This is a genomic window from Streptomyces sp. NPDC007896, from assembly GCF_042959425.1.
In the GTDB taxonomy this organism is placed as follows: domain Bacteria; phylum Actinomycetota; class Actinomycetes; order Streptomycetales; family Streptomycetaceae; genus Streptomyces.
Genome location: NZ_JBIBKX010000009.1, coordinates 335,085 through 445,773 on the forward strand (window position 1 = coordinate 335,085; position 110,689 = coordinate 445,773).

At 71.2% G+C, this 110,689-nt stretch carries 106 protein-coding genes and 9 pseudogenes (1 of these 115 running past the window's edge); 44 read left to right on the forward strand and 71 right to left on the reverse strand.

Going from position 1 to position 110,689, the window contains the following annotated elements; translation table 11 throughout:
- Positions 1 to 425, reverse strand: a pseudogene (locus tag ACFZDJ_RS29085) (hypothetical protein); the annotation flags it as partial.
- 215 nt (positions 426 to 640) lie between these two features.
- Here ACFZDJ_RS29085 and ACFZDJ_RS29090 point away from each other — a divergent pair.
- The 3 genes and pseudogenes from ACFZDJ_RS29090 to tnpB all read left to right on the forward strand — a co-directional run bounded on the left by ACFZDJ_RS29090 (position 641) and on the right by tnpB (position 3,077).
- A complete protein-coding gene (locus ACFZDJ_RS29090; protein WP_391063155.1) occupies positions 641 to 1,006 on the forward strand; it encodes a hypothetical protein in 366 nt (121 codons plus the stop codon).
- A pseudogene (locus ACFZDJ_RS29095) lies at positions 1,003 to 1,587 on the forward strand (IS607 family transposase). The gene ACFZDJ_RS29090 and the pseudogene ACFZDJ_RS29095 overlap by 4 nt, the downstream one beginning before the upstream one ends.
- Positions 1,584 to 3,077, forward strand: a complete 1,494-nt coding sequence (gene tnpB / locus ACFZDJ_RS29100) for an IS607 family element RNA-guided endonuclease TnpB (protein ID WP_391063158.1) — start codon at positions 1,584 to 1,586, stop codon at positions 3,075 to 3,077. Before ACFZDJ_RS29095 ends, tnpB begins: the two are co-directional and overlap by 4 nt.
- A gap of 89 nt (positions 3,078 to 3,166) precedes the next feature.
- Here the strand turns inward: tnpB and ACFZDJ_RS29105 are convergent, their stop codons facing one another.
- From ACFZDJ_RS29105 to ACFZDJ_RS29130, 6 genes are all read right to left on the reverse strand, one after another.
- The gene (locus tag ACFZDJ_RS29105; protein ID WP_168515845.1) at positions 3,167 to 3,613 is read right to left on the reverse strand and encodes an NUDIX domain-containing protein; all 447 of its coding nucleotides are present in this window, start codon (positions 3,611 to 3,613) and stop codon (positions 3,167 to 3,169) included.
- A gap of 32 nt (positions 3,614 to 3,645) precedes the next feature.
- A complete protein-coding gene (locus ACFZDJ_RS29110; RefSeq protein ID WP_382344366.1) occupies positions 3,646 to 4,260 on the reverse strand; it encodes a dTDP-4-dehydrorhamnose 3,5-epimerase family protein in 615 nt (204 codons plus the stop codon).
- Positions 4,261 to 4,353: 93 nt separating this feature from the next.
- A complete protein-coding gene (locus tag ACFZDJ_RS29115) occupies positions 4,354 to 5,817 on the reverse strand; it encodes a DHA2 family efflux MFS transporter permease subunit (protein WP_169080951.1) in 1,464 nt (487 codons plus the stop codon).
- A 243-nt stretch (positions 5,818 to 6,060) separates the two neighbouring features.
- Positions 6,061 to 6,531 carry a nuclear transport factor 2 family protein gene (locus ACFZDJ_RS29120; protein ID WP_075032262.1) on the reverse strand — a complete coding sequence of 157 codons (471 nt, stop codon included), beginning with the start codon at positions 6,529 to 6,531 and terminating at the stop codon, positions 6,061 to 6,063.
- A 107-nt stretch (positions 6,532 to 6,638) separates the two neighbouring features.
- Positions 6,639 to 7,208 (reverse strand): cupin domain-containing protein, encoded by a 570-nt coding sequence (locus ACFZDJ_RS29125; protein ID WP_391063162.1) that lies wholly within the window; start codon positions 7,206 to 7,208, stop codon positions 6,639 to 6,641.
- 35 nt (positions 7,209 to 7,243) lie between these two features.
- Positions 7,244 to 8,722, reverse strand: coding sequence for a DHA2 family efflux MFS transporter permease subunit (locus ACFZDJ_RS29130; protein ID WP_391063165.1), 1,479 nt, complete (start codon positions 8,720 to 8,722; stop codon positions 7,244 to 7,246).
- Positions 8,723 to 8,875: 153 nt separating this feature from the next.
- On the opposite strand from ACFZDJ_RS29130, the gene ACFZDJ_RS29135 reads away from it, so the two are divergent.
- On the forward strand, positions 8,876 to 10,066 hold the full coding sequence (locus ACFZDJ_RS29135) for an RNA-guided endonuclease TnpB family protein (RefSeq protein WP_391063167.1): 1,191 nt from the start codon (positions 8,876 to 8,878) through the stop codon (positions 10,064 to 10,066).
- 120 nt (positions 10,067 to 10,186) lie between these two features.
- Here ACFZDJ_RS29135 and ACFZDJ_RS29140 read toward each other — a convergent pair whose 3' ends face one another.
- The 15 genes from ACFZDJ_RS29140 to fabD form a co-directional block, all read right to left on the reverse strand.
- Positions 10,187 to 11,095, reverse strand: coding sequence for a TauD/TfdA family dioxygenase (locus ACFZDJ_RS29140; protein WP_391063170.1), 909 nt, complete (start codon positions 11,093 to 11,095; stop codon positions 10,187 to 10,189).
- Positions 11,096 to 11,423: 328 nt separating this feature from the next.
- A complete protein-coding gene (locus ACFZDJ_RS29145; RefSeq protein ID WP_391063172.1) occupies positions 11,424 to 13,055 on the reverse strand; it encodes an AMP-binding protein in 1,632 nt (543 codons plus the stop codon).
- Positions 13,045 to 13,698, reverse strand: coding sequence for a thermostable hemolysin (locus ACFZDJ_RS29150; protein ID WP_075032267.1), 654 nt, complete (start codon positions 13,696 to 13,698; stop codon positions 13,045 to 13,047). The genes ACFZDJ_RS29145 and ACFZDJ_RS29150 overlap by 11 nt, the downstream gene beginning before the upstream one ends.
- A gap of 46 nt (positions 13,699 to 13,744) precedes the next feature.
- Complete coding sequence (locus ACFZDJ_RS29155) at positions 13,745 to 14,926, reverse strand: FAD-dependent oxidoreductase (protein WP_390939295.1); 1,182 nt, start codon at positions 14,924 to 14,926, stop codon at positions 13,745 to 13,747.
- A 50-nt stretch (positions 14,927 to 14,976) separates the two neighbouring features.
- Positions 14,977 to 15,969 carry an aldo/keto reductase gene (locus ACFZDJ_RS29160; RefSeq protein ID WP_391063387.1) on the reverse strand — a complete coding sequence of 331 codons (993 nt, stop codon included), beginning with the start codon at positions 15,967 to 15,969 and terminating at the stop codon, positions 14,977 to 14,979.
- Positions 15,970 to 16,109: 140 nt separating this feature from the next.
- Positions 16,110 to 16,976, reverse strand: coding sequence for an ester cyclase (locus ACFZDJ_RS29165; RefSeq protein WP_391063175.1), 867 nt, complete (start codon positions 16,974 to 16,976; stop codon positions 16,110 to 16,112).
- 74 nt (positions 16,977 to 17,050) lie between these two features.
- The gene (locus ACFZDJ_RS29170; protein WP_391063178.1) at positions 17,051 to 18,184 is read right to left on the reverse strand and encodes a 3-oxoacyl-[acyl-carrier-protein] synthase III C-terminal domain-containing protein; all 1,134 of its coding nucleotides are present in this window, start codon (positions 18,182 to 18,184) and stop codon (positions 17,051 to 17,053) included.
- A gap of 2 nt (positions 18,185 to 18,186) precedes the next feature.
- Complete coding sequence (locus ACFZDJ_RS29175; protein ID WP_391063181.1) at positions 18,187 to 20,556, reverse strand: beta-ketoacyl synthase N-terminal-like domain-containing protein; 2,370 nt, start codon at positions 20,554 to 20,556, stop codon at positions 18,187 to 18,189.
- Between the two features lie 44 nt (positions 20,557 to 20,600).
- Positions 20,601 to 21,887, reverse strand: coding sequence for a beta-ketoacyl synthase N-terminal-like domain-containing protein (locus ACFZDJ_RS29180; protein ID WP_391063184.1), 1,287 nt, complete (start codon positions 21,885 to 21,887; stop codon positions 20,601 to 20,603).
- Positions 21,884 to 22,399, reverse strand: a complete 516-nt coding sequence (locus tag ACFZDJ_RS29185) for a 3-hydroxyacyl-ACP dehydratase FabZ family protein (RefSeq protein WP_391063186.1) — start codon at positions 22,397 to 22,399, stop codon at positions 21,884 to 21,886. The genes ACFZDJ_RS29180 and ACFZDJ_RS29185 overlap by 4 nt, the downstream gene beginning before the upstream one ends.
- A complete protein-coding gene (locus ACFZDJ_RS29190) occupies positions 22,396 to 23,673 on the reverse strand; it encodes a beta-ketoacyl synthase N-terminal-like domain-containing protein (protein WP_391063188.1) in 1,278 nt (425 codons plus the stop codon). Before ACFZDJ_RS29190 ends, ACFZDJ_RS29185 begins: the two co-directional genes overlap by 4 nt.
- Complete coding sequence (locus ACFZDJ_RS29195; protein WP_391063191.1) at positions 23,670 to 24,122, reverse strand: 3-hydroxylacyl-ACP dehydratase; 453 nt, start codon at positions 24,120 to 24,122, stop codon at positions 23,670 to 23,672. The genes ACFZDJ_RS29190 and ACFZDJ_RS29195 overlap by 4 nt, the downstream gene beginning before the upstream one ends.
- 33 nt (positions 24,123 to 24,155) lie before the next feature.
- Entirely contained in the window at positions 24,156 to 24,923 is a 768-nt protein-coding gene (locus ACFZDJ_RS29200; protein ID WP_075032275.1) for an SDR family NAD(P)-dependent oxidoreductase, read from the reverse strand.
- Between the two features lie 128 nt (positions 24,924 to 25,051).
- Positions 25,052 to 25,474 (reverse strand): acyl carrier protein, encoded by a 423-nt coding sequence (locus ACFZDJ_RS29205; protein ID WP_225900738.1) that lies wholly within the window; start codon positions 25,472 to 25,474, stop codon positions 25,052 to 25,054.
- A 260-nt stretch (positions 25,475 to 25,734) separates the two neighbouring features.
- Positions 25,735 to 26,703: an ACP S-malonyltransferase gene (gene fabD, locus ACFZDJ_RS29210; protein ID WP_391063194.1), complete on the reverse strand. Its 969-nt coding sequence runs from the start codon at positions 26,701 to 26,703 to the stop codon at positions 25,735 to 25,737.
- A 271-nt stretch (positions 26,704 to 26,974) separates the two neighbouring features.
- Between fabD and ACFZDJ_RS29215 the strand changes: the two genes are divergently transcribed.
- Positions 26,975 to 27,571, forward strand: coding sequence for a TetR/AcrR family transcriptional regulator (locus ACFZDJ_RS29215; RefSeq protein ID WP_180362323.1), 597 nt, complete (start codon positions 26,975 to 26,977; stop codon positions 27,569 to 27,571).
- A gap of 162 nt (positions 27,572 to 27,733) precedes the next feature.
- Here ACFZDJ_RS29215 and ACFZDJ_RS29220 read toward each other — a convergent pair whose 3' ends face one another.
- Complete coding sequence (locus tag ACFZDJ_RS29220; protein ID WP_391063197.1) at positions 27,734 to 28,945, reverse strand: FAD-dependent monooxygenase; 1,212 nt, start codon at positions 28,943 to 28,945, stop codon at positions 27,734 to 27,736.
- A gap of 251 nt (positions 28,946 to 29,196) precedes the next feature.
- Here ACFZDJ_RS29220 and ACFZDJ_RS29225 point away from each other — a divergent pair, with 251 nt between their 5' ends.
- Positions 29,197 to 29,670, forward strand: coding sequence for a DUF1772 domain-containing protein (locus tag ACFZDJ_RS29225; RefSeq protein ID WP_391063200.1), 474 nt, complete (start codon positions 29,197 to 29,199; stop codon positions 29,668 to 29,670).
- 97 nt (positions 29,671 to 29,767) lie between these two features.
- On the opposite strand, the gene ACFZDJ_RS29230 is transcribed toward ACFZDJ_RS29225, so the two are convergent.
- From ACFZDJ_RS29230 to ACFZDJ_RS29280, 11 genes are all read right to left on the reverse strand, one after another.
- Positions 29,768 to 29,896: a hypothetical protein gene (locus ACFZDJ_RS29230; RefSeq protein WP_390939316.1), complete on the reverse strand. Its 129-nt coding sequence runs from the start codon at positions 29,894 to 29,896 to the stop codon at positions 29,768 to 29,770.
- A 295-nt stretch (positions 29,897 to 30,191) separates the two neighbouring features.
- The gene (locus tag ACFZDJ_RS29235; RefSeq protein WP_390939318.1) at positions 30,192 to 31,427 is read right to left on the reverse strand and encodes a helix-turn-helix domain-containing protein; all 1,236 of its coding nucleotides are present in this window, start codon (positions 31,425 to 31,427) and stop codon (positions 30,192 to 30,194) included.
- A 718-nt stretch (positions 31,428 to 32,145) separates the two neighbouring features.
- The gene (locus tag ACFZDJ_RS29240) at positions 32,146 to 32,919 is read right to left on the reverse strand and encodes a LuxR C-terminal-related transcriptional regulator (protein ID WP_391063203.1); all 774 of its coding nucleotides are present in this window, start codon (positions 32,917 to 32,919) and stop codon (positions 32,146 to 32,148) included.
- 320 nt (positions 32,920 to 33,239) lie between these two features.
- Positions 33,240 to 34,532: an AMP-binding protein gene (locus ACFZDJ_RS29245; RefSeq protein WP_391063206.1), complete on the reverse strand. Its 1,293-nt coding sequence runs from the start codon at positions 34,530 to 34,532 to the stop codon at positions 33,240 to 33,242.
- Positions 34,533 to 34,793: 261 nt separating this feature from the next.
- Entirely contained in the window at positions 34,794 to 35,540 is a 747-nt protein-coding gene (locus ACFZDJ_RS29250) for a methyltransferase domain-containing protein (protein WP_391063208.1), read from the reverse strand.
- A 166-nt stretch (positions 35,541 to 35,706) separates the two neighbouring features.
- A complete protein-coding gene (locus ACFZDJ_RS29255; RefSeq protein WP_391063211.1) occupies positions 35,707 to 36,606 on the reverse strand; it encodes a 4'-phosphopantetheinyl transferase superfamily protein in 900 nt (299 codons plus the stop codon).
- Positions 36,603 to 38,675 (reverse strand): beta-ketoacyl synthase N-terminal-like domain-containing protein, encoded by a 2,073-nt coding sequence (locus ACFZDJ_RS29260; protein WP_391063214.1) that lies wholly within the window; start codon positions 38,673 to 38,675, stop codon positions 36,603 to 36,605. The genes ACFZDJ_RS29255 and ACFZDJ_RS29260 overlap by 4 nt, the downstream gene beginning before the upstream one ends.
- A gap of 30 nt (positions 38,676 to 38,705) precedes the next feature.
- Complete coding sequence (locus tag ACFZDJ_RS29265) at positions 38,706 to 39,536, reverse strand: phosphopantetheine-binding protein (protein WP_391063217.1); 831 nt, start codon at positions 39,534 to 39,536, stop codon at positions 38,706 to 38,708.
- 242 nt (positions 39,537 to 39,778) lie between these two features.
- Positions 39,779 to 40,603 (reverse strand): AfsR/SARP family transcriptional regulator, encoded by an 825-nt coding sequence (locus ACFZDJ_RS29270; RefSeq protein ID WP_097281957.1) that lies wholly within the window; start codon positions 40,601 to 40,603, stop codon positions 39,779 to 39,781.
- 310 nt (positions 40,604 to 40,913) lie between these two features.
- Positions 40,914 to 42,584, reverse strand: a complete 1,671-nt coding sequence (locus ACFZDJ_RS29275) for a carboxyl transferase domain-containing protein (RefSeq protein WP_391063390.1) — start codon at positions 42,582 to 42,584, stop codon at positions 40,914 to 40,916.
- Positions 42,585 to 42,707: 123 nt separating this feature from the next.
- Complete coding sequence (locus ACFZDJ_RS29280; RefSeq protein WP_101403443.1) at positions 42,708 to 42,902, reverse strand: acyl-CoA carboxylase subunit epsilon; 195 nt, start codon at positions 42,900 to 42,902, stop codon at positions 42,708 to 42,710.
- 564 nt (positions 42,903 to 43,466) lie between these two features.
- On the opposite strand from ACFZDJ_RS29280, the gene ACFZDJ_RS29285 reads away from it, so the two are divergent.
- The 5 genes and pseudogenes from ACFZDJ_RS29285 (at position 43,467) to ACFZDJ_RS29305 (ending at position 45,968) form a co-directional block, all read left to right on the forward strand.
- Positions 43,467 to 44,288 (forward strand): AfsR/SARP family transcriptional regulator, encoded by an 822-nt coding sequence (locus ACFZDJ_RS29285; RefSeq protein ID WP_054231258.1) that lies wholly within the window; start codon positions 43,467 to 43,469, stop codon positions 44,286 to 44,288.
- Positions 44,289 to 44,676: 388 nt separating this feature from the next.
- Positions 44,677 to 44,814 (forward strand): hypothetical protein, encoded by a 138-nt coding sequence (locus ACFZDJ_RS29290; protein ID WP_390939335.1) that lies wholly within the window; start codon positions 44,677 to 44,679, stop codon positions 44,812 to 44,814.
- Between the two features lie 60 nt (positions 44,815 to 44,874).
- The gene (locus ACFZDJ_RS29295; protein WP_390939337.1) at positions 44,875 to 45,249 is read left to right on the forward strand and encodes a helix-turn-helix domain-containing protein; all 375 of its coding nucleotides are present in this window, start codon (positions 44,875 to 44,877) and stop codon (positions 45,247 to 45,249) included.
- Positions 45,249 to 45,356, forward strand: coding sequence for a winged helix-turn-helix domain-containing protein (locus ACFZDJ_RS29300; RefSeq protein WP_390939339.1), 108 nt, complete (start codon positions 45,249 to 45,251; stop codon positions 45,354 to 45,356). Before ACFZDJ_RS29295 ends, ACFZDJ_RS29300 begins: the two co-directional genes overlap by 1 nt.
- Before the next feature lie 53 nt (positions 45,357 to 45,409).
- Positions 45,410 to 45,968, forward strand: a pseudogene (locus tag ACFZDJ_RS29305) (transposase).
- Positions 45,969 to 46,171: 203 nt separating this feature from the next.
- Here the strand turns inward: ACFZDJ_RS29305 and ACFZDJ_RS29310 are convergent.
- Both ACFZDJ_RS29310 and ACFZDJ_RS29315 read right to left on the reverse strand, forming a co-directional pair.
- Positions 46,172 to 46,348 (reverse strand): annotated as a pseudogene (locus ACFZDJ_RS29310) (cation diffusion facilitator family transporter); the annotation flags it as partial.
- A gap of 255 nt (positions 46,349 to 46,603) precedes the next feature.
- On the reverse strand, positions 46,604 to 47,215 hold the full coding sequence (locus tag ACFZDJ_RS29315) for a helix-turn-helix domain-containing protein (protein ID WP_390939467.1): 612 nt from the start codon (positions 47,213 to 47,215) through the stop codon (positions 46,604 to 46,606).
- A 36-nt stretch (positions 47,216 to 47,251) separates the two neighbouring features.
- On the opposite strand from ACFZDJ_RS29315, the gene ACFZDJ_RS29320 reads away from it, so the two are divergent.
- The 5 genes and pseudogenes from ACFZDJ_RS29320 to ACFZDJ_RS29340 all read left to right on the forward strand — a co-directional run.
- The gene (locus ACFZDJ_RS29320) at positions 47,252 to 48,238 is read left to right on the forward strand and encodes an FAD-dependent oxidoreductase (RefSeq protein ID WP_391063220.1); all 987 of its coding nucleotides are present in this window, start codon (positions 47,252 to 47,254) and stop codon (positions 48,236 to 48,238) included.
- A 128-nt stretch (positions 48,239 to 48,366) separates the two neighbouring features.
- Positions 48,367 to 49,869 carry a DHA2 family efflux MFS transporter permease subunit gene (locus tag ACFZDJ_RS29325; protein WP_390939343.1) on the forward strand — a complete coding sequence of 501 codons (1,503 nt, stop codon included), beginning with the start codon at positions 48,367 to 48,369 and terminating at the stop codon, positions 49,867 to 49,869.
- Between the two features lie 155 nt (positions 49,870 to 50,024).
- On the forward strand, positions 50,025 to 50,828 hold the full coding sequence (locus ACFZDJ_RS29330) for a DUF1684 domain-containing protein (protein WP_391063223.1): 804 nt from the start codon (positions 50,025 to 50,027) through the stop codon (positions 50,826 to 50,828).
- Positions 50,829 to 51,062: 234 nt separating this feature from the next.
- Positions 51,063 to 51,665: a hypothetical protein gene (locus ACFZDJ_RS29335; RefSeq protein WP_391063226.1), complete on the forward strand. Its 603-nt coding sequence runs from the start codon at positions 51,063 to 51,065 to the stop codon at positions 51,663 to 51,665.
- A gap of 166 nt (positions 51,666 to 51,831) precedes the next feature.
- A pseudogene (locus ACFZDJ_RS29340) lies at positions 51,832 to 52,032 on the forward strand (DUF6461 domain-containing protein); the annotation flags it as partial.
- 35 nt (positions 52,033 to 52,067) lie between these two features.
- On the opposite strand, the gene ACFZDJ_RS29345 reads toward ACFZDJ_RS29340, so the two are convergent.
- The 9 genes and pseudogenes from ACFZDJ_RS29345 to ACFZDJ_RS29385 all read right to left on the reverse strand — a co-directional run.
- On the reverse strand, positions 52,068 to 54,266 hold the full coding sequence (locus ACFZDJ_RS29345; protein ID WP_391063228.1) for a condensation domain-containing protein: 2,199 nt from the start codon (positions 54,264 to 54,266) through the stop codon (positions 52,068 to 52,070).
- Between the two features lie 615 nt (positions 54,267 to 54,881).
- Positions 54,882 to 55,898: a 4'-phosphopantetheinyl transferase superfamily protein gene (locus ACFZDJ_RS29350; RefSeq protein WP_391063231.1), complete on the reverse strand. Its 1,017-nt coding sequence runs from the start codon at positions 55,896 to 55,898 to the stop codon at positions 54,882 to 54,884.
- A gap of 236 nt (positions 55,899 to 56,134) precedes the next feature.
- Positions 56,135 to 57,664: a hypothetical protein gene (locus tag ACFZDJ_RS29355; RefSeq protein ID WP_391063234.1), complete on the reverse strand. Its 1,530-nt coding sequence runs from the start codon at positions 57,662 to 57,664 to the stop codon at positions 56,135 to 56,137.
- Between the two features lie 201 nt (positions 57,665 to 57,865).
- Positions 57,866 to 58,864: an SRPBCC family protein gene (locus ACFZDJ_RS29360; RefSeq protein WP_391063238.1), complete on the reverse strand. Its 999-nt coding sequence runs from the start codon at positions 58,862 to 58,864 to the stop codon at positions 57,866 to 57,868.
- A 570-nt stretch (positions 58,865 to 59,434) separates the two neighbouring features.
- A complete protein-coding gene (locus ACFZDJ_RS29365; protein ID WP_384921725.1) occupies positions 59,435 to 60,295 on the reverse strand; it encodes a BTAD domain-containing putative transcriptional regulator in 861 nt (286 codons plus the stop codon).
- A 698-nt stretch (positions 60,296 to 60,993) separates the two neighbouring features.
- Positions 60,994 to 61,632 (reverse strand): ScbR family autoregulator-binding transcription factor, encoded by a 639-nt coding sequence (locus ACFZDJ_RS29370; protein WP_390939355.1) that lies wholly within the window; start codon positions 61,630 to 61,632, stop codon positions 60,994 to 60,996.
- 832 nt (positions 61,633 to 62,464) lie between these two features.
- A complete protein-coding gene (locus ACFZDJ_RS29375; protein ID WP_391063242.1) occupies positions 62,465 to 63,154 on the reverse strand; it encodes a ScbR family autoregulator-binding transcription factor in 690 nt (229 codons plus the stop codon).
- Positions 63,155 to 63,612: 458 nt separating this feature from the next.
- Positions 63,613 to 63,996: a transposase gene (locus tag ACFZDJ_RS29380; RefSeq protein ID WP_391063245.1), complete on the reverse strand. Its 384-nt coding sequence runs from the start codon at positions 63,994 to 63,996 to the stop codon at positions 63,613 to 63,615.
- Positions 63,997 to 64,107: 111 nt separating this feature from the next.
- Positions 64,108 to 64,831: pseudogene (locus ACFZDJ_RS29385) on the reverse strand (dienelactone hydrolase family protein); the annotation flags it as partial.
- A 1,022-nt stretch (positions 64,832 to 65,853) separates the two neighbouring features.
- Between ACFZDJ_RS29385 and ACFZDJ_RS29390 the strand changes: the two are divergent.
- The 7 genes and pseudogenes from ACFZDJ_RS29390 (at position 65,854) to ACFZDJ_RS29420 (ending at position 73,019) form a co-directional block, all read left to right on the forward strand.
- Positions 65,854 to 66,360 carry a 2Fe-2S iron-sulfur cluster-binding protein gene (locus ACFZDJ_RS29390; protein WP_391063247.1) on the forward strand — a complete coding sequence of 169 codons (507 nt, stop codon included), beginning with the start codon at positions 65,854 to 65,856 and terminating at the stop codon, positions 66,358 to 66,360.
- Positions 66,357 to 67,346, forward strand: coding sequence for an FAD binding domain-containing protein (locus ACFZDJ_RS29395; protein ID WP_391063249.1), 990 nt, complete (start codon positions 66,357 to 66,359; stop codon positions 67,344 to 67,346). Before ACFZDJ_RS29390 ends, ACFZDJ_RS29395 begins: the two co-directional genes overlap by 4 nt.
- Positions 67,343 to 69,475 (forward strand): molybdopterin cofactor-binding domain-containing protein, encoded by a 2,133-nt coding sequence (locus ACFZDJ_RS29400; protein WP_391063251.1) that lies wholly within the window; start codon positions 67,343 to 67,345, stop codon positions 69,473 to 69,475. Before ACFZDJ_RS29395 ends, ACFZDJ_RS29400 begins: the two co-directional genes overlap by 4 nt.
- Positions 69,476 to 69,504: 29 nt before the next feature.
- Positions 69,505 to 70,441 (forward strand): annotated as a pseudogene (locus ACFZDJ_RS29405) (XdhC family protein).
- A gap of 96 nt (positions 70,442 to 70,537) precedes the next feature.
- On the forward strand, positions 70,538 to 71,203 hold the full coding sequence (locus tag ACFZDJ_RS29410; RefSeq protein WP_391063255.1) for an NAD(P)H-binding protein: 666 nt from the start codon (positions 70,538 to 70,540) through the stop codon (positions 71,201 to 71,203).
- A gap of 128 nt (positions 71,204 to 71,331) precedes the next feature.
- Positions 71,332 to 71,799, forward strand: coding sequence for a nuclear transport factor 2 family protein (locus ACFZDJ_RS29415; protein WP_391063256.1), 468 nt, complete (start codon positions 71,332 to 71,334; stop codon positions 71,797 to 71,799).
- A gap of 23 nt (positions 71,800 to 71,822) precedes the next feature.
- Complete coding sequence (locus tag ACFZDJ_RS29420; RefSeq protein WP_390939373.1) at positions 71,823 to 73,019, forward strand: low temperature requirement protein A; 1,197 nt, start codon at positions 71,823 to 71,825, stop codon at positions 73,017 to 73,019.
- On the opposite strand, the gene ACFZDJ_RS29425 is transcribed toward ACFZDJ_RS29420, so the two are convergent.
- Complete coding sequence (locus ACFZDJ_RS29425; protein ID WP_391063259.1) at positions 72,982 to 73,434, reverse strand: LuxR C-terminal-related transcriptional regulator; 453 nt, start codon at positions 73,432 to 73,434, stop codon at positions 72,982 to 72,984. The two genes, ACFZDJ_RS29420 and ACFZDJ_RS29425, sit on opposite strands and share 38 nt — an antisense overlap.
- 268 nt (positions 73,435 to 73,702) lie before the next feature.
- Between ACFZDJ_RS29425 and ACFZDJ_RS29430 the strand changes: the two genes are divergently transcribed.
- Together ACFZDJ_RS29430 and ACFZDJ_RS29435 are read left to right on the forward strand one after the other, a co-directional pair.
- On the forward strand, positions 73,703 to 74,266 hold the full coding sequence (locus ACFZDJ_RS29430) for a TetR family transcriptional regulator (RefSeq protein WP_390939377.1): 564 nt from the start codon (positions 73,703 to 73,705) through the stop codon (positions 74,264 to 74,266).
- Between the two features lie 647 nt (positions 74,267 to 74,913).
- Positions 74,914 to 77,580, forward strand: a complete 2,667-nt coding sequence (locus ACFZDJ_RS29435; protein ID WP_391063262.1) for a LuxR C-terminal-related transcriptional regulator — start codon at positions 74,914 to 74,916, stop codon at positions 77,578 to 77,580.
- Positions 77,581 to 77,759: 179 nt separating this feature from the next.
- On the opposite strand, the gene ACFZDJ_RS29440 is transcribed toward ACFZDJ_RS29435, so the two are convergent.
- The gene (locus ACFZDJ_RS29440) at positions 77,760 to 77,933 is read right to left on the reverse strand and encodes a hypothetical protein (protein ID WP_391063264.1); all 174 of its coding nucleotides are present in this window, start codon (positions 77,931 to 77,933) and stop codon (positions 77,760 to 77,762) included.
- 74 nt (positions 77,934 to 78,007) lie between these two features.
- On the opposite strand from ACFZDJ_RS29440, the gene ACFZDJ_RS29445 reads away from it, so the two are divergent.
- Together ACFZDJ_RS29445 and ACFZDJ_RS29450 are read left to right on the forward strand one after the other, a co-directional pair.
- A complete protein-coding gene (locus tag ACFZDJ_RS29445; protein ID WP_391063267.1) occupies positions 78,008 to 78,547 on the forward strand; it encodes a DUF308 domain-containing protein in 540 nt (179 codons plus the stop codon).
- A 363-nt stretch (positions 78,548 to 78,910) separates the two neighbouring features.
- Positions 78,911 to 79,129 carry a WhiB family transcriptional regulator gene (locus ACFZDJ_RS29450; protein WP_275539778.1) on the forward strand — a complete coding sequence of 73 codons (219 nt, stop codon included), beginning with the start codon at positions 78,911 to 78,913 and terminating at the stop codon, positions 79,127 to 79,129.
- A gap of 89 nt (positions 79,130 to 79,218) precedes the next feature.
- Here the strand turns inward: ACFZDJ_RS29450 and ACFZDJ_RS29455 are convergent, their stop codons facing one another.
- Positions 79,219 to 79,518: a hypothetical protein gene (locus ACFZDJ_RS29455; RefSeq protein WP_391063270.1), complete on the reverse strand. Its 300-nt coding sequence runs from the start codon at positions 79,516 to 79,518 to the stop codon at positions 79,219 to 79,221.
- A 119-nt stretch (positions 79,519 to 79,637) separates the two neighbouring features.
- On the opposite strand from ACFZDJ_RS29455, the gene ACFZDJ_RS29460 reads away from it, so the two are divergent.
- A complete protein-coding gene (locus ACFZDJ_RS29460; RefSeq protein ID WP_390939387.1) occupies positions 79,638 to 80,273 on the forward strand; it encodes a class I SAM-dependent methyltransferase in 636 nt (211 codons plus the stop codon).
- A 698-nt stretch (positions 80,274 to 80,971) separates the two neighbouring features.
- On the opposite strand, the gene ACFZDJ_RS29465 is transcribed toward ACFZDJ_RS29460, so the two are convergent.
- Positions 80,972 to 81,202, reverse strand: coding sequence for a hypothetical protein (locus ACFZDJ_RS29465; protein ID WP_391063273.1), 231 nt, complete (start codon positions 81,200 to 81,202; stop codon positions 80,972 to 80,974).
- Here ACFZDJ_RS29465 and ACFZDJ_RS29470 point away from each other — a divergent pair.
- On the forward strand, positions 81,176 to 81,856 hold the full coding sequence (locus tag ACFZDJ_RS29470) for a hypothetical protein (RefSeq protein WP_391063276.1): 681 nt from the start codon (positions 81,176 to 81,178) through the stop codon (positions 81,854 to 81,856). The genes ACFZDJ_RS29465 and ACFZDJ_RS29470 overlap by 27 nt on opposite strands.
- A 1,232-nt stretch (positions 81,857 to 83,088) precedes the next feature.
- A complete protein-coding gene (locus tag ACFZDJ_RS29475; protein ID WP_391063279.1) occupies positions 83,089 to 83,715 on the forward strand; it encodes a hypothetical protein in 627 nt (208 codons plus the stop codon).
- Between the two features lie 158 nt (positions 83,716 to 83,873).
- Here ACFZDJ_RS29475 and ACFZDJ_RS29480 read toward each other — a convergent pair whose 3' ends face one another.
- Positions 83,874 to 84,491, reverse strand: coding sequence for a DUF6417 family protein (locus ACFZDJ_RS29480; RefSeq protein ID WP_391063282.1), 618 nt, complete (start codon positions 84,489 to 84,491; stop codon positions 83,874 to 83,876).
- Between the two features lie 171 nt (positions 84,492 to 84,662).
- On the opposite strand from ACFZDJ_RS29480, the pseudogene ACFZDJ_RS29485 reads away from it, so the two are divergent.
- Positions 84,663 to 85,004, forward strand: a pseudogene (locus ACFZDJ_RS29485) (transposase); the annotation flags it as partial.
- Between the two features lie 31 nt (positions 85,005 to 85,035).
- On the opposite strand, the gene ACFZDJ_RS29490 reads toward ACFZDJ_RS29485, so the two are convergent.
- On the reverse strand, positions 85,036 to 85,350 hold the full coding sequence (locus ACFZDJ_RS29490) for a hypothetical protein (protein WP_391063408.1): 315 nt from the start codon (positions 85,348 to 85,350) through the stop codon (positions 85,036 to 85,038).
- 252 nt (positions 85,351 to 85,602) lie between these two features.
- On the opposite strand from ACFZDJ_RS29490, the gene ACFZDJ_RS29495 reads away from it, so the two are divergent.
- The 4 genes from ACFZDJ_RS29495 (at position 85,603) to ACFZDJ_RS29510 (ending at position 89,445) form a co-directional block, all read left to right on the forward strand.
- Positions 85,603 to 86,391, forward strand: coding sequence for an SAM-dependent methyltransferase (locus ACFZDJ_RS29495; RefSeq protein ID WP_391063285.1), 789 nt, complete (start codon positions 85,603 to 85,605; stop codon positions 86,389 to 86,391).
- A gap of 1,487 nt (positions 86,392 to 87,878) precedes the next feature.
- Positions 87,879 to 88,343, forward strand: a complete 465-nt coding sequence (locus ACFZDJ_RS29500) for a transposase family protein (protein ID WP_391063393.1) — start codon at positions 87,879 to 87,881, stop codon at positions 88,341 to 88,343.
- The gene (locus ACFZDJ_RS29505; protein ID WP_391063288.1) at positions 88,340 to 88,702 is read left to right on the forward strand and encodes a transposase; all 363 of its coding nucleotides are present in this window, start codon (positions 88,340 to 88,342) and stop codon (positions 88,700 to 88,702) included. Before ACFZDJ_RS29500 ends, ACFZDJ_RS29505 begins: the two co-directional genes overlap by 4 nt.
- Before the next feature lie 380 nt (positions 88,703 to 89,082).
- Complete coding sequence (locus tag ACFZDJ_RS29510) at positions 89,083 to 89,445, forward strand: transposase (protein WP_391063396.1); 363 nt, start codon at positions 89,083 to 89,085, stop codon at positions 89,443 to 89,445.
- 141 nt (positions 89,446 to 89,586) lie between these two features.
- Here ACFZDJ_RS29510 and ACFZDJ_RS29515 read toward each other — a convergent pair whose 3' ends face one another.
- On the reverse strand, positions 89,587 to 90,372 hold the full coding sequence (locus ACFZDJ_RS29515; RefSeq protein WP_391063291.1) for a hypothetical protein: 786 nt from the start codon (positions 90,370 to 90,372) through the stop codon (positions 89,587 to 89,589).
- Positions 90,373 to 90,799: 427 nt separating this feature from the next.
- Here ACFZDJ_RS29515 and rodA point away from each other — a divergent pair.
- A pseudogene (gene rodA / locus ACFZDJ_RS29520) lies at positions 90,800 to 91,997 on the forward strand (rod shape-determining protein RodA).
- Here rodA and ACFZDJ_RS29525 read toward each other — a convergent pair.
- The gene (locus tag ACFZDJ_RS29525; RefSeq protein WP_391063294.1) at positions 91,994 to 92,899 is read right to left on the reverse strand and encodes a heavy metal transporter; all 906 of its coding nucleotides are present in this window, start codon (positions 92,897 to 92,899) and stop codon (positions 91,994 to 91,996) included. The pseudogene rodA and the gene ACFZDJ_RS29525 sit on opposite strands and share 4 nt — an antisense overlap.
- A 122-nt stretch (positions 92,900 to 93,021) precedes the next feature.
- Between ACFZDJ_RS29525 and ACFZDJ_RS29530 the strand changes: the two genes are divergently transcribed.
- Entirely contained in the window at positions 93,022 to 94,449 is a 1,428-nt protein-coding gene (locus tag ACFZDJ_RS29530; protein WP_391063297.1) for an FtsW/RodA/SpoVE family cell cycle protein, read from the forward strand.
- Between the two features lie 136 nt (positions 94,450 to 94,585).
- Here the strand turns inward: ACFZDJ_RS29530 and ACFZDJ_RS29535 are convergent, their stop codons facing one another.
- The 5 genes from ACFZDJ_RS29535 to ACFZDJ_RS29555 all read right to left on the reverse strand — a co-directional run bounded on the left by ACFZDJ_RS29535 (position 94,586) and on the right by ACFZDJ_RS29555 (position 97,230).
- Complete coding sequence (locus ACFZDJ_RS29535; protein WP_391063300.1) at positions 94,586 to 94,966, reverse strand: serine aminopeptidase domain-containing protein; 381 nt, start codon at positions 94,964 to 94,966, stop codon at positions 94,586 to 94,588.
- Positions 94,967 to 94,986: 20 nt separating this feature from the next.
- Positions 94,987 to 95,247, reverse strand: a complete 261-nt coding sequence (locus tag ACFZDJ_RS29540) for a hypothetical protein (RefSeq protein WP_390937796.1) — start codon at positions 95,245 to 95,247, stop codon at positions 94,987 to 94,989.
- A complete protein-coding gene (locus ACFZDJ_RS29545) occupies positions 95,244 to 95,492 on the reverse strand; it encodes a transposase family protein (RefSeq protein ID WP_390937794.1) in 249 nt (82 codons plus the stop codon). The genes ACFZDJ_RS29540 and ACFZDJ_RS29545 overlap by 4 nt, the downstream gene beginning before the upstream one ends.
- Before the next feature lie 266 nt (positions 95,493 to 95,758).
- Positions 95,759 to 96,697, reverse strand: a complete 939-nt coding sequence (locus ACFZDJ_RS29550; protein ID WP_391063303.1) for a hypothetical protein — start codon at positions 96,695 to 96,697, stop codon at positions 95,759 to 95,761.
- A complete protein-coding gene (locus tag ACFZDJ_RS29555) occupies positions 96,697 to 97,230 on the reverse strand; it encodes a hypothetical protein (RefSeq protein WP_391063305.1) in 534 nt (177 codons plus the stop codon). Before ACFZDJ_RS29555 ends, ACFZDJ_RS29550 begins: the two co-directional genes overlap by 1 nt.
- A 308-nt stretch (positions 97,231 to 97,538) precedes the next feature.
- Between ACFZDJ_RS29555 and ACFZDJ_RS29560 the strand changes: the two genes are divergently transcribed.
- Positions 97,539 to 97,847: a hypothetical protein gene (locus ACFZDJ_RS29560; RefSeq protein ID WP_391063307.1), complete on the forward strand. Its 309-nt coding sequence runs from the start codon at positions 97,539 to 97,541 to the stop codon at positions 97,845 to 97,847.
- A 158-nt stretch (positions 97,848 to 98,005) separates the two neighbouring features.
- On the opposite strand, the gene ACFZDJ_RS29565 is transcribed toward ACFZDJ_RS29560, so the two are convergent.
- On the reverse strand, positions 98,006 to 98,140 hold the full coding sequence (locus ACFZDJ_RS29565; RefSeq protein ID WP_391063310.1) for a hypothetical protein: 135 nt from the start codon (positions 98,138 to 98,140) through the stop codon (positions 98,006 to 98,008).
- A gap of 129 nt (positions 98,141 to 98,269) precedes the next feature.
- Between ACFZDJ_RS29565 and ACFZDJ_RS29570 the strand changes: the two genes are divergently transcribed.
- Positions 98,270 to 98,668 carry a hypothetical protein gene (locus ACFZDJ_RS29570; RefSeq protein ID WP_391063313.1) on the forward strand — a complete coding sequence of 133 codons (399 nt, stop codon included), beginning with the start codon at positions 98,270 to 98,272 and terminating at the stop codon, positions 98,666 to 98,668.
- A 460-nt stretch (positions 98,669 to 99,128) separates the two neighbouring features.
- On the opposite strand, the gene ACFZDJ_RS29575 is transcribed toward ACFZDJ_RS29570, so the two are convergent.
- A complete protein-coding gene (locus ACFZDJ_RS29575) occupies positions 99,129 to 99,641 on the reverse strand; it encodes a hypothetical protein (RefSeq protein WP_390937784.1) in 513 nt (170 codons plus the stop codon).
- 64 nt (positions 99,642 to 99,705) lie between these two features.
- On the reverse strand, positions 99,706 to 100,299 hold the full coding sequence (locus ACFZDJ_RS29580; protein ID WP_382192493.1) for a CGNR zinc finger domain-containing protein: 594 nt from the start codon (positions 100,297 to 100,299) through the stop codon (positions 99,706 to 99,708).
- Positions 100,300 to 100,385: 86 nt separating this feature from the next.
- Between ACFZDJ_RS29580 and ACFZDJ_RS29585 the strand changes: the two genes are divergently transcribed.
- Positions 100,386 to 101,177, forward strand: a complete 792-nt coding sequence (locus ACFZDJ_RS29585; RefSeq protein ID WP_390937780.1) for an MBL fold metallo-hydrolase — start codon at positions 100,386 to 100,388, stop codon at positions 101,175 to 101,177.
- A 197-nt stretch (positions 101,178 to 101,374) separates the two neighbouring features.
- Here ACFZDJ_RS29585 and ACFZDJ_RS29590 read toward each other — a convergent pair whose 3' ends face one another.
- On the reverse strand, positions 101,375 to 101,914 hold the full coding sequence (locus ACFZDJ_RS29590) for a hypothetical protein (protein ID WP_391063315.1): 540 nt from the start codon (positions 101,912 to 101,914) through the stop codon (positions 101,375 to 101,377).
- A gap of 25 nt (positions 101,915 to 101,939) precedes the next feature.
- Entirely contained in the window at positions 101,940 to 102,323 is a 384-nt protein-coding gene (locus ACFZDJ_RS29595; protein WP_391063318.1) for a hypothetical protein, read from the reverse strand.
- A 173-nt stretch (positions 102,324 to 102,496) separates the two neighbouring features.
- On the opposite strand from ACFZDJ_RS29595, the gene ACFZDJ_RS29600 reads away from it, so the two are divergent.
- Positions 102,497 to 102,829 (forward strand): thioredoxin, encoded by a 333-nt coding sequence (locus ACFZDJ_RS29600; RefSeq protein WP_391063321.1) that lies wholly within the window; start codon positions 102,497 to 102,499, stop codon positions 102,827 to 102,829.
- Positions 102,830 to 103,349: 520 nt separating this feature from the next.
- Here the strand turns inward: ACFZDJ_RS29600 and ACFZDJ_RS29605 are convergent.
- From ACFZDJ_RS29605 to ACFZDJ_RS29620, 4 genes are all read right to left on the reverse strand, one after another.
- Entirely contained in the window at positions 103,350 to 104,048 is a 699-nt protein-coding gene (locus tag ACFZDJ_RS29605) for a tectonin domain-containing protein (protein WP_391063324.1), read from the reverse strand.
- Between the two features lie 701 nt (positions 104,049 to 104,749).
- Positions 104,750 to 104,962: a cold-shock protein gene (locus ACFZDJ_RS29610; protein WP_095857332.1), complete on the reverse strand. Its 213-nt coding sequence runs from the start codon at positions 104,960 to 104,962 to the stop codon at positions 104,750 to 104,752.
- Between the two features lie 160 nt (positions 104,963 to 105,122).
- A complete protein-coding gene (locus ACFZDJ_RS29615; protein ID WP_391063327.1) occupies positions 105,123 to 105,296 on the reverse strand; it encodes a hypothetical protein in 174 nt (57 codons plus the stop codon).
- A 125-nt stretch (positions 105,297 to 105,421) separates the two neighbouring features.
- Positions 105,422 to 106,000, reverse strand: a complete 579-nt coding sequence (locus ACFZDJ_RS29620) for an RICIN domain-containing protein (RefSeq protein ID WP_391063330.1) — start codon at positions 105,998 to 106,000, stop codon at positions 105,422 to 105,424.
- A gap of 377 nt (positions 106,001 to 106,377) precedes the next feature.
- Between ACFZDJ_RS29620 and ACFZDJ_RS29625 the strand changes: the two genes are divergently transcribed.
- On the forward strand, positions 106,378 to 106,536 hold the full coding sequence (locus tag ACFZDJ_RS29625; protein ID WP_391063333.1) for a hypothetical protein: 159 nt from the start codon (positions 106,378 to 106,380) through the stop codon (positions 106,534 to 106,536).
- 156 nt (positions 106,537 to 106,692) lie between these two features.
- On the opposite strand, the gene ACFZDJ_RS29630 is transcribed toward ACFZDJ_RS29625, so the two are convergent.
- Positions 106,693 to 106,896: a hypothetical protein gene (locus tag ACFZDJ_RS29630; protein WP_390937763.1), complete on the reverse strand. Its 204-nt coding sequence runs from the start codon at positions 106,894 to 106,896 to the stop codon at positions 106,693 to 106,695.
- Positions 106,897 to 107,226 (reverse strand): hypothetical protein, encoded by a 330-nt coding sequence (locus ACFZDJ_RS29635; RefSeq protein WP_390937761.1) that lies wholly within the window; start codon positions 107,224 to 107,226, stop codon positions 106,897 to 106,899.
- 286 nt (positions 107,227 to 107,512) lie between these two features.
- On the opposite strand from ACFZDJ_RS29635, the gene ACFZDJ_RS29640 reads away from it, so the two are divergent.
- The gene (locus ACFZDJ_RS29640) at positions 107,513 to 108,094 is read left to right on the forward strand and encodes a DUF6431 domain-containing protein (RefSeq protein ID WP_391063336.1); all 582 of its coding nucleotides are present in this window, start codon (positions 107,513 to 107,515) and stop codon (positions 108,092 to 108,094) included.
- Positions 108,095 to 108,292: 198 nt separating this feature from the next.
- Here ACFZDJ_RS29640 and ACFZDJ_RS29645 read toward each other — a convergent pair whose 3' ends face one another.
- A complete protein-coding gene (locus tag ACFZDJ_RS29645; RefSeq protein ID WP_390937757.1) occupies positions 108,293 to 109,084 on the reverse strand; it encodes a nuclear transport factor 2 family protein in 792 nt (263 codons plus the stop codon).
- 84 nt (positions 109,085 to 109,168) lie between these two features.
- Here ACFZDJ_RS29645 and ACFZDJ_RS29650 point away from each other — a divergent pair, with 84 nt between their 5' ends.
- The gene (locus ACFZDJ_RS29650; RefSeq protein WP_391063339.1) at positions 109,169 to 109,597 is read left to right on the forward strand and encodes a winged helix-turn-helix transcriptional regulator; all 429 of its coding nucleotides are present in this window, start codon (positions 109,169 to 109,171) and stop codon (positions 109,595 to 109,597) included.
- Between the two features lie 551 nt (positions 109,598 to 110,148).
- On the opposite strand, the gene ACFZDJ_RS29655 is transcribed toward ACFZDJ_RS29650, so the two are convergent.
- Positions 110,149 to 110,689: the 3' portion of a hypothetical protein gene (locus ACFZDJ_RS29655; protein ID WP_391063342.1), read on the reverse strand. The gene runs 32 nt beyond the window's last position; only the last 541 of its 573 coding nucleotides appear in the window; its start codon lies off the right edge, out of view; its stop codon occupies positions 110,149 to 110,151.

Genomic DNA, 110,689 nt, shown 5'->3' on the forward strand with positions numbered 1-110,689 from the left:
GCGTGTACTTGTGCGTCTTCGTCGGAGTCGGCTTCGGCTTCGGCGTGTACTTGTGCGTCTTCGTCGGAGTCGGCTTCGGCTTCGGCGTGTACTTGTGCGTCTTCGTCGGAGTCGGCTTCGGCTTCGGCGTGTACTTGTGCGTCTTCGTCGGCGACGGTTTCGGCGAATGCTTGGTGGTCGTCGTAGGCGACGGCTTGGCGGTCGTCGTCGGTGCCGGCGCGGTGGTCGTCGTCTTCGACGTCTCCGGCGCCGATGCCGAAGGTGTCGCCGCGGGTGCGGCCGGATGCTGGGATCCGGTGGCCGCTATCGCGGTACCGCCCGCTGTCCCCCCGGACAGCAGGGCTGCGGTCAGGGTTCCTACGGCGAAGGTGCGCCCCCAGTGGCTGCGGAATGTGGCATTCACGATGTTCTCCCATCTTGAACAACTGCCCCATTGGTCACTGTCGGCCTCAACCGAGGTTAGGTCGGCGCCCCCCGATCGGCGACCGGAGCACATCGGTTCGCACTTTCAACAGAAATGGCGGGTGCCCGTGCGCGGCCTCACTCCCCGGGCGGCCAGAGACGCCCTCCTCGCCTCCCGCTCGCGGAACTGTTGGCCTCGGCCACAGCGTGCGGGGTCCGCGCCTGATCGACTGGCCGGATGCTGATCAACCTGATTCTCCGCGCCCTCCCGTTCCGGATCCGCGAACCGCTGATCATCGCCGTCAGCCTCTTCTTCTCCGGCCTCGCCCTTTACTGGTTCGTCATGGTCGGAGGTGGGCCCGGGGCGGCATCGGTCTCGCGTTTCTCGCCGTCGCGGCCCTGCGGTTCCACCTCCTGCGCCGCGAGTGGAGATCCCGCCAAGCCGCGAGAGAAGCCGTGTGAAGCCCTGCGCCGGGCCCGCTCCAACCCGCGGCCAGGGCAGGCTGGTTCACACCCGGCGCCTGTTGGCGGCAAGGCTCCTGGCGGAGCAACAGTCGCATTTTTCATCAGTAGTTATCTGCCTGTCTCTACCATGATTGCGTGAAGCTTTCCGAGTGGGCGGCGCGCAACGGCGTGCACTACCAGACCGCGTGAGCCTGGGCGAAGGAGGGGCGTATGCCGGTCCCTGTCGTGCAGACGCCGTCCGGTATGTGGTTGGTCGAAGAGTCCGCTCCCGAGGTCGTTGGGTGGACGGTGGCGTACTGCCGTGTTTCGTCCGGCGACCAGAAGGCGGATTTTGACCGGCAGGTCTCCCGTGTCGTCCAGGGAGCCATCGGGCTGGGGCTCGCCATTGCCGAGGTTGTGACCGAGGTCGGGTCGGGACTGAACGGGAATCGACGCAAGCTGCACCGTGTCCTGTCGGACCCGGCCGTTGCCGTCATCGTCGTGGAGCATCGCGACCGGCTGGCCCGTTTCGGTGTCGAGCATCTGGAATCGGCACTGTCGGCTTCCGGCCGGCGTCTGGTGGTGCTCGATCCGCAGGAGACGACCAGCGGCCTGGTCCGGGACATCACTGAAGTCCTCACCTCGATGCGTGCCCGGCTGTACGGGCAGCGAGCGGCGAAGAACCGGGCCGCACGCGCTATCGCCGAGGCCACCGCTCCGACGGCGGAGACGACCGGGTGAGCGGGGCGGAGCCTGCCGGGAGCGGGAAGAAGAAGCGCCGGGGGTTCGAGGCGCGGCCCGGCTTCCACGTCGTGGGCCACAGGCTCGCCCTCGACCCCAATGCGTCCGCCCTGCAGGCTCTGGCCTCGCATTGCGGGGCGGCGCGGGTCGCCTACAACTGGGCGGTGCGGCATGTGCTGGCGAGTTGGTCGCAGCGCGCAGCGGAGGAGACCTACGGCGTCCCCGAGGCAGAGCGCGTTGCGTGGCGGTCGTGGTCGCTGCCGTCGTTGCGGAAAGCGTTCAACGAGGCCAAACAGAACGACCCGTTCCTGCGGGAGTGGTGGGCGCAGAACTCGAAGGAGGCCTACAACACCGGACTCGCGAACGCTGCCGCCGCGTTCGACAACTACGCCAAGTCCCGGCGCGGCGAGCGCAAGGGCGTCCGGATGGGCAGACCCCGTTTCAAGTCGAAGCGGAAGGCTCGTCCGGCGTGCAAGTTCATCACCGGCACCATCCGCCTCGATGACCGGCGGCATATCGTCCTGCCCCGCCTCGGCCGGATCCGCCTCCACGAGGACGTCCAGCCCCTCGTGGACGCGATCGCCGAAGGCGGGACGCGGATTCTGTCGGTGACGGTGCGGTTCGAGCGGGGCCGCTGGTTCGCGGTCCTCCAGACCGAGGAACGCCACACCATCGCCCCTGCCGGCCGCCCCGGCACGGCAGTCGGGATCGACCTCGGCGTCAAGACTCTCCTCGTCATGGCGGACTCGGCCGGCGAGGTCCGCGAGGTCGCGAACCCCAAACACTACGACCAGGCACTCACGCAGCTCCGGAAGGCCTCCCGGACCGTCTCCCGCCGACGCGGCCCCAACCGGCGCACCGGACAGGCCCCGTCCCGTCGCTGGGAGAAAGCCAACGCGGTCCGTAACCGGGTGCACCACCGGGTGGCGAACCTGCGGGAGAACCATCTCCACCAGGCCACCGCGCGTATCCCCGCCGAGTACGGCACCGTCGTGGTCGAGGACCTCAACGTGAAAGGCATGGTCCGCAACCGGCGTCTGTCCCGCCGTATCTCCGACGCGGCGTTCGGGGAACTGCGGCGCCAGCTCACCTACAAGACCCAGCGCCACGGTGGACGTCTGATCGTCGCCGACCGCTGGATGCCCTCCTCGAAGACCTGCTCCCGCTGCGGTGTGGTGAAAGCCAAACTGCCCCTCGGCGTGCGCGTCTTCGAGTGCGACGTCTGCGGACTCGTCCTGGACCGGGACGCGAACGCAGGCCACAACCTGGCCGCCCTCGCGGCGGCCAACGGTAAAACGGGTACCGGAGTGACCGGAGACCCGGGCCCCCTGATGGTGGTGCCGAAGCCTCGTGGAGCCAAGCAGAAGACCCGCACCGCCCGAACCCGCAAGGGGACCGGCACGCGGGCAGCTGGCGCAACACCCCGCCAGGGGACGGAAACGAGAGATCGTCGACAGGACACCAGGCGCGAACAACTCGCGCTCTGGTGACACCGTCACGAACCTTCCGGGCGGAAACACCCGGAATACTGAGAGTCGCTAAGACTCGAAGTAACGGTTCCTGGTGCCGGCCGCCGGACTCACCGTGCCGGATCCGCCAGGGCGGCCAGATCGGTCCCGGCCGTCACCGCGGCGCGCAGCAGTGCGGCGATCTCCTCCGGCTCCAGGCTGAGGGCGTCGAGGGCCCGGACGCTCAGCGGGACTTCCTCGAGCCGGTACTCGCCGCGGTCCGGGTCGGCGAACTCCGGACCGGTGCGGTCCGCCTCGGACCATGACCCGATGCGGGCCAGGTAGAAATACTGCCGCTGGTGTGCGTCGGCCAGTACCTGCAGCAGGCCCGTGATCTGCGGCTCGGCGCCGGTCTCTTCGCGTATCTCACGGACCAGGGCCGCGCGCAGGCCCGGATCGTCCGGTTCGACGTGCCCGCCGGGGAACACCCGGTAGGGCGTGGCGCCCGGCCAGGTGCGGCGGATCAGCAGCAGCCGGCCGGCGGGCGTGACCAGTACCGCCCGGACACACTCGATCACCGCACCTCCCGCAGTCGGCGTCACCCATCAGGTTACGGGCGGGGGCCGGCGGGGGCTGCGGGCTGGTAGGAAGCGAGGGCCTGTTCGTAGGTGGGCAGCAGGCCTCGGGCGGCGGCCTCGGAGAGGCTGGGGGCGTGGGTGTCCTTGTCGGAGCGGATGAGTTGTCCGGTGGTGTTCCAGGGGATGCCGATGTCGGGGTCGAGGGCCTGGATGTCGACCATGGTGCCGGGCACGTACTCCTCGGAGCACAGGTAGTTCATGCAGGTGTCGTCGCTCAGGGCGAGGAAGGCGTGGCCGAGGCCGTCGGCGAGGTAGACGCCGATGCCGGAGCCGGCTTCCTGCAGGGTGGTGTCGAACATGCCGAACGTCGGGGAGCCGACGCGCAGGTCGACGACCACGTCCAGAGCGGCGCCGCGCACGCAGGTCACCAGTTTCGCCTGGCCCGGCGGCAGGGTGGTGCCGTGGATGCCGCGCAGTGTGTTGCGCCGGGAGACGGAGAAGTTGACCTGCCGGACGGTGAACGGCTGGCCGCTGGCCGCCGTCAGGCCGCCCAGCCGCCAGGCCTCGAAGAACAGGCCCCGGTTGTCCGGCAGTTGCGACGGGGTGATCCGGAAGGCGTCGCGGACCTTCATCTCCTCAATGGCCATGCGTCCTCGGTTCGTCGGGGTGTCAGGGGCGCCGGTTCGTGGGAGGGCGCCGGGGCCGGTGCCACCCGGGGGTGGCGCCGGCCCGGCGCCAGGTCAGTGCAGGGGGGCCGGCGCGCTCTCCTGCGCGGGGGCGGCCTGTGCGACGGGGGCGCTCGCGGCGGCGCGCCGGCGGGAGGGGGCCCCCAGCATGGCGAAGGTGGCCAGGGCCACCGCGGCGGCACCCACCCACATGGCGGGCACCAGGCCGTCGACGAAGTTGCGCGGTGAGGCGTAGCCGCCGTTGGCGCTGAAGATGGAGGCGAGCAGGGCCACGCCGAGGGCGGCGCCGACCTCGCGGGTGGCGGCGGTGACGCCGGAGGCGATGCCCTGTTCGTGTTCGGCGACCGAGCCCATGGTGAGGTTCATCAGCGGGGCGTAGAACAGGGCCATGCCGGCGCCGCAGATCATCAGGGAGGGCAGCTGGGCGGCGTAGGAGACGTCCGGCTTGAGGACGAAGGCCCAATAGACCATGCCGGCGGTCATCATGGCGAGGCCGAGGGTGACCACGGGTTTGCCGCCGATGCGGTCGGAGACCATGCCGCCGATGGGGGCGACGACCATCGGCATGGCGGTCCAGGCCAGCAGCCGTACGCCGGCCTGCATGGCGGTGTAGCCCTGGATGTTCTGCAGGAACTGGGTCATCAGGAAGATCGCGCCGAACATGCCGACCGACATGAGGGCGCCGGCCAGGTTGATCGCGGTGAAGGCGCGGTTGCGGAACATCCGCATCGGCACCATCGGGTGTTCGGTGCGGTTCTCCCACACCACGAACAGGGCCATCACGGCGGTGCCGCCGATCAGTGCGCCCAGGACCTGCGGGGATGTCCAGCCGTCTCCGTGGCCCTTGATCAGGCCCAGCACGATGCCGAACAGGCCCAGGCTGGCCAGGGCGGTGCCGACGGCGTCCAGGCGGGAGTGGGCGATGCGGCTCTCGGCGAGCTTGCGGAAGGACAGCGGGGCCAGCGCCAGGCCGATCGGCACGTTCAGCCAGAAGATCCACTGCCAGGACAGGTGCTCGACGATGGCGCCGCCCACCAGCGGGCCGGCGGCGATGGACAGTCCGTTGACGGCGCCCCAGATGCCCAGGGCCGCGCCGCGTTTCTCGGCGGGCACGGCGGCGGTCAGCAGGGTCACCGACAGCGGCATGATGATGGCCGCGCCGACGCCCTGGACGGCGCGGGCGGCGACGAGTTCGTTGATGCCGGGCGCGAGGGCGGCGGCCGCGGAGGCGGCGGTGAACAGCAGCAGGCCCAGGCTGAAGACCTTGCGGCGGCCGAAGCGGTCGCCGAGGGCGGCGCCGAACATCATCAGGACCGCGAAGGACAGGGTGTAGGCGTTGACCGTCCATTCCAGGTCGGTGAGGCTGCCGCCGAGTTTCTCCCGGATGGTGGGCAGCGCCGTGATGATGACGAGGTTGTCCAGTCCCGCCATGAACGAGGCGAGGCTGGTGGTGAGAATGGCCCAGAAGACCACCCTCCTGGTTTCACCGCCCGGGGATGGGGGGTTGACGGTGCTCATCTGAGCATCCTTTCTGGAGGCGGGTCGTGCGAGATGCTCATCGCCGTGACCGGTCCGGCCCGCGGCGCCCTGGTGCCCGCGCCCGCGCGCGGGCCGGTACGGCGCCGTCGACGCTACGGACGCCTGCTCAAGTCCTCCTCGAGCCCCGCTCGGCAGACGCGCCGCGGCGTGGCGGGGCCCGGACACCGGTGGCCGGTGTCCGGGCCCCGCCGCGCCGCGGCGCGTCTGCGGATGGGGAGGGGGTCAGGCGAGCTGGCGCTGGAAGGTGGCGATGTCGAAGTAGAGGGTCTCGTCGATCAGGACGTCGCCGTCGAAGTGGAAGAAGACGGCGACGGGGGCGTCGATGGACTTGCCGCGGTTGGGGATGCCGCGCCAGTCGGCCTCCTGCTTGCCGCGGGCCTGTGCCTCGAGGATCACGGCGGTGGGTGTGTGGTGCACGTGGTGCAGTTCGTGCTCGAGGTCGGGGAAGGCGGCCTTGAGGTCGGCGAAGTAGCCCTTCTTGATGGCTTCTTCGCCGATCAGCGGTCCCTCTTCGAAGGCCTGGATGCGGTAGACGCCGCCGCGCGGGAAGGTGGCCAGCACGCCGTCGATGTCCCAGGCGATCTCGGCGACCGTGTGCTGCAGGACGACCGCCTCGCGCTTCTTGCGCAGTTCGGCGTCGGGCTGCGGGAGATCCGCGCCGGGCAGGGTGAATTCGTGTGCTTCGGTGGCCATGACCATTCCTCCACGCATCGGCCGTACGTCGGTTGGGGCCGACGCTAGGGCGCACGGCTCGCTGCGCCCTGGTGTCCGGCTCGAACCCCGGGCCTGCGGCGGTGTGTTCAGGGGGTGGGCTGGAGGGTCGCGGTGTTCTGGGGCGGGCGGTAGGTGGGGCGGTAGCCGCAGGCCAGGGAGAGCGGGGAGAGCAGCAGGCACAGGGCCGTGTCGAGGGGGTAGGGGCGTCCGGTGACGACGCGGTACTCGTCGCGGAAGGCGAGGGCGAGCAGCGGCATCTGCAGGCGGGGGGTGCCGTCGGGGCGCAGCCGGCCTTCGTTGGTCAGGCCCCAGAGGGTCTCGAAGACGGTTTCGGTCCGGTAGGCGGGGGTGGTGCGCCAGATGACCCGGGTGGGTTCGGGGCCGGGGTTCCACATGGAGTGGACGGCGCCCGGCGGGATGTAGAAGTCGGCGCCTTGTTCGTACTCGTGCAGGACGCCGTCCAGTTGGAGGCTGAGGCGGCCGCTCTGGAGGCGCATGTGTTCGGTCTGGCGGGGGTGGTAGTGCTGGGGCGGTTTGATGACGGCGGGGGCGTATTCGACTTCGACTTCGACGAAGGCGCCGTCGGTTTCGGCGGCGGTGGTCAGGAAGGTGAGCTTGTCCTTGCCGAGGTGGAGGGTGTCTCCGGGGTGTGCCATGGGCCTCTCCGTGTCCGTTGGGGGGTGGGGGGTGGTCAGGCGGTGCGGGGGCCGGCCGGGGCGGGGGCGCGGCGGTGGCGGGGCAGTCCGAAGTAGGCGGTGAGCAGGTTGAGGACGCCGATGCCGGTGGCGATCCAGAAGCCGAGGTGGAGGCCGTCCAGCCAGGCCAGGGCGGGGGTGGTGTGGTGGGTGAGTTCGTGGGTGGTGCGGGTCAGGGCGCTGGTGGCGACGGTGGCCACGCCGAGGGAGGCGCCGACCTGGAAGGCGGCGACCAGGACGCCGGAGGCGATGCCCTGCTGGCGGGCGGGGATGTCGGAGACGCCGTGCACGTTGACGGGGATGCCGCAGCACTGCATGGACGCGCCGAGGATGAGCAGGGCGGGCAGCAGGTGCAGCAGGTAGGTGCCGTGCTGCGGGGCCTGGGTGAGCAGGAGGAGGCCCAGGACGGAGCCGGCGGCGCCGGCGAGGTAGACGGGGCGGGGGCCGGCCTTGTGCATGATGCGGGTGGCGGGGGCGGTGACGAGGATGGCGACGGCGCCCAGCGGCAGGAACGCGAACCCGGACTTGAGGGTGGAGTAGCCCAGGGTGCGCTGCAGGTAGTAGCTGCACAGGAAGAGCACGGACGCCTGCACGCCGCTGGTCAGGACGCGGCCCAGGCCGGCGGTGGCCAGGGAGCGGGTGGCGAACAGGTGCAGCGGCATCAGCGGGTCGGGGGTGCGGCGTTCGATCAGGACGAACGCGGCGAGCAGGGCGAGGGAGGCGGCGGCCGGGGCCAGGACGTAGGGCGTGGAGGCGGCGCCGTGGTCCTGGATGTTGACGATGGCGTAGACGAGGGCGGCCAGGCCCGCGGTGACGGTGACGGCGCCGGCGATGTCGGGGCGCGAGCCGCGGATGCGGGTCTCGGGGCGGCCCCGGGACAGCAGCAGGACGCCGGCGACGGCGACGATCCCGAAGGGCAGGTTGATGTAGAAGATCCAGCGCCAGCTGAGGCTGTCGGTGATCAGGCCGCCGGCGATGACGCCGAGGGTGCCGCCGAGGCCGGCCAGTGCGGCCCACACGGCGAGCGCGGTGGTGCGTTCGCGGCCCTTGGGGAAGGTGGTGGTGACCAGGGACATCGCGGCCGGTGAGAGGAAGGCGGCGCCGCAGCCCTGCAGGGCGCGGGCGGCGATCAGCAGGCCGGCGCCCTGGGCGAGTCCGCACAGCAGGGAGGCGGCGGTGAACAGCAGGGCGCCGAGCAGGAAGGTGCGGCGCCTGCCCCAGCGGTCGGCGGTGCGGCCGCCGAGCAGCATGAGGCCGCCGAAGCACAGGATGTAGGCGGTCAGCACCCATTCGACGGCGGTGGCGCCGGCCTTGAGGTCGGCCTGGATGGCGGGCAGGGCGAGGTTCACCACGGTGGTGTCGAGGAGCACCATGAACTGGGCGAGGGCGACGAAGACGAGCAGGCGCCAGCGGCGGGGATCCGCGGCGGCGGGTGCGGTGTCCGTCGTGCGGGGGGCGGTGTGGTCGGTGGTCATCTGATCCCTCCGTGGATACTCCGCCCTTCAGGGCGGAGAGGAAACGGACTCCTGCGGAGCAGGGCAGGGAAAGACGATTCGCCGCCGGGGCGGATCGTCGTTCGCGACCAACTTCCTGTAGATAGTGACAAGTTGATGCGATAATTGTGAGCTGTGAGCACTCACGTGAAGCGGGCGTATCGGTACCGCTTCTATCCGACGGATGCGCAGGCAGCGGAGCTGTCGCGCACGTTCGGGTGCGTGCGGAAGGTCTACAACATGGCGCTCGCCGCGCGGACGGAGGCGTGGGCGCGGCAGGAGCGGGTCAACTACCACCAGACGTCGGCGATGCTGACGGCGTGGAAGAAGACCGAGGAACTGGCTTACCTCAACGACGTCTCCTCGGTTCCGCTCCAGCAGTGTCTGCGCCACTTGCAGGTGGCGTTCACCAACTTCTTCGGCAAACGGGCCAAGTACCCGCGGTTCAAGTCGCGCAAGAAGTCGCGCAGGAGTGCGGAGTACACCTGCAGCGCGTTCCGTTTCCGTGACGGGAAACTGACACTGGCGAAGATGACCGAGCCGCTGGCTGTCGTGTGGTCGCGCCCGCTGCCCGAGGGAGCGAAGCCGTCCACCGTGACGGTCTCGCAGGACAGCGCGGGACGCTGGTTCGTCTCCCTGCTGTGCGACGACCCGTCCGTGCAGCCACTCCCGGCCACCGGTCAGGCCATCGGTGTCGATGTCGGCCTGAACCATCTGCTGACCCTCTCCACCGGGGAGAAGATCGCCAACCCCCGGCACGAGCGCCGGGACCGTGCCGCTCTGGCCAAGCAGCAGCGTCGTCTGGCGAAGAAGGAGAAGGGCTCGGCGAACCGGGCCAGGGCCCGGCTCAAGGTCGCGAAGATCTATGCGCGGATCGCTGACCGGCGCCGCGACACGCTGCACAAGATCACCACTCGGCTCGTCCGTGAAAACCCAACGATCGTGATCGAGGACCTGACCGTGCGCAACATGGTCAAAAACCACCGGCTCGCCCGCGCCATCAGCGACGCGGCATGGAGCGAGTTCCGGAGCATGCTGGAGTACAAAGCCCCGTGGTACGGGCGCGAAGTGATCGCCGTGGACCGGTGGTTCCCCTCCTCCAAACTGTGCTCCGCCTGCGGCACCCTGCAGGACACGATGCCGCTGCACGTCCGCACCTGGACGTGCGACTGCGCAACGACCCACGACCGCGACGTGAACGCGGCGCACAATCTTCTGGCCGCCGGGCTGGCGGTGACAGTCTGTGGAGCTGGCGTAAGACCTCAACGGAGTACTCCGGACAGGCGGTCGGCAACGAAGCAGAAACCCTCACGGCGCGAGCCGTAAGAATCCCCCTCCTTCAGGAAGGGGAGAAGTCAAGGCTCCCTCTCGGATGGATCTGCCTCCCGCCCCTCTGCCCCCTCCTTCTTCTTCCGCTGAGGGGTGGGGGCGGGAGGGGCGGCCCGGTCAGGCGGCGGGTGCCTCGATGTAGCTGAGGGCGTTGTAGATGGTGCGGTCGGGGTCGGTGATGGCGCGCCGGCCGTGCATGACGCGGGTGTTGTCGATGACGGCGGCGTCGCCGTCCTGCCAGTCGAGGTTCTCGGTGAGGCGGGCGGTGACCTCTTCGACCTCGGCCAGCAGCTGCGGGGACAGGGCGGTGCCGTCGGCGAAGGTGATGGTGGGCTTCTCGTAGTTGAAGGAGGGGCCCAGGATGCTGTTGGCGAAGGAGGGGCGCGGCCCGAACACGGTGGTGCCGGCCGCGGGGGTGGTGAAGGAGTAGCGCACCCCGCCGTCGTCCTGCGGCACGATCTCGGTGCCGGGCAACTGGCCTGCCAGCGCGAGGAGTTCTTTGACCTCGATCTCGTCGGCGGGCTTGGTGCGGCCCAGCAGGTGGTGGGCCATCGCCCGCCACTGCGGCTCGGCGACGTAGCGGCTGTAGACGATGTCCTGGGCCGCGAATGCCGTACGGGCCCGGGGGCTGAGGGCGTCCCAGACGCGGTAGCCGTCGCAGACGGTGGTCTGGGAGCCGGAGGAGGCGGCCTTCTCGCAGAAGAACCAGGCGAGGTGGGAGCGGAAGGGGCTGTTGCCGTTCTCGGTGTGCAGGCCCACCTCGTCGAAGCCGGCGTCGACCTTCTGGGCGACCTCGGAGTAGAAGTCGCGGGCGGGGTCGAGGGTGGTGGAGGTGGAGGTGTGCTGCACCAGGGCGGTGAAGGCGTCCATGTCCGCGCCGAAGCCGCGCAGCAGCAGGAAGCCGGCCTGGGAGAGCAGGTCGCGCAGTTCCTTGGGGTCGATGCCGTCGAGGCCGCCGGGGCCTGCGGGTTCGACCAGCAGGCCGCTGCCGGTGCCGTAGGGGGTGGTCTTCATAGCCGTGCTCATCTGGATTCCTCCGTGGATACCCCAGCCTTCGGGCTGGGGAGGAAACGGACTCCTGCGGAGCAGGGCAAGGGAAGACGATTCGCCGCCAGGGCGGATCGTCGTTCACCGGCAACTGCCCGCGGATGTAGTGGCGTTGCCACGCTCGGCCGGTGATGACCAAGCTGGCCGGGCCTACCGCCGGGCTGGCGGGATGTCAGGTCTGTGGAGCCGGCGTAAGACTGCTGGACGTACCAACGTCCCCCGCCGTTGATTCGGGGCAGCTGCTGTCTGAGAAGCGGAAAGCTCAACCCGCGAGGGAAGAATCCCCCTGCTTCAGCTGGGGGAGATGTCAAGCCTTCTCCTTGGTCTCGCCGCCGCGGGGGGCCGGGGTGCGGGGCTGGTCGAGGACGTGCGTGCGCACGACGTCGCGGCGGGGGCGTCCGGTGACGGTGAAGCAGGTGGCGTAGGCGGGGTCGTCCTCGGACATGAGGTGGACGACGGCGGCGCGTTCGATGCCGGAGAGTTTTTGCCTGCCGAAGTCGGTGATCTCGCGGCGGGCTGTGGCGGGGTCGAGGCCGGCGTCGATGACGAACAGGCCGTGGACCTGGTCGAGGCCGTCGGCGACGACGGCGGCCTCGCGGACGAAGCCGAGTTCGCGGTAGCGGGCCTCGACCCATTCGGGGGCCACGTTGCGGCCGCCCGCGGTGATGACGAGGTTCTTCTTGCGTCCGGTGATCCGCAGATAGCCGTCGGCGTCGATCTCGGCGAGGTCGCCGGTGTGCAGGCGGCCCTGGTCGTCGACGACGACGCTGGAGGGGTCCTCGCGGGTGTAGCCGGCGAACAGGGAGGTGCTGCGGATGAGGAGTTCGCCGTCGTCGGCGAGTTCGACCCGCACGTGGTCCAGGGGGCGGCCGACGGTACCGAAGCGGACGGCGCCGGGGAAGTTCCAGGACACCACGGAGGAGTTCTCGCTCAATCCGTAGCCCTCGTGGACGGTCAGTCCGTAGGCGTCGAGGCGCTGGAGGATCTCCGGGGGGACGGGGGCGCCGCCGCAGGCGATGAAGACCGGCCCGTCGTGTCCGAAGATCCGCCGGTGGCGCTCGGTGACGCTCTCGGCGGGCTGCTGGTCGCACAGGGCGAGGAAGAGGCCGGCGACGGTGGGCGGCACGACCAGGGCGGTGGGGCGGGCCGCGCGCAGCAGGGTGAGCATGCGGGGGGCGGCGTCGGCGGCGGTGCCGACCAGGGCGGTGCCCGGCGGCAGGAAGGACACCGAACCGCCCGCCAGGAAGGGCATGTAGAGGCCGGCGACCTGCTCGATGAGGAGGCTGAGCGGGACGATGGACAGGTAGCGCTCGAAGATCTCCGGGCGGGTGCGGGCGCGCAGCGAGGTGAGGAGTTCGTCCAGGCCGTGGCGGCGGATCTGTACGCCTTTGGGGGCGGAGGTGGTGCCGGAGGTGTGGATGACCTTGACGATCTGGTCGTGTGCGGGGATCTGCGGGGGCGCGGCGGGGCGGGGTGCGCGGGCCAGGGCGGGCAGGTCGAGGGCAACGGCGGGGCAGCCGTCGGGGAGGACGGGCTGGGGCTGGGGGGTGCTGGTGTGCCAGCGGGCCAGGGCGGCTTCGCCCGCGGCGTCGGTGAGGCACAGGTCGGCGCTCTCCAGGAGGGAGGCGGCCTGCTGTGCGGTGAAGGCGGTCGGGACGGGGATCTCGACGGCGCCGGCGAACAGGGCGGCCAGGTCGGCTACGACCCATTCGGGCGAGTTCTCCGCGAGCAGCCCCACCCGGGCCGGCCGGCCCAGCGCCTGGGCTCGTTCCTGGAGTTGGGCGGCCAGGGTGAGGGCGGCGCCGATCAGGTCGCGGTAGCTCCAGGCGGCGGGCGGCGAGCCGTCGGCGGCCAGCACGCGGACCATGACGGCGTCGCTGGCGGCCCGCTCCAGGAGCCCCTGGGCGAGGGAAAGACGGGTGGGGGTGTCAGGCGGCACGGGTGAGCACCCCCTGCTGCGGGCGGTTGCTCAGCAGCCGCATGTCGACCGAGGTGAAGCAGTAGCGGCCGATGGCGGCCAGCAGCAGGGTGGACTGTTCGGCGGCCTCGGCGTAGCCGACGACGGGCCGGGTGTCGTAGTAGGAGCCCCAGGCGGCCCGTTCGCCTTCGGGCAGGCGTTCCGCGCTGGCGTCGGCGAGGGGGTGGAAGACGCAGCCCAGGCGCTGCATGAGGGCGGCGAGCCGGCCGGTCATGGTCATCACCGCGTACGGGCGGCCCAGGCAGGCCATGATCAGCGGGATCGCCTTGATGATCTCGGCGCCGGCGGCGGCCCGTACCGAGGCGATGGAGCCGATCTGCAGGACCTGGGAGCGTTTGACGGGGGCGCCCACGGCCCGGGTGATGACGTCTTCGACGGGGGCGTCGAGGTAGCGCTCGAGCAGGATGCTCTCTTCCTCGGGGAAGGACAGGCCCGCGCAGGCGAGGACTTCCTCCTGGCCGTCGGCGGCGGTCTCGAAGAAGGCGAGGAAGCCGTCCGGGTCGGGCGAGATGCTCGCCTGGTACTGCTTGGCGAACACCAGCCGGGCGAGGTCCGCGGCGGTCTGCCAGTCCGGGGTGCCGCGCTCGGACAGGGTGATTCTCATGTGTGCTGCGCTCCCTAACAGGGTGGGGTGGGACGCGAAGGGGGACTCAACGCCCGAGCACCGTGGAACGGTGTGCCGCCGGGCGGGCGTGCACGGCGAGTTGGGCGGCCCGCAGGGCGCTGTTGATGGAGGTCTCGGCGAGGATGCCGGGGGCGGCGACGCTGTCGCCGGCCAGGTACACGCCGTCCCCGCGGTCGACGGCGGGCCGGTCCCGCCAGCTGAGGCCGGGCAGGTCCAGGGCGCCGGTGCGGCCGCGGGAGACGCCTTCGCGGCGCCACAGGATGCGGGTGCGCCAGCCGGGGGTGGTCAGGTCGAAGAGTTTCTCCAGCCGGGCGAGGGCGTCGGCCTTCGACTCGCCGGGCCGCAGCGGCATCTGTCCCTGGAACAGGGCCTGGCCCTTCGGGGCGAGGGAGGGGTCGTGGTCGGAGTACTGGGAGGTGAAGCCGCCCTCGTCCATGTCGAAGGAGACGTTGCCGTCCTTCTTGGAGTGGGTGACGGCCATGTCCAGCAGGGCGGCGGTGCCGCTGGGCCATTCAAGGCCGGGGTCGCCGAGCAGGCTGCGTGCGGAGGCCAGCGAGGTCGCCACGATCACCGGTCCGCCGGCGGGCAGTTCGCTCAGCCGTGAGCCGGTCTCGATGACCACGCCGCGGGCGCGGGCGACGCGTTCCATGCGGGCGATCAGCGCGCCCCAGCCGCCGATGAAGTAGCGGCTGGGCAGCGGGAAGCGGGGGGTGCCCACGCGCAGCAGCCGCTCCCACACGAAGGCCGCCGACAGCCGTCCGGGGTCGCCGTCGAAGAGGATCGGGCCGAGGAAGCCGAGGGCCTCGTTCACGGTCTGCTGGGCGAAGCGTTCGCTGGCCCAGTCCTGGAAGGAGCGGTCGACGGGTACCTCGATGCCGCGGTGGCGCCAGGTCATCTTCATGTAGCCGGACGGCAGGGTCATCCGCAGCCGGCCCTGGTGGCGAAAGCGCATCCGGGTCCACTCGTGGAAGGACAGCCGCACGTAGCGGCCGGCCAGTCCGCGCTGCAGCAGCCAGTGCCAGGCGTCGCCGTTGTCGAAGAAGGTGTGCGGCCCGTCGTTGGTGACGTAGGGGCCGGCGGCCGAGCGGGCGCGGCCGCCGGTGTGGGAGTGGGCCTCGTGGACGGTGACGCGGGCGCCCTGTTCGGCGGCGGAGATCGCCGCGGTCAGGCCGGCCAGTCCGCCGCCGATGATCGTGATGTTCGCCATGGATATCGCACTCACTTCGCCTTCGGGGGCCCGCGGGCCGGGGTCGGGGGTCAGCCCTCGAGGGTGGCCATGGCACCGACGGGGTAGCGGTCGCCCGCCGTGGAGCCGTGGGGGGCGATCTCGTCGAGGGCCGCGAGGTCGTCCGCGCTCAGCTCGACGGCACAGGCGGCGAGGTTCTCTTCCAGGTAGGTGACGCGTTTGGTGCCGGGGATGGCGACGACGTCGTCGCCCTGGGCGAGCACCCAGGCCAGCGCGAGCTGTCCGGCGGTGATCTTCTTGGCGGCGGCCAGCGCCTGCAGCCGTTCCACGATGTGCAGGTTCGTCTCGAGGTTGCCCTGCTGGAAGCGGGGCACGACGCGGCGGAAGTCGTGTTCGGCGAGGGCGTCGAGGCTGCGGATGGCTCCGGTGAGCAGGCCGCGGCCCAGCGGGCTGTAGCCGACGAAGCCGATGCCCAGTTCGCGGACGGCCGCAAGGACGCCGTTGGCCTCGACGTCGCGGGTGGACAGGGAGTACTCGGTCTGTACGGCGGTGAGCGGGTGCACGGCGTGGGCGCGGCGGATGGTGGCGGCCGATGCCTCGCAGATGCCGAGGTGGCGCACCTTGCCGGCGGTGACGAGGTCGGCGAGTGCGCCGGTGGATTCCTCGACGGGGACGGCGGGGTCGACGCGGTGCAGGTAGTACAGGTCGAGGCGGTCGGTGCCCAGCCGGCGCAGGGTGGCGTCGATGGAGGTGCGGATGTAGTCGGGGCGGCCGTTGAGGCGGCCGGTGATGGTGCCGTCGGCGGTGACTTCGTTGCCGACCTTGGAGGAGACGGTGATGCTGTCGCGGCGGCCGGCGATGACGCGGGCGACGAACTCCTCGTTGCTGTGCGGGCCGTAGAAGTCCGCGGTGTCCAGGAGGTTGACGCCCAGTTCCAGGGCGCGGTGCGCGGTGCGCAGGGCCTCCTGGTCGTCGGCGGGCCCGTAGGCGAAGGTCATGCCCATGCAGCCGAGTCCCTGCTCGGAGACCTCCAGCCCCTGGCTGCCGAGTTTTCGTTGCCGCATCATCGGTTCCTTCCTGAGCCGTGCACGGGGCGGTTGTCGTCTAGCAGTGACCGTCTAGCAGTGACGTCTAGCAGTGACAGTGTCGGTGTCTTTGCTAGAGAAGTGGTGGGGTGCCGGTCCCCCGGTGCTCGGACGGCCCGTCAGTCGGCGGTGGTCAGTTCGCTGGTGACGGACATCCAGGTGTGGCCCTCCGGGGCGGCGTTGGCGGCCAGGTGGGTCCACGGGTCGGTGCCCAGCACCGCGGCCGCTTCCTGGCGCAGCCAGGAGTCGAAGGGGTCGGCGGAGGCCGCCAGCCGGCGGGCGGCGCCCTGCGGGTCGCGGGCCTCGATCCGGTGGACCAGCACGTCCTGGCTGCCCAGGGGCTGGAGGGCGAAGGACTCCTGGAGGATGCCCGCGCGGCGCCGGGAGGCCTCGTAGGCGCGCAGCCGCTGCCCGGCGAGCTCGGCCTGAAGGGCGCGCCAGGCGCCGGCGGCGCCGGGCGGCAGCGGCAGCAGGGCGCCGGCGCTCGTGACGGTGCGGCGGGCCGCGGTGCGGGCGCCGTTGCGGGCGGCGGGGGCGAGCCGGCGCAGGCCGAGGACGGCCAGCATGTTGGACTCCACGCCGATGCCCCAGCGTTCGGCGATCAGGCCGTCGGCCAGCAGCCGCCACACCACGACGCCGGTGAACTCGATGGCCTGTCCGGTGGGCGGCGCGCCGAGGAAGTCGCCGAGGTGGGTGCCGCGCCAGGTGTTGTGGATGACGACGTGGTCGCCGTGGGCGCTCATGTCCTCGATGGTCACGTGCAGGTCGGGGAAGCCCTCGCGCAGGCCGGCGATGGTGTAGCGGACGCCTTCGAGGCCTTCGGGGGCGCCGGGCAGCGGCTGGTGGTCGACCATGTGGGGGCTGTAGATCTCGTCGACGACGGAGAAGTCGCCCTGGTTGACGAAGGCGTCGAAGACCCGGCGGATGGTCTTCTTGTTGCGTTCCTCCACGCTGCGGGCGGTGCGCTCCGTCTCTTGTATCGACACGTTCTCTCGTCCTTCGGTCTCGGCGCCCCGCGGGTGCGGGGGCGCAGGTGACAGGGGCGGGGGCGCGGGGCGGGTCAGTGGCCGGGGAAGGGGGCGTCCCAGGTGAGGGTGAGGCCCGCGTACAGGTAGCGGCTGGCCTCGATGGCCAGCAGCAGGACGGTGTCGCCGGGGCGGATGCGGCCCTCGCGCCAGCCGGCGTCGAGGGCGAGGGGGACGGCGGCGGAGCCGGTGGCGCCGACGTCGGTGAGGTTCTCCACGATGGTTTTGCTCAGGGTGGCCTGGTCGGCGGCCGACAGCCCGGCGGCGGCGTACTCGCTGGCGAAGTACTCGGCGTTGCCCTCGGGCAGCACGCACGCGTCGAGGTCGGCCAGGGCCAGGCGGGAGCGGGTGAGCAGGTCGTGGATGCCCTCGACGAAGACGCGGGGGCCGAACTGGGCGGTGCCGGGGATGTCGAGGCGGATGTCCATCAGGCGGGGGCGGCGCTGCTGTTCGGCGAGGGGGGCGTCGGTGCCGCCGCCGACGATGAGCATGCCGGGTTTGCGGGCGCCGCCCAGGGAGCGGGTGGCGAAGACGGGGCGCCGGCGGCCGTGGGCGGAGCCCTCCTCGCCGGCGCGCAGCACCAGGGCGCCGGCGCCGTCGCCGAAGGTGTAGACGGTCAGCCGGTCGCGCATCCGTACGCGTTCGGGGTCGCGGCCCAGGAAGACGGGGGCCAGCAGCGGGGAGACGGCTTCGGCGCCGATGACCAGGGCGGTGGTGTAGGTGCCGTCGGCGAGCAGCCGGCGGGCGATGTCGTGGGCCTGGACGGCGCCCACGCAGCCGGCGCGGACCTCGATGACCGCGCAGTCCTCCAGGCCGAGCTGCTGCTGGACGTAGGTGGCGGCGACGGGCAGGAGGTAGTCGGGGCTGGCGGTGGACAGGACGATCAGGTCGATCTCGCCGGCCTGGACGCCGGCCCGTTCCAGGGCCTGGCGGGCGGCGGCGGTGGCCATCTGCGAGGTGCTGGTGGTGTGGGCGCCGGTGGCCGGGTCGACCATCCAGTGCCGGCGCTGGACCTGGATGCCGTCCAGGACGTCGGCGGGCAGCGGGCCGCAGAAGCGGGCGAGGGTGTCGTTGTCGAGGGCCTCGCCCGGCAGGTGGGCGCCGGTGGCCAGGACCGAGACATGGCGTGCGCGGGGTTCGGCGGGCGGGGCCGGCGGGGTGTGGGGCATGGTCAGTTCTCCGTTGCGGGACGCAGGACGAGGCTGATGTGGGTGCCGCCGAGTGAGGAGCTGTTGATGAGCACCGGCCCGGCCGGGATGCCGCCGGCCGGGGTGCTCCAGGCGGTGAGGGCGAGGAGGGCGGCCAGCTGGGCGCCCGCGCCGACCGGTTCGCCCAGGGTCTGTTTGGGGGTGTGCACCGGGCAGCCGGCCTCGGCGGCCAGCCGGCCGGTGGCGAGGGCCTCGGGGGCATCCGCGCGGGTGAGGCCGGCGGCGTTGGCCCAGATGCCGGTCAGCTCGCCGGGGGTGAGGCCGGCGTGGGCGAGGGCGGCGCGCATGGCGCGCTCGACGCCCTCGCCCTCGCTGTTCCAGCGGCCGATGCCGGCCGCGTCGCCGGCGGCGGCGTGGCCGGCGAACTCGGCCAGGATGCGGGCGCCGCGGGCGCGGGCGCTGGATTCGCGTTCCAGGACGAGGGCGATGCCGGCCTCGGCCAGGGTGTAGCCGGTGTCGTCGAACAGCGGCAGCTGGCGGTAGGCGGCCAGCACGCCCGGGGAGAGGTCCTCGACCGCCGGGCACAGCACCGCCTCGGCGCGGTGCTGCAGCAGCAGGTCGTGGGCGACGGTCAGGGCGGAGGCGCCGGCGGCATGGCCGGTGGTGACGGTGGAGGTGGGGCCCTTGGCGCCGACGTGCATGGCGACCTGGCCGGCGGCGGCGTTGAAGACGGTGTTGGGGAAGACGGCGGGGCTGCCGTGGGCGGGGCAGCCGCCCAGCACCGGCAGCAGGAAGTCCTCGATGCTGCGCATCGGGCCCAGTCCGGTGCCCAGGACGACCCCGGTGTGCTCGTCGGCGTGAAGGCCGGCGTGGGCGAGGGCGGCGCGGCAGGAGGCGACGGCCAGCTGAGAGAGGCGGTCCATGCGGCGCCGGTCGCGGGCGCCGATGTGGGCGGCGGGGTCGAAGACGGCGCGGGCCACGCGCAGGCCGTCCTCGTCGGTGCCCAGCCGCCGCCCCTGCCGCCAGGCGTCCCACAGCGCCTGAAGGCCTTCGCCGGCGGGGGTGAGGGCGGCGCCCCCGGTGATGACGACCTTCTCGGCGGCGGGCGGGGCGGGGACGGTGAAGCGCCGTCCGGAGGGCCAGCCGAAGGCGACGCAGGCGTTGGCGCCGGCGAAGGCGAAGTTGTTGGACAGGGCGGCGTTCATGGCCAGTTCGCGGCCGGTGTCGGGGACCGCGTCCAGGCCGCACTTGGGGTCGGTGCCGGTGAAGTTGGCGGTCGGCGGGGCGGTCTGTTCGACCAGGGCCTTGACGGTGACGATGGCCTCGACCGCGCCGGCCGCACCCAGCAGGTGGCCGATCATCGACTTGGAGCTGCTCAGGGCGGTCTTCTGGGCGGCCTCGCCGAACGCGGCGCGTACCGCGTTGGACTCGGCGGAGTCGTTCTTGGGGGTGCCGGTGCCGTGGCCGTTGATGTAGCCGACGTCCCCCGGGGTGATGCCGGCGGCCTTCAGGGCGCCGCGGATGGCGCGGGCGGCGCCTTCGCCCTCGGGGTGCGGGGCGGTGGCGTGGTAGCCGTCGGCGGACAGGCCGTAGCCCAGGACCTCCGCCAGGACGGGGGCGCCCGCGGCGCGGGCCACCGACTCCTCGGCCAGCACCAGCATGCCCGCGCCCTCGCCCAGGGACAGGCCGTCGCGGTCCTTGGAGTAGGGGGCGGCGGGTTTGGCGGACAGCGACTGGAGGCTGGTGAAGCCGGCGAACGCGGTCTCGGTGAAGGCGTCGCTGCCGCCGGCGAGCATCGCGTCCGCGCGGCCTGCGGCGATCGCCTCGGCGGCGTGCGCGATGGCGTGCGCGCCCGAGGCGCAGGCGGTGTTGACGGACAGGGCCGGCCCCTTGAGAGCGAAGGCGGCGCTGAGTGCCTCGGCGATGGCCTGCGGCGGGACCAGCAGGTAGTGCAGGGCGTCGTCGGGGCGGGCGGTGCCCTCGCGGCTGCGGCGGGCGAGTTTCTCGGCGCTGCGCAGGCCGCCGTTGCAGGAGCCGAACGCCACCCCCCAGCGTTCGGCGGGCAGGCCCGCAAGGCCCGCCTCCTGGAGGGCTTCGGCGGCGGCGGTCAGCGCGAAGTCGACGGCCGGTTCCCGCTCGCTGCCGCCGAAGGCGGCCAGGTAGTCGTAGGCGGGCCGGGACAGGGGGGGCACTTCGCCGCCGATGGCCGTGCCGTAGCCGTCCATCGGCATGCCGGTGACCGGGCCGATGGCCGAATGCCCGGCCCGGATGCCCTCCCACAGCGCGGCGGCGCCCTCGCCCTGGGCGGTCACGGCGCCGACACCGCAGACCACCACGGTCCGGGGCCGGGCCGCGGTGTCCGGCCGTACGGCGCGGTCGTGGACGTCGGTCATGGCCGCACTCCTTTCGGATATGGCGGGTGTTGCGGGTGTGTCGGTCATGAGGTCCGTCCCAGGGCGAGGGCGACGGCCTGGCCCTCCAGGCCGCGGGCCAGGGCCAGGGCGCTGTCGGGCCGGGTGCGGCGGGGGGTGAGGGGGACGTAGTCGAGGTCGCACTCGGCGGCGGGGTGGTGGAGGTTGAGGGTGGCGGGCACCGTGCCGCTGTCCAGGGCGAGGGCGGCGACGGCCGCGTTCAGCGCGCCGGCGCCGCCGACGAGGTGTCCGGTCTGCGGTTTGACGCTGCTGATCTGGGCGGACTTGGCGGCCGTGCCCAGGGCGTCGTGCAGGGCGACGGTCTCGCTGGCGTCGCCCTGCAGGGTGGCGCAGCCGTGCGCGGCGATGTAGCTGGCGTCGGGGAAGGGCCGTTGGGCATCGGCGAGGGCGCGGCCGATGGCGCGGGCCAGGCCGCGGGCGCGGGGCTGGGGGCTGGGCGGGCGGACGCAGTCGTTGCCGGCGCCGAAGCCGGTGATCTCGGCGTAGCAGCGGGCGCCGCGGGCCAGGGCGTGTGCGCGTTCCTCCAGGACCAGGAGGGCGGCGCCCTCGCCGAAGACCGAGCCGGAGCGGTCGCGGTCGAAGGGCCTGAAGGCCTCGGTGCCCAGGTCGGTGCGGGTGCTCAGGACGCCCAGGCCGTCCATCTTGGACATCGCCCACCAGCCGGTGGCGTCGTCGTAGCCGCCCGCGAGCACGATGTCGGCCTCGCCGCGGCGTACGGTGCGCATGCCCCGGCCGATCGCCATCGCGCCGGAGTCGGCGGTGCCGGCGAAGTAGGCGTTGGCGCCGCGGATGCCGTACTTCTCGGAGATGTGGAAGGCGGCGGCGGGCTGCAGTCCCTCGACGAAGAACAGCGGGGCGATCACCGAGGAGGCGCTCTGCCCGAGCTGGTGCAGGTCGGGGGTGCCGTCGTCGGCGCGGACGGCCTGCAGCTGGGTGATGAGCTCGTCCATGCGGGGCATTTCCTTGTTGCTGCCCAGGAACAGGCCCGTGCGGTGGCCCAGGTCGCTCCCGTCGTCCAGGCCCGCATCTTGCAGGGCGAGGGTGGCGCCGGCCAGGGCGAGCTGGTCGCCGCGGCACAGCATGCGCAGGGTGCGCCGCGAGGCCCACTGGGCGGGGGTGAAGGAGGGGATCTCGGCGCCGATGCCGGTGCGCAGCGGGGCGGGGTCGTAGGCGCGCAGCGGTCCGATGCCGCAGCGGCCCTCCAGCAGGCTGTGCCAGGTCTCGGCGGCGCTCTGGCCGATCGCGGTCATCAGGCCGATGCCGGTGACCATCACGCGGCGCTGCTCGCTCATGCTGTGCCCTCCCGGGTCGTCTCGTCGCTGACCAGGGCCAGGACGCGGGCGGTGGCGACCACCCGGCCGCCGGCCCGGGCGGTGGCCCGGCACTCGGTGCGGTGCGGGCCGTGAGCGGTCACCTCGACGGTGAGGTGGACCTGGTCGCCGGGGCCGACGAAGTGCTTGAAGCGCACGCCGCGCACGGCGGCCAGGCGCCAGGTGCCGGGGCCCGCGGCGGTGCGGGCGAGCGCGGCCATGCTCTCCAGCAGCAGCACGCCGGGCAGCACGGGGTGGCGCGGGAAGTGGTCGGTGAAGCAGGTCAGGGTGGCGGGCACGTTGCGCACGGCCGCCGCCCGCTCGCCGACGACGGCCTCCAGCAGCCGGTCGAACCCGCCCAGCCCGCCGCCGGGCACGGCGGCGGCCGTGGAACCCGCGCCGGAGAGGGCGCCGGCCGTGACGGCCGCGGACCCCGCGGCGGGGACGGGGGCGGGGGTGGGGGTGGGTCCCGCGGCGGGGACGGTGGTGGTCATGTGTCCTCCCGCGGGGCGCCGACGACGAGGCTGGTGTTGCTGCCGCCGAACGCGAACGCGTTGATCAGGGCCGCCGCCACCGGCATCGGGCGGGCGGTGTGCGGCACGTAGTCGAGGTCCAGGCCGCGGTCGGGCCGGTCGAGGTTGACGGTGGGCGGGACCAGGGAGTGGCGGATCGCGCCGAGCGCGGCCAGCACGCCCAGGCCCAGGCTGGCGGAGGTGAGGTGGCCGGCCATCGACTTGGGGGCGCTGACCACCAGACGGCGGGCGTCGTCGGCGAAGACCTTCTTGATGGCGACCGTCTCGGACTGGTCGTTGCCGTGGGTGCTGGTGCCGTGCGCGACGACGTAGTCGATGCCGGCGGTGCCCAGCCCGGATTCGCCGATCGCCGCCTCCATGGCCTGGACGGCGCCGGAGCCGTCCGGCGGGGAGTCGGTGATGCGCCAGGCGTTGAGGGTGGAGCCGTAGCCGAGGACCTCGCCCAGAATGGGCGCGCCGCGCTCGCGGGCGGCGTCGAGGTCTTCGAGGACGACGGCGACGGCGCCCTCGCCGATCACGAAGCCGGAGCGGTCGGCGTCGAAGGGCCGCGAGGCGTGCTCGGGATCGTCGTTGTGACGGTCGGTCAGCGCGCCCAGCAGGCTGAAGCCGAGCAGGTCGAGCCAGGTGGTCAGGGAGTCGTAGCCGCCGGCGACCATCAGCCGGGCGTCGCCCTCCTGGATGGCGCGGTAGGCCTCCCCGATGGCGTGCCCGGAGCCTGAGCAGGCGGTGGAGATCCCGATCATCGGCCCGGTCGCGGACATCATCCGGGCCATCGCGCTCAGCGGCACGTTCTGGTCGTCGGTGAGGGTGACGGCCGGGGGGTGGCACAAGAACGCGTCCGCGCGGCCGGTGGTGGCGCGCAGGTGGCCGACGTCCAGGAGGGCCTGCAGTTCGGGGCGGCCGACGCTCGCGCCCATCGCCACCCCGCGCTCGCCGGGGTCGTACACCTCCTCCCCCAGGTCCTCGGCCCGTGCGGAGCGCAGCGCCTCCCAGGCGGCCGCGACACCGAACAGGCCCACCCGGGAGAGGTGTTTGCGTCCGATGCGGGCCGGGATCGCCGCGGCCGGGTCGAAGTCCTTGACCTGGGCGGCGATACGGACCGGGAAGCCGGCCGCGTCGAAGGTGGTCAGCGGCCCGACGCCGCTGCGGCCGGCGGCCAGGCCCTGCCAGGTGGTGCCGGCGTCGTTGCCCAGCGGGGTGACGGCGCCGACGCCGGTGATGGCTACTCGGGTCATCCCACCGGCCCCCCGCCCTGCAGCTGGTGCGCCATGCGCCGGGTGGCGGCCGGGTCGTCGAGGCGTTCGGCGTCGATGAGCGCGCACAGGATGCCGCTCGCCTCGAGGACGTTCTCGCCGTCCACGGTGACGGTGCCGTCCAGCAGGGCGGCCTCCTCGGTCATCGACGCGACGGTGACGTGCATGCGCAGCACCTCGCCGGGGCGCACCGGGCGGTGCGCGGTGGCCTCGCCGACCGCCAGCAGCGCGGCGCGCAGCCGGTGGTCGGTGGAGAGCATGATCAGCCAGGTGGCGGACTGGCACAGGGCCTCCAGGGCCAGCCCGAAGGGCAGCGCGGGTCCGTCGCCGGTGTCCTGCCAGTAGGTCTCCTCGGCGGAGGTGACCTTGCGCGCGGTGATGTGCTCGCGGGGCGCGCAGGTCTCGATCCGGTCGATCAGATGGAATCGCATCGTCGTCTCTTCTTCCGTTCCCTCGCGCGTCCGTTACGGGCGGCCGATGCCGAGCTGGGCGGAGAACCCGCCGTCCACGCAGAGCAGTTCGCCGGTGGTGTAGCCGGAGTCGGGGCCGGCCAGGAACACCGCGGCCGCGGCGACCTGGTCGGCGGTGGCGAACCGGCGCAGCGGGATCTGCCGCTTGATGCTCTTGCCGCCGTCGCGCTGCAGCACGCCGTCCACGAGTTCGGTCGGGGTGAACCCGGCCAGGACCGCGTTGACCCGTATGCCGAAGCGGGCGAGTTCGACGGCGGCGCAGCGGGTGAAGGAGTTCAGCGCGCCCTTGGAGGCCGAGTAGTTGGCCTGGCCGATCCAGCCGCGTTCGCCCATCGCGGAGGAGATGTTGACGATGGTGGCGTCGCCGCGGGCCATGAACTGTTCCAGGACGGCGTGGGTGCAGTGCCAGGCGCCGCCGAAGTTGGTCTTCATGACGTTCAGCCAGGCGTCCGGCGGCGCGTCGTAGATGAGGCCGTCGTCGCTGGTGCCCGCGTTGTTGACGAGGATGTCGAGGGGGCCCAGGAGGCGGGTGGCCTCCTGCACCAGGCGGGCGGCCTGCTGCGGGTCGGCGACGTCGGCGCCGACGGCCGCGGCCCGGCCGCCCGCCGTCTCGATCTCCTTGACGACCGCGGCGGCGTCCTCCTGGCGGGAGCGGTAGTTGACGGCGACGGCCGCCCCCTGCTCGGCCAGGGCCAGGGCGATGGCCCGGCCGATGCCGCGTGAGGCACCGGTGACCAGGGCGGTGCGGTCCTTCAGCTTCATCTGTCTCTTCCCGTTTCTGCTACGAGGGGGCGGTGGCCGGCCGGGGCCCGCGCGGGCGGGAGGGGCGGCGGGGGTGCGGGACGCCGTTGGCCCGCACCGCCACCGGCCCCGGGGGGAGGGGTCCGGGTTCAGGCGGCGTGCTGGGCCGCGGCCCGCTCGGTCAGCAGGTCGGTGAGGTTCTGCACGGTGAACAGGCCCAGCACGCCCTCGGCGGTCAGCGGCTCGCTGAGCTGGCTGCGGTCGAACTGCGGCAGGACCTTCTCCAGATGGGTGAGGCCGGTGTCGTTGACGACCTCGTTCTCGTCGCCGAACTCCTCGTCGGGGATGCCGCCCTGCAGCAGGGCGGCGATGTCGGCCACGGTGATCTTCACCTTGGTCGCGCGCTCGATACGGAAGAGGATGTCGAGCAGGTCGATCGACTCGGCACCCAGCTGCCCGAGCAGGGTCGCCTCGGGCACGGCCTCGGCCTCGTCGATGCCCAGGGCGTCGGCGATGGCGGCCTGGACCGCGGAGAAGTAGTCGGTCGAGGTGGGGGTCAGGGTTTCGGACACCGTTGGCTGCCTTTCGGATGGGTCGTTCCGCCGGTACCGGCCCGGGGGCCCGCACCGGCGGACGGGAGAGGAAAAAGAAGAGAAGAGAAGGGAGGAGAGGCGGAGGGAAGAGGGGCGGAGGCGGGACGGGACTGGACGGGCGGGGCGGGGGCACGGGGGGCGCTGAGGGGGCTGGGACCGGGGCCGGCGGGAGCCGGCGGGAGCGGGAGTGGGAGTGGGAGTGGGCGGTGGGGCGGGCGGGGGCCGGTCCGCGCGCCGGGTCAGGCGGCGGCGCCAGGGGCGGGCTCCTGCCCGAGCTCGCGCAGCAGTGCGGAGATCCGGCGCGGGTCGTGGGTGCTGCGCACCACTGAGTGGACGCCGGTGCGGTTGGCGAAGCCGCTGAGCACCCGGCCGGGACCGACCTCCAGGCAGCCGCCCACGGGGTGCGTGGCCGCGGCGTCCAGTACGTCCACCCACCGCACCGGCCCGGCCAGCTGACGGCGCAGCAGATCGCGGGCGTGGCCGCCGTCGCGCACCAGGGTGCCGGTCACCGAGCTGATCACGGGCAGCCGGGGCGCGCTGAAGCGCACGCGCTCCAGTTCGGCGGCGAACTCGTCCTCGATCGCCCGCATCAGGGAGCAGTGGAAGGGTGCCGAGACCTTCAGCGCCACCGCCCGTTCGGCGCCCGCGGCCAGCGCCCGGCGGGCGGCCTCCTCGACCGCGGGGCGCTGCCCGGAGATCACGCTCTGGCCCGGCTCGTTGTAGTTGGCGATCTCCACCACGCCCAGCGGGGCGCAGTCCGCGCAGATCTCCTCGATCCGGGCGGCGCCAAGGCCCAGTACGGCCGTCATCGCCCCGCCGACCCGGCGGGAGACCCCCGCCATCAGCTCGCCCCGGCGGCGCACCAGCCGCAGCGCCTGATCGGCCTCCAGGACTCCGGCGGCCACCAGCGCGGGGTACTCCCCCAGGCTGTGCCCGGCCACCACGGCGGGCACGAAACCCGCCTCCTCGCGCAGTATCTGAAGGACCGCGAGGCTGGTGGCGACGATGGCGGGCTGGGCGATCTCGGTCGGGGCCAGCTCCTCCTCCGGCGCGGTGCTGCACAGCGCGGTCAGCGGCAGGCCGGTCGCGTCCTCGGCGCGGGCCAGGACGCGTCCGGCGGTGCGGGGGTGTTCACGCAGCAGATGCCCGGCCATGCCCGCGCGCTGCGAGCCCTGCCCGGGAAACATCGTGAAGAGATTGTCGATCATCCCCGTTCCTGCCTCACTGAGTTGTCGGAAGAACCGTCGGAGAAACTGCCGGAAGAGCTGCCGGAAGGGCTGTCCGAAGACCTGGAAGAACGGTCCGCGGAACGGTCCGGGAGAGCGGTCCGAAGAGCTGTTTTCAGAGCCGGAGAAAGGTCATCGGGCGGTCGGCGAGCGGTGCTCGATTCTGTGAATCTGCCACGGGGCTCTGGCGCATTCCTTGAATGCGTCTGGACCGGCACTACGGCGCCCGGCAATCAGCAACTAACGTGCTGGCATGGTGAGGATGAGTGCAGACGAGCGGCGCCGGAGCGTCATCCGCGCGGCCGTGAGCGAATTCGCCCGGGGCGGGTACGACGGCACGTCCACCGAGGCCATCGCCCGGCGTGCGGGGGTGTCGCAGCCGTATCTCTTCCGGCTCTTCGCGGGCAAGCGGGCGCTCTTCCTCGCGGCGGCGCGGTGCTGCCTGGCCGACACCGCCCGGCTGTTCACCGAGGCCACCGAGGGCCTGGCGGGCGAGGAGGCGCTGCGCGCCATGGCCAACGCCTACACCCGCGTCATCGTCAAGGAGCCGGAGCGGCTGCTGATGCAGATGCAGGTGTACGTCGCGGTGGCGGCGGGCGAGGCGGACGGTGACGCGGCGTTCGGGGAGGCGGTGCGGGCCGAGTGGCGGCGGCTGTGGGACACCGTCCACCGGCCGCTCGGCGCGGACACCGGCCAGACCACCACGTTCATGGCGTACGGGATGCTGGTCAACGTCCTGGTCTGCCTGGGGTTTCCGCCCGGGGACCCGCTCTGGGACGGGCTGTATCCGGCGGCGCGGGCCGGGGCGCGCCGGCCGGACGCTCTGCAGCGGCGCCCGGCGCCCGGCTGACGCCCGCCGGGCGGGCCGCCCCCGGAGCCGGTGGCAGGACGGCCACCGGGCCGGGCTGGACCGGGCCGGGAACCAGGGGCCGCGGGGAGGACAGCCGGGGCCCGGAACCGGGCCTGGAACGGGGGGGTTCCGGGGCAGGGGGTCCGGGCCGCGGGGCGGGCGTCAGTCCACGGTGGCGGTCGGGGCGGGGGCCGGGCGGGGGGCCGGGGCCCAGCGGGTGCCGTAGGCGACCTGGCCCTTCTCCGCGGCGGCGAAGGCCTTCGTGTTCCAGTTCTTGCGCATGAACGCCTCGCGCGCCCGGATCAGCAGCGGGTTCTGCACCGCGCCCATCCGCCCGATCCGCCAGGCGATGCGCTGCAGCGGCGCGGTACGGGCGCGGCGTTCGCGCTCGTAGCGGCGCAGCGCGGCGACGGGGTCGCCGGCGTGCTCCAGGTGCTCGGCGAGGACCAGGGCGTCCTCCAGGGCCTGGCAGGCGCCCTGGCCGATGTTGAAGGTGATGGGGTGCGCGGCGTCGCCGAGCAGGGTGACGCGGCCCTGGCCCCACCGGCGTTCGGGGCTGCGGCCCTCGACGTCGCCGCGGATGATGCCCTCCTCGGGGGTGGCGGCGAGGATGTCGGCCACCGGGCCGCCCCAGCCGCGGTGGCGGCGCAGCAGCATCTCCCGTACGCCGGGCGCGTCGCGTCCGCCCGCGGGCCCGTTGGCCACGCTCATCCAGTGGACCAGGCCGGGTGCGACGTCGTAGTAGGTGAAGCGGGTGCCGGGCCCGAACATCGCGTTGAAGGTGCCCGGCGGGATGTCCGGGTGCTGCAGGGGGGAGCGGCCGCGCCAGGCGATGTAGCCGCTGTAGCGGTTGCGGGCGGGGCCGAAGAGGGCGTCGCGGACCGTGCCGTGGATGCCGTCGGCGCCGATCAGCAGGTCGCCCCGTTCGCTGCCGCCGTCCGCGAACCGTACGGTGACCCCGTCCTCGTCCTGTTCGAAGCCCATCACGTGGGCCCCGGTGCGCACCGGGGAGCCGTGCAGGGCCTCGCGCAGCACGCCGTGCAGGACGGAGCGCTCGACGGCGATCGTGGGCGCGCCGTAGCGCTCGACGAAGTCGCCGACCGGCCAGGCGCCCAGCACCTCGCCGCGGTGGGTGCTGAAGTGCGCGACCTGCTGGGCCGGGGCCCTCTGGAGGACCTGTCCGGCCACGCCCAGGCAGTCCAGCGCGAGCACGCCGTTGGTCCAGATGTGCAGGCCCGCGCCGCCGTCGCGCAGCTCGCCGGCCCGTTCGAAGACGACGGGCTCAAGGCCGGCGCGCTGGAGCGCGAGGGCCGCGGCCAGGCCGCCGATCCCTCCGCCGGCGATGAGTATGCGACGGGCACGTCCAAGGGCCATGGGTCTGTCTCCTCGTGGCTGTCCGGGCGGATGTCCCCGCGGGGAGGGGACGGCACTCCGCTGCGGCCCGGGGTGCTCCCTCGTCGTTCTTGCGGAATCCCCTGCGGACCACTGGAGTTGTCAACGCTAGCATTCGAAGCACTGAACTTGATAGTGTCGGCAGTACATCTAGCGTTGATAAATCCAGGTGTTGACACATCCACGTGGCGGCAGGCCATGTGGCAACCGGCAGACGGACAAGGGTGGTTGTGATGGAAACCCTCGTACAGACCCTGGCCGTGGTGGCCACGATGGCCAACGCGGTGGTCTACGGCACCGATGTCTTCTCCGCGATCGTGCAGCGGCCGGCCCTCGCGCACGTCGACGACGCGGTGCTGACCAGCACCATGGGGCAGATCCACCGTTTCGGGGACCGCCGGATGCCCGTCCCGGGCATCTTCGGCCTGCTCGCCACGGTGGCCACGGCCCTCGCGGCCGGGTTCGGCGGCCACGTGACGGCGGCCGCCGCGGCCGCCGTCGCGGCCGCCGCCCTGGTGGTGTGGCTGGCCGTCTACAACAAGGTGAGCGCGCCGGTGAACAAGGAGCTGACCGACGCGGCCCTCGACTGCCGCACCTCGCCGAACGCGCGGGGCCTGCAGCGCACCTGGGACAGCGTCATCAACGCCCGGGTCGTGCTGCAGGCGGTGGCGCTGGGCGCGATGTGCGTGGCACTCGTGGCGTCCTGACACCGCAGAAGGCGGGCGCCGGGGCGGACGGGCGAGGGGGTGGGGCAGGGAACCCGCGGGTCTCCTGCCCCACCCCCTTCCCGTCCGGCGGCGGCCCCTACTGCAGGGCGATACTGCCCAGGACGGACGTCTCGGTGTCCTCGTCCAGGCCGTCGGTGATCTCACTGCCGAATGCGGGGCTGAGCTCCGGCTCGTTTCCTGCGGAATTCTTCTTCTTGCTGACCACGGTGGTGTCCCTTCGGGCGTGAGCGGCCGATACCGTACCGAGATTCACGAAGGGCCGCACCACGCGTCAAGGCGCATTGCGCCGCGTCCACCGAAATGCGAGGCGCCCTCGAGAAATCCGGCAAAAGAAATACGCATTCCGCACCACGCTCCCCCGCGGCCGGCGGGAACCAGTACGCCGCCCGCCCCGCCCGGATTCCGCCCCGCTCCCCCGCTCCCGCTCTCCACTCCCCCGCCACCCCCGCCTCTCCCGCTTTTCCTCCCGCGGCGGTCTGTCCGGGCGGGGCGGGCGGCGCTCACGCCGGTCCGGCCGGGGCGGCCGGGGCGGGCCGGGACTGGGCGAGGGCGTCCGCGAGGGTCCGCCAGATCTCCGCCGCGAGGTCGATGTTGGCGTCCGCCTGGGCCTGCTGCGCCAGGGTGCGCAGCCCGTCCACGCCGGAGGCGTCGCCGCCCAGGATCAGCAGCTGCTGGCGCAGGATCTCCAGCCGCACCCGGTCGCGGTAGGTCATCCTCGGCTCGTCCCCGGCCAGGTCGCCCAGCAGGGCGCGGGCATCGTCGTAGCGGCCGGTGGCGAACGCCAGATCGGCCTTCAGCGCGGTCAGGTCCTGGCGCAGGGCGGGCGTGCCGACGAAGGCGAGGGCGGCCTCGGCCTGGGCGGCGCAGGCCTCGGCCCGCGCGGGGTCGGGGGGCAGGGTCTGCAGGTGCAGCCGGCCCGCGGCCAGCCGCAGCCTGAGCCACAGCACCAGGTCCTCCTGGCTGCCGAAGCGCTCCAGGGCCGCGTCCAGGCAGGCCTGCGCCCCGGTGTGATCGCCCTGGCGCACCCGGACGGCGGCGGCCGTCCACATCGCCTCGGCCCACAGCGCGTCGGTGCGGCCGTCGACCAGCGCGGCCAGTTCGTCGGCGTGCACCCGCGCCTCCGGCACCTGCCCGGCCTCCGCCTGCACCGACACCAGCGCCAGCAGCGCGGCGGCCCGGTCCTCCACGCCCAGCCCCTCGCCCAGGGCGAGCCGGTGGGCGGCGACGGCCGCGTCCAGGGCGGGGGTGATCTCACCGAGCGAGCGCAGGCAGCGGGCCAGCCGGGTCAGGCCGCGCACCCGCAGCTCGGCCGAGCCCACCTCGTCGCCGAGCGCGACCAGCCGGTCGAGATCGGCGCGCTCGGCGGCGTGGTCGCCCTGCAGCCGGGCGGCCCGGGCCAGCAGCCACAGCGCCTGCCAGCGCAGCACCGCGCTCTCGTGGCCCTCGGCGGCCAGCGCCGCGCGCAGCGCCCCGATGGCGTCCGCGGAACCGGTGGAGGACGCCAGCGTCAGCGCGTGCGCCAGGGAACCGGTCACCGGCTCCTCGAAGTCGGCGACGTCCAGGCCCAGCCGGCCCGCCAGATAGCCCACGGCCCGGTCGGTGGGCTGGCGCGCCCCCGATTCCAGGCGGGAGAGATAGCCGGTGGACATGCCCTCGCCGGCCAGCGCCGTCTGCGACAGCCCCTGGGCCGTCCGGAGCTTTTTCAGGCGGTGTCCGAACGCGGGCTGTCGCAGCATGACCGAATCCCCTGGGGTGAGCGGGCAAGAAAGTTTCGCCGGGAGCCGCCCCGAGCGTAGGGCGCCGGGCAACACGCGGGCAAACCTTTGCCAGGCTCCCGCCGGGAATCTCGTGCCGCTCTCACGCGCCTCTCACGCGCCTCTCGTGGACTCCTCCAGCGTTCCTCCAGCGCGGCGGGGCACGCTCGGCAGGACCCGGCCGGCGCACCCGGCCGGGTGCGGAGCCCCTCCGCAGGTCAACGCCCGGGAGTCGACGATGAGGCCATCGGTGTGCGCACCACCCCGGGCGGCGTGGACGGCCGCCGCCCGGCACGGCAGCGGCCCCTCCCCGGCGGCGGACACCGGCCGCCCCGCCCCTCCCGCACCGGACACGCCGTCCGACGAGGACATCGGCTGGCCCAAACGATGCGCCCCGCCCGGACCGTAACCCCCGTAACCCCCGTAACCCCGTACCCCTTTGCACCTCTGTGCCCCTGTGCCCCCGTGCCCCTGTGCCCCCGCCGCCGGGCCGGGCGGGGGTACGGGTGCGGATGCGGGTGCGGGTGCGGGTGCGGATGCGGATGCGACGGATCAGGACGCCGGCGCGGCATGCGCCTGCACCTGCGCTTGCGTCTGTGCCGCGTTTCCTGCCGTGACGGGGCCCTCGGGCCAGACCCGCCCGGCCGGCCGCGGGCGTGGACGTGTGCGGGAGGCTGCCGCTGCTGCTGTGGGCGGGCGGTCAGCCGGAGGGGGCGTCGGCCACGGAGGCGGCCGGGCGCAGGGGGGCGGCCGGGGGGCGCAGGCCGGATTCGAAGGCGTAGATCGCGGCGTGGACGCGGTTGCGCAGCCGCAGCTTGTGCAGCAGGTTCTGCACGTGGGTCTTCACGGTGTGCTCGGACAGGGTCAGCGACCGGGCTATCTCGCCGTTGGACAGGCCGCGGGCCAGCAGGTCCAGGACCTGGCACTCGCGGTCGGTGAGCCGGTCGGGGCTGACGGGCGAGATGGGCGCCAGGGGCCCGACGGCCGGCCGGCGCCCGGGCGGGGGCGGGGTGGGGCCGTGCACCAGGGTGTATCCGGCGGCGGCCAGGACGACCGCGGAGGCCAGCTGCCCGGCGGTGGCGGTGGCCGGCAGGTGGCCGCCGGCCGCCCGGCCGGCGGCGTCGGTGCGGCCCGGGCCGCCGAGGGTCAGCAGCGGCAGGTCACCGCCGCCGAAGGCCGGCGCGGCAAGCTGTCCGCCGCCGGGCGCGCCGTGGGCGACCAGGACGTGCGGGGGCAGGGCGGCCAGCGCGCGCAGCAGCGGCGGTCCCGGTTCGCTCTCGCCGGTGACGCGGATGTCGGGGTGGCCCTCGAGGAGGGCGGTGATGCCGCGGCGGGCGAGCGGGTCCTCGCCGATCACGTGCACACGCACGGCGGCCTGCGCGCCCGGGCGGGGGGCCGGGACCGGGCCGGCCGCCTCGCCGGGGGCGGGGGCCGGTGCGGGGAGCACGCGGAGTGTGGCGTGCCGCTCGTCCATGGCGGTCTCCTCCCTGTCTCCCGGGATGTCCCGCCGGTCCCTGGACGTCCCGCCGGTACTGGATTGTCCTGCCGGGTCCTGGGATGTCCCGCCCTGTTCACCGTAGGCGGCGGCCGCGGCCGTGTCCGGTGCGCTCCAGCGGGCCACGACCCGTCCGCTACCTCCTCTCACCCCGTCTCGCCCCGTCTCGCCCCGCGCCGGGGGTGAGGGTCAGGAGGCCTCCACGGCGGCCCGGGCGTGCAGCCGGCGGCGCAGCTCACGGCCGGCGGGAAGCGGCGTCGGGGGCTGAACGCCGGGGCATCCCCGCAGGGATCAAAGGGTCAGGCGGAAACGGACCGGGGCGCATCCACCAGGTGCAGTCCGCCGTCCGCGTCGAGATAGCCCGCATCGCCGGTGGACAGCCAGCCGTCCGCGTCCTGCGGCACCCCGGCCGGGCCGGCCGACAAGCCGGGGCTCAGCTGCGGTCCGCGGATCTGCACCTGGCCGGTCGACCACACCGGCGCGGGCCGGGCGCCGCCCGGCAGCACGACCCGGCACTCGGTGCCCGGCAGCGGCACCCCGACCGCGCCGAGACCGGGCCGCGAGCCGGGCGGCTGGTGGTGGGAGAGGGCACACACCTCGGTGAGGCCGTAGCCCTGCAGGACCGGCACGCGCAGCGCGTCGCGCAGCCGGCGGGCACGGCCGGGCTCCAGCGCGCCGCCGCTGACGTGCAGGGCGCTCAGCCGGTGCCCGCCCGTGCGGGCGGCGGCCCCGCCCAGCCGGGTGTCGCCGGCGAGGCGGTGCAGCCGGGCGGGCGGGGCGTAGAAGTGGGTGGCCCCCGCCCGCACGGCTGCTTCCAGCGCCCCGAAGGGATCCGGGTGGGGGCACAGCACCTGCCGGGCCCCGGCGTGGACGGCCGAGTTGAGGTGCGCGGCGTGGTAGTGCGGCAGGTGGTTGAGGACGACGGAGGAGGGGCCCAGACGGTGGGCGAGCGCGGTCTGGGCGGCGCCCGCGAGGAGGTTGCGGTGCGTCAGCCGCACCCCGTTCAGCCGTCCCGCACCGTCCGGGGCGAACTGCAGGCACGCCACCGCGTCCACGCCCGGCGTCGGTGTCCGCGCGGACCGGCCGGCCGGCACCGACGCCAGCGCCCGCGCCAGCGGCACACCCCCGCCCGCACCCGTCGGCGTGTCTGCTGCCGCGTCCGCCGGGATGTCCGTGAGGACGACGGTGTGCAGCAGGGGCAGCCGGTCACCGAGCCCGGCGAGCAGCCCGGCCAGCGCGGCGGGTACGAAGGCGATCTCGGCCCCGGCCGCCGAGCACACCTCGTACAGGGCGGCCGGCCCCGTCAGCGGGTCGAGCAGGGCGAGCGGGTGGCCGCTGCGGACGGTGCCGTAGTACACGGCGGGGAAGACCGCATCGAGGGTGGCGGCCGCGGCGACGACCGCGCCGGCCCGGCCCGCGGCGCGCCGCACGTAGTGGGCGACACGGTCCGCCTCCCGGTCCAGGGCCGCGAACGACACCCCTGCCCCTGCCCCTGCCCCTGCCATGGTGACGGCCGGGGCGTGCGCGTCACGGGCCGCGGCCCGCCGCAGCAGGTCGTCCAGCGGGCTCTCCAGATACCTGAGGATGGGCACGGCACGACCTCCCGGCGGCAGACAGCAAAAACAGCGGATGTCCGGATGCCCCACGGTCGGCGCCCGGGCTCGAGACCCCTTCGAAACCCGCTGGAGATGGGCGCGCCCCGCACCCTCGCACCGGCCTCAGCCCGCACAGCCCGTACAGGCGGTGCGGGCGGTACGGGCGGGGGCCGTGCCGCCGTCGGCGGCAGCGGGTCCGGGCTGCTGTCGCGGTGCCATCGCTCCGGACCCGGTACGGGGCCCTGGCGCAGCGCGGTGTCAGGGGGCGGCAACGGCCAGGCTGACCACGTAGCGCTCCTCGACCGTCCCGTCCGGGAAGACCTCCCTCAGCAGACCGCGCTCCGCGGCCAGGAACGCCCGTGTGGCGTCCTGGCCGCGGACGAGGAAGTCGGAGTAGCTGGCGAGGTTCGCGAGATGGGTGTCGAGCGGGACGTTCCTGGTCCATGACATCTGCCGGTGGACGAAGCCGAGTTCGGGCGGCAGGCCACGGAACCGGGCCATCGGGTCGGGCTCTTCGGTGCCGGCACCGAAGAGACGGCGCAGGCGGGCGTCCTGGCCGGCTATCCAGCCAACCGTGCTGTCCGAGTCGTTCCACCAGAGGGCGAGCGCGCCGCCGGGGCGCAGCACCCGGACGGCTTCCGGGACGGACCTGCGGGGGGCGGTCCAGTGCCAGGCCTGGGCGTAGGTGAGGATGTCGACGGATCCGGAGGCCAGCGGCAGGCTGTTGCCGTCCCCGAGCACGAGAGGGACGTCAGGCAGCCGCAGGCGGAACTGCGCGGCCATCGCGGGGCCGGGCTCGACCGCGATGACGCGCGCGCCGCGGGCGTGCAAAAGGGCGGTCGCCAGCCCGGTGCCGGCACCGACGTCCGCGACCCGGGCGCCTTTTAAGGGACGGTTGGCGAGTTCCTCGACCGCAGGGAGCAGGGCGGGCGGATAGGAAGGGCGGTTCGCGGCATAGCCGGCAGCGGCCTGGTCGAAGGAACGGGCCTGCGAAGTGAGCGTCATACGGCCATCCTCGGCGGGCCCAAGGCGCCCGGCACAGGGATTTACTGCCGTTGTCCGGCGCTGCCGCCGGCAAGTGCGGCGGACCGCCACCGGTGGACGCGGGCCGCTTCCCCGCGCCTGCCGCACACGTGGCGTGTGGTGCGTGTGGCGTGTGGCGCCTCATGTCCTATGCGGGGCGTGCTGAGGGGTGTCCGCCCACCGGGTGGGGCAGCGGGAAGCTGCGCAGTGCCGCGCGGCTCCAGGGGAAGCCGTAGCCGAGGTGCACGACCGGGTCCTGCGCCTCGTCGGCGGGGACGGCGACGGCGACCAGCACGCCGGGCACCGGCTCCAGTTCGACGAACCGCCACGGGCGGGCCGTGTCGTCGGCCGGCGGGGTGAAGGCCCGTACGCCGCGTTCGTCGTCCAGTGTGAAGACGAACGCGTCGAAGGGCAGCCCGAGACCCAGGCCGCGGGCCTTGGAGTAGGCCTCCTTGAGGGTCCACACGCGCAGCGCGCGCCGGTCCCGGGCCGGCCCCTTGGGGGCTTGTGCGACCCATTCCCGCTCCGGGGCGGCGAAGGTCCGCACGATGGTGGTGATGGCCCGCTCGTCCCGGTCCTCCAGCCGTTCCACGTCCACGCCGATGCGGTGCCGGCGCACGATGCCCAGCAGGCTGTAGCCGCCCGCGTGGGAGAGGTTGAAGTCCAGCTGGGACCCGCCGCGCGGCCCTCCCGCGGCGGCGGGCCGCAAGAAGGGCCGTCCCCGCGCGGAGCGCCAGATGACCAGCTCGGCCTCGGCCAGGCCCGCCTCCAGCGCCAGTGCGCGCCGCACCAGTGTGTGGGCCAGGAGGTACTGGCGCCGGTCGCGTTCGAACAGGAAGCGGCTCGCGGTCTTCTGCTCCTGCGCGTCCAGCCAGTGCGTGGCGAGCAGGAGCGCGACCTCGGGCGGCAGGCCGTCGTTGGGACACAGCCACAGCTTGACCGGCTCCCCGCCCCCCGCCCCGGAAGCAGGGGCGGGCTCGGGTCCGGGGGTGGGGGTGGGGGTGGGGGTGGGGGTGGGGGTGGCCGGGGGTGCGGGGCGGGTGGTCACTGCGGTGCTCCGTCCGTGCCGGGGCCCAGCTCCAGCGGGCGGGGCCGCAGCACGGTGGCGGGCAGCTCGACGGCGGCCGGGCCGGGATGCGCGGGCAGTACGGCGCAGACGTCGACCCCGGCCAGCCACAGCCGTGTCAGCTGCTCCAGGCGGCCGCCCTGCCACAGGGCGGCCACGTAGGCGCGGGTCTCCTCGAGTCCCTCGATCAGCGGCGGGCCTGCGGCGGTGCGCAGATCGGCGCTGCGCACGCCCGCCGGGCCCCTGCCCGGGCCGGGGTGTGCGGCGAAGCCGGCCAGCGCGTCGGCCAGTTCGGCGACCGTGCGGACGGTCACCGCCAGACGGCAGCGCAACACCGCCCGCCCCAGGCGCAGTTCGTGCGCGACCGCGGCGAGATCCGGGGCCGCCTGGCCGCCGTCCCGGCCGCCGCCGTCGGACAGGCGGGCCGCGAGCCGGCCGGCGGTGGCCGCCAGGTGCGCGGGCGTGGCGGCGGACAGCAGCACCAGTTCCGCGGGACGCGTGCCCGGCGGCGGGCCTGTGCGGGCCGGGGCGCGGGGGACGGCAGGCGCCTCCTCCACGACCAGCACCGCACCCCCACCCTCCCCACCTTCCACGCCGTCCACGCCGTCCACGCCGTCCACGCCGTCCGCGCCGTCCACGCCGTCCGCGCCGTCCGCGCCGTCCGCGCCGTCCGCGCCGTCCGCAGCGTCTGCCGCGTCCACTGTGTCTGCGGGGCCTACGGCGTCTGCGGCGTCCGCGGGGGCTGCGGGGGCTGCGGGTCCGGGCACGCTGACCAGCGCCCTGCGGGGCAGCACGGTGCCGTCGTCGCGGCGGGCCGGCTCCCAGGCGGCGGGCGCGGGGCGGTCCGGGCCGGCCAGCAGCACGGCGTGGCGCAGCTGCCCCACGGCGCGGACCAGGGCCGCCGCCCCGGTCACCGCCCCGGCATCGCCCACCAGCGCCGCCACCGTCCGGGAACTCTCCTCCAGACCGACCCCCACAGCCTTCAGGCCGGCGTCCGGCGCCTCCCACTGCGGGCCGGCGTCCGGGCCTTGCGGGCCGGCGTCCGGGTGCTGCGGGCCCGTGCCCGGGGGCCGCAGGCCGGCCGCGGCCAGCGCCCGGCCGACCAGCCGGCCGTGCTGCGGGCCGGGAGCGGCGCGGCCCGGGTGGCCGACCGCGCTGGAGCGGATCACGGCGTGCACGCGGTCGCCGTCGGCACGGGCCGCGGCCAGCGGCTTGAGCAGCACGGCCGCCACCCCCTCACCGCCGCCGGGCCGCTGGCACGCCGGATGCAGGCGCAGCTCGACCGCGCCGACCAGCGCCGCGGCGCACTCGCCCGCGCGCAGCGCACCGAGCGCGAGGTGCAGCGCGGTCAGGAAGGAGGAGTCACCGGTGTCCACGCTCAGACTGGGCCCGCGCAGATCCAGCAGCCGCGACAGCCGCGCGGCCGGTCCGGGCCGAAAAGCCGCGGGGGCGGTGTGCCGGCGCCCGGTGCCCGGCAGCGCACCGCCGGCCGGGCCGAAAGCGGCATACACGCCCACGCTGCGCGCCGTGCCGTCGGCGGCGGTGAGCCGCTCCAGACGCGCTCCGGCGTATCCGGCGCTCTCCAGCGTCTGCCACGCGCTCTGCGCCAGCAGCCGCTCCCGCAGGTCCAGACCCGCCGCCTGCCGGGCATCGAGCCCGAACAGGTCCGGGTCGAACTCCTCCACACCGTCCAGGAAATGCCCCCGCCAGCCCGCACACGCCGACCGCCGCCCGCCCGGGAGCGCGGCCGCGGCGATCCGCCCCTGCAGCCCGTTGCGCCAGAACGCGTCCAGATCCCCCGCCTGCGGGAAACGGCCCTGGATCCCCACGACCGCACACGGCACACCCGCCCCCGCCCCCGCCCCGGCACCGTCGCCGGCACCGGGAACAGGGCCGGGGCCGGGGCCGGGCAGCGGCTCACGCTCCGCCGTCACCGGCAGGGCCACCACCGGCGGGGCCACCACCGGCGAAATGCCGGCCAGCAGGGCCACGGCGTGCTCACGCCGCAGGGTGCCGCCCTTGAACCGCGTCAGGATCTCCCGGGTGTCCATCACCGTGCGCCCTTCGTCTCGGACGGTCCGTCAGGCGGAGCGGGCCGCCAGCAGGGCAGCCGCCTCGTCGATGCTGAGCACCTCGTCACGTACCGCGTCGAGCAGCGCGTTCAGGTCGACCCCCGCCGCCGGCAGACCCTGGGCGACGCCCGGCGACGGATGCGCCGGGGACGGCCCCGCCCGCCCTGCCGCGACGGCAGAAGCCGCGCCGGGGCGGCCGGACGCGGGCATGCGGTGCGCGCTGTGCGCCGCCCGCGCGCTGACGTACGCCGCCATGGCCCTGAGGTCGGGCTGGTCGTAGAGCAGGTCGGGCTGCTCGCTGAGGCCGTAGGTGCGGTTGATGCCGGCCAGGAACTCCGCGGCCAGGATCGAGTCCAGCCCCAGCGCCGCGAACGGCGCGCTCACATCGATGTCCCCCGGCCCGCAGTGCAGGATCCCGGCGAGCTGCCCCCGCAGCGTGCCCGTGACCGCCTCCACATCCACATCCACATCCGCATCCGCATCCGCGGCCACATCTGCCTCTGCGGCTGCATCTGCCTCTGCGGCTGCATCTGGGGCTGTGGTTGTGTCTGTGGCGGGGCGGGGGGTGCCGAGTTCGGCCGCGACGTGCCGGGCCAGTGCCTGGGGCGTCGGGTGCTCATACAGTGCGGTGGCCGCGATCCGGGTGCCGTAGCGGGCGTTGAGTGCCGCGACGAACTCGACCGACAGCATCGAGTCCAGGCCCAGCAGCCGGAAGGGCTCCTGCGCGTCGAGGGCCTGCGGCTCGATGCGCATCATGCCCGCCAGCACCGCGGTGAGCTCGGCGAGCACGTCGGCCGCGGGCGTCGGCGAGACCGCGGGCGGCTGAGGGACGGATGTCATGGTGGGCGTCTCCAAGGGTCGTATCCCGGGTGGCCGTTGTGGCATTGTGGGCGCCGTCGGCACCCCGCCACATCCCCGGCCGTGGTGATCCCCGCCGGTGGTGACTGGCTCCCGGGAACCAGCCGCCGCCGTGGCCCTCCGCCCAAAGAATGAGCCGCCCGCCGCCGGCGCCGTCACCGCATCCCGCGGAAGCTGCCCTGCCGCACTGCCCTGCCGGGCCGGCCGCGCGGGTCCGCGCCGTGTCAGCGGACCCGCGCGGGTGCGGGCGGGCCTGCGCCGTCGGCCGGGGCGGGCGCCGGTGCCGCCTCCGGCGCCGCGGTCTGGATCGAGTGCTGCAGCCGCCGCAGCCGCGGCGAGGGCTCCAGGCCCAGGTCCGCATCGAGGGTGGCGCGCAGCTGGTGGTAGACGCTGAGCGACTCGCTGCGCCGCCCCGAGCGGTGCAGGGCCAGCATGAACTGCGCGTGCAGGTTCTCGTGGGTGCGGTAACGGCTGGTCAGCACGGTCAGTTCGGGCAGCAGTTCGCGGTGGCGGCCCAGCCGCAGATCTGCCTCGATGCGCTGGTCCAGCGCGCACAGCCGGCTCTCCTCCAGCCGCCGGGCCTCCATCGCCAGCTGCGCCCCGGCCTGGACGTCGGCGAACGCGGTCCCGGTCCACAGCGCCAGCGCCCGGCCCAGGGTGCGGGCCGCCTCGGCGAAGGCGCCCTGGTCCATGGCCCGGTAGCCCTCCCCCGCGAGCCGCTCGAAGGCGCGCACGTCACTGCTGCCGCCGCCGGAGGCGAGCAGATAGCCGCCCGGCAGGGTCATCAGGACGTCCTTGGCGGCGGCCCGGTCGTCCCCCAGCGCCTGCGCGATGAGCTCGCGCAGCTGCAGCACGTACGTCTGCAGCGTGGTGCGGGCGCTGCGCGGCGGGGCCGCGCCCCACAGCTCCTCGGTGAGGGCCGCGACCGGCACCACCTGGTCGGCGTGGAGCGCCAGCAGAGCCAGGACCTGCCGCGGTTTCGGCGCGGTCGGGGTGATGGACACCCCGTTCTCCCGCACCGCCAGTGCGCCCAGTACGTCGATGTCCACGCCGTCTCCCCTGGTCGGTGTGCCGTGCCGCACCCACGATTACAAAACAGCACTTCCGGTCTGTCAATACTAGACCGTTCGTGCTGTTTCTATCGGGTGACGGGCCGGCAGCAGGCCGGCGGCATACGGGCAACAGGCCGCCGGAGGGCCGGAATTCCGCGGTCCGCACCCTCCAGGAAGGGGCCGGGCCCCGGCCCTGCCCGCTGCGGCCGGCGGCCCGCAAAGCAGACCGCCGGGTCTGCTCCCGGGAACAGGACGGGGGCAGCAAGGGGCAGGACGGGTCGGGGAAGGGAAGGGGGCGGGGCGGGGGTTACTGCGGGGGGTTGCCGTGTTTGCGGGAGGGCAGGTCGGCGTGTTTGGCGTGCAGCATGGCCAGGGAGCGGATGAGGACCTCGCGGGTGGCGGCGGGGTCGATGACGTCGTCGACCAGGCCGCGTTCGGCGGCGTAGTAGGGGTGCATGAGTTCGGACCTGTACTCCTTGACCATGCGGGCGCGCATGGCCTCGGGGTCGGCGGCCTCGGCGATCTGCCGGCGGAAGATGACGCCTGCCGCACCTTCCGCACCCATCACGGCGATCTCGTTGGTGGGCCAGGCGTAGGTGAGGTCGGCCCCGATGGACTGGGAGTCCATGACGATGTAGGCACCTCCGTACGCCTTGCGCAGGATGAGCGAGATCCGCGGCACCGTCGCGTTGCAGTACGCGTACAGCAGCTTCGCGCCGTGCCGGATGATCCCGCCGTGCTCCTGGTCCACCCCGGGCAGGAACCCGGGCACGTCCAGCAGGGTGACGATCGGGATGTTGAAGGCGTCGCACATCTGCACGAACCGGGCGGCCTTCTCGGAGGCCTCGATGTCCAGCACGCCGGCCAGGGCCTGCGGCTGGTTGGCGACGATGCCCACCACCTGGCCGTCCAGACGGGCCAGCGCGCAGATGATGTTGCGGGCCCAGCGCTCGTGGACCTCCAGGCAGTCGCCGTCGTCGACGATCTCCTCGATGACCTTCGCCATGTCGTAGGGGCGGTTGCCGTCCGCGGGGACCAGGTCCAGGAGGCTCTCGCCGCGCCGTCCGGGCGGGTCGTGGGGGGTGGTGTGCGGGGGGTTCTCGCGGTTGTTCTGCGGGAGCATCGACAGGAGGTAGCGCACCTCCGCGAGGCAGGTCTCCTCGTCGTCGTAGGCGAAGTGCGCCACGCCGGAGGTCTCCGCGTGGACGTCGGCGCCGCCGAGCCCGTTCTGGGTGATCTCCTCGCCCGTGACCGCCTTGACGACGTCGGGGCCGGTGATGAACATCTGCGAGGTCTCACGGACCATGAACACGAAGTCCGTCAGCGCGGGGCTGTACGCCGCACCGCCCGCGCACGGGCCGAGCATCACCGAGATCTGCGGGATGACGCCGGAGGCCTTGGTGTTGCGCTGGAAGATGCCGCCGTACCCGGCGAGCGCGCTCACACCCTCCTGGATGCGGGCACCGGCGCCGTCGTTGAGGGAGACCAGCGGCGCGCCGGCCGCGATGGCCATGTCCATGATCTTGTGGATCTTCGTGGCGTGGGCCTCGCCCAGCGCGCCGCCGAAGATACGGAAGTCGTGCGCGTAGACGAAGACCGTACGCCCCTCCACCGTGCCCCAGCCGGTGATGACACCGTCGGTGTACGGCTTCCTGGCCTCCAGGCCGAACCCGGTCGCCCGGTGCCGGCGCAGCTGCTCGACCTCCTGGAAACTGCCGTCGTCCAGCAGCAGGGCGATGCGTTCCCGGGCGGTCAGCTTGCCCTTGGCGTGCTGCGCGGCGGTCGCCTTCTCCCCCGGGCCCAGCCGGGCCGCCTCACGGATCGCGTGCAGTTCGGCCACGCGCCCGCGGACACCGGCCGGCCCCGGCTCGGCGGAAGCGGGGCCCGCGGCGGGGGCCGGGCCCTGGACGGAGACGGAGCCCTGAGTGGGGGTGGGGGCGGGGGCGGAGCCCTGGGTGCGGGCGGGGGCGGTGGTCATTGCCATGTCAGGTCCCTTTCTGGGGCGGGTAGTTCCGCATCACCGCCGACCGCGCCGGGCCCGCTGGGTGCGGGGCCGCTGTCGCTGCCGGCCGCGCCGGGGCCGGTGGGTGCGGGGCCGGTGTCACTGCCAGCTGCGCGGGGCCCGGTGGGTGCGGGGCCGCCACCAGCGGGAGCCGTTGACCGGCCTGCCCCGGCGGGGGAACGCGCCGCCCGCGCGCAGCGCGAGCAGCACCACGGTCAGTGCGGCCAGTTCCTCGTCGCTGGCCTGCCCGCGCTCCACGCGCAGGACGGGCTCGTGGTGCTCCGGCGTGCCCATACCCCTCCTTCGGTCGTGGGGACACCGTCGGCCACCGGGCTCAAGAACCGCTCTCACTGCGCTCGAAGAGCACTGCACACGGCGGCGGACCGGCGCGGCGCGGGGGCGTGTGCCGCGGGGCGGGGGGAAACGCTTCGGCCAGCCGCCGCCCGGGCCGGCGGGCGGGCAAAGGGGCGGCGCGGGCCGGACGGCGGCGCGGGCGGCGCGCGGTGCGGCGCGTCCGCGGCGGGGCCGGGGACATGGTGTCTTGACTGCGCCGGTGGCGGTGACTACGGATCCGGCCGGCCCCCGCGCCGGCGCGGGGAAAGGGGGACGACGGTAGCCGTGTGGAGTGCGGCGACAGCGGAATCAGGAGTTCTCTTCGAGCGGCCGTACACACGTTCTCCAGCGCGCCGAACGCCGTACGCGGCACCGGACTTGGAAGTCCGCTCGAGAACGGATCCAGGAAAACGCTGGACGGGGACGGCCGCGGCTAGCGTGAGCGGCGGCGCGGATTTCCGGCCAACGGAATGGAACGGGACAAGGAGCTCGACGACATACGGAATGCGGAATACGGAGGAGACCGTGAGGATTCAGGTTCTGGGTCCGTTGAGTGCCGAGGTCAACGGGGGATCCATCGTTCCGAGCGCGGGCAAGCCGCGGCAGATCCTGTCGCTGCTGGCGTTGTATCCCGGGCGGGTGATGCCCGTCCCGACCCTCATGGAGGAGATCTGGGCGACACAGCCGCCGCAGAGCGCGCTGACCACACTGCAGACCTACATCCTGCAGCTGCGCCGGCGGCTGGGCACCGCGATGGGGCCCGGTGCGCCGGGCGGCGCCAAGGAGGTGCTGGCCACCCGGCACGGCGGCTATCTGCTGCAGATCCCGCCCGACTGCGTCGACGTGCACCAGTACGACCGCCTGACCAGGGAGGGACAGGCCGCCTTCGAGAGCGGCGACGACGAGGTCTCCGCCGCCCGTTTCAAGGCGGCCCTGGGCCTGTGGCAGGGCCCCGCCCTGGTCGACGTACGGCTGGGGCCGGTCCTGGAGATCGAGGTGGTGCGGCTGGAGGAGAGCCGGCTGGTCACCGTGGAACGGCGCATCGACGCCGACCTGCGGCTGGGCCGGCACGCCGAACTCATCGCCGAACTCATCGAACTGACCGCCCGTCACCCCCAGCACGAGGGACTGCACTCCCAGGCCATGGTGGCGCTGTACCGCTCGGGCCGGCAGGCCTCCGCGCTGGAGGTCTACCGCCGGCTGCGGGTACGGCTGATCGAGGACCTGGGGGTGGAACCCTCCCCCCAGCTGCAACGCCTCCACCAGGCCGTCCTGACCGTCGACCCCCAGCTGGACGTCCTCGCAGGCCCGCGCCACAGCTCCACCTACGACCTGTTCACGGCCTGACGGGCCCCTCCCGCTCCCGCCCGCTGCCCCCGCCCCTGTCCGTTGCCCGCCGCGGTCGCGGCGGGCAACGGACAGGGGCGGGAGGCGTGCTGCGGGCCGGCGGCATACGGGGCCGAAGCCGGGGCGGACAGGCGGGGTCCGCCCGGGCTGCCCGGCGGGGTTGGCCGTCTCCCCCTCGACGGGTCGGCCAGGCCCCCTTTCTGCACGGGTGCGGCGCCGCGGGTTCCAGCGCCAGGCTGTGTAGGCGAGAACGGGAGTCGTTTGTCGACGACTTCGGGAGTCGCTGCGTCACCCTGGCTCTTGATCAATGTCGATGGGTTTGAGAGTCACTCAGGGCCCGGTGAGCCGTCGGGAGGCCCTCCATCGGTGAATGCCCGGAGCTGCCCGCGTGCTGCACTTCCTCGGCGATGCGGTCGGCAAGCATGGCCTGGTCGATGTGCGGGGCCACGGCGGTGAGGACCAGACGCTGAAGCTCGACCAGCTCCATATTGGTAGGTCCGGCTATTGGAACTTGCGGAGTTACTGATCTCTTCGGGTTGTTGCCGGGGGTGCTGACGTGTGGTGATCCCTGCGGTAGGCCGGTGGTATGCGGTACGCGCAGGGTGGTGGACTGACCGCTGAGCGGCGGCGGTTTCAAGAACGGATCCGGTACGAGGCCGGCGAGCGGTTCGCGCGCGGGGAGAAAATCGCGGTGATCGCGAAGGATCTGCGGGTGAGTGAGAGGTCGGTCGAACGCTGGCGTCGTGCGTGGCGGGAGGCCGGTATGGCTGCCCTCGCCTCGGCGGGGCCGCCGAAGCTGCCCAGGCTGTCCGACGGCCAGTTCGCCGAGTTGGAGAAGGAGTTGGCGTTGGGGCCGGCCGTGCATGGCTGGGAGGACCAGCGCTGGACGCCGGCCCGGATCAGAGCGTTGATCGCCCGAAGTTCCGGCTGGACTGCTCGTCGGCGGCGGTGTGGCGGCTGATGCACCGGCATGGCTGGTCCTGGCAGTGTCCCGCCCGCAGGGCGCTGGAGCGCGACGAGGGTGCGGTGGGCTTGTGGAAGAAGGATGTGTGGCAACAGGTGGCATGACTGCCGCGGCGCTGGGGGCGTTCACCGTCTTTGAGGACGAGGCCGGGTTCTCAATGACTCCATCGCGCGCTCGCACCTGGGGTCGGCGTGGGCACACGCCGGTGGTGCGGGTGCGGGGCCGCTCCTGGCGCCGCTGGTCGGTCGCCGCCATGTGCTGCTACCGGCCGGGCGAGGTGTCCCGGTTGATCTACCGGCCGCGCCGCCACCGCAGGGCATCGGGGCAAAGGACGCGACACCTTCGCCTGGAGTGACTACCGCGACCTGGTCGTGCGTGCTCACATCCAGCTGAAAGCCCCCATCGTCCTGGTCTGGGACAATCTCAACACCCGCCGGGCCGCCGGGATGCGTGACGATGCTGCCGAACACGAGTGGCTCACCATCATTCAACTCCCCTCCTACGCACCGGACCTGAATCCGGTGGAGGGCGTCTGGTCTCTGTTACGGCGTGGCCCGTTGGCCAACACCGCCTTCACCGACGACGAGCACCTCGAGCGCACCCTCCGCCGGGGCCTGCGTCACATTCAGCTCCGCCCCGACCTGATCGACGGCTGCCTTGCTGGCACCGGACTCACGCTGACTCAACGACCGACAACAATCCGAAGAACTCGGTAGGGCCCTTCCGATGGGTCGCGGGACTCGGCTTCTCCGAGATCATTCCGACCAGCATGAGTCGGTGATGGCGTGCTCGATCAACGCGACCATGTAAGTCCGCGTACCAGGGGTCGGGGTCGCCTACTGGTGGGCTCGCCTATTCAACTGTCGCCAGTTCTCCGTAGAGTCCAGTTTGCTGGTGACCGTGTGTGGTCGCCGGGGTCGACGCCCTCGACCTGGCTCATGGCCTGTTCGGCGCGGTCGACGGAGTCCATAAGGCGGCGGCAGACCTCGCGGGCGGCGTCCTTGAGGACCATCAGGATGGCGACGGTGATGAGCAGGCCGACGACCGGGTCGGCCCAGCGCCAGCCGGTGGCGACGCCGCAAGCGCCGAGGAGGACGGGGGCCAGCCGAGACCGCCGGCTGAACCGACGGGCGCCACGACCATGTGTCTCGTCGTCGGCTCGACTGATCGCCAGGACAGGCCCCGGCGCACGATCCGGCTCGGACGTTCCTCGGGCACCTGCCACAGGCGGTGGGCCCGGGGCGCGAACGCGCGGCTGCGGTGACCGTTCGGGATGCCGGGCGCCGCAGCCGCCGGTTCCATCCCAGATGCGGATGCGCAGGACCTGGAGTGGTCGATGACCCGGTTGAGGTCATTTGGTGCGGGCGCGCATGTGAACTCGTTCGCCCTGCAGGCTGAAGATGATCAGCAGTTCCAGGGGTTGGCTGCCGACGTTCGCCATGCCGTGCGGCGTTCTGGTGTCGAACTCGGCAGCCTCGCCGGCGTGCAGCTGGAAGTCCTGGTCACCCAGGGCGAGTCGCAGCGTGCCGGTCAGCACGTAGATCCATTCGTGGCCCTCGTGCGTTCGCTGGCCGAGCCGCGCGGGGACCGTCGCGGGTACCGGCAGGATCTGCTTGAAGGCGTTGGGGCCGCCTGGGGTGCGGGAAAGCGGCACCCACGTCACGCCGTCCCTGGCCACCGGGCGGGGGTGAATGCGCGGGTCGCCCGTCGCCGGTGCGCCGACCAGTTCGTCCAGCGGCAGGTGGTATGCCTGGGCGAGGGGCAGGAGCACCTCGAGCGTGGGACGGCGCTGACCCGACTCGATCCGCGAGAGAGTGCTGACCGACATCCCTGTCAGCTCGGCGACCTGCTCCAACGTTGTTCCGTGCTGGCGGCGAATGGCACGCAGCCGAGGCCCGACTGCATCGAGGACTGCGTCAAAGTTGTCTCTCACCTCTCCATTTTGCGTTTTCCGCAAAGACATTTCCACTTTTGAGGGGCTCGGTCGCACAGTGACGGCATGACCAAGCCAGCACTCACCGAGCCCCAGTCCTCGACCGACGAGGACATTGCCTCGGTCGACGTGGCCGTGGCAGGCGGAGGTCTCGCCGGCCTCGCCGCCGCACTCACCCTCGGCCGCGCCCGCCGCTCGGTCCTCGTGATCGACGCCGGCCACCCGCGCAACGCGCCCGCCGCGCACATGCACGGCTACCTGACCCGCGACGGCAAGAACCCCCTGGAGATGCTCCGCCTGGGACGTGAGGAGGTTCGCAGCTACGGCGGCCACATCGTCCAGGGCACCGTCGCTTCCATCACCCGGCTCGACGACGGCCGATTCCAGCTGACCGCCGGCGACGGCGCCAGCTACCGCGCCAGGCGGGTCCTGGTCGCCACCGGCCTGGTGGACGACTACCCGGACATCCCCGGGCTCCACGAGCGGTGGGGACGGGACGTCGTGCACTGCCCCTACTGCTTCGGCTGGGAGCTGCGCGACGGGGCACTGGCGGTCCTGGGCACCGGCCCCACCGCCGTCATGCAGGCGTTGATGTGGCGTCAGTGGACCACCGACGTGGTCCTGTTCCAGCACACCGCCCCCGAACCCAGCCCGGAGCAGTCGGCCCAACTCGCCGCCCGCGGCATCAAGGTCGTGCGCGGCGAGGTGGAAGCCATCGAGATCCACGACGACCGCATCACCGGCGTCCGGCTCACCTCAGGCAAGGTCTACCCGCGCGAGGCCGTCGCCATCAACCCCTGGTTCGAGGCCCGCACCGACCTGCTGGGCCCCCTCGGCGTGAAGCTCACCGACCACCCGTTGGGCATCGGCCGCCAAGTCCAGGCCGAGCCGAGCGGCTTCACCGGTGTCCCCGGAATCTGGGTCGCCGGCAACGTCCTCGACGTGACCGCCGGAGTCATGCAGTCCGCGGCCTCCGGCGTCACCGCGGCCGCCACCCTCAACGCCGACCTGACCCTCGAGGACACCACCCGCGCGCTCGCCTCACAGAAGTAAGACCCGAGGGGAGCGAAGCGGACACCGCGCAGGCTAAGCGGCGCGCGCCGCACACGCTCACGGACAAACGCCCACAGCCCCCGGAGCACCACCGCCAGCCCACTCACCGCCAGCGATGAGAGATCGCCATGCCCCACAACCCCGATCCGACCACGGCCACACCGGCTCCCGTCCGGTCCGCCGCCGAGCCGGAGCCACTGGCCGCAGACCCGCGCAGGTGGTTCGCCCTCGCCCTCATCTCCGTCGCGACCTTGATGATCGTCCTCGACTCATCCATCGTGACCATCGCCCTGCCACACGCACAGACCGATCTGCGCATCTCGCCCGACAACCGACAGTGGGTCGTCACCGCCTACACGCTGCCCTTCGGCGGGCTCCTGCTGATCGGCGGCCGCATCGCCGACTTCGTCGGCCGCAAGCGCGTGTTCCTGATCGGGCTGCTCGGCTTCGCCGGCGCCTCCGCACTCGGCGCCGCCGCAGTCGACCAGGCGATGCTCTTCAGCGCCCGCGCCCTGCAAGGCGCCTTCGCCGCCGTCCTCGCACCAGCGGCCCTGTCCCTGCTCGCGGTCACCTTCACCCATGCCGCAGAGCGAGCGAAAGCCTTCAGCGTCTACGGCGCGGTCCAGGGCGCCGGCGGCGCGCTCGGACTGATCCTCGGCGGCATCCTCACCGAGTTCGCGAGCTGGCGCTGGACCCTGTTCGTCAACGTCCCGCTCGCGATCGCCGTGGCGGTGCTCGCACTGAACGCTGTACGCGAGAGCAGGGCCCAAGGCGATCGGCGCTACGACGTGCCCGGGGCACTCCTCGCCACCGGCGGGCTGACCGCCCTGGTGTATGGCTTCACCCAGGCCGCGAGCAGCGGCGTGGGCTGGCTCGCCCCCTCGACGCTGACCCTGCTCGCCACCGCCCTGGTACTGCTGGCCGGCTTCGTCGCCCGCGAGGCACGCACCAGCCACCCCCTGCTGCCCCTTCGCGTGGTGCTCGACCGCAACCGCGGCGGCGCACTGCTCGCCTCGTTGATCATCTTCGCCGGCATGTTCGGCATCTTCCTGTTCCTGACGTACTTCTTCCAGATCAACCTCGGCTACGGCCCGCTCACGGCCGCCCTCGGCTTCCTGCCGTTCAGCGCAGGCATCATCGTGACCGCGACGCTCGTCTCGGGCCTGCTCAACCGCCTCGGCCCGAAGCCGCTGCTCGTCACCGGAACCGCCATGGGCGCCGCCGGCCTGTTCATGCTGTCGGCACTGCACCCCGGCTCGACCTGGCTCGGCGGGGTCCTGCCCGCTGAGATCGTGATGAGCATCGGCCTGGGCATGGTCTTCGTCCCGATCTCCACCGTCGCGCTGCACGGCGTCGCACCGCACGACGCGGGCGTGGCCAGCGCCGTACTCAACGCCACCCAGCAGGTCGGCGGGGCGCTGGGAACCGCGTTGCTCAACACGCTCTACGTCGCAGCGTTCAGCAGCTACCTGGCCGCCCACCACCCCGTCACCGCCGCCGTGCAGGACAGCGCCTACCTCCACGGGTACCGCATCGCCTTCATAGCAGGCGGCAGCCTCATCACACTCGCCCTGATCATCCTGCTCGCCTTGATCAACGCCAAGCGCACCAACCCACAAGACGCCGCGTAAGACGACGTCCCCCTGTCCGGCGAACAGCCCGCTCTTGCCACCTCCGCAAGTCCATTCGCCAAATGGGGAATCCAATGCAAGCTCGTGCGTACGCGCGGGCCGTTGCGGACCACCAGCACCTTGATCCCGTTCGATTCACCGCAAGGGAAGAGACAATGACCACGCAGAGCTCCGACAGCAGCACGCAGTACATCCAGGAGTGGCGCGACTGGCGCGCGGGCTGGGAGCAGTTCCTGACGCAGCCCCACGGCTGGCTGGCCGCCGCATCCATCAACTGGGTCGAGGAGGACCCGCAGCACTTCCCCGGCCAGCCGGGGAAGTGGTGGCAGGAAGGCACCAAGCTGTACGTCGATCCGCAGGGGCAGACGATGTCCTACGACGGCGAGTCGTTCACCGATGTCCGGGGCTTCGATCTCAGCGACGCTCCGGACGACACCCGGATCATCGCCGGCGACCTGCAGATCGGAGTCACCTACCGGGACCAGTACCTGCTGGTGAACTACGACCCGCAGGCTCCGGAGCGCACCGAGTTCCGCGGCGTGCCGACCTTCGACCCTAACCCCGGCTGGGTCCTGCAGGGCCGACTCGACCGCCACACCGCACCGAAGCCGCTCGACTTCGACACGGTGGGCACCGACAAGTACACCTACACCTCGCCGGGCGTCATCACGTTCACCCACGCCGGGCGTGAGCACACACTGACGCCCACCAGTTCTCCCTACGGCATGGTCGTGGTCTTCACCGACGCGACCAGCGGTGTCACCACCTACGGCGCATGCCGCTCACTCTCGGTCCCCGAACCCGACCAGGACGGCACCGTCGTGCTTGACTTCAACCGCGCGCTCAACCTGCCCTGCGCGTTCAGCGGCATGCCCGTCTGCCCCGTCGCTCCCGCCGAGAACCGGCTGCCGTTCGCCGTCGAGGCCGGCGAGAAGACCCCCCACAGCCAGCAGCACTGACATCCCATCACTGGGACTGGACGGCCTGGAGCCCAGCCCCGAATCCCCGGGAGCCGGGCTCCAGGCGCTGCCGCTGACAGCCGGATCGCTGGCGCCAGCGGCTCGATGCGGTCGCTGTGGCACCGGGCCACCACCGCCTCGGCCAGGCGGTCCCGGGACAGCTCCACCAGGCACAGCTCGGCGGGAAAAGTCGGCCGCGTAGACGTTTCGGGAGGCCCCAGAGCGTTGGGTCCATTGGGTGGCCGACTGGATGTTGATGCCGAGGAGGCGGCTCAGGACGACGGCGGGCAGCTCGGCGGCGAGGTCCAGGAGCACGGTGCTGCGGACCGGCTTCGTGCGGATACCGAGGCGATGGAACCGTCGCATCAGCTGCTTGTTGGTCATCGGGCGGCCCGCGAAGGCACCTGGGAAAAGCCAAGGGTGGCCGTCGGTCTGAGCGACAACCGCACATCCCTTGCGTTCGTTGACCAGGCGAAGGATGAGGGTGTCCAGCGGCGGGGGCATCTCCAGTGGATGGCTGCCGAGGGAGAGGCTCACCACGCCGTGCACGTGGGTCACGTGATCGACGGTCAGGGTCGTGATGTGGCTCAAGTGCTGGGCGAACAGCAAGACCAGCAGCCCTGCGACCCGGTCGGCGAGGTCGATGGCTTCATCACGGAAGAGGTGACGGACGAGTTCCCAGCGGGAGGTCTGCTCGATCCCGGTCATCTCATCCTCCCGGACAGGGAGGGGGATCTCGATACCGCTTGCGTGACGGTGTTCGACGGCCCAGAGGACGTCCGAGCGATGTGCCGCAGCCAGGGGCCTTCGGTGACCCAGCGGTCGATGTCGGACTGAGTGCAGATGGCCGGGCTGCCCTGACTTCTTCCACCGGTACGAGATACGGGGACCTGCGCACCGCCGCCGGGTGCCCGGCGGCCAGGACCGGCAGCACGCCCGGTGAGCTGAACCCCGTGATGAGACAAGGCCCGCTCTCCACCCCGCGGGCGGCCAGGCTCCCGGTACCGACCGCAAGGCGGCCCTCTGCGCGCCGGCCGAGCGCCTCACCGGCGTACGGGTGAGCGAGGAACTCCTTACGCAGGCCGCCTGCCAGAGGGACGGGATACCCGCAGAGCCCGCCGGGGCACGGGAGAGCGTCACCATCGGCGTGAGGGACGCACACGGCGAGCGGACGTACGTCCAGCTCCGGCGCGGCCGGCCCTGACACGGGGCGGAGCGGGACGGCGGGGCGGGGCGGGTTCAGGGGGGCGGGGTGAGGACGGAGCGCACCCCCCGGGCGAGGGCGGACGCGCAGGCGGCGGCGTCGCCGATGCCGGTCATGACCACGGCCGCCGCGGCGCCGGGAGCATGCGGCGTGCGCTGGGCGAGTTCGTAGGCCGCCCTCCCGCCGGGCCCGCACCCGCACAGCACCAGGCGCCGGCCCGGCCCGGGTGCCTGGTGCAGCACGGCCGGCAGCACGCCCGGCGCGCCGTCCCCGTGCACGGCCACGATCTGCTCCGGGCCGCGGTGGCCGCGGACGAACAGGTCGTAGCTGCCCGCCGGCACACCGGGGGCGGTGACCAGGCAGATCACGTCCGCGTGCGGATGCCCGGGCCGCAGCACGGTCAGGGCGGGGTGCGGCCCGGGCGGCACGGGCCGGGCCGTGCGCGGTATCGCGCTGTGGGCCAGCAGGTCCAGCAGCTGTCCGGCACTGGCCTGGGCCTGCCGGTACCCGGGCAGCGCACGCAGCAGGCGTACGCACTGGGAGTGCAGGGCGGCGGCGTCCTCGTCCGCCAGCTGCGCCCGGTCGTACGACAGGCCCAGGACCAGACCGCCTGCGCTGTCGTGCCGGGCGGCGAGGGTGACGGGCCCGCCGGTGGCGCCGGCCGCGCTGCGGGGGGTGTCCGCGTGGACGCCTTGGGCGGCGAGTTCGCTGCGCAGGGCCTTCGGCAGCGGGAGCGGGCCGTCGAAACGCACCAGGGTGCCGCCGGCACCGCAGACCGGACCGGAACCGGCAGCGGGGCCGCAACCGGCAACAGGACCAGGGACGGGACCGGAGGCGGGGGCGGGGGCGGGGGCGGTGGGCGGGCGGGGGGTCCACGCGCGGATCGTCTCGGTGCTGGCCCACGGGTAGGCGGCCAGGTCCAGCAGCGTGTCGCGGACCTGGTGCAGCAGGTCCGCCAGCGGGGCGGCCGGATCGACGGTCACGGTCATCGGCAGCGGGCTGTCCAGCAGGCCGGGAATGCCCGCGGCACCCGGCAGGGCGATGTCCCGGCCCGACAGCTGCACCCCGAAACTCACCGGCAGCGGCCCCGGGGCGCGAGCCGCCCTGTACAGCAGCAGCGCCCACACCAGGTGCAGCGCGCTGGACTCGGCGGCGCCGCGCAGCGCGGCCCAGGAACGCAGCCGGAAGGTCTCCGGCGCCCGCAGCCGGGTGTGCAGCAGACCGGGCCCGCTCTGCCCGGTGGCGCCGCCCGGCCGTCCCGGGCGGGCGGCGGCCCGCGCCGGCGGCGCGGCGCGGGCCCAGAACTGCCGCGCGGCCGTGGTGTCCTGGCCGGCCAGCCAGCGGGCGTGGTCGCGCAGGTCGGGACGGCGTTCCCCGCCGGGCAGGACACCGCCGCCGGCATAGGCGCGGTAGAACTCCCGCAGCAGCAGATGCACACCCCGCTCGTCGAGGAGAGCCGGGTGATAGGTCAGCAGCACCCGCGGCGGCGCCGCACCCGCACCGCCGCCGGGCTCCGCCTCCAGCACGGTCAGCCGCAGCAGCCCCGGCCGGTGCAGCGCGAACCCCCGCGCCCGGTCCCGCCGCAGGAGCTGGGGCCAGGTGACGGCAGCCGGGGAAAACACGGCGATGTCCGCCTCGGCCCGGGCGTGCAGCACCAGACGCGGCGCGGCGACCCAGTCGAAACAGGCCCGCAGAACACACTCCCGGTCGACGACGGACTGCCACGCCGCGGCGAACCGCGCCACGTCAAAAGGCCCGGACCAATCCCAGTACAACTGCTCGACCAGACCACCCCCACCGCCCTCGCTGCCGCCGCCGCTGCTGCCGCCGCCGTCGTTGCTGTTGGTGCTGTTGGTGCCCGTGCCGGCAGGGGCGGGGGTGCCGGCGGGGGTGAGGGCGGCGCGCAGCAGGGTCTGCTGGTGTCCGGTGACCGGGAGGATCTCCCCGCCCGGCGGGGGCGGGGCCAGCAGGTCGGCCAGCAGGTCCGCGGGCAGCGCAGCGCACCCGCCCGCGGCGGGCGGAGTCAGGCGCAGCGTGTGGTGGCCGGGCCGGTGACTGTCCAGCGCGACCCCGAAGGCACGGTGGCGCTGCGCGAGCCGGGCGGCGACCGTCTCGGCGTCCGCCGGGCCCAGCGGGCCGCGCAGTTCCAGCACCAGCGGGCCGCCCGGCGACAGCGGGACCGGCTCGTACACCACGGCAAGGACAGCGCCCTGCGGCACGTACTGGCTGCTCATCCGCCCTCCCGGACCCCAGGACCCGCCCCCGCGGCACGGCGGACCGGCCCCCTGCACCCCTTACCCGACCAGCAAGACCGGCAAGGACGGCAAGACCGGCAGGGGCGGCCGGGGCGGCAGGGGTGCGGGCAGGACACGCACGGCAGGCCCGGCGGACGGGACGGGCCGGCCGTGCGCAGACACGGCAGACACGACAGGCGCGGCAGGCACGGCAGGCGCGGCAGGCGCGGCAGGCGCGGGCAGGGCGGGCACAACCACTGCGGGTGCGGCAGCCGCCGGCGCGGGCACGGCGGGCACGGCCACTGCGGGTGCGGGTGCGGGTGCGGGCGGGACGGCATCGGGCGGGGTGACGGCAAACGGGCCGGCTGCACGGTGGGCGCGGGCCGCGGCGCCCGGCCCGCGACGGGCCGGGCGGCGGCGAAAGCTGCCGCCGGGACGTCCTGCGGCGGCACCGCCCCGCACGGGGACAGGCCGCACGGGGACAGGCCGCACGGGGACAGGCCGCACGGGGACAGGCCGCACGGGGACAGGCCGCACGGGGACAGGCCGGGCGGGGGCGGGCCGGGCCGGGTGCGGTGGGGTGGCTGCACGGTGGTTCACGACGCCCGCCTCTCGTCATGTCGGCTGTGCGCCGGAGCTGCCCGGCAGCTGCCAGCCTAACGTCGCCGCAGGTGGGAGCCCTGTTTCCTCGAGCGGGTGTGGAGCGGGCCGCGAAGCGCTCTCGATTTCCTGCGGCGGACGGCGGGCGCTGCTGACCAGATACCGGCCGTGGACGAGATGGGTGGCCAGAATCCACCGCGCCACGCCGTCCGGCTCGCCGGCCAGGACCGTACGGCCCTGCTCGTCGCGGCGGAACCCGACCGCCGAGAAACGGCGCCGCATGCCGTACCCGAGCGCCTTGGTGTAGGCCTCCTTGAGGGTCCACAGGTGCAGCAGCCGCAGCGCCCGCTCGTCCTCGCCCAGCGCGGCGAGCTCCGCGGCCTCGTCCGGGGTGCACACGTAGGGGTGCAGCAGCTCGAAGGAGGGCCGGCGGGAGACGGGCTCGGCGTCCACCCCGATCGGCCCGCTGCGGCTGATACCGACCACGATCAGCTCGTCGGTGTGGGCCAGGCTCACCTCGTCCTGGGCCAGGCCGCGCAGATACGGACGGCCGCCCGGCCGGTAGGCGAGGTCGAGGGCGTCCGCCGGGACCTGGAGCACGGCGGCCGCGGTGTGCTTGAGGACCATCCGGGAGACGGCGAACCGCAGCCGGCCCGCCGGAGCGGCCGTCTGCCGGTAACGCGGCCAGTCACGGCCGAGCAGAGACCGCAGCCCGGGATCCAGCAGCGCCGCCGTCAGCCACTGCCCCCAGGTGGTGTGCACCAGGGCATGGCCCTGCCCGGCGAGCTGGTCGTGCACCTGCTCCCACGGCCCGTCCGGCCCCGCCACGTGCAACGGCTGCCCCGGCGACAGCCCGGACAGCCCCCCGGCCCCCCACCCGGACAACAGCCCGGACGGCACACCGGACGGCAGACCGGACGACAGACCCGGCGGCACACCGGGCAGCGCACCGGGCGACAGACCGAGCGGCGGAACAGGCGAGGTCCCTGGCGGCGGGCCGGAGGGCAGTCCGGGCAGCAGTAAGCCGGGCACCCGCTCTCCCCCGCCGTCCCCCGCCCCGATCCGCCCCGGCCCGCCGGAACCCGCCCCGGCGGCCACGGTCCCAGGAGGTGTGTCCCCGGAAGGTACGGCCCCGGCGGGCACAGTCCCGGAAGGTGCGGTCCCGGCGGGCACAGTCCCGGCGGGCACGGTCCCGGGGGGTGCGGTCCCGGAAGGTGCGGTCCCGGGGGGTGCGGTGCTGCCCGGGCCGTCGGCCGGGCCGGGCCCGCTCACCACAGCAGCCGGGTGGCGTACACGTCGCAGTCCACGCCGTGGCGGACGCGGCCGGCCAGTTCCGCCCAGACGGGTGCGCGCGGGTCGGGGACCGGTCCGGGCAGCGGCACGCCCAGCCGTCCGGCGATGCCCGACAGCGCGAGCAGCACCCAGTGCGTACCGCCCAGAAACAGGCCGCGGCCCTCGTCGGCGGCCTCCCTGACACCGAGCACGGCGGCGGCCAGCCACAGCAGAGCCTGCCGGTCCGCCAGCGCCCGCGCCGCCGGAGCACCGGGGTCCGCGCCTGCCGTGCGGCACGGCCGGCGCAGCGCGCGCTGCTCGGTCAGCAGCCGCCGGGCCACCGCCCCCAGCGCGGCACAATCCGCATCCGCGCCGTCCGCGCGGACGGCGCCGGCGCGCAGCAGACCCGACAACACCACACTGTCCCCGCCCGGGCCGTCCCCGCCCGACTCGTCCCCGCCCGGGCCATGCCCGTCCGGGTGGGGACGGCCCGGGGCACAGCGGCCAGGCTCGTGCCCGTCCGGGATGTACCCCTCCCCCTGCTCCCCGACAGCGGCGGGCGTGGGGGCGGGCGGGTCGGTGAGCCGGAAGAGGGCGGGGGCCGGGCCGCGGTGCGGGGCGCGGGGCTCTTCGGCCGCCAGGGCCGGCAGGGCCCTGGCCAGACGGTCCTGCCAGTGCGCGGCGCCCGCCGCGTCCACCCCGGCCAGGGGAAGGTCGCGGGTCAGTTTCGCAAGCATCCGGCCCCCGGTGCCGGCGGGTCCGTGGCCGCATTCGGCAAGAACCAGTCCCAGCTGCGCCAGTACGTCGGCCAGCACGGTCGGCACCACGTAGCCGGCCACCGCGCCCAACAGCCCCGCCCCCGGGCCGGCCGGGCGGCGCAGCGCCACACAGGTCAGGCTCTCGCAGGCCAGCAGGTCGGCGAAGGCGGCGGCGAGCACGGGCTGCCACTGCCGCAGGGCCGGCTCACCGCCGCCGCGGCCGGCCACGGTGAGCGCGGCGTGGCGCAGCACGCTGCCGGCGGCGGCCACCAGCGCCGCCGGGCCGAGCAGCACGGCGGGCACCGGGGAGGACTCCGCGACCTGCCCCCGGGCCCGTGCGGCAGGCGGCGTACCGGACCCGCCGGACATACCCGCGGCATGTCCCAGCGCCAGGTCCCGGCGCAGGAGCGGGCGCAGGGCACGCACCCGCTGGTCGGCCGCGCGTACCTGCCCCAGACCGGCCGCCGCAAGGAGCGGGACCACCCGCCCTGCCCGGCCCTCCCCCGCCGACCCGGCAGACCCGGCGGAGGCAGACCCGGCGGAGGCGGCAGACCCGGCGGAGGCGGCGGCGAGGGCGGGCAGGCCGTAGGGGTTGGCCGCGTCGCGGGGATCGCCCAGCAGCGCCTCCAGCCGCAGCGCGGCGAGCGCCACCTCGAGCGGCGGCGGCAGCGCGGCATACCGGTGCGCCAGCGCTCCCGGGACCGGCCCGGCCAGACGGACAGCGCTCCCGCACCCGCCACTCCCCCCGCGCCCCGTCTTCCCCCGCACCGACAACACCGCCGGCCCAGACGGCCCAGACGGCACGGACGGCACGGACGGCACGGACGGCGGGACAGCAAGGGCAGAAACAGAAACAGGAGCAGGAGCAGGAGCAGGAGCAGGAGCAGGAGCGGGGGCGGGGGCGGGGGTGCTGGGCGCGGCGGGCTGGGTGACGGCCATGACCGGCCTCCTGTTCATCTGGTCATCTGTTCATCGCAGACGGCGGACGGTGCTCTCGGCATGCCACTTGGCCAGGCCCAGCGCTTCGGTACTGGCGCGCGACAGCCAGGCACGGACATGGTCGCGGGCCTCAAGCAGGCCGGTGCCCGCACCGAGCACCGGGGGGACGGCTTCCTGCCGGAGCATCACCTGGTGGGCCGCGACGACCGTGACCCCGGACGCGTCCGGCAGCAGCGACCACTCGCCGCTGTGGGCGGCGATCAGGCCGGGCGTGAGCGTCTCCTTGTAGACGATCCGCCCGGCGTGCGGGAAACACAGCCGCACGGCCCGCGTGCTCACCGTCCGCCCGCCCGGCGCGGCACAGGTGTCCAGGGACGCCACCTGGATCCCCGGCACGTCCTCGCGCACACTGGCCCACTCCACGTGCGGGACCCGCTCGGGCCAGTCCTCGATCCGGTAGAGGAAGTCGTAGACCAGCTCCGCGGGGCCCTCGATCCGCACCCGGTCCTCGAACGACAGCAGCAGTTCGTCCAGCTGCTCCCACCGCTCGGCCGCTTGTTGTACCTGGGCGAGCCGGCGGTGCACGTCCGCCTCCGCCTCCCGGCGGGCACCGGCACCGTCCGCAGCCGCCGCCGGCAGCCCGCGCTCCTGGCGCAGGGCCAGCACACACTCCGTCTCGCCCGCCGGCCGCACACTCCACACACCCGAGGTCACACTGCCCGGCCAGGCAGCGTCCTCCTGCTCGAACACGACCGCCCGGGCATCGGGGTGCAGCACCCGCCGGGTGTGCCAGGAACCAACCCGGCCGCCCAGCACACCACCCGCACCGCCGGCGCCGGCGCCGGCCTCATCGGCCAGCTCCCACATCCGCAGCCGCTCCTGGACCCCGTCGAAGTCGAGACGCTCGACATGCACGACCGAGGGCAAGAACACCGGCCAGCAGGCGGCATCAGCCAGCATCCCGTACACGACACCGGCCGGAGCAGCCACCCCCACCGAGTCCTCACAGGCGTGCACGCGCGACGACATGCCGGCCCCTCCTCCTCCAGGCACACCCCCACCCTGCCCCCCACCACTCGAGCCCGCCTCGCGCCCGCCCGGACCCCCACCCCGCACACCCACCACCCCTCACACCCACCACCGGCACACCCGCCGCCCGGCACACCCACCACCGGCACACCCGCCGGCCGGCCGGCGCCCCCGCAGCACCAGGACCCGGCAGTCTGAGGCGGGGCAGTACCGGGGCCGGCCGGTGCCAGGACGGGGCAGTACCGGGCCGGCGGGTGCCGGCCGGGACAGCCCCCACACCGCCGTACGCCGCCCACCGCAGCCACCACGGCCCACACAACCGGGCACCAGCAGCACGCACCGCACGCACGGCACGGGCGGCGGGGACAGTGGGGGGCGGGGCGAGGCCCGGACAGACAGCACGGGCGGGGGTGAGGCCCGGACAGGCGATGAGGGCCGGACAGGCGGTGAGGCCCGGACGCGGGCCGCACGGCCAAGCCCGCGCACACGGGGCGCGGGGCCGGGACCGGGGGATGCGCCAGGTCCCGGCGGAAGGAGCCGGGACCTGGGCGGGAGCGGGGCGAGAAGGGGTCAGCCGACCGGGGCGAGGCGTCCGGTCCCGGCGGGGCCACTGTCCGTGGAGCCCGGCCCGGCGGGATGGGGGACGGTGGCCGGTGAACCGTCCGGCCGGGCCATCAGGATGGAACGCTGCAGCTTGCTCAGCGCCGCCGACGGTTCCAGGCCCAGACTGCGCACCAGGGTGGCACGCAGCCGCTGGTAGGCGTCCAGGGCCTCACCCCGGCGCCCCGAGCGGTACAGGGCCAGCATGTACTGCCCGCACAGGCTCTCGTGCGTGGGATAACGGCTGACCAGCACAGTCAGCTCGGCAAGCAGCTCACGGTGGCGGCCCAGCCGCAGATCGGCCTCGATCCGCTGGTCCAGCGCGCACAGCCGGCTCTCCTCCAGCCGTTTGACCTGGGTCGCCAGGTGCATCCCGGCATGCACATCGGCCAGCGGCGGCCCGGACCACAGCCCCAGCGCGGCCCGCAGATGCCTGGCCGCCCCGGGAAAATCGGCGGCATCCATCGCCCGGTAGCCCAGCCCCGCCAGCCGCTCGAACTCCCGCACGTCACTGCCGCCCTCACCACTCTTGAGGAGATAACCGCCCGGCACGGTCAGCAGCACATCCTTGGCCGTACGGGCATCAGCCGCATCCGGCTGCAGCGCCGCGGTGATCAGCTCCCGCAGCTGCAGAATGTACGTCTGCAGCGTCGGCCGCGCACTCCGCGGCGGCCTGCTGCCCCACAACTCCTCACTCAGCATGCCCACCGGCACCATCTGATCAGCCTGCAGGACCAGCAAGGCCAGCACCTGCCGCGGCTTGGGAGCGGTCGGAGTGATCGAAACGCCCTTCTCCCGCACAGCAAGAGTGCCGAGTATGTCGGTGTCCACGCCGTCTCCCCTGTCCATCCACTGCGGTCTGCCGAACCCCTCGGACCCCGTCAACCCCAGGCCCCCAAAAAACACCAGCCCTCAACCCCAGCCCCAGCCCGGAACCTCCCGGAACCCGGACCGCCGGACCCGGAACCTCCCGGAACCCGGACCGCCGGACCCGCACCGCCCCGCCCCGGCCCCCGGCACCGCCAGACCCCGATGCCGCCAGGCCCCGGACCGCCAGAGCCCGGATACCGCCAGGCCCCGATGCCACCGGAGCCCGGACCGCCGGGCCCGCACTGCCCCGGACCAAACCACCAGACCACCGGCACCACCGGACCCTCGACTGCCAGGCCCCGGACTGCCAGACCCGACGCCGCCGGACCCCGATACCGCCAGGCCCCGGACTGCCAGGCCCCGGACTGCCAGGCCCCGGACTACCGGGCCCCGGATGCTGCCGGGCCCTGGTCGGCCGGCGGGCCGGCGGGTGAGCCGCGCCCGCCGGCCGGGAGCCGCCCGACAACACCGAGTAAAAAACAGCATGGACGGTATGTCAATCTCAAACCGGTCGTCTTGTTTTCTCTCCGCCGATGCTCGAGATCCCCTCGAGAGAATCCGACTTCCGGTGCATAAGCGTCTCTACCGGGCGGGGTTCCGGCCGCTGCGGACGTCCTGCCAGCGGTTTGACTTCCCCGTTGCCGGACCATGCGGTCCATTTACCCGGGGGTGCGGTCGGTTCCCGCGGCCCGGGAACCGGGCAGGACCGGCAGCCGGCGCGAGGGAGCCGCGAGACCGGGCAGCAGCAGGGCCCAGAACTGCTCCACCAGATGCGGGGAGGAGCGCACACGCTGGCGGGAGGCGAGCCGGCCGAACCCGGCGACAGAGGCGACCACCGCCACCGCGGCCGCCTCCGGCGACACCCCCCGCGCCAGCTCCCCCGCACCCTGCGCCTCACGCAGCAGCCCATACACCCACTCACTCCACCACCGCCCCGGCCCCTCCGCACTCTTGCGCGAAGGATCACCGCCCAGCTCGAACCCGGCCCGCAGCACCGGATCCACAGCCAGCGCCGCCACCAGATCACCGCTGACATCCACCAGCAACTGCAGCCCGCCCCCGCCCCCCGCACCCTCCCGCACCGCCAGCCGCTGCACCGACACCGTCGCCGCCGCCTCCACCTCACGCGCCAGAAGATCCTTGCTCGGGAAATGGAAATGCAGCGCCCCGGTACTCACACCCGCCCGCCTGCTGATCACCGGCAGCGAAGCCAGCGCATACCCGTCCTCCGCGAACACCTCCGCCGCCGCACGCACCAGAGCCCGACGCGTCCGCACCGCCCGCACCTGCCTCACCATCCCACCCCTCCTCCCCACCCCCGCACCAGCCACCACCACCCCGCACACACCGGGACCACCCCACCCTACCAAACCGCACGCCCGGTATGTTTCCTCACCCGTGCTCCACCCCACCCGACCCCAGCCACCCACCCCCGGACCCCACACAAACCAAACACACCCCCGGCCACACCCCCGCCCCAGCACAAAAACACCCACACCCCAGAAACCGGCACCACCCACCCCCCAGCGGCCCGCACCACCAGCCCGCCACCCGCCCCCCAGCCACACCCCGCCACCACCCCGCACCACCAAGCCGCCACCAGGCCGCACCGCCAGGCCGGGCCCCACCAGAAGGCACCCGCCCCCACCCGGAAGGCCACCCGCCCAGCCGCCCCGCCCGCCCCGGCACCGGAGCCCGCACAGCCGACAACACAGGCCAGACCCGGCACAACAAGCAAAAAGGCACACAACGCCAGAAGAGAACGGCCCCACAGACCCGCCCCACACTCAGCCGCAGCACTCGACGCCCACTCGCACCCGACCAGAACCCCCCACCCCGCACCCCGGTCAGGGCCAGGGCCGGCCCGAGCCCCCACCCACCCCCACACACCCGAACCAGAGCCGGACCCGGACACCGCAGACCGGGCACGCCGGGCAGACCAGACAGACCCGGGCCGGGCACGCCGGGGCCAGGGCCGGACCCGGGCCGGGCACGCCGGGCAGGCAAAGAAGGAACGACAGACGGGGCCGGGGCCGGGGCCGGGGCCGGGGCCGGGCCACACCGGGACGAGACGCACAACGAACGGAAGAAGAAAGGACAAAAGAAGCAGGAGACCGGACGGGGACCAGATCAGGCCGGAGCGCCGACCCCGCCCAGACCCGCCGCCTCCCCCGCCTCCGCAGCCAGCCGCTCACCCTCCAAAGCCACCTCCGCAGCCCGGGCCGGATCAATCACCAGCCGGCCCAGCACCGCAGGCACCGCCACACTCGGCAGCAAATGCTCAAACAACGCACACACCCGCCGCTCCAGATCCTCCCGCCCCGCCAGCGTATGGGAATACACCTGCACCCCCGTCCACGCCGCCGAGAACACCCACGCACTCTCCGCCACATCCACCTGCGGCAGCAACTCCCCCTGCTCCTGCGCCTCCCGCAACACCCGCTCCGTCGCATCCAGCCACGTCCGGATCGTCCACGTACCGAAAACCGCCCCCATCTCCTGACCCAACGACAACCGCGCCGACGCCGACACCACCGGATTACGACGCATCCGATACGCCAACGCCAACCCCATATCCACCAACTCCTGCAACTTACTCACCCGCGGCGCCAGCACAAACCCCGCAAACTGCTCCCCCAACACCCCCTCCGCCAACGCCCGCTTCGACGGAAAATGAAAATACAAAGCCCCCTTCGTCACCCCCGCCCGCGCCAACACCTCACCAATCGTCGCCGCCTCATACCCACGCTCATCAAAAACCGACGCCGCCGCATCCAAAATCAACCGCCGCGTACGCAACGCACGCTCCTGCCGCACCACAAACCCCTCCAAACACCAACCCACACCCACCAACATGCTCCCTGCAACCACCCCAAACCAAACCAGCTAGTCCGTATATTCACAAGACCAAAACACCCACCACACCCCAACACCAACGACCGGACGACCGGATTCAGCCCCCACCACCCCACCCATGTGGATGCCGACAGCCGGTACGGCAGGTAAGGCCGGGCGGGTACAACCGAAGAGTGCGCGTGAACGCCACCAGCAACATCGACGCCTATCTCGGCCTGGACATCGGCCTGAACATCGGCAAGGGCGAACACCACGCCACCGCACTCACCCGGCCGGGAAGCAAGCCAGCGCCGCAAAACCATCGTGGCCTGCGATACCTGCCACCACGCATCGACTCAGAGAAACCAGCCACACTGCCCACGCAGCAGCCACTGGAAAGCCGGATGACCGGGAAACCGAAACGGCCGGACCGGCGGGAGACCTCACGGAACAGGACTCGCCCCCACGTTGCGCACCTCGCCACGCGGCCGACCCAACGTCCCGGCCGGCACAGGAGGCGGTATCAGTGGAGGCAACGGCACTGACCGCGACCTGGCGGATCGCCCGCTTCTCGACCGCCCCTCAGTACCGGCGGCCCGCCCCACCAAGGCCCTGCCACATCCGGGGAACGCCACATCGTCGATCACCCACACCCCGAGCGTGAACACACCGGACAACCGCCAGGCGATCCGCCGCCGGACCGGCAACGGATCCCACGGCGACTGATTCACAAACTCCTGCACGACCTGCGTATCGCCGACCGGCAACCGCCCAGCCATCGGTGCCGCGCCGAACGATCCGCAACAGACAGGCACCCTCGTCGTCATCGATCCCGAGCACCTTCACCCGCCCGGCCCAAGCCGAACAGTTCGGACCGAGCGCGCCGGCCGGGAACGAGACCCGGCCAGCGCTCCGGGCACTGTGCGCTCGTGCCAGCTCAGATGCCGGGCGAAGAACCGCAGCGAGCTGTCCACTTCGAACGACGGCACATCCCCGTGCCTGCCGGGGTTGGCGTGCAGCGTCTTCTCAGCCGAGGCCAGGGCGCCGAACAACGCCAGGCACTGGTCCCGCAACACCAACTGGTCACCCCACTGGACCAGGAACTGCACCGGCACGGTGATCCGCGCGGCGTCCTCGGTCAGCCCGTGCACACCGAGCAGGCCCAGCACCGCGACGCGGACCCGGGGTTCTGCCGCGATGAGCGGGATGCCGAGCCCGCAGCCCATCGACATCCCGCAGTAACCCACCGGGCCGACGCCGACATGGCCGAGGCGCTGGACCGCGGTCAGGACCGCCTGCCAGTCCACGACGGCCTGAGAAGCCAGATAGCTGTACATTCCGGCGACCAGCGCGCCCGGATTCCTGCCGGCGGCTACGCCTGCTCGCATTTCGGCCGCGATCCGGCCGAACTCCCCGTCCCTGGGCCGGTCGCCGTAGTTGGGCGCGTCGATCGCGACAACCGCGAAACCCTCAGCGGCGTAGCAGCGCGCGCGGGACACGGTGCCGGAGGGCCTTCTTGTCCCGCCCGCCGCCGTGGCCCAGCAGAATCACGGGACGAGTACCGCAGGCGTCTCCCAGCGTCCACAACACGCCGGGGATCTCATCGAGGGTGAAGAACCGCTCGGCGACGCCGTCCGGCGACGTCTGGCAGGTGAACCACATCAGCGTTTCAAGCCTTTCGGAAGTGCCTTGCGCGAGCGCTCCCCAGACTATGCAAAGGAGGGAACCCCGACCTGTCACAGCGTTGACCGGTCTCACCTCCCGGAATGCGCAGTGGTGCACGGCGGCGCCGAAGCCATCACGAAGACCGTCACTCGTGCCTCGCCAGGGCGAACATTGCCTGATGCGGCACTAGACATCCTGCTCGTGTGGCTCCCGATAGGTCAGGACCGGCGAGTCGAGGACGGCGAAACCGGGGTGCGGCAGGCCGCGCGCGACTGTGTATCGAGCAAGGACGGCGGAAAAGTCCGCGTGCACGGATAACCCAGCGCATGCCCTTGCCCCGGCTGCACCGGGCACGACCGTCGACGGTGAACTCAGCCGTGCTCTGGTCGCAGGTAACGCCGTATCCGTGTTGCGGGGGCAGGGAGCCGGTGCGCCCTCCCTGCGCCAGCCGGCGGTGCCGCCTTTCCCTCGTCGGCTTCCGCCGGGGATGGTGAGGGACCGGCCGACGCGTCACCAAGAGCGGCACCGCCCGCCCGTCGACGCCGCCCGTTTGGGATCACTCACACCTCCCCGATCCCAGCGGAAAGGGCGGTGCCTGCTTCCGACTGACTGATCAAACCAACCGATGGAACCGGTTCGTGCGTATCCGTGGAAGGCGGGCATGTGGTTGTGCGGGGAAATCACCGGATTCCGGTGACGACCTTTCACCTGCCCAAAAGTGACTCTGGACACGGGTAGCGGCAGTAAGCCACGTCGTTCGGGCACCTGTCCCAGGGAAGTGGTCCAGTCCGTGCCTGCCGAAGTGCGAGTCACGTTCAAGGTCACCGTCGCGACAGCCGCACCGACGCGCAAGGAGCATGCTCATGCCTGATGTGCCGAAGACGGCTGGTCCTCGGTGCAGGTTCAGCCACAGCCGTGCTCGCTGCATCGCCCTGTGGTTCTTCCATCGAGACAACGGAGTGGGCAATGAGCTGGTCGATCCCTGTAGCTGTGGCGTCGGCTCTGTCGGAGGTCGTCCGATGAGCACGGTGGAGTTCACCGACCGCGTCGACCTCCGCCTCCGGGTGAATGGCGTCGACAGGCAGCTCGATGCGGTTGACGCACGTGTGTCCCTCCTGGATCTGCTGCGTGAGCACCTCGGCCTGACCGGCGCCAAGAAGGGCTGCAACCACGGCGAATGCGGCGCATGCACGGTTCTGCTCAACGGCCGACGGGTGAACGGGTGCCTGGTCCTGGCCGCGGCGGCGGACGGGCGTGAGGTCGTGACCGTTGAGGGCCTTGCCCAGGGCGAGCAGCTGCACCCGGTCCAGCGCGCGTTCATCGACTGCGACGCATTCCAGTGCGGGTTCTGCACCCCGGGCCAGGTGATCTCCGCTGTCGCCTGCATCGACGAGGGCCACACAACCGACGAGCACGAGATCCGCGAGTGGATGAGCGGGAACATCTGCCGCTGCAGCTCGTACCCGCAGATCGTCGAGGCGGTCCAGGCCGCCGCGTCCGAGCACGAGAGGACCCAGAGCCGGTGATCCCATTCGCCTACGCCCGCCCCACCACCCTTGACGAGGCCCTGGACGCGGCGCGTGATCCGGGGACCGCCGTACTTGCCGGCGGCACCGAGCTGCTCAACTGGCTTCGTATTGGCATTGCCGTGCCCGACCGGGTCGTGGACATCTCCCGGGTTTCCGGCCTCGACCGGATCGAGCCGCTGCCCGGCGGCGGCCTGCGCATCGGCGCGCTCGTGCGCCTCAACGACGTCGCGGCCGACCCGAACGTCGCCCGCGAGTGGCCGGTGCTCAGGATGGCGATCCACAAGTCGGCGTCCGCCCAGCTTCGCAACCTCGCGACGATCGGCGCCAACCTGCTCCAGAAGACCCGGTGCGCCTACTTCCGCTCGGAGGAGCCGACGCCGTGCAACCGGCGTCTGCCGGGGTCGGGGTGCGCAGCCCGGGAGGGTCATGACGACCGGCACGCACTGTTCGGGTGGACGGACGACTGCATCGCCACTCAGCCGTCCGATCCCGCCGTGGCGCTCGCCGCACTCGACGCAGTAGTGGTGACGCGCACCGCCACCAGCGGGCGGCGGATCCCGGTGACCGACTTCCACCTGCTGTCGACCGAGGCCATCGACCGCGACACGGCGCTCGAACCCGGTGAGCTGATCGAGGCGATCGAACTGGGCGAACCCGCTCCGCACTCGGCCTACGTCAAGGTGCGCGAGCGCGAGTCGTACGAGTACGCGATCGTGTCAGGGGCGGTGACGGTGCGGCTGTGCGACGACGGCCGGATCGACGGCGCGCGGATCGCGTTGGGGTCGGTGGCGATGCGCCCCTGGCGCCTGGCCGAGGCGGAGCGCCGGCTGGTGGGCCTCGCGCCCGACGACCCGGCGGTGTCCGGCGCGATCGAAGCGGCGTTCGCCCAGACGCACCCCGTCCCCGGCAGCGCCTACAAGGTCGCGATCGCCCGCGGCGCCGCGCGGCGTGCGCTGATGATGGCAGCGGGGGTGCGGCCATGAGCGGTGTGGGATCAGGCGCGCCGTTGCCGCGCCAGGACGGTTTCGCGAAGGTGACCGGTGCCGCCCGCTATGCGGCCGACCACCCCGCCGAGGGCCTGCTCTACGGGGTCCTGGTCGGTGGACCGGTCCCGGCCGGACGGGTGCGCGCGATCGACACCGACGCCGCGCTGGCCGTCCGCGGTGTCACGCATGTGCTCACGCATGCCAACGTGCCGAAGCTCGGTGTCCCACCAGTGCCCCCGGCGTTCTCGGTGCGCATGCCGATGCAGGATGACGAGATCCACTACGAGGGCGAGCCGATCGCGGTCGTGCTGGCGCAGGCACTAGAAGCCGCCGAGCATGCCGCGTCACTGGTGCGGGCGGACATCGAGGCGGCACCGTTCACCGCCCACCCGGGCGCGGACCGCGCGGGTGCTGTGGTGCCGCGCGAGAGCGGATACCTGTCCGACGAGACGGACGCCGAGCACGGCGATGTCGAGCGGGCGTTCGCCGGTGCGCCGGTGCGCCACTCGGCGATGTACGTCCAGCCTTCGCGCCACCACAACCCGATGGAGCCCTCGGCGACGCTGGCCGAATGGCACGACGGCACACTGACGATGGTCGACGCGACCCAGTGGTCCTACGGCGTACGCATGGTGATGTGCGGGCTGTTCGACCTCGCTCCGGAGCAGGTGCGTGTGCGTTCGCCGCACACGGGCGGCGGCTTCGGCTGCAAGGGCCTGGTCTATCCGCACCAGATCATCGCCGCCGTGGCGGCGCGGGTCAGCGGACATCCCGTGCGGATCGCGCTGACGCGCGCGCAGATGTACAGCATCGCCCCCTACCAGCCGCAGTTGGTGCAGACCGTGTCGCTGGCGGCCTCGGAGGACGGGCGCCTGACGGCGATCGACCATGAGTCGATCAACGTGACCTCGGTGGACGAGGACTTCGTCGAGTACGCCACTCTGGCGTCGCGGACGACGTATGCGGCGCCGGCGATCCGTGTGCGCCAGCGTGTGCAGCGGGCCAACGTCAACCTCGGCACGGCAATGCGCGCGCCCCTCGAGGGGGCCGGACTGTGGGCTCTGGGAAGCGCCATGAACGAGCTCGCGGCACAGTTGCAGATCGACCCGATCGACCTGCGCCTGGCCAACTACACCGACGTGCACCCGTTCACCGGCCGGCCGTGGTCGTCGAAGAAGCTGCGCGAGTGCTACGAAGAAGGCGCACGCGCGTTCGGATGGCGCAGGCGTCCCAACGCCCCCGAGCGCGACGGATCCTGGCTGGTGAGCCAGGGCATGGCCGACTGTGCGATGGGCACCATCCGGTTCGCCTCCAGCGCGCAGGTGCGGCTGCACGCCGACGGCCGGGCGGTGATCCAGTCGGGCACCCAGGACATCGGCACCGGGATCGTCACGGTCCTCACCCAGGTCGCGTGCGAAGTGCTGGGGCTCAAGCCCGCCCAGGTGAGCTGCGAGATCGGTGACACCGCGCTGCCCGAGGCCGGTCCGACCTTCGGGTCTTCGTCGACGATGGGCGTCGGCGCCGCTGCGATGGCTGCCGCCAAGGACGCGCTGAAGCAGCTGCGCGATCGCTCCGGGCATACGGTGCGGGAAGCGCCGGGCGCCGAGGCCATCACGGCGGCGATGGCGGCCGCCGGTGCCCAGGAGGTGGTCGGCGCTGGCTCGTTCACACCTCAGGAGAGCGAGTACGCGCTGCACACCTTCGGCGCGATCTTCGTGGAGATCGGCTTCGACCCCGAACTCGGGATTCTGCGTCTGCGGCGCGCCGTCGGCCGCTACAGCGTCGGTCGGATCGTCAACCCGCGCATGGCGCGAGCGCAGATTCTCGGCGGCATCGTCTGGGGCTGGGGCAAGGCGACCATGGAGGCCAGTCGCCAGGACGAGCGCCTGGGGCGCTGGCTGTCCAAGAACCTCGCCGGCGTCGCGCTGCCCGTCAACGCCGACATCCCCTCCGACATCGACGTCGCGTTCATCGACGAGGTCGACGAGCACGCGAGCCCGATCGGCGGCAAGGGCATCGGCGAGATCGCCGCCACCGGCGTCGACGCGGCGGTGGCCGACGCCGTCTTCCACGCGACCGGCAGGCGCATCCGCGACCTCCCGATCACCCCCGACAAACTCGTCTAGCCCGCCGCCGGCGGCTGTAGGAGCTACCCATGCGTGAGATCGCCGGGCGACTCGGTGCCTGGCACCGTGCGGGCGTGAAGTACACCCTGGCCACCGTCGTCGGCGTACGTGGCAGCGCCCCGCGCCAGGCGGGCGCGGCCATGGCCGTGGCCGAGGACGGCGAGGCGGTGGGCAGCCTGTCGGGCGGCTGCGTCGAAGGCACGGTGTACGAGCTGTGCCGTGAGGTCATGGAGACCGGCGTGGCGGTGTGCGCGAGCTTCGGCTACTCCGACGACACTGCGTTCGCCGTCGGCCTGACCTGCGGCGGAACCATCGAGGTGTTCGTTCAGCCGTCGCCCTCTGCGCAGGTCGTCGAGGCGGTCTCCGGCGCGTCGCCGGCGGCTGTCGCCCATCTTCTGGACGGCTCGGGCGCGACCCTCGCGGTCCGACCCGAGCGGGTGTACGGCACCACCGGTCTGGCCGACGTCGACGCCGAGGTCGTCGGACAGGCCAGAGCCGTGCTCGACGGCGGCGCGACCGGCGTCCAGTCGGTCCGCTGCCGTCCTGACATGGAGGTTTTCATCCGATGCCGACGAGGTGGTCGTCGACTGGCCACACCGCTATCTGAAGTCGACCGAAGTGGATTGCCGCACGGTGGTCGTGGTCCTCACCCACGACGCCAAGTTCGACGTGCCGCTGTTGGAGGTCGCTCTGCGGCTGCCTGTCGGTTACGTGGGCGCGATGGGGTCGCGCCGCACCCATGCCGAGAGGCTGGCCCGGCTGCGCGAAGCCGGGCTGACCGACGAGGAACTCGCGCGCCTGCGTTCGCCCATCGGCCTCGACCTCGGTGCCCGCACGCCCCAGGAGACGGCCGTGTCGATCGCGGCGGAGTTCATCGCCGTGCGCCACGAAGGCACCGCCCTGCTCCTCGGGCGGCTCGATGGCCCCATCCACCACGACCGCACAGCGTCCGCCGCCGCGGTCTGAAGCTGACCTTGACAGCCAACACCGGCTGGTCGGCCGCAGAACTCTCCGAAGTATTGACGAGATACCCGCAGTACGAAAATTCAGAACGGAGTCGATGTGAAGGTAGTTCTCTTCGGGGCATCAGGCATGGTCGGCCAAGGCGTCCTGCGCGCATGCCTGGAAGACCCGGAGGTGACCGAGGTCATCGCCGTCGTACGGCGGCCACTCGGCAAGAAGGCGCCGAAGCTTCGCGAAGTGCGGCACGCCGACCTCTCAGATCTCACCCCGATCGCAGCGGAGCTGTCAGGGGCGGACGCGTGTTTCTACTGCCTCGGAGTGTCGTCGGCGGGGCACAGCTCCGAGGAGTACGAGAAGATCACGTACGGCTACACCCTGGAGGCCGCGCGCGTCGTGGCGGCCGGCAATCCACACCTGACCTTCGTGTACGTGTCGGGGGAAGGCACCGACAGCACGGAGCGGGGGCGCGTCTTCTGGGCCCGGGTGAAGGGTCGGACGGAGAATGCGTTGATGGCCATGGACATGCGTGCGTACGCCTTCCGTCCCGGATGGATCCAGCCGGTCCATGGGGAGACCTCCGGAACGCAGTGGTACCGACTGTTCTACCGGCTCACGTCCTGGCTCTATCCCCTCCTGCGCCGGGTGGCACCTCGCTACGTGACCAGCACCGAGCACCTCGGGCGGGCGATGATCGCCGTTGCCCGGCTCGACGGTTCCGGCCCCCGCATCCTGCGGACGGACCAGATCACCCGGTTCGGGGCGTAGAGATGTCCGGGCGTCAGGACGGTCAGCGGGAATCACCAGAATCCGGTGAGGACCTTTCACCTGCCCGGCGGCAACCCTGAACAGGGGCGTGCAGTGAAGGCGCCGAGGCCCGTAAAGGAGATGTCACCGTGAGTATCCATACGTCAGTCACCGAGGCGGAGGCCGCCGACCGGCTCGCCCTGCGCGAACTGGTCGACGCCTACGCGCACTGCGCCGACCGGCGCGACGCCAAGGGCCAGATGGCCCTGTTCACCGAGGACACCCACTTCGTGGTGTACATGGACGCGAGGGACCCCGAGCCCACGCAGGAACTGCATGACCGCGAGTCGCTGGCGCCGGTCTTCGACGCGCTCAACGCCTATGCCGCCACCATGCACTTCAACGGGCAGAGCACGATTGAGCTGGAGGGCGACCGCGCGAGTGGGGAGACCTACTGCCTGGCCCACCATCTGACGGAGTCCGACGACGGGTCGCGGACGATGATGGTCGCCTCGATCCGCTACCTCGACACGATGGTCAAGCGGGAGGGGCAGTGGCAGTTCGCCGAGCGCCGCCTCCTGGTCAACTGGACCGACATGCGGCCCCTTGAGCTCTGATCCGATCCGGACGCACACGCATCATGTCTGAGGCATTCGAACGCTGGGCGCGGCTGCGCCGTCTGCTGTGGCAGCCGCCGCGCCCGCATGGCGAACAGCCGCTCGAACGCGCTGTCAGCCCCCTGGAGCTCTTCTACGACCTGGTCGTGGTCGTGCTGGTCGGTGAGGCCGCCCATCACCTGTCCGCGCACCTGTCGTGGCGCGGGCTCGCGGAGTTCGCCGCGGTATTCACGCTGATCTGGATCGTCTGGCTCAACGGCAGCCTCTACCACGACCTGCACGGCCGCGAGGACGCCCGGGGCCGCACAGCGTTGCTCGTGCAGATCCTCGCCATGGTCCCGCTGGGCGCGTTCATCCCCAAGGCCAGCGGCTCGGGTGGCTTCGCCTTCTCGGTCAGCGCCGCGGTGCTGTTCGCGGTCCTCGCCCTGGTCTGGTTGTCCGCCGAGCGCGGCACAAGTGCGGAGTATCGCCGCTCCAGCCAGGTCTTCGTGGGCGGGACCATCGCTTGTGCGGCCCTGCTGGCCGCAACGGCCTCGCTGCCGGCCGACACTCGCCTCGCGGTCTGGTTCCTGCTGGATCTCCTCTATCTCGCGGGCTTGAGCGTCATGATCGGGACGGCCTCCCCCGGCCTCACCATCACGCCCGCGCTCATCGAGCGGTTCGGCCTGTTCACCATCATCGTGCTCGGCGAGACGGTGCTCGGCGTCGTCGACGGGCTGGCCCACGAGAGCGCAGACGCCCTCACGATCGCCGTCGGTCTCGTCGCGGTCATGATCGGTTTCGGCGTCTGGTGGACGTACTTCGACTTCGTCGGCCGCCGCCCGCCGCGACCGACCCGCGCGGCGACCGTCCACTGGATCATTGCCCACCTACCGCTGACCGCCGCCGTGACCGCCATGGGCGCGACCATGCCGGGCCTGGTCGAGCACGCCCACGACGGGCGCACCCCCGCCTCCATCGGGTGGCTGCTGTGTGCCGCCACAGTCGTCGCGCTCGCCGCCGCGATGGCCCTGTCGGCGAGCCTTGAGGCATGGCGCGCCGACCGTGCGCTGTATCGCCCCGTCGCCCGCGCCTGCGCCGTGGTGGGAGTCCTCTGCCTGGCACTTGCCGTCGCCCGACCGGCTCCACTGCCTCTCGGCCTTGCCCTCGTGGCCCTGCTCGGCGTTCCCTGGGGCGTCGCCGTCATCCGCCAGACGGCGAACGACACGGTCGACGAGTAGCCGCCGCATCGCCGACCGGGATCTCAGGCCCTGCCGCCAGGCAGAAGACGCAGCTCACGGCCGCCGACGGGTCGCCGACCCCGAGCTTGGCGTAGATGCTGCGAAGGTGCGTGTTGACAGTGTTCAGCGAGACCGTCACCCCGTTGGCGATCTCTTGCCGGGTCAGGTTGGTCGGCAGGTGGCGCAATACCCGCAGTTCACTCGGGCTGAGCGGCTCGGCCCGGACCTGGCCGGCGTCGGCGGGACTGGCGGAGCCATGTACGGCGTCGAGGATGTCACTGATCTGCGCACGGTGTCCGGTGTCCCACGACGGCAGCGACTCCAGCAGTCTCCAGGCACCGGGCATGGCGAACGGCAGGATCAGCCGGTCCGGCTCGGCAAGAGCGAGCGCCCGCTCGACGCCTGAGCAGAGCACCGCATGAGCTTCACCGAATGCCTCTCTCGCTACCTGATCGGCGCAGACATGACCGGCCTCAACAGCTCAGCTTTCTACCCAGGCGCTGTGAACCTTTAGCACCTCCCGATGTCTGCCGACGAACGCCGCGAGCCTTGGTCCGGCCCAGACCGCGGCATGCGAGACGCCGAGACGCCGGCACTCACCCACAAGGGACGGTCCCAAACGAGTTGACCTCTAAACAAGAAATCAGAAGCGGTATAGAATGTGCACTCGATACAGTGCGTATATGTCAGTTACCCGAGGAGACCCTCAACGCCGCGAGCAAGTTCTCGCGTCCGCGCTGATCGTTTTCGCGACCTTCGGATACCGCAAGACATCGATGGACGCGGTGGCCCAGGCCGCGGATGTTTCCCGCCCCGGCCTGTACTTCCTCTTCTCCAGCAAGGAGGAACTGTTCCGTGCGACCATGCAGCGGGAGTTGGAGCGGGCCCTGGGGGAAGTCCGCACGGTGTTGGCCACACCCGACATGGACCTTGGCGCGCGCCTGGTGGCCGCGCTCGACGCTCATCTGGGTCGGTATGTCGGTACCCACCTCAGCGAGGGTGTCGATGCCCTCCTGGAGCATGGGGCAGCAAAGCTCGACAGCATGTACGACGACTACCGGTCCGCTTTCCACGACGCACTCACTGAGGCCATCACCACCTCCGGGTGGCCTACCGGGAATGTCGTACCGCAGCACATCGCCGAGGTCCTGGCCGCCGCTGGTGAAGGGTGGAAGCACCGCGTGGCCGACCGCCCGGAATTCGTCGACAAGCTCGCCTTGGCCGTCGACGTGGTGTTGCGGCCCTAGGCCAGACGGTGTGCCGCCGATCCGTGTTGCGGACTTCGTCCCCACACGGCAGGAGCCGATCGCCGCACGAGGCGCGCCGGAAGGCGGCAGGAGGGCCGACAGCTGCTTCGGGCACCAGCCAGGCTCGGGCGTAGCCGAGGCTGACCTGCCGGGCGCCCCGGCCGACGCCGATGGGTTCCTCGCCCTTGGGCGCCGGCCCGCTCAGGTAGCCGCACCAGAGGCCAGGCCACGCCGCGGGGGCCAGCGCCGGACACCGGCCTCACATGTGCCGGGCTGCAACGGGGCCCTGGGCTCGATGAGCCCAGGGCCCCGAGGAGCCGAGCAATTGCAGGGCATGGGCATTTCCGAGCACCCGGTCGGGCCCGATCGCCGCGAGGGGGCGAGAGAGGACCAGCACCGGCCCTCGAAGCGCCGTCGAATGGCGCCCGGCACTGCTTCCCCGTCCGCTATCGGCTTCCAGCCTCACCGCGCAGTTGGCGACAGGCCATCCCTTGATCCCGGTGAGTTGCCTGATCGAATCGGCCCAAGATCACAGGGGTTGGAGGCCGCGGTGATCGCTGCATCCCAGGCGCGGTGGGACCACGAGGCTGCGCTCTCGACACACAGCGACCGGTGACGGAGTTCAGACGCGGGGAGGGAGAGGCGCGATGACCAAACGGTCAGCAACGGCGACTTCTGGTCGCTCAACAAGCCAGGGGCGGCAGGGGCTGATCGACCGTCATGGTCTCGTCAGCCTGCTGGACCAAGCCGCCCAAATGCCAGTGACGATCGTTTCCGCTCCCGCTGGCAGCGGGAAGACGTCACTGCTGCGGGTCTGGGCCAACCGGCCTGGTCAAAGCCGTCACATCGCCTTCCTGTCCGTACGGCCCGGCCAGCACGATGCCCAGCAGTTCTGGCTCGCTCTCCTGGCCGCGGTCCGGTCTGCTACCGGCACGGGCGAGGTGGAGCAGCCGGTCGCTCGTGGCTTCGACGGCAACGCCATGGTGGACCGGGTTCTCTCCGAGCTCATGGACTGGGGCAGGCCCTTCTTCCTCGTCATCGACGACCTGCACGAGCTCAGCTCTGCCGATGCTGTCGAGCAGCTCACGAGGCTCCTGATGAGTCTCCCGCCGGACGTCCACGCGATCGTGGCCACTCGACGGGATCGTTCACTGCGCCTCCACCGGCTGCGCCTTGTAGGGCAGCTGGCCGAGATCCGCGACGCACAACTGCGCTTTAGCCAGGAGGAGACGCGTGACCTCCTGGCCACCGCGGGAATTGCGCTGCCCGAAGCGGCTGCGGCGATGCTTCATCAGCGGACTGAGGGCTGGGCGGCCGGGCTACGGCTGGCGGTGCTCTCACTCGAAGGGCGAGCCGACGCAGCCCAGTTCGTCACCGAGTTCTCCGGCAGCGACCGTACGGTCGCCGAATACCTGATGGCGGAGATGCTCGACCGGCAGCCGCTGGACGTTCAGCGAATGCTGCTGCGGACTTCGTTCCTGGACCAGGTCAACGGTGAGCTGGCCGACCTGCTGAGCGGCTCCGCCGGGGCAGAGCGGATCCTGCTGGACCTGGAGGACGCCAACGCGTTCGTCGTCTCACTCGACGCCGACCGCACGTGGTTCCGTTACCACCACATGTTCGGTGACCTGCTCCGGCTCGAACTGCGCCGCACCTTCCCAGGAGACATCCCGGACCTGCACCGGATCGCCGCGCACTGGTTCACAGACCACTCGCACATCGCCGATGCCGTCCACCATCTCCAAGCCGCGGGGGACTGGAGTCAGGCGGCCGACCTGCTCACCGACCACGCCGTCAGCCTCACTCTCGACGGGCAGACCGAAACCGTGTCCGCGCTGCTGCGCGCCTTTCCCGCGCAAGCCGCCAAAGACCACCCCGGTCTGTCGTTGGTCCAAGCCATCACCGACCTCGACAGGATGTGTCTCGACGAAGCCGCCGCACACCTGGATGTCGCCCGGTCCTATGCCGCAACCACACCAGTGAACCGCCGGTCCCGACTCCGCATGGCCATCGCATCCCTGGAACTGCTGCTGGCACGCCTGCGCGGTCACTTCGATGGTGTGTCCGAACTGGTCGAAGCCCTGCCCACCAACGCCGCCAGCCAGTCGGGTGCCGAGACGGCGCTCAGCAGTGACCTGCGCGCCGTCGCCCTCCTCAACCACGGTGTCGTCAAAGCCTGGCTGCTACGGCTGGCCGACAGCGAGCAGGACCTGCTGGAGGGCGCCGCCCTGGCGAGGGACATCGGCCGCCCCTACCTGGAGGTGGCGTGCCTCTCCTACTACGGACTCGCTTCTTGCCCCCGCTCCTTCTCGCAGGCCCGTCGGCGCTGCGAGGAAGCCATCGCTCTCGCCGCTCGGCATGGCTGGGACAACAACTCGGTGATCGCGCCGGCGCAGGTGACACTCGCCGGGATACTGATCTGGACCGGCGAGTTCGACGGCGGCACACACTGGCTGAAGCGCGCCCGTAAAGCAACCGAAAGGTCAGGCGAACCCGGACTACGGGTGCTGGCCCATCTGCTCGCCGCATGCGTCCCCGCAGCGCACGGCCACCACCACGAAGCACTGGAGGAACTGGCCGCCGCCCGGCGGGTCCAGGCCCGCATGGTCGGCGAACATGCGCTGGCGATAAGAGTGATCGGCTGGACCGCCGCATGCCAGGCCCGGCTCGGCATGGTCGACCTGGCCCGCGAGACCCTCTCCGACCTCGACGAACGCCAGGCTTCGAGCGGTGAAGCCAGCAACGCCGCAGCGGTCATCAGCCTGGCCGAAAAGGACCCTGAACAAGCCCGCCATGAACTCCGGCCGGTCCTGGACGGCACAGCCCCCGTCAACCCGTACCTCACGCGGGTCGAAGCCAACCTCCTCGACGCGCTCGCCTGCCGTGACCTGGGGGATGAGCGCGCCGCACAGGCCAGCATCGAACGGGCACTGACCATCGCGGAACCAGACCGGTTGATCTTCCCGTTCGCGATGACGGGTGCGTGGCAGTTGCTGGACACCCTGGGGCCACGGGGAGAAGCACACGCCGCATTGATCGCCGACATCCTCGACATGGTCCACGACGGCACCCTGGCAGCAGCTGCCTGGGCGCCCGGCGGTCCAGCCGAGGCGCTCAGCCCGAGCGAGCTGAGGGTCCTGCGCCTCCTGCCGACGAACCTCACCAGGCCCGAGATCGCTAACGAGCTATCGGTCTCCCTCAATACCATCAACACCCACATGCGCCGCATCTACGCCAAGCTCGGCGCAACCGACCGCTCCTCGGCCGTACAGCGCAGCCGTGAACTGCGACTGCTGGCCCGAAACCGCGCCTGAAGGACAACGGGTCACCAGGAAACGCCTCGCCGACGCCAACGATGCGAATCGCCGGATTCGGGTGATGACCCGTCACACGCCCACCCGCGATCCTGGCAACGCATCGAACAGATCGGAATCGACAAGGGCCGGGAGCCGGCGCGACGGCGTCCTGCACCACCCGCGATACATCGACGACATCATCCAGTGCACGCCATCACGCTGGACCTGACTCCCGCCTTGCAGAACTGCGGTGCCGCCATCTCGGCCGCACCGAACACCTGCTCATAACCGGCGCGTCCGCCGCGCCGGTCCTTCCCAAGCCCCGGCTGCGTCTTCGCGTCCGCCGACACCGCGGCGTTGACCACCGGCACCGACCTCAGCATCCGCCTGTCGAGCTGCTTTGCCCTCGAAGGCGAGAGCCCGGACCCACCAAAGAGGAGAACGAATGCCGAAATCCTCCACAACGCTCCTGTGGCGTGGCCTGCTCAGCATCGCTCTCGGGGCCACCTCAGTCCTCTGGCCCAGCATCACCATCGGCGCGTTCGTAATTGTCTTCGCTGTCTTCGCCTTCCTTCTCAGCGCCGTGGAGTCACTGCGCGCATTCAGCAGTGATCGCGTCGGCCCTGTCCTCGGCTGGCTGTTCCTGGCACTCATCGCCTTCGGAGCAGGATGTGTCGCGCTGACCTGGCCTGGCATCACAGCACTCGCCCTCACCGTGTGCATCGGCGTCTGGGCACTGATGGCCGGCGCCGGCGAGATCGCACTGGGCCTCCTCCCCGGTATGAGGGCCGGCTATCGCGCCTTCACGACCCTGACCGGCCTGATCTCGATCATGCTGGCATTCGTGCTCTTTGCGCGCCCCGACATCGGGGCGGTCTCGCTCGCCACGGTCTTCGGTCTGTTCAGCCTCGTTCACGGGGTCTCCACTCTCGTCCTTTCCTTCCAACTGAGGTCCCGCGCCAACGTAAGCCCGAGCGCACGGTAGGCACATCGATTGTGGGCTCACACTGATCTTGTGATGATCCCGCGTCCGCTTCCTCAGGCAGTTCCTGATGCGGATTGTGATCGCTCCGTCATCGACCGGGCCAACTCTCCAGTGGCTGGAACACCTGGCGGTGATCGCGTTTCGGTTGCCGCCAGGCTGCTGGCGGATCGGTGTAAATGGGCCTGTCATGGCGCCAGCCTTTATAACGAAAGGTTTCCAGCGCGAGCCGCGCCCAGTGAGTGCATCTCCCTGCCGAACGAGAAATGACCTCCACTGTTTGATCGGGAAAGATCTACTTCCCTGGAGGGGAAAATGAGCCTAAGCAGGCACCTTGCGCCCCGCATAGATTTCTGGGACTGGCAAATGGAGGCCGCATGCCGAGGGATGGGAAGTTCTTTCTTCTATTCCCCATCTGGCGAACGGGGCCTGGACCGCCAAGCGCGGGAACAGGCAGCGACGGCCATCTGCTCCGAGTGCCCGGTACGGGAGAAGTGCGCTGATTTCGCGCTGTCAACACGACAAGAGTTCGGAGTTTGGGGCGGACTCACGGAGTCCGATCGCGAGTCGAGACGCATCAGATGACGCAAGAGCAGGACAGCGAGTACGCGTTGCACACCTTCGGCGCGATCTTCGTGGAGATCGGCTTCGACCCTGACCTCGGAATCCTGTGACTATCTGCCCCTGCCGTCGAAGGCCGGCGACGCAGCCAGCGGCTCCGCCGCCTCGTTCAGAGCACCACGGATCGCGCCGATCAGATCGAGCCGGAACAGCTGCGTTTCGGTCGGCCCACACCGAGACGAACGTGATTCGGCGCTGCTGATCCGGCTGAGCGGCCCAGAGCCGCAACACAGACGTTTCCCGCTGCCCGCAGGCGCCGAGATGATCGTCACTCGTTGCCGCGCGGCGAGATCCAGGGTCGCAACCAAGTCGTGCCGATCGACTAGCCCGACCCTGCCCGGCACATCGGCCATCGCGCTCTCTCCTGCACGCGAGCACCACAGCAATCCCAGGAGATCACCCGAATCCAGTGACGACACCTCACCAGCGCGGCCGAGACCCTGCAGGCCCGACGATTGAGGGAAGCATCATCATGACCAGTCCGCCCAAGCAAACCGATCTCACCTTGTTCCTGGGGCAGTTGCTGCATTCACCGGCCCAGCTGGGTGCAATCGCACCCAGCTCACAGCACCTGGCCCGACTGATCTGCGCACCGGTGTCAGAACGCGGCGAGCCCGTCGTGGTGGAGCTGGGTGCGGGCACCGGCCCCTTCACCGTGGAGATCCAGCGCAAGCTCGCCGGCCGCGGCCGTCACCTGGCCATCGAGGTCAACCCGCACCTGGCCGACCGCCTGCAGCAACGGTGCCCGGGCGCCGAGGTCATCCGGCAGGATGCCGCCCTCTTGCCCCTTCTGCTCGACGAACGCGGCATAGACCGCGCCGACGTCATGGTCAGCGGCCTTCCCTGGGCGCTCTTTCCATCATCCCGCCAGCAGCAGCTCATGGACGTGGCGGCTGCCAGGCTGGGACCACACGGCGTTTTCACCGCGTTCACCTACCTCCACGCCGTTCCTCTGCCCCTCGCCAAGCACTTCCGCAACCTGTTGGACGAACTGTTTGAGGAGGTTGTGCCCAGCCGAACGATCTGGCGCAACGCACCTCCGGCCTTCGTCATACATGCCCGCCGACCCCGGAGACAGGGGCAGAAGGGGACACTGGCAGCCTTATGAGGCTGGCTCATATTTGCTGCCCCGCATCCATGAGCGCGTCACCTCACCTGCCCAGGCCGGGCTTCATCTGCCGTAGGGCCCACATCCTGCGACCTCAGCCGTGCCGAGCGTGCGGGCTCCTCGGAAGTTACCGAGTATCGGCAGGTCCGCTTCCCTGAGCCGCCGTACGGAGTGTCACCAGCGAGACGCTCGCAAAATGTCGTGCTCCGTCAGAGCAGACACCGCGCCCCCCGACTCAGCGGTCGGGGCCGCGGCCTGACGAGTGTGACGGAGCATCGTTGTCGACGAGTGATCGCGCAGAAGGCGCAGGCCCAAGGGGCTGGTGGTGCATGTCGCCTGGCGAGGTTGGGAGTACGACAGTTTGCGAGTCGTGTTCATCCCCTGCTCGGCTGCTGCCGGACGCGTCGAGGTGACTCTCCCCGCCGAGCCACACCTCTTCCCCAGAGGGCAGGGTCCTGCTCGGGTGATTCCTGACCGACCCCATCGTGTGGCGGGCGCAGCTGCCGGGTCGACGGTCTGGACCCCGCAGGAAGCACGTCTTTCCTTGGACCACCAACGCCAGGCTCACGCTACTGATGGTCCATCGCAGGCCGCCCTGTCGATGAGCTTCCAGCAGGGCACAAGCGTCCGGGGCTGTGTCGCCTTCACCATTTGTCTCGCCGCCAGTAGGGCGCTCGCTGACGAGACCGTCTGCCCGGCTACAGGGCGCCGGACGCCACCGCGTGATCGCGCACGGTGCGCAGACTGAGCCGCACTCCGTTCTCGTCCTCGATGTGCCATTCGTTCATGCCTTGGCAGGTCTTGGTGCCGCGGGCAACGGCCCCGGCCTCGTCGACCCTGCCGTAGGGGGTGCCTCCGGTCGCGGCGAGGACGATGCCGCCGTTGGCGTGGATGGTGTCCCAGTGATCGGTGGAACGGTAGTTGAGCACGATCCGCGTACCGGCCTTGAGGACCTGGGCGTCCGCGCCCAGGGCGAGCACGCCCGCACCACCCCGGTCGTCGGCCTCCTCAACGGTGAGCTGCGCATCCGCTTCGAGGACAACGCCCCCGCCTCAACCGAGGGGTTGGAGGATGCGCTACGCAGCCCCCGCCACGAGGTCGCCACCGGGGTGACCATGGGGCCGGGCTTCTCCTTCGGCTCGCAACAGCTCTACGCGGCCACGACACTTCCGTCGTTCTGCCGTTTGGCTGCTTACAAGGACAAGGGCACCGGCGTCACCGGGATCGCGCAGAACGGCGACGCGCCGGCGATCCTCGGCGACGGGTCGCTGGCCTACCTCATCCACGTCCAGACCCGGCACGGTGACAGTCCAGCCGAGAAGGAGTGGGAGTTCTTCGTCCACGGCTTCGGCGAGCAGGGCCCGCAGCTCGCCGAGCAGCTGGCGGCCACGGCCCGGACCTGGGACCGCAACGTGCGCGACGGCGCCAAACCGGTCCTGACCGTGCATCCGAACGACACCCCCGATCGCCTGCTGCCCGCCGGGGACATCCTGGACAAGCCGCTGTCCCGTCTGGTGTTCCAGTGGCCGGGCCGCAACACCCTCCTCGCGGCCCCCACTGGGCGCTGTGACGAAGCAACGTAGACGGCGCTAGGCACACTTGCTGGCACCAAGACCGCTACGGTCCGAGAGGCAACAGGTCAAACGGCTGGTGCGCGTACGAACCCGACATCGGTCTGTACGCACGTGCCAACAAAACTGCCTGCTCGGCTGATTCGTTCCGAAACGCGAGTGCAACCGACGCCGACCGGCCCTCCCATGACCCACGCCCTGGATGATCCCGCGCTGTCCTGGTTCCTCAACCCGCCCCTGTCCTATGAGGAGTGCGTCCGTCGTCTCACGGCCCGCGGCACGGTCTACCGATGGGACGGGCAGGCCCGATATGAAAGCCTCGTCGCCCGGATTCACCGCAGCCTCGGCCGTCCACCGCCAGCAGGCTCTGCGGTCCCTGGGCCTCGCCGTCGCGCAAGGTCGCTCACACAACGCTGCCTGCACCCGTGCAGGAGCGGAGGGCTCTCCAACGGCATCCCAGCCTCGTCGACCGCAGAGATGACACGGCTCCGTACGACAGCAAAGCGCGCAGGCCGCCTGGCGGCAACTGCCGCCGGTCTTCGGCCCAACCGGGCCGACCGCGCACCGCCGACGCTTCATTGCGCCGGCCCCACCGGATGTGCCCTCGCCAGAGTCCAGCGTGCTCCGCCCAGACGCAGGGAGTTCAGGTGCCTAGCGGTGATCACACCACCCCTGACGCCGACCCCGGCTATGACAGCGACGTAGGCAAAGGCTGTCCCGTTGACCAAAGCCGCGAGGGTCAATGCCCACCCCGTTGGCTCTCCCAGAAAATGAGCCCTGCCCATGCAACTGACCGCGGTGGTCCTGGCCACCCACACATCGGGCGAGGCCGACCTTGCCGACATGGAGGTGCTCGCACGTCTGTGCGGCCACTCACCCCACCAGACCGAGGAACTCCTCGACCGGCTGGTGTCTCTCGCTGACTGCCTGGCACTACCTCCGGATACCGCCCACGCTTCCCGGCACCTGTCTCCCCAGGCCAGGGGCGGTTCAGCAGTGACCAGTCAGCCTCTGCGTCACACGCCTGACTCTGCCGACTGCTCACCCTGGAGGGGAGAGTGACATAACACTCGACACGAACATCCTGTTCCAGTCGTGCGTACTATCTCTAAACTGCCGCCCCCTGCTGCAGTTGTGTCCTGCGGTGATCCAGCCACAGCAGGCGGGACACCCACCTCCATCCGTTCGCGCACATGGCTCCTGCTTTCACCGCCGTGCCCGCGGACTACAGAAAGGGCCATGTCATGTCTGAAGCCAACTCCTCCCACGCCACAGAACTCACGTCGCAGTACATCGCCCTGGTGACAGGCGACCTTGATCGCAACGCCAAGGAGCAGGAACGTATCGGCCAGGAGATCGAAGCCCTGCAGGAGCAGTTGCTTGCCCTGCAGCACGATCACACCGTGCTGGTGAACATGCAGGAAGCGCTCGGTGGTCCCAGCCCGGCCCCCGGGGTGGAGGCCGCAACTGCACCGTCCGTACCTCACCAGGCCTCTGCTGAACCCAAGCACAGCAAGGGGAAGAAGGCGGCCGCCACGAGCGCGAAGAAGACGGCGTCCAAGAAGCCCGCCGCCAAGGCCTCATCCGCGAAGGCGTCCACGGCAGCGACCAAGCCGACCCTGGTCGACCTGATCCGCGGTCACCTGGAGCAGGAAGGCGAGCCGCGTTCCGCCGCCGAGATCACCACCGCGCTCACGCAGGCCCACCCCGACCGCAGCGTGAAGACCACGGTCGTGCGCACCACCCTCGAAGGACTGGTCGCCAAGAGCCACGCCCACCGCACCAAGCAGGGCTCGTCGGTCTTCTACACCACGGCAGCCACCTCGGAGCCTACTACCGCCGAGCCGCAGCAGGAGGCAGTGGCTGGCTGAGCATCCAGGAGTCCCTGGCGGCCTCTCGTGCGGCGAGGGCGCCGATGGGGCCACGCATGTCCAGCTGGACTGCAGCCCAACTGCCGGTCATCGACGTCTTCGGCCGAATGCGACAGCACCAGTCCGGCGATCGCCGCTTCGCTCGCAGGGACGATATGTCACACCGGTCGCGGGAGATCCGGCGAAGACCCGAGAGCGTTCTCCTGGCCCGGAGTGTGGACGATCCCGTACTCGCGGGCGAAACGGTTGGCCTCCCCGGCGGAGCCGGTCATCCGGTGCAGCCAGAACCCGTACGCCACCGACGCGATCTGCTCCCCCGTCAGATACAGCCGCCCCCGTTTGAGCCCGTGATCACACGAGGCCGTACGAACCTGCTCGGCCAGCCCGTCAGAGGGTGGCACCTGAAGCTCGTTGGTGAGGCCGATGAACACGCGAAGCGCCGCCATCTTCGAAGGGATCAGCTCCACCAGCCGCCGCCCCGGTCCCGCCTCGCCAGGCGGTGGCTCGGACCGTGGACGGTCCCGGGCGTAGGCGAGGGTGTCGTGGCCGTACGGGGTCAGCCGGGCCGCCCACCGCACCGGCCAGCCCTCCCAGGCTGACAGTTCCGCGCGGTCTTCCCGCCCGGCCAGCTCCACCCGGCCCGTTCTCTCAAGTGCGCTGACGCCCTGCTGCTGCGGCAAGAGGAATTCGGTGTCCAACACCCAGCCGTGCGCGGCCTCTTCCTCGCGCTCACGCAGCGCCTCCAGGACTGACAGCGCCTTCTCCCAGTTCCTCATCCCGCTCCCCCACCCGTGTCCCGTGTCTGGCTGACCAACCCCGGCCTGGCCATCGAGACACGGACCTACGGGAGGGTGCGGCGGCCGGCCACGGCTGCGCCAGGACTCGATGGCGCCGCCGAGGACTTGGAGGTCGTCTCAACTGGCTTGATCACTAGGCTGTCTGTCGTGATGGTGTGGGTGGGGCGTCTGGTTCCGGACGGGCTGTGGGAGTTGTTTCAGCGGGTGGTCCCGGCTGCTCCGGTGCGTCCGCAGGGCGGTGGTCGACGGCGGTACGGTGATCGCGAAGTGCTGGCGGCGATCCTGTTCGTGGCCACGACGGGCTGTACCTGGCGGCAACTGCCGCCGGTCTTCGGTCCGTCCGGGCCGACCGCGCACCGCCGGTTCACCGAGTGGAACCGGGCCAGGGTGTGGGGCAAGCTCCACCGCTTGGTCCTGGACGAACTGGGCGCCCGCGGGGAGTTGGACTGGTCGCGGTGCGCGATCGACTCGGTGAACATGCGGGCCCTCAAAAGGGGAGCTCGCCGTGGATGCGCCGGTAGCCTCACCCGCGATGCTCGCGGGCCAGACACAGGACGAGGGCCTGGACCGTGCGGCGGGTCGGCGATCTGCCGGGCCGCTCGCGGCGGGAGGCGTCGGCGTGGCGGCGACGCATGAGGTCACGGTGCCACCTCAGGATCGTGTCCGGGGAGACGATCAGGTGCAGTCGCCGAAGCCGGACGCGGGGCAGCCGGTGAAGGAGCGCGGCAAGGAAGGCGCGGTCCGCCGGGGTGACGCGCGGCCTGTCGATCTGCCGCTGCACGACGGCCAGCTGATGGCGCAGCGTCAATATCTCGATGTCCTTGTCCACATCACTCATCAAGAGCAGTCTTATGAGGGCGAACACGCTCGAGACAGCGAGGGAGGGCAGTCGCAGCAGCACGATCGATCAGCCTGACACGCCCCGTCCGGCGACCGTCACCGTTCACAAGAACCGGACGCCACAGGCCATGGATGGGGTTTTCGGCACCCGCACCGGCAACCGTCAACTCCCGTTACGGGCAGGCGAGATGCTGTGCCAGACTACGGTGATCGCCATCACCGCCGATCGCCTCGCGCGCTGGAGCCCGTCATGACGCCCGACATACCCATCCCCTCGCGTATCCACACGGCCATGGCACATCCCGCCAGGGTCTATGACTGGCTCCTGGGCGGCAAGGACAACTATCCCGTCGACGAGGCAGTGGGCGAGAAGCTACCGCCCGAAGCACGTGACGCGGCCCGGCAGAACCGTCAGTTCATGCACCGGGCGGCCGCCTGGCTCGCCGCACAGGGCATCGATCAGTTCCTCGACATCGGCACCGGCATCCCCACCCGGCCGAATCTGCACCAGATCGTCCAACAGATCACGCCGACGGCGAAGGTCGTCTATACCGACAACGACCCGATCGTGCTGAGGCATGCGGAAGCCCTGCTGATCAGCCATCCCGAAGGGGTCACGGACTACATCGAGGCCGATGTACGGCAGCCGGACTCCATCCTCGAACGCGCCCGTGCCGTACTGGACTTCAACCGCCCGATCGCACTGTCCTTGATCGCACTGATGCACTTCATCACGGACGAGCAAGACGCCCACGGCATCGTCCGCGGCCTGGTCGCCACCCTGCCGCCAGGCAGTCACCTCGTGCTGTCGCACGCCGCCTCCGACCTCTACCCGGAACTGGCGGAACAGGTCACCGCCGAATACGCCAAGGGCGGCATCCGCCTCGGCTTCCGCACCCGCCCGGAAGTCACCCGCTTCTTCGACGGCCTGGACCTTCTCGACCCTGGCCTGGTCACCGCCCCCGAGTGGTTCAAGACGGCCCCCGCACCCGCGCCCGAGGGCAGCGGTATCTACACCGGAGTGGCACGCATCCCCTGACAGGCCGTCACCTGCTCCTCCACCTCGCCCCCACTGGCTGGCAACCTTGCTCCGCCGGCACACAGGGTGCGGGGGAAGGCCCCTTGGTCCTCACCGAACTACTCCCTCGCGCTGGCCCTTGCCACGGCCAGATGGCGGCGAGAAGCCCCGCCCACCTGTCCCTGAACTCCTTGCCGCACTCCTGACCGAACATCTAGGCCAGCCCTACCATCCTCAGTCGCTCGGCATTGCCCCCATACGCAGTGTGCGCGTTCCTCTGGAAGAAGCCGGGTACCGGGCCCTCAAGGCGAACGCCGCGGCCGCGAACATGCCAGTCGAGGACTACGCGCGCGCTCTGATCCACTCCGCGCTGACTGCGCAAGGGGGAGTGTCTGATCCTTTGTGGGTGGGCTGATGCTGGTGGTGTGGTTTAGCGGTCGGTGATGCGGGGGCGCCGGCCTGGCGGCTGAGGTAGTGGAAGTGATCGAGGGCGTATTCGGGGTGCAGCGGGCGTCCGTCGGGGCGGTGGAAGACATGACCGCCGTGGCGGCGGTATTGGTGACAGGTCCTCTGGCGCGGGCGCGGTGTTCAAGGGCGGTGGAGGCTCTGTCTGAGAGGGCGACCCAGTTCCGGCTCGTCTTGGTCTTGGGGGTGGTCAGCACGGGGTGGTTGTTGTCGACCACGGAGAGGGCGTAGCGGATCGGGATGACGCGCTCGTCGAGGGGGACGTCATCCCAGTGCACGCCCAGGGCCTCGCCTTTGCGCAGGCCGACCTGTAGTCAGCCGCTTCTTTCGGTGCGCGACATCGTTCCATTTGCGGGGATGCGCGAAGGCTCGTCTCCGACGGATCCCGGGCGCGGAGTCGTCCGGTCACTTGCACGTATAGGGGATTGAGCAATGCTCCTCGACGATTCCGTGCGTCTGCCTGTTGCTCCGTCCGTACTGGTGACGTCACCCTTGGCCCAGATCCCGCTCGCCGCCCTCGCCGCCCCTGACCGCTACCGCAGTCCTCGCCAGCCGGGTCGGCGACAAACACGGTGTTCCCCGGCTCCGGCCGTAGGACTCCTCGTTCTCCCAGCCGGCAGCCATTTTTCGTCACTGCGTACGCAGTTCCTCCGCCGCACTCGGGCCCGAGAGGAAGGCCCGGTGCTGTCGGAGCTCGTGCACATTTTGGGACGGCCCCAGCTGCCCAGTGTCTCCCCATCCGCTGTTGAGGTGTCCACGCACCTCAATCCGAGGCGTTCCCGGCCGTCACGTGGTCTCGAATCGCGGGTCTGGCACAGATCTTGGGGAGCCGTCGCGGAGGGTGATGGCCGTGTTCGAGTGGAGCGTAGTGCGCCGGGGTGACTGCTCTTGCTGACGCGCCTGTCCTCCCATCGGAGACGCTCCGTCAGCTTAGGGTTCGGTCGTGCCGGGCGGGGGCATGCGCGCGGACGGTCGGGCATGGACCTCGAAGATCCTGGACCGCGTTGGTGTTCGCGGGCCCCGACGGTGAACTCGCGATCAAGGTGGTCCGGTCGTCCCTGGGTCTGGCGTGCCTCATCGGGTGGAGCCGGACAGCGAGTGAGGGGTGCCCGGACTGCGGACTGTGTTGCGAGCGTGTTCATGACCGCTATCAACGGCGGGTTCGTGATCTCCCTCTGGGCGGCCGGCCTGTGGTGATCACTTTGCTGATTCGCCGTTTCATCTGCGACAACATGCGTTGCGCGAGACGGACGTTCGCCGAGCGGTTTACGCGGCTGACCACTCCGTACGCTCGCTGCACGCGGCGCCTGGGCGCCTGGCTGGAGGTGATCGGGTTGGCTCTCGCCGGCCGGGCCGGTGCCCGGCTCGCGAAGTCCTTCGGGATCGCGGCAGGCCGTATGACGTTCCCGCGGCGGGTGATGAGCTGCCCGATCCTGAGCGCGGGGTGCCGCGGGTCCTTGGCGTCGATGATTTCGCCACCCGTCGCGGAGCTACGTACGCCACTGTGATCACCAACGGTGAGACGCACCAGGCCATCGATGTGCTGCCAGGCCGCGAGGCAGGGCCGCTGGCTGCCTGGCTCTCCGCGCATCCGGGCGTGGAGGTCATCTGTCGGGACCGGGCCGGGGCTCATGCGGAGGGCTCCCGGCTCGGCGCCCCGGACGCGGTCCAGGTCGCCGACCGCTTCCATCTCTGGCAGGGCCTCGGCCGGGCCGTGGAGAAGACCGTCGGCGCACACCGTTCCAGCCTGAAGGAACCGGGCCTTGCACCGACGTCTGCGGACGGCAGGGGCCTGCGGAGAGGGCGGATCCCGCCGGGCCACGAGCCGAACGTAAGCGGGTCGCGCACGGCCAGGTCCACGAGCTGATCGCCCAGGGGCACAGCCTGCGGGCGATTGCCCGGCACCTGAAATGGGGCCAGACCACGGTGTTGAGGTACGCGCACGCCGCCCGCCGGCAGGACATGATCGTCGGGATACCGCCGCGTCCGAGCAAGCTCGACCCCTACAAGCCCTATCTGCAACGCCGTTGATCAGAAGGGTTCACAAACGCCCTCGCCCTGCATCGCGAGATCACCGCACAGGGCCACCCCGACGGATACGCCTCCGTCCGCGACTACCTCGCGGCCTTCCGCCCCAAGGCCGGCACCCCGCCCCCCGCGCCGCCAACCTTCCGCCAGGTTACCGGCCGGCTCACCCGCCACCCCAGCACGCTCAGCGAAGAGGAACATCGCCACCTCAAGGCAATCCTGGCCCGATGCCCCGAGCCGGAGGCCACCCACCAGCACATCCGCGACTTCGGCGAGATCCTCACTTGCCGCCTCAGCACCCTGCTCCTCAGCACCCTGCTCCCCGACTGGATCGACGCCGTCATCGGGGACGACCTGCCCGGACTGACCGGGTTCGCCCACAGCATGCACAACGACTTCGACGCCGTCACCGCCGGCCTCACCCTGGAATGGAGCTCCGGCGGCACCGAAGGCGCCGTGAACCGCATCAAAAAGATCAAGAGGCAGCTCTACGGACGTGCCGCGCTCAGCGCCAGAGGTTTGGCCGCGCCGGCTTCCAACTCCTCCGGAAAGGCGTCCTGTTGTCGTGACGGACAGCGGTGATCCCACGACTGCGGCATATGAGTATCAGTCGGAGGCACCCATGTGATCGTCGGGCTGATCGCTTGCCATAGAAGGGGAACGTGTTGCGCGTGGTGATGGATCAGCGCCGCCCGCGGCGTGCCGTGGCCCACTCTGCCGGGGTTACTGCAGGACCCCGACCGCCCGCGCGACGATCAGCGCCAGGGTCAGCAGCGAGATCGTGGACTGTGCGGACATCAGCAGTTTCGCCCAACGGGACAGCGGCATGGTGTCGGTGGGGCTGAAGGCCGTGGCGTTGGTGAGGGCGACATAGAGGTAGTCCATGTACTGCGGCTCCCAGTCGTCGGGCGCGATGCCCTCCTGTTGCATCTGGGGGAAGAGGAAGTCCGGGTGCTGGTGCGTGCCCAGGGCGCGGACTGCCGGGCCGCCCCGGTCCCACTCCCAGTACCAGAGGCTGAAGGCGATGATGTTGGTCAGCCAGATGCCGCCGCCGGTCGTCAGCAGGGCCACGGCATTGGAACCTTCGGTGCCGTGCAGCAGGTCGCGTACCAGCATGACGGCCGACCAGCCGTTGGCGAGGCTGACCGCGGCGGCCAGCAGCAGGCCCAGTGCGCGCAGCAGGCGGGAGCGGTATTCGATCCGCCCGTGCGGATGGGCCATCCATAGCGCAGCCATCAGGACCAACTCCAGGGCGGGCAGCAGCCAGTGCGGGTGGATGCTGAGGCGTTCCGGCAGTGCCCACTGCACCCAGACGGCAAGCAGCAGCGCCGCCATCACTGCCCAACGCTGCTCGCCCTGGGTGTGCCGCTGCCACGCGGGACGCTCGGACTCGGATGCCTGCTCGGCCGGAGCGAGGAGGCCCTCGATCCGTTCCAGGCGGACATGCAGTATCTCGGTCCAGTGCTCGGGGCCAGGGTGCTGCGGGTTCGGGGTGTCATGGGTGGTCACGGGCCCATTCTCAGCAGATACTTGCTGGATTACGCAAGTCGGCAAGGATTTCGATCGCCCGGGAGTCCAAGCGCACAGCGCCTGTAACCGGCTGTCCGGCGGCAGGCAGGTGGCCGTCCTGGAACGAGGGTCCGCGGCTCGTCCGATGCCTCAGGCGCCGTCCTGCATGCGCAGTCCCGTCGCCCTGTCACCCAGCCCCGTCAGAACGAATCCAGCACACGCGAGGTCGGGAAGCGGTCCGAGCACGCGAGAATCACAGAGGACCTTCCCGGGCCGGCACGGACGCCGCGGATCGCCGCCGACCACAACACCGAGCCGCTGCTCACCATCCCGGCCACATAGGACCGACACGTCCGGCATCCTCATTTGCAGCTTTACGCAAGTGCGCAGCTATGATCTCCGGCACGGACAGCTGGAGGCAGCTGAGGTGACCAGTGTGAAGAGCTTCTCCGTCTCGGGGTACGGGCCTGAGCGGTCCCGGTGGACGCGGCTCCTCGCGCGGGACTCGCCGGTGCCGGCTGGACTGGCCGATACTGCTGTCGGCGCTTGCGCTGTCGTTCATCGGCTCACTGCTCGTCTACTCCGCGACGCGTAACCGCACCACGATCAATCACGGCGATCCGTACTACTTCCTGGTCCGGCACCTGATGAACCTCGGTATCGGGTTCGCTCTGATGATCGGCACCCTCTGGGTGGGCCACCGCGCCCTGCGTAACGCCGTGCCGATCCTCTATGGCGTCTCCGTCCTCGGCGTGCTGCTGGTGCTCACACCGCTCGGTGCCACCATCAACGGCAACCGCAACTGGATCGTGCTGGGCGGCGGATTCTCGCTCCAGCCCTCGGAGTTCGTGAAGGTCTCGATCGTCCTGGGCATGGCGATGCTGCTGTCGGCGCAGGTCGACGCGGGTGACCGGACGTATCCCGACAGCCGCACCGTGATCCAGGCGCTGGGACTGGCCGCCGTACCGATCATGGTCGTGATGATGATGCCGGACCTCGGTTCGACGATGGTCATGACCGTCACGATCCTCGGCGTCCTGCTCGCCTCGGGCGCGTCCAGCCGGTGGACCTTCGGGCTGCTCACTGCGGGCGTCGTGGGCGCGGTCGCGGTGTGGAAGCTGCATCTGCTGGGCCAGTACCAGATCAACCGCTTCGCCGCCTTCGCCGATCCGAGCCTGGATCCGTCCGGTGTGGGCTACAACACCAACCAGGCCCGTATCGCCATCGGCTCCGGCGGGCTGACCGGGGAGGGACTCTTTCACGGGGCGCAGACCGCCGGGCAGTTCGTGCCGGAGCAGCAGACCGACTTCGTGGTCACGGTCGTGGGGGAAGAGCTGGGTTTTGTCGGCGACGGGCTGATCATCGCGTTGATCGGGGTCATCCTGTGGCGGGCCTGCCGGATCGCGCGCGAGTCGACCGAGCTGTACAGCACGATCGTCGCCGCAGGGATCGTCGCCTGGTTCTCCTTCCAGTCCTTCGAGAATATCGGTATGGCCCTCGGCATTATGCCGGTGGCGGGCATCCCGCTGCCGTTCGTCTCCTACGGCGGCTCGTCCATGTTCGCCGTGTGGGCGGCCGCGGGGCTCCTTCAGTCGATAAAAGTCCAGCGGCCCGTGCGGGCCTAGCCCAGCGCCACCGCCAGCGTCCCGGTCCGCCCGGGATCGGGTGTGGTGTGCGTCCAGCCCCGGTCCGAGGCGGTGCTGCTCCAGCGCCGGCCGTCGAACGTCACGGATGTGGCGTGCAGTTCGGGGGCGTGGCAGACCAGCCACAGGGCGAGGGACCAGCCCGTGGAAGGCTGATCGGTCGGGATCGGGTAACTCACGCTGTCGCCGCCGGTCGTGGGCAGGGCGGCCGGCGCTCCGCCGAACTCCCGCCGGACGGCTGCCGCGACACCGCCAACGTCACCGGCCTCGCTCGCGGCGCCCGCCGCACCGCTCCCTGCGTCGGAGGGCGTTGGACTGACCCCGCTCACCGTGCAGCTCAGTGCCGGCCCCTCCCGCCCCGTCAGCACGTCGGCCAGTGCCGCCGCCACGCCCTCGTGCTGGGCGTACGCCTGCGGGTAGCCACTGTGCTGGACCTGCTGCGCGGCGACGGTGACCGGCAGGCCGCGGTAGTCCGGCACCTTGACCAGCGCGTCGAAGAACCTGCCCGACGTGTAGACGGGGTCGCTGATCTGTGCGGGGCTGCCCCAGCCCTGGGACGGGCGCTGCTGGAACAGGCCGAGGGAGTCCCGGTCCCCGTACGTGAGATTGCGGAGTTTGGACTCCTGGATCGCGGTCGCCAGGGCGATGGTGACGGCCCGTTCCGGCAGACCGCGGGCGTGGGCCACGGCCGCGATGGTCGCGGCATGGGACGCCTGGTCCGGGTCGAGCGTGACGGTCGTGCCGTGTGGGCCGTGGGCCGTGCACTCATCGGGAGTCGCCGGGCGCAGGAAGCGGACGGCGAGATAGCTCACGAGCGCCAGGACCACACTCACCCCGATCACCACTGCCCACGCCCTGCGGCGCCCAGTCCCGCGTGCCGTCACGTCGACCCTCCTCTTACCCGGACTCGACTAGAGTTCAGTTGCATTGTTGCGCAACCATATAACTCTGTTGGCCGTGCCTCTGAGCGGGATCCGAGGCAGTGGACCCGAACGAGGGGGAAGGCATGACTGGTCGGCGTGGACCGGCGAAACTGGCCGTGCGGGCGGGCCGGTCGAGGCGCCTGAGCGACCGGGGACTGGAACTGGTCCTGCTGCTCGGCGCGATCCTCATCTGCGTGTTCGGCTACGCCGAGACGGCCCTCGCCCTCACCGGAAAGCTGCCGGCCGGCATGGCGACGACGTGCGTGGCAGCGGCCGTACTGTCCCTGGTGTGCCACGTCGTCATACGCCGGTTCGCGCCGCACGCCGATCCGCTGATCCTGCCGCTGGCCACCCTGCTCAGCGGTCTGGGGCTCGTCCTCATCCACCGGCTCGACCTCGCCTACGCGGCCCACTACCACCACGCGACGGCCGCGGCGTCCGGGCAGCTGATGTGGTGCGGCGTCGCCGTGGTGGTGTTCGCCACGGCGGTGGCCCTGCTCAGGGACCACCGCAGGCTCCAGCGCTATCCGTACGTCACGATCACCATGGGACTGGTCCTGCTGATGGCGCCGGCCTTCTATCCCGGTGACGTCTACGGCGCCAAGCGGTGGATCTTCATCGGGCCGCTGTCCTTCCAGCCCGGCGAGTTCGTGAAGATCATCATCGTGGTGTTCTTCGCCGGATACCTGACGCTGCGCAGGGACGCCCTCGCCCTCGCCGGACGGCGGCTCATGGGCATGTACCTGCCGCGCGGACGGCAACTCGGCCCGGTCGCGGCCGTGTGGATCCTGAGCCTGCTCGTCCTGGTCTTCGAGCGGGACCTCGGCACCTCGCTGATCTTCTTCGGCCTGTTCGTGATCATGCTGTACGTCGCCACCGAGCGGACCAGCTGGGTGGTGTTCGGCGTCGCGATGTTCGCCGTCGGCGCCTTCGTCGTCGGTTCCTTCGAACCGCACGTCCACGGCCGTGTCGTCGCCTGGCTGCACCCGATGGACATCTTCCTCCCGCCCGACAAGCGCCCGCCGGGGTTGATCTCGGACCAGGCCGCCCAGGCCCTGTTCAGCTTCGGATCGGGCGGCATCCTCGGGACCGGCCTCGGCGAGGGCCACCCGGAGCTCATCGGCTTCGCCGGGCGCAGCGACTTCATCCTCACCACCGTCGGCGAGGAACTCGGCCTGGCCGGGGTGACGCTCGTCATCCTGCTCTACGCGCTGCTCGCCGAACGCGGCCTGCGGACGGCCCTGACCGTCACCGACCCGTTCGGCAAGCTGCTCGCCGGCGGCCTGGCCTCGGCGCTCGTCCTCCAGGTCTTCGTCGTCGTGGGCGGGGTCACCGGACTCATCCCGCTCACCGGCAAGGCCCTGCCGTTCCTCGCCCAGGGCGGCTCGTCCATGGCCGCCAACTGGCTGCTGGTCGCCGTCCTGATCAAGGTCAGCGACACGGCCCGGCGGCCCCCGCCGGCCCCGGCCGCCGATGTCAGCGCCGCCGAGACGCAGTTCGTACGGCCGTGAGCCCCTCATCCCCCTCGGCGACAGAGCGGAGCCACTGATGATCAGGCTCTCCCGCGTAGGCGCGCCAGGCGCTGTAGAAGAACCTCTTCCCACGACGGCTCTTCTTCCGGAACACCTTCCGTATCGTCCGGGGCGATCACGGGATCGGCCGGTGGTGCATCGCGGTGCTGGAGGACTCGGAGCAGGGGCTGCAGTTGTTCGTCAGAGAGCGGGCCGCCGCCCGACGCCCTCGAGTGGGACGCTCGCACGCTCCTCGAGGAGTACGACGGCGGGGGCCCCGAGTACGGCGGAGCGTCTCCTCGCCGAAAGGCCGGCCCGGGCGCAGTGGAGCGGGTCGCGGCGGACCGGTTGCGCACTCGATCGCGGCGTGCCAGTCGGCGACCTGCTCGTCGAGGCGGACGATCTGGCGCGGCGCGCCCTCGCTCTCCCCGAACCGTCGGTGGTCGAAGGCCAGGACCGCGAAACCGGCGTCGTCGAATCGCGCGGCGAACAGGTCCGAGGCCAGCTCCTTCGTCACCGAGGTTCCGCCGGCCATGATCACGCAGCCGCCGTTGGACCCCGGATAGTGCCAGGCGGGTCCACACCAAGCACCCGCGGCACCGCCCAGACCGGCTCCGGCAGCGCCATCACCACGCGCAGCACGGTCATCCGGCTGACCACGAAGCCCAGCAGCAGCGCCAGCCGGGCCACAGCGCGGGCGGCCAAGACGACACCGAGCGCGCCGATCACCCCCTGCGGGACGGGCGTTCGCCGACCGTAGCGGCTGGTCAGCCCGTCGACCTGCTCGGCGAACGTCACACGCGCGCAGGCGCTCGCACCGACAACTCGATGAACACCGGCCGGGCGCCGACCGGCGCGTCGGCGATCCTGCGCCCGTAGCGGCTGTGCACGCGCGTCGACCACGCCCCGCACCCCGGACAGACGGCCACTGTCCCATCCTTCGTGCTCGCCCAGATCCGCAGCACGCCGCTCTCCACCACCACGTGCTCCACCGACACCGTCACCAGGTGCGGGAACACCATCTCCAGCGAGGTCTCACACACCCGCAGGATGAACGCTCATGTGGCGGAGCGCGTCACCGGAGCACGGCCCCACGATCCACTTCACGAAATCCGTGTCTGAACCACCTATCAGGGCCCGCCCGATTTCCAGAATCGCAGTCGAGCAGGGTCGCTTGTTCACCGAGACGGGCATGCACCCGCCACGACCGACGCGAGACGCACCTGCCGTCAGGGAGCTGATCCGCAGACCCCGCTCTACCGGTCATAGACCGCCGACAATCTCGATCTGGCGGATGGCCGGGTCGTTGTTACCAGCGTTGTAGGTCCTTGCGTAGCTTTTCGTACCAGGCTCGTCGGCGCTGTGCGGTGTCCGACGGTTTCTCGCCGAGCGCGACGACTTGGTCGGTGATGTCGTAGGTGAGGCGATACAGCAGAACCTCGGTGGCGGTCTCCAGCCACTTCTGTGTGGACCTGGCTGGCGGTGCCGATCCCAGAACGGTGACGAACCAGGCCGGCAGCAGGGCCCGCTCGCGAACCGCGTCAGCAAGACGGCTACGCAGGCCCAGCGTGAGCCGCTGCTCGGCCTTCGCCCCCGCGGCGATCACCGACTGCTTCTCGGCCCGTGTCGTGGCATCAACTGCCAGAGCACTTTCGGCTTCCTCAGCAAGCCTCGACTGCCGGTCGAGGCCCTGGCGTAGCCCCCGCTCCCCCACTAGTGCCTGCCCGAGCTTGTCGGCGGCCTCGGCGCGGGAACGGGAGCCGTACCGCGTGGCGAGCAGCGTGCCTACCGCGTCAACGACGGTGGTGCGGTGCGCTCGGAGCTCTCCGGCGGTGTCGCGGCGATGGCGCAGCCGGATCTGGAAAGTGGTGCGGTCGTGGTCGCTGAGCAGGGTGCTGCGGGCCTGCCGGCCGCGTTCCCCGCTGCGGGCGAGAGCGCGCTGGTCCTTGCTGAAGGTGTCCAGATCCGCGAGCTGGACGCCGCCGGACGCCAGGAGCTGGCCCTCCAGGAGCCGCACTTGCTCCACGAGGCGGTTGATGGTCCGCTCGGTGTCGCTGACGCGATCGCTGAGTTCTCCGTCGAGTTCCTCGATCTTGCCTTCGCAGCTCCTGACGTCACTGCGGATACTGCCCAGCTCGTGGTCCAGGTCCTCGGTGTAACCGAACTTGCGTCCCAGGGTCTCGTGTTCACTCTCCAGGTCATCGAGCCGGCTGTCGAGGTCCCGGATCCGCCGGTCAACGTCCTCCATCACTTCGCCCCTTGCTGGCTGCTGCCTTCTGCGGCCGCACCCACGGCGACCCACCCGACCAGGACGGCGACAATCCACCAGGCAGAGATCACCCCGAGAGCGACCAGCACCACCAGCAAGCACAGCACGTGCAAGCCGATCACGATCGCGCGCTGCTCCCTGTATCGTTCCGCGGTTACCGTGACCGACCAGCCCATCAGGGTGCCGAGGAGATGGGGTATGAGCAGCACAAGCCACCAAGCGGTGTGCCCGAGAGCCAGCACCGCGGCGATCAGTGCGACCGCCACCACCGTCTGACCGCGCCAGGACCACTTCACGACCCGATCGGCACGTTCCCGCTTCGGTTGCGCCAGCCGGGCCGGCAGCATCCGCTCGAACTCCAGCAGACGCTCCGCACAAGCCACCAACTGGTCGTACTGCTCATCAAATACCGCGTCATCCGGGCCGCACTGCTTGATCCGCGTGTGCCGATCCCCCAGATCCCTGATCACGGCCTGATGCTGCTCGCGCAGCTGACGCTCGCCCTCTGCCACCCTGTCCCCCTCAATCACGCCTGGTAGCTACCCACACCCATCAGCTCCCCAGACATGCAGCCGAACGGACGGCCGAAATTGCGCCCTCGGTGACGGCGCCCATCACCACCGCGAAGGGCGGCACGGCCGCCAGCCGGACACGGCGCAGGCGGAAGGCGTGGACCCCTGGATGCGGAGGCCGTCTCCGTCAGCGGGGCTCGTATGGAAGTCCGGGCGTCGACATGGACTCCCTACTCAGACCGAACGCGCCTTGCACATGAGTACGCGTCCCGATGCCCGTGGCGGCCGGCGCTGATGAAGTGGCTCTCATGACGACGCAGAACGCCGCGCCTCAGCGCCGAGCAGACCACCCGACCTGGTGGAGGGTCCCCCTGGTGGCATCCGCGCTCGGCCTGCCGGTCCTCGCCCAGGAGTACCGCGCGATCCGGGCGCAGGCGGGCATGGGCCAATACGGAGCAGTTCTGTACTGGGCCCTCGCCCTGTTCGCCGTGGCCTGGGCCCTGCCCCACCGCCGCTCGTTCAGAACGTTCCGCATCCTGGCGAGTGGAGCGGCACTGTTGATCACACTTCTGCCGGTGACGCTCCTCCTGCTACTGGGCGTGATGCTGCCCGGCTGAGGCGTACGCCCCGAATTCCGTCCAGGGGGTCGAGGAGTTTTTCAAATGGACGAGCGCCTGGAGGGCCAGGGCGAAGCGGCGGTACAGGACACCGTTTGGGGCTGCGCGCGGTGTTCTACGGGCGGGATCCGTAGCCGCCGGCAACGTGATCCCCGTCGTCAGAAGTGGGGCTGGTCCACGCCGTCACTCGTGTCGTCGTAGGCGTTGACGTAGGCGAGCCGGAAGGACGTCCCGCAGCGGCCGCCGGCGCTGTAGAGCAGCGCCTCGTCGCCGAGGAGTTGGTGCGCCACCATGGTCCTCCAGGTCGACGCCCTCGATCAGCAGGAAAAGTTGACATACCCATGCCGGATTCCATTGACTTCGTTCGCGGTTCCTAACGCAAAGACATTCTTGGGAACCGGAAAACCGAACGGGGAATGCGCATGTCACAGCTGATCAAGAAACCGCGAGTCCGCGCCGGCGCGGTCGTAGGGACCCTGAGCCTCGCTCTGGTCACAGGGCTGGCCGCCACGCCCGCCTCCGCCAACAGCTCCGGCTGGTGGACCTCCCCAGGCAAGCGTGCCGAGGGCTTCTACAACTCCCTGAGCGGCAGGGTCTACGCGAACGACATCAAGGCGGACGGCTACAACGCGATCACCCAGGTCCGCACCGCCAAGCACGGCTACTTCGTCGTCGACGTCACGGACAAGGTGGCGAACAACGGGGGCAGCTGGAAGACCCCGACTCTCTACTCGGGGGTGCGCTTCAAGATGAGGGTCTGCGTGTACAAGACTGGCCACAAGCCCACGAAGTGCGGGTCCTGGCACGAGTTCGACAAGTAGGAGCCGAGTCCCAGAGCAACCTCGTGTCACCGCTGGGCGGACCCGGATCGGGTCCGCCCAGCTCCGTTCATTCACCGAGGAGAAACGACGTGAAGGCGCGAGCTGTCACCGGTCATCGGTACGTGTCCTCCCCCCTGGACAGAGCGAACGGCTCGACAACGACACTGCCGACGTCGTTCATCATCGCCTGCCCGTCCAGTCTGTCCCGGGCTCCCAGGCCCGGGACAGACACCAAGCGGGAAGAGGGGCGTCCCGCGCACGCCGGGTCAGGCGCTGATCTGTATAGAGGTGCCGGCAGTCTGTCATCTGACCTGTTCGAGTGTGGTCAGGAGTAGTCGGCAGTTCGTGACTGCCTCGTAGCTGCTGCCCAGGGGCTGATAGCGGTAGCAGCGGCGGCGGGCTGACCACAGGCCCTTCCATGCGGCGTATGACCGCATGGCGTCAGCCCATGTGCACTGTCTCAGCCAGTCGCGGCTTGCTGCTGGGTGATGCCATGCAGCGCTGTTGCCGCGGGAGCGATGTCAGCGAGCGGGTTGAGGGGTTCGTTGAAGAGCACACTGCCGTGGCGGTCTGTCAGGCCGATCTGCACGGCCCACGGGTCGGTGAGCGTGGTGGTCTGTACGTCGAGAACGACAAGGCGGGGATCGGAAAGGATGCCGTGGGCCCAGCGGCGGACGCGTGCCTGATCTGCTCGCCAGGTTACTGGGCGGCGCAGCGCGCGGATGGCATCGTCCAGGTGGCGGTGCTGCTCGCGCAGCGACTGCACGTGCCAGTGGTGGCCAGAGTCGAACTGGGCATGGACGGTGCCGAGATAGCGAGTGTCCTCGTAGACCGCCCAGGTCGGGCGATCGGTGTCGTCGGGCCGTACGAAGTCGACGGGTCTGGTGTCTACGTGGTGTGTGAAGAGGTGGTGCAGCTTGAGCGGGAGGTCAGGTGGCTTCGTTCGCGAGATCGGACAGCAGATATTCAGCACTTTGAACAGCAGCGAGCTTGGGCGTTGTTCGATTCAGCGCTGGTGGTCACTGGGTGGCTGAGCGTCATTGGGAGGTGGTACGGCGGGCGTAGGCGCGGGCGGCACGTGCGCGGTCGCCGCAGCGGGTGGAGCACCAGTGACGGCGGCCGTAGCGGAGCAGGTAGCGGTTGCAGGGTGCAGAGCCGCAGGCGGTGAGGCGGTCCGCGTCGGGGCCCGTGAGCAGGTTGGAGGCATCAGCGGCGAGAGTGGCCAGGGCGTGGTCCACGATCGCAGTGGTGGGGTGGGGGGTGGCGCGGTAGGGGCCGGTCTTGTCGTCCCACTGCAGCAGCGGGGCGGTGGGGACGCGGGTCATCGCGTCGTTGATGGCCCTGACCGCGGCGGGGAGGGCGGGCAGCCCTTCGGCGCGGGAGGCGAACAGCGACCTGATCTGTTCGCGCAGCGAGCGCAGCTGTGTCGCGCACATCTCTCGCATGCCGGCGTCGACCGGAGCGAGACCGCGTTCCGTCAGCCAGTGGTTCGCCTGCGCGGGAGTGCCCAGAAGATCGACCGTGTGCCCGCCGGCCAGCGCGATCGCGCTGTTGGCAAGGGCGAGAGAGAGGTGCTCTTCCTCGCCCTGTGCGGGCGGCAGGCCGGGCTGTTCGATCACGGACTCCTTCATGTTCCTCATGGTACGGCTTGCATGCATCCGTGAGAAGCGGCTACGGTCATCTCACGGTTCAACGATATCCATCCGTGAGGTGCTTGGTGTCTTCTCTCCCCGCAACGACCAGCCCGTTCCCTGTCCGCGTCTTCGGCGGCCCGACCGCCCTCTTCGAGTACGGCGGCCTGCGCTTCCTGACCGATCCGACCTTCGACGCCCCGGGCGACTACGCCCGTCCCGACGGCCGGTTCCTGACCAAGACCGCCCCCTCCAGCGGCACCCCCGCCGACCTCGGCCCCATCGACGTGGTCCTGCTCTCGCACGACGAGCACCCCGACAACCTCGACACCTCCGGCCGGGCCCTACTCGCCGACGTCCCGCTCACCCTCACCACCCCCGGCGGCGGACAGCGCCTGGAGGAGAAGGCCAAGGGCCTGGCCGACTGGGAGTCCATCGAGCTGAACCGCCCCGACGGCGGCACGATCACCGTGACCGGCGTCCCCGCTGTCCACGGCCCCGGCCCGCGTGAGGAGGTCGAGCCGATCACCGGGCAGGTCGTCGGCTTCATCCTGACCGGAGAGGGCCTGCCGACCGTCTACGTCAGCGGCGACAACGCCTCCCTCGACGCGGTCAAGGAGATCGCCGAGCGCTTCGCCCCCATCGACACCACCCTCCTCTTCGCCGGCGCCCCCCGCTTCCCCGCACTTTTCGACAACCAGCTGATCGTCCTCAACAGCGCCCAGGCCGCCGAGGCCGCCCAACTCCTCGGCGCCCGCCGCGTGGTCCCCGTCCACTACGACAGCTGGGCCCACTTCACCGAAGGCCACGACGAACTGGCAGCCGCCTTCACCGCCGCGGGTCTGGCCGACCGCCTGGACTGGGGCCAGCGAGACTGACCTCCGGCGCCTTACGTGCCAATGGCAACGGCGAGACCTCCACTCCGCTCACAGCCGGGGGCCCGGCCGCCCGCCGGGCCCCGCCCCGTCGGAGCTGTCAGTGCTTCTCGACTGGCGAGCAGTTCGATTACTGCGGTCCCCTCATGTGACTCCCGAACTCGTCAACATCCGCTGCCCGTCCCCATGAACAAAGCCAGTCAGGCGACGGCATGTTCAGGGGCCTTCGGGATGAAGGGGGTGAGTGGAAGGCCGTGAGCCATCCAGATGTGGAACGCTTCTGCGGTGTAGAGGACACCGCTGCCTGAGAGGCGGCCGGGCTGTTTCGGGTGGCTCCGGTTGATCCGCAGCACCACGTGCAGGCTGTCGGTCTGCACGGACTCCCCGAGGTCGAGGTGGACCGGGCGGCGGCAGGCTTCGAGGGTCTCCCGAGGCCGGTTCCAAACGAAGTTGACGTGAGGACGCCCGGGGACCAGGCCGAGGCGGAGGCGGCCCTTGCGGTGGGCGTCGCAGGCGTCAAAGAGCCAGACCATCGTTCCGTAGACCCGCTCGCGGAGTTCGATGTCGATGCGGGGCAGGGGCCCGTACTGGAGCTCGACGATGTGCCCGCACGGAGTCAGAACGTCGCCTTCCAACTCGCCGCGTCGCACGAACTGCTGGTCCCTGCTCAGTCCGGTGCGCCAGCCCTGGTTCCAGGGCCCCTCCCGCGTACGCGGGAGGGGCCAAGGTGTGCCCCGCACTCGGGGCACCTCGTGAGCGAGGGCACTAGACCGCCTTGAGCTGGCGGTCCAGCCAGATCACCGTCTCCTGGGTGAGACCGAGGTCCTCCGGTGTCCGGACGGCGGCCCGCAGAACTCCGGCGATGCTCGTCTCTGTGCGATGCGTGTTGATCAGATCTTCCAGGATCGGGTCCGCTGCCTCGACGCGGTCGAGGAAGTCCAGCTCGTCCAGCTGGACGCGCATCTGCCGGGCCGCGTCCGAGTGAACGTCGTACAGGCGCCGGTGCTCGGTCTGGGCCTTCTTGCGGCGGGCGGGAACGCTGGCCCTGTAATCGGAGTACGGGACGATGAAGAGGGTTCCCTGTTGGCCGATGCCAGTGTCCTTGTCGTTCTGTGTCGTGCTGCCGCTGCGGCCTCCGGTGACGGTCACGGTCGTTCCGGTGCGTGCCGTCGTTCCGGCCCCGCATCCGGGGCCACTCGGCCTTTTGCCGTCCTGGATCGCGATCTGCTCCCGGGAGCTGAGACGACCGACCGGACTCAGCCTGCCGCACCGCGCGGGGGAAGATGGGGATGTAATGACGGAACGCGAGGTCTGGAGCTTCCATGGCGAAGCAGGTTCACCAACCCCGTGAGGACGCGGAGTTCGATTTCATCCTCGGGATGAGCGCAGTCCCGGTCCTCGCATACTTCACCGGGACATGGCCCAAGGCAATCGAGCCCTGCCGGGCGATGGACCTCGCCGTGGGTGACATCGCAGACCAGTACACGGACCGCCTGACGGCCATCCGCACCGACATGACGCGCTGCCCGTCCGCGACCAAGCGATACCGGATCACCGGATCCCGGCAGGGTGCACGACATGTCACTACATGCACCCGCCCGCATTGGGCCCGGCGACCTCGCCGCGTCACCCGCGCCCGGTCCGGCCAGAGCTGACCTCACCCTGGCAACCTCACAGGTCCCCCGGGAGGCCTGTGACAAGCCCGGAGGGCAGGGGCCGGAAATGACCCGATATACCTGTGCTGCCTGTGACGCGAGGAGGGGGTTTTCAGGCAGACGCGTTCCTGTGAGGTGACCTGTGAGCCTGTTGTCCTGTCGCAGATGATCTGGTTCGTGGTCAGGGCTGTGACCTGCGGCGACCAGATGAGTTGAGACGCCAGGATGGCGGTTTTCTCAGTTGATCTGGCCTCGCGGGCAAGAACGCTCGTCGCCGTCTCAGCCGAACTGGTCCTGCGGCGACGGATCTGGGTGATACCAGCTTTGGGCGTTCAACCACGTCTGGTAGGCACCGTAGATCTTGAGAGGGCCGTCGCGCCTATCGCGTACTTCCACGAACTCGTCAAGCAGTTGGAAGAGGGTGGCGACGGCGGCAGCGCGAAGGCTGCGTGACAGGCCACGAGAGGTCCCCAGTCCGATACGGACCAGGGACCTCTCGCGTGCCGTTGCCGGGCAGTGCTCAGCTCGGCTGGTCTCCGGTGTACCGGTAGACCTCGTTCCCGGAGTTGACGCCCCATACGGTGCCATCGGCGCCCGCGCCGATGTCGCTCAGGCCGCCGGGGATCTTCACCCACGGGCTGGTGTCGTTACCGGTGTACCGGTAGATGCCTTGGGCGGAGTCGACGCCCCATACGTTGGTCCTCGACCCAACCGAGATCCGGACCAGGCTGCCGGAAATCTTGACCCAGTTGGTTGAACCCTGGTCCCCGGTGTACCGGAAGACCTCGTTCCCGGAGTTGACGCCCCACACGGTGCCGTCGGCCGCCGCGCCGATGTCGCTCAGGCCGCCGGGGATCTTCACCCACGGGCTGGTGTCGTTACCGGTGTACCGGTAGATGCCTTGGGCAGAGTCCACACCCCACACGTTGGTCCTCGACCCAACCGAGATCCGGACCAGGCTGCCGGAAATCTTGACCCAGTTGGTTGAACCCTGGTCCCCGGTGTACCGGAAGACCTCGTTCCCGGAGTTGACGCCCCACACGGTGCCATCGGCGCCCGCGCCGATGTCGCTTAAGCCGCCGGGGATCTTCACCCACGGGCTGGTGTCGTTGTTGGTGTATCGGAAGATGCCTTGGGCGGAGTCCACACCCCACACGTTGGTCCTGGACCCGGCCGAGATCGCCGTGAGACTGCCAGAGATCTTTGTCCAGTCAGCCATATCGAACCTGTTCCCTTTCGCCGCGGACGTTGCATTCAGGTACTTGGCAAGGGAGAGACCTGCCCAAACGAGTTAATAAGCTGACTGATCATTAAAATCATCCAGAAAGAGACGTTTAGTACCTGATACCTCCCGGAGGGCAGGGCGCGCGGACAGCCGGTCTAAGAGTCCTTTGACCGGAAATGCCGTACACCGCATGAGGGATCGACGTGACGCTCCGCCTGTGCAGTCAGCTACGGTCGCAGCCGTCTCAGCTGCCTTCGCCCGATCCGCTTCGAGCGTACGGGCGCGGTTCCGAGCCGCTCGCGGTGGTCACGCAGCAGTTTCGCGAGGTGCTCGGCGGTCAACCTGCTCGGCACGGTGAGCTCCGGCGGCCGCTCCAGGGTGCGCTGAACAGCACACTGGTGGCGGCGAGCGGCGCCCGCCCCGGGCGTTAAGGCGACCTGCGCCGCCACAAACGAATCAGACCAGGTCACTTGAGACGGGGCCAGATCGACGAAGACGGGACACCTATGACGCAGCGGGGAGCCGGAGGCCGCTGACCTCCGACAGGGAATCTTGGCCGGTTGTCAGGAGAGTTTGACGACCAGTTGGTTTCTGCCCGCGGACGTTTGACCCATGCGGCAGCATCATCTGCTGCCGCACGGCCCGGCAACCGATTCAGCTCCAGGCCGGCAGCAGACGCTTCCCTGATCAGGGGCTCAGCCCTCCGTGATGACCTCGTCCGCCTGCATACCCTTCTGGCCCTGCACCGCGATGAAGGTCACCTTCTGGCCTTCCTTGAGACTCTTGAAACCGTTCCCCTGGATCGACTTGAAGTGCACGAAGAGGTCCGGACCGCTCTCGGGGGTGATGAAGCCGAACCCCTTCTCTTCGTTGAACCACTTCACGGTGCCGGACTGCCGCTCCGCCATATCCACTCCCTCGAATCACATGCTCGGACTGGACGTGCAAAACGCCCAACGAGCTGATCATTCCCGATGACGGGACGATCCCGGGAATCCCCGACCTTGTCTGACAAAGTGATCGGAGCCAGGCGATCAAACTCACCTGGCAAACGGTCAAGATCACCTGTCAGGAAACACCCACGCCCTGGCCCGGCCCGCTGGCGCGGAGGACGATGGGGTCATGGGCGAGCACGACCAGGACCAGGACGACGTCGCCGAACCGGCGCGGCCGCCGCTGACCGTCGCCCGCGCCCGCGGAGCTGTGGCGTACGGACTGCGGGGACAGGCGGGTACGAATCAACGTGCTCAGCCATCTGCTCGATGGTGAGCCGTCATCGCCGGTCAGGCTTACCGTGTGCCACTGGGCGCTGAGCGGGTTTCGTATCCAAGGTAGGACCAAGAGCGGCTATGAGCTGATCCTCGCGTTTATGGCGATTCGAAAGTCCATTGCTGCCTAATATTGTTGGGGAAGTCCACTGCCCTATCGACAGCGACCGCCGCACCTCGTGTGAGGTTGTCGCCTTCGGCGCTGACGACAACCTTGGGGTCGTAAGGCATCAAATAGCGATAGTTGTACGCCCAGAGTTGATTGAGGCTCTTCGGCTGTTCCCGCCTTTTGTTTTGAACGAGGGTCGTTCCCGGGTTGATGCTTCCGCCGTTTTCGTAACCGGGGACTTCCAGGACGAGCCCGCTCTTCTTGTTGACAAGGAAGCCCTCGTCATATTTCCACAGCTGGTTGTCGTTATCACTGGGCTTCTTGTCCCAGAGAATGACCCGGCCGCCGGGCGCGGTGCTGCCATCTGCGATGTCGAGCACCAGATTGCTCTCGTAGTTTCGGATGAAGAAATAGCCCGGCGGAAATTCGTCCTGCTGCAGGCCGACGCCGGAGTGGGCGGACTGCTCGGCCCCAGTGGCCGCCCCTGTCAGCGACATCACCGCCCCCAACAGCGCTGCGCCCAGCACCGCGACACACCGCCGCCGCCCTCCCGCCAAGGAACCAGACATATCTCCTCCTCCTCGCTCACTCTCCGCACACCAGCACTTTGGACACCGGAGAAGGGCATATACCGCCAGAAGGGAGAAATGCACTCGATCGAGTCAGACATGACTCGCCGGGCCGTAGGGGCTGGGTGCCCCCGGCCGACACTGCGAACTCGACCTGGCCCCAAACTTCAACACGCTGAACTTGACGGGGAAGGCGACTCCGAGGGCGAGGAGCTGCTCATTGCGCCCGTCGGCCGACGATCGCGCTACGGGCGAGGGTCGGCTGGTGCCGTCGGGCAGGCGATCGTCGGGAACGCCGCTGTGTGCCCGCCGGCAGTGAACGTGATCGCGGCGGGGGCGCTGGCCCAGAAGGGAGAGACGTCGATGAGGTGGTCGCCGTGCTCACTGTGCGCAGCAGCCACACCTCCGTGCTGGTGATGCTGGCGCGGTACGCGGCCACGTCCCACGGCTCGGTGGTGAACCCGCAGGTATCAGCGCGGGCGATCACGGTGTCCAGGGCGGCGGCCGTAGACATGTGCAGGACGGTGCCGTCGTAGACAAACCGGATCCCCTCCTGCTCAAGGTCTCGTCGTCGTGGGGCCTGACGCAGGAGATCGTGCATGTCCCGGATCTTCAGCTGAGCCACAGCAACGTCCTCTCCCTGAATGCGCCGTCGAGTCGACGCAGGTCAGCAGATCGATCGCCGGTTCCGGTCATGAGGGTCCCAGGCCGAAACGCCAGTACCCGGTGAAGCGCTCCAGCGTCAGCTCGGCGTCGAGTTCGTCGTTCCACACCCCTTCGAGCCACAGCGGGACGGTGTCCAGGCGCTCGCAGACCACGACGCTCTCGGGCTGATGGGTCAGGTAGCAACGGCTCTCGTCCGCGGACTTCCCGCCCGGCCCGTACTTCCCATACATCTACCCGATGCGTTCACGGTTGGCCCCGGCGAAGGCCTCCAACTGCCGTACGTAGCCGTCCTGCTGCTCGGCACTGACGCACGCCAGGACGACCGTGAGGATCTCCTGCGACAGGTCGCGGTCGTAGCCGGTGTGGCCGGTCAGGGACACGACGATCCGCTCGGCTGCCTCGAGTACCCGGTGAACTTGCTCTTCCCCCACGGCGTCGACCGCCATGGGCGAGCGGCGCGCTGGCGGGCTCGATACGGCCAGCGGCGATTTCGGTGCGGCGGCCGTCGCGCGGGCCTGGCGGCCGGTGCGGTCGGCGATGTGGGTGAGCCTGCTCGTCACTGTTGGGTGGCACTCAAGATGCCGATATCGCGGGCATGGGTGGGGCGTTGGGTGTGCCGATTGGGTCGGCGTGCGGATCGGTTCGTAGGCGGCGGCACCTTGCCGATGAAGAAGGCCGTAAGCCCGGAGCCCGTGGTACAGCCGGGGAGCACCGGGGCAACTCGCCGGCGCGGTGCCGGTGACCCGGGGGCCGCCTGGTGCTCTTGCGGCGCTGGGGTGTTGAGCGCCAGGCTGCAACACGAGGTGCCCCTTTCCTTGCGCGGCCGCCGGGCCGGAGCCTGATGGGATGGACGATGATCGAGGTTGCGGACGCGGCGGCGGCCCGGAAGGCGCTGGCCCGCCGGATGCTGCGCTGCCCGGGCTGCGGTGCCGCGCTCAAGCCCTGGGGTCAGGCCCGGCCCGGACGGTCCGTGACCTCGGCGGCGGACTGGTCGCGGTGCGGCCGGATCGGGCCCGCTGCACCGGCTGCCGCCGCACGCACGTGGTGCTGGACGCCGGCCTGCTGCCCCGCCGCGCGTACACCGTGCGCTTCCTGGGCCGGGTCCTGGCCAGCGCGGTGCGCGGGCACGGACACCGGCAGATCGCCGCCGAACTCGGCGCCCCGGAGGGCACCGTGCGCGGCTGGCTGCGCCGTGCCCGATCCACCGCCGAGCAGCTGCGCTGGATCGGCGTCCAGGCCGTCGTCGCTCTCGACCCCGACGCGCTGCCCACGGCGGACCGCGGGGATCCGCTCGCGCACGCCATCGAGGCGCTGGTGGCCGCCGCCGTGGCCGCTCACCGCCGCTTCGGCCACGGGCCGCGCGAGATGTGGCCGCGGATCGCGCTGCTGACCCGTGGCCGCCTGCTCGCGCCCTCCCCGACCGGCTGAACCGTCGAGGCCATTCCTGGTTGCCGCCTGCCCGCACACCGATGCTTCACCGGACGCCGCCCGCGCCGGGCCGATCAGGACCACTGGACACTGTGGCCTGGCTGCTCGGGGAGGTCCTGGTCGACTGGTCGCGCAGCGCCGTCGAGGCCGTCGCAGCGAACCGGGCGGACGGCTACGAGGCGCCGACTACCGCGGAACTCAGAACATGGTGTTGTCGTTGGCGGAGGTCTCCGGGACCGGCTGCACGGCGTCCCAGTGCTCGATGATCTTGCCGTCGCGGACGCGGAAGAACTCGATGCAGGAAAAGCCGCGGTCGTCCGGGGCGAGCCTGAGGTGGTGGTGGACGGCGACGTAGTCGCCCTCGGCGATGACCCGCTTGACGTCGATGCTCACCTCGGGGTGCGCGGCGAACAGCCCGGTGAACAGTTCCTTCGCGGCCGCGACGCCGTCGGCGTGCTGCGGGTTGTGCTCGTAGAACGGGTCGAGCCCGTAGCGCTCGAACGCGGACGGGTCCTTGTCGACGACGATCTCGTGGAACAGCGCCGTCACGACCTTCTTGCTGGCCGCGCCGTCGGCGTCCGGGGCGGGCGAGTTGACGGCTGGGCTGCTGAGCGTGGAGAACAGGTCATGGCCGCCGACGGTGGTGTCGGGGACCGGCTGGATGACGTCCCAGTGCTCGACGATCTTGCCGTCCTCGACCCGGAAGACGTCGACGACCACGTTGGGGGTGGCGCCGGGTGCCGGGGCAGACTCGCTGTGCAGCAGCACCAGGTCGTCTTCGACCAGGATGCGGTGGGTGGTCTTCTGCAGGTTCGGGAAAGTGCTCCGGAAGAACGTGATGAAGCGCTTGAGCCCCTCGGGTCCGTCGACCCCCTGCGGGTTGTGGTTGGTGTACGTGGTCCCGACGAACTCGTCGATCACCTCCAGGTTCCCGTGGCTGAACAGCTGGTCGTAGAAGTGGGCGACCATCTTCTTGTTCTCGGCGGACATGGTCGGGCCTCGCTTTCCATAGTTACTCCTTGTGCGTAACCCCATCATTGGTAACTATGGGAAGAGATGTAAGGAGGCACTTTCATGTCAGCCACGCACACCGATGTGCCTGCCCGGCGCGCCGCCGACCAGGACTGCCCGATCCGCGAGGTACTCGACCGGGTCGGCGACAAGTGGAGCACCCTGATCGTCATCCGGCTCGGGCAGCGCACCCGCCGGTTCAACGAACTGCACCGCGAGATCGACGGCATCAGCCAGCGCATGCTCACCCTCACTCTGCGCGCCCTGGAACGCGACGGCCTGGTCACCCGCACCGTCTACCCCACCGTGCCACCGCGCGTGGACTACGAACTCACCGACATCGGCCGCACCCTGCTCACCCCCATCACCGCACTGCACGAATGGGCTGTGGCACACCGCGACGACATCCAACACGCCCGCGCCCTACACGACAAAGCGGTCAACGATCTCGAAGCACGTTCGGAGCCTGGATCCTTGGCGACGCGCGCGTAATCAAGGCGCAGTGGACTGCCGCACCGTTCGCTTCTGTTTCCGCCTGAGCGCACGAGACAGTGCAGCGCCTGCGTACCACCCAGGGTTCAAAGACAGTCACTGACGCGGCCGGACACAGCATCACCGCCACAACGGGAGCTGCCCTACACATCCGTGCGACACCTCGCCGACGAAAGCGACACCTCGCCGACGATCCCGCCTGATTCGCCGGAATCTTCATCGGCACTGCGAACGCCTGCTTCGTCGGCATTTTCAGCGCCGGGCAACACTCGTCACCGCCTGGACGGCAGCGAGCCAGCCCTCGCCGAACTCGTCGCTGCTGCCGGGGGGGTACCTGCGTGTCCTCGGCGGCTTCGGCATGGGCGCCTTCTACGGCACCGGCCTCGATCACCGCCAGGAGGTGCTGTACCTCCCCCGGCCTTGCCCCGGCTGCTTCAAGGAGATCGGACACGCGACGCCGGGCGCTCGCGGCTGCCTCTGCGTGCACGATGATCAGCGGTAACGCGGGCTCTTCAGGGCTGGTGCTCATACGCGGCTTCCCATCTGGTGTGTTACCTGAGTTCAACGGAGTAGCTGCTGCCGTTGAATTCCCATCCGTCGGTTCCTTCGCCGATGTCGGCGACGATGACGTCGTCGATGAAGCGGTCCTCGAAGTCGTCGTCGCGCAGGTCGCCGGCCAGCCAGAGCGCTTCGATGTCGCTCCAGTCGCCGCGGCTTCCGTCGATGCGCAGGGGTGCGGCGCGGCGGTTGCCGCGTTCGCGTTCGTCGGCGCCGGTTTTGACGAGGCCGCTGATCTCGAACTGGCCGTTCTTGACGTGGTCGGGGATGGGGTCGGCGGGGACGATGGCGACGTTCTCGTAGGCGGTGCGGATGAGGTCGCGGTAGCTGCGGCGGACGGTGTACTCGGGATCCGACAGCCACTTGATCAGGGTGTCGGGTTTGACGTCGAGACCAGCGCTTTCCAGGGCCTCGTAACCGCGCCTGGTCCCGGTGAGCTGGCTGAGCTGGGCGTGCCAGTGCTTGGCACTGTACGTCGACAGCCGGTGGCGGGGGGTGACCTGGGCGCGCAGGAGGTCGCCCAGGGCGGCGCCG

What these genes read in the sequence shown, in the direction of transcription:
- ACFZDJ_RS29090 (WP_391063155.1), top strand. Translation starts at nt 641, where the DNA reads ATGCTGATCAACCTGATTCTCCGCGCCCTCCCGTTCCGGATCCGCGAA.
- ACFZDJ_RS29110 (WP_382344366.1), bottom strand. Translation starts at nt 4,260, where the DNA reads ATGGCCATTGAGGAGATGAAGGTCCGCGACGCCTTCCGGATCACCCCG.
- ACFZDJ_RS29115 (WP_169080951.1), bottom strand. Translation starts at nt 5,817, where the DNA reads ATGAGCACCGTCAACCCCCCATCCCCGGGCGGTGAAACCAGGAGGGTG.
- ACFZDJ_RS29120 (WP_075032262.1), bottom strand. Translation starts at nt 6,531, where the DNA reads ATGGCCACCGAAGCACACGAATTCACCCTGCCCGGCGCGGATCTCCCG.
- ACFZDJ_RS29125 (WP_391063162.1), bottom strand. Translation starts at nt 7,208, where the DNA reads ATGGCACACCCCGGAGACACCCTCCACCTCGGCAAGGACAAGCTCACC.
- ACFZDJ_RS29130 (WP_391063165.1), bottom strand. Translation starts at nt 8,722, where the DNA reads ATGACCACCGACCACACCGCCCCCCGCACGACGGACACCGCACCCGCC.
- ACFZDJ_RS29140 (WP_391063170.1), bottom strand. Translation starts at nt 11,095, where the DNA reads ATGAGCACGGCTATGAAGACCACCCCCTACGGCACCGGCAGCGGCCTG.
- ACFZDJ_RS29150 (WP_075032267.1), bottom strand. Translation starts at nt 13,698, where the DNA reads ATGAGAATCACCCTGTCCGAGCGCGGCACCCCGGACTGGCAGACCGCC.
- ACFZDJ_RS29155 (WP_390939295.1), bottom strand. Translation starts at nt 14,926, where the DNA reads ATGGCGAACATCACGATCATCGGCGGCGGACTGGCCGGCCTGACCGCG.
- ACFZDJ_RS29160 (WP_391063387.1), bottom strand. Translation starts at nt 15,969, where the DNA reads ATGCGGCAACGAAAACTCGGCAGCCAGGGGCTGGAGGTCTCCGAGCAG.
- ACFZDJ_RS29170 (WP_391063178.1), bottom strand. Translation starts at nt 18,184, where the DNA reads ATGCCCCACACCCCGCCGGCCCCGCCCGCCGAACCCCGCGCACGCCAT.
- ACFZDJ_RS29175 (WP_391063181.1), bottom strand. Translation starts at nt 20,556, where the DNA reads ATGACCGACGTCCACGACCGCGCCGTACGGCCGGACACCGCGGCCCGG.
- ACFZDJ_RS29180 (WP_391063184.1), bottom strand. Translation starts at nt 21,887, where the DNA reads ATGAGCGAGCAGCGCCGCGTGATGGTCACCGGCATCGGCCTGATGACC.
- ACFZDJ_RS29185 (WP_391063186.1), bottom strand. Translation starts at nt 22,399, where the DNA reads ATGACCACCACCGTCCCCGCCGCGGGACCCACCCCCACCCCCGCCCCC.
- ACFZDJ_RS29190 (WP_391063188.1), bottom strand. Translation starts at nt 23,673, where the DNA reads ATGACCCGAGTAGCCATCACCGGCGTCGGCGCCGTCACCCCGCTGGGC.
- ACFZDJ_RS29195 (WP_391063191.1), bottom strand. Translation starts at nt 24,122, where the DNA reads ATGCGATTCCATCTGATCGACCGGATCGAGACCTGCGCGCCCCGCGAG.
- ACFZDJ_RS29200 (WP_075032275.1), bottom strand. Translation starts at nt 24,923, where the DNA reads ATGAAGCTGAAGGACCGCACCGCCCTGGTCACCGGTGCCTCACGCGGC.
- fabD (WP_391063194.1), bottom strand. Translation starts at nt 26,703, where the DNA reads ATGATCGACAATCTCTTCACGATGTTTCCCGGGCAGGGCTCGCAGCGC.
- ACFZDJ_RS29215 (WP_180362323.1), top strand. Translation starts at nt 26,975, where the DNA reads ATGGTGAGGATGAGTGCAGACGAGCGGCGCCGGAGCGTCATCCGCGCG.
- ACFZDJ_RS29220 (WP_391063197.1), bottom strand. Translation starts at nt 28,945, where the DNA reads ATGGCCCTTGGACGTGCCCGTCGCATACTCATCGCCGGCGGAGGGATC.
- ACFZDJ_RS29225 (WP_391063200.1), top strand. Translation starts at nt 29,197, where the DNA reads ATGGAAACCCTCGTACAGACCCTGGCCGTGGTGGCCACGATGGCCAAC.
- ACFZDJ_RS29235 (WP_390939318.1), bottom strand. Translation starts at nt 31,427, where the DNA reads ATGCTGCGACAGCCCGCGTTCGGACACCGCCTGAAAAAGCTCCGGACG.
- ACFZDJ_RS29240 (WP_391063203.1), bottom strand. Translation starts at nt 32,919, where the DNA reads ATGGACGAGCGGCACGCCACACTCCGCGTGCTCCCCGCACCGGCCCCC.
- ACFZDJ_RS29250 (WP_391063208.1), bottom strand. Translation starts at nt 35,540, where the DNA reads ATGACGCTCACTTCGCAGGCCCGTTCCTTCGACCAGGCCGCTGCCGGC.
- ACFZDJ_RS29260 (WP_391063214.1), bottom strand. Translation starts at nt 38,675, where the DNA reads ATGGACACCCGGGAGATCCTGACGCGGTTCAAGGGCGGCACCCTGCGG.
- ACFZDJ_RS29265 (WP_391063217.1), bottom strand. Translation starts at nt 39,536, where the DNA reads ATGACATCCGTCCCTCAGCCGCCCGCGGTCTCGCCGACGCCCGCGGCC.
- ACFZDJ_RS29275 (WP_391063390.1), bottom strand. Translation starts at nt 42,584, where the DNA reads ATGACCACCGCCCCCGCCCGCACCCAGGGCTCCGCCCCCGCCCCCACC.
- ACFZDJ_RS29280 (WP_101403443.1), bottom strand. Translation starts at nt 42,902, where the DNA reads ATGGGCACGCCGGAGCACCACGAGCCCGTCCTGCGCGTGGAGCGCGGG.
- ACFZDJ_RS29295 (WP_390939337.1), top strand. Translation starts at nt 44,875, where the DNA reads ATGCGGTACGCGCAGGGTGGTGGACTGACCGCTGAGCGGCGGCGGTTT.
- ACFZDJ_RS29300 (WP_390939339.1), top strand. Translation starts at nt 45,249, where the DNA reads ATGCACCGGCATGGCTGGTCCTGGCAGTGTCCCGCCCGCAGGGCGCTG.
- ACFZDJ_RS29315 (WP_390939467.1), bottom strand. Translation starts at nt 47,215, where the DNA reads ATGTCTTTGCGGAAAACGCAAAATGGAGAGGTGAGAGACAACTTTGAC.
- ACFZDJ_RS29320 (WP_391063220.1), top strand. Translation starts at nt 47,252, where the DNA reads ATGACCAAGCCAGCACTCACCGAGCCCCAGTCCTCGACCGACGAGGAC.
- ACFZDJ_RS29325 (WP_390939343.1), top strand. Translation starts at nt 48,367, where the DNA reads ATGCCCCACAACCCCGATCCGACCACGGCCACACCGGCTCCCGTCCGG.
- ACFZDJ_RS29330 (WP_391063223.1), top strand. Translation starts at nt 50,025, where the DNA reads ATGACCACGCAGAGCTCCGACAGCAGCACGCAGTACATCCAGGAGTGG.
- ACFZDJ_RS29345 (WP_391063228.1), bottom strand. Translation starts at nt 54,266, where the DNA reads ATGAGCAGCCAGTACGTGCCGCAGGGCGCTGTCCTTGCCGTGGTGTAC.
- ACFZDJ_RS29360 (WP_391063238.1), bottom strand. Translation starts at nt 58,864, where the DNA reads ATGTCGTCGCGCGTGCACGCCTGTGAGGACTCGGTGGGGGTGGCTGCT.
- ACFZDJ_RS29370 (WP_390939355.1), bottom strand. Translation starts at nt 61,632, where the DNA reads ATGGTGAGGCAGGTGCGGGCGGTGCGGACGCGTCGGGCTCTGGTGCGT.
- ACFZDJ_RS29380 (WP_391063245.1), bottom strand. Translation starts at nt 63,996, where the DNA reads ATGACGACGAGGGTGCCTGTCTGTTGCGGATCGTTCGGCGCGGCACCG.
- ACFZDJ_RS29390 (WP_391063247.1), top strand. Translation starts at nt 65,854, where the DNA reads ATGAGCACGGTGGAGTTCACCGACCGCGTCGACCTCCGCCTCCGGGTG.
- ACFZDJ_RS29400 (WP_391063251.1), top strand. Translation starts at nt 67,343, where the DNA reads ATGAGCGGTGTGGGATCAGGCGCGCCGTTGCCGCGCCAGGACGGTTTC.
- ACFZDJ_RS29420 (WP_390939373.1), top strand. Translation starts at nt 71,823, where the DNA reads ATGTCTGAGGCATTCGAACGCTGGGCGCGGCTGCGCCGTCTGCTGTGG.
- ACFZDJ_RS29430 (WP_390939377.1), top strand. Translation starts at nt 73,703, where the DNA reads ATGTCAGTTACCCGAGGAGACCCTCAACGCCGCGAGCAAGTTCTCGCG.
- ACFZDJ_RS29435 (WP_391063262.1), top strand. Translation starts at nt 74,914, where the DNA reads ATGACCAAACGGTCAGCAACGGCGACTTCTGGTCGCTCAACAAGCCAG.
- ACFZDJ_RS29445 (WP_391063267.1), top strand. Translation starts at nt 78,008, where the DNA reads ATGCCGAAATCCTCCACAACGCTCCTGTGGCGTGGCCTGCTCAGCATC.
- ACFZDJ_RS29450 (WP_275539778.1), top strand. Translation starts at nt 78,911, where the DNA reads ATGGAGGCCGCATGCCGAGGGATGGGAAGTTCTTTCTTCTATTCCCCA.
- ACFZDJ_RS29455 (WP_391063270.1), bottom strand. Translation starts at nt 79,518, where the DNA reads ATGGCCGATGTGCCGGGCAGGGTCGGGCTAGTCGATCGGCACGACTTG.
- ACFZDJ_RS29460 (WP_390939387.1), top strand. Translation starts at nt 79,638, where the DNA reads ATGACCAGTCCGCCCAAGCAAACCGATCTCACCTTGTTCCTGGGGCAG.
- ACFZDJ_RS29475 (WP_391063279.1), top strand. Translation starts at nt 83,089, where the DNA reads ATGTCTGAAGCCAACTCCTCCCACGCCACAGAACTCACGTCGCAGTAC.
- ACFZDJ_RS29480 (WP_391063282.1), bottom strand. Translation starts at nt 84,491, where the DNA reads ATGAGGAACTGGGAGAAGGCGCTGTCAGTCCTGGAGGCGCTGCGTGAG.
- ACFZDJ_RS29490 (WP_391063408.1), bottom strand. Translation starts at nt 85,350, where the DNA reads ATGAGTGATGTGGACAAGGACATCGAGATATTGACGCTGCGCCATCAG.
- ACFZDJ_RS29495 (WP_391063285.1), top strand. Translation starts at nt 85,603, where the DNA reads ATGACGCCCGACATACCCATCCCCTCGCGTATCCACACGGCCATGGCA.
- ACFZDJ_RS29530 (WP_391063297.1), top strand. Translation starts at nt 93,022, where the DNA reads ATGACTGGTCGGCGTGGACCGGCGAAACTGGCCGTGCGGGCGGGCCGG.
- ACFZDJ_RS29550 (WP_391063303.1), bottom strand. Translation starts at nt 96,697, where the DNA reads ATGGAGGACGTTGACCGGCGGATCCGGGACCTCGACAGCCGGCTCGAT.
- ACFZDJ_RS29560 (WP_391063307.1), top strand. Translation starts at nt 97,539, where the DNA reads ATGACGACGCAGAACGCCGCGCCTCAGCGCCGAGCAGACCACCCGACC.
- ACFZDJ_RS29565 (WP_391063310.1), bottom strand. Translation starts at nt 98,140, where the DNA reads ATGGTGGCGCACCAACTCCTCGGCGACGAGGCGCTGCTCTACAGCGCC.
- ACFZDJ_RS29570 (WP_391063313.1), top strand. Translation starts at nt 98,270, where the DNA reads ATGTCACAGCTGATCAAGAAACCGCGAGTCCGCGCCGGCGCGGTCGTA.
- ACFZDJ_RS29580 (WP_382192493.1), bottom strand. Translation starts at nt 100,299, where the DNA reads ATGAAGGAGTCCGTGATCGAACAGCCCGGCCTGCCGCCCGCACAGGGC.
- ACFZDJ_RS29600 (WP_391063321.1), top strand. Translation starts at nt 102,497, where the DNA reads ATGGCGAAGCAGGTTCACCAACCCCGTGAGGACGCGGAGTTCGATTTC.
- ACFZDJ_RS29605 (WP_391063324.1), bottom strand. Translation starts at nt 104,048, where the DNA reads ATGGCTGACTGGACAAAGATCTCTGGCAGTCTCACGGCGATCTCGGCC.
- ACFZDJ_RS29610 (WP_095857332.1), bottom strand. Translation starts at nt 104,962, where the DNA reads ATGGCGGAGCGGCAGTCCGGCACCGTGAAGTGGTTCAACGAAGAGAAG.
- ACFZDJ_RS29620 (WP_391063330.1), bottom strand. Translation starts at nt 106,000, where the DNA reads ATGTCTGGTTCCTTGGCGGGAGGGCGGCGGCGGTGTGTCGCGGTGCTG.
- ACFZDJ_RS29630 (WP_390937763.1), bottom strand. Translation starts at nt 106,896, where the DNA reads ATGTATGGGAAGTACGGGCCGGGCGGGAAGTCCGCGGACGAGAGCCGT.
- ACFZDJ_RS29640 (WP_391063336.1), top strand. Translation starts at nt 107,513, where the DNA reads ATGGACGATGATCGAGGTTGCGGACGCGGCGGCGGCCCGGAAGGCGCT.
- ACFZDJ_RS29645 (WP_390937757.1), bottom strand. Translation starts at nt 109,084, where the DNA reads ATGTCCGCCGAGAACAAGAAGATGGTCGCCCACTTCTACGACCAGCTG.
- ACFZDJ_RS29650 (WP_391063339.1), top strand. Translation starts at nt 109,169, where the DNA reads ATGTCAGCCACGCACACCGATGTGCCTGCCCGGCGCGCCGCCGACCAG.